Here is a 114,036-nt window from a genome sequence, read left to right as displayed (position 1 = left end):
CCCAGTTGGTCTTGTCGGTGGCCATGGCGTGTGGGGAAGATGCCGTGGAGCTGACGGATGCTGCGGCTTGTGCGGTCGAGTTGATGCATTGCGCATCTCTGGTGCATGATGACATGCCAACCTTTGACAATGCAGATATCCGCCGCGGCAGGCCAACGGTGCACAAAGCCTTTGGGGAGCCCTTGGCCTTGTTGGCGGGTGACGCCTTGATTGTGATGGCCTACCAAGTTTTGCTCAATGCCGGTCAAGCCTATCCGGACCGTCTGGTGGCCTTGATGCAGAACCTGAGCGCGGGTGTTGGCTTGCCTTCGGGCATAGTGGCGGGTCAGGCCTGGGAATGTGAGGTCAAAGCAGACCTGGGCCAATACCAGCGTGCCAAAACCGGCGCCCTGTTTGTGGCGGCCACCTGCGCGGGGGCTTTGTCGTGTGCCAGTGATGCCAGCCCGTGGGCAGCTTTGGGTGCCAATCTGGGTGAGGCCTACCAAGTGGCCGATGACATCCGTGATGTCATGGGGCAGGTTATTTTGATGGGCAAGCCTGTGGGGCAGGACGCTTTGCATGCTCGCCCCAGTGCCGCCAGTGAACTCGGTTTGGACGGTGCCATGGCGCATTTTCAGTCGCTTATTGAGCAGGCTGTTGACTGCATCCCCCAGTGCTCTCACCGTGGTTTGTTGCAGCAGCTGGTGCATCGTGAGGCTGAGCGGCTGGTGCCCAGTGCCGCCTTTGCCGAGTATCGGAGCCAACAGAGCGCAACCCCCCAAAGCATCTCCGCTTGAACGGGTCGGATAGGTCACATTTCGGACATTGACTGTGGAACATTTGGATCTTGCCAGGCTGTCCCCTGCTGGCATCACAAGCCAGTCCTGGATGGATGGCATTCATCAGAAAATTGACGCGTGGATGACGTCGCCGGGCCTGTATCGGACCTCCATCGCCAACCCTTTGACACGCTGGTTCACCCGCCGAAGGACCAAGCAGGTTTTTGATCTGATGTCTGGCTTTGTCCATTCCCAGGTGCTGTTGTCCTGCGTCAAGCTCAATATCTTCTCGATCGTGCGCCAGGCGCCGGTCACCTTGGAGGAGCTGTCAACACGCTGCCAGGTCCCCGCGCCGGTGTTGCAGCGGCTTGTCCTGTCAGCCATTGCACTACGTTTATTGGAGCATAGAAGCCTTTCCCGTATTGGGCTAGGAGCACTTGGGGCACCTCTTGCTGCCCATGAAGGTGTGCGTGCCATGGTTGAGCACAACCATCTGCTCTACCGTGACATGACTGAACCGCTCGATTTTCTGCGTGACACCTGGCGCGGTGGCATGGCGGGTTATTGGCCGTATGCCCACTCAGACTCTCCGGCCCAGGATTCGGTTGCCAAGCTCGATCAGGTCGGGCGGTATTCGGCGTTGATGGCTGCTTCACAGAACTTTGTGATCGAAGAGATTGTGAGCGCCTACTCTTTCAAAAAGCATCGTTGCATGATGGATGTGGGTTGCGGTATGGGGCGGTTTGTGGCCGCTGTGGCGCAACGTGAGTCACAACTCAAGTTCAAACTGTTTGACCTGCCTGCCGTGTTGGCATTGACGCAGAAAAACCATGCCAGCTTGGGTCTCGAATCCCGGATGTCCTACCACCCGGGCAGTTTCTTCCATGACGCTCTGCCAGAAGGGGCCGATCTGGTGACCTTAGTACGTGTGGCGCATGACCATCCGGATGGCGCGGTGTTGGGCGTCATGAAAAGGATCTACCAGGCGCTGCCTGCGGGGGGCACGCTCCTGTTGGCTGAACCCATGGCGCAGGAGCCGGGTGAGAAACCACTGGGCGACGCCTACTTTCATCTGTACCTGCTGGCCATGGGTGCTGGCCGTTACCGCACCCCCAGTGAGTTGACGGCCATGCTGCAAGAGAGTGGCTTTGAGCGCGTTGCGTTGATTCCCAACGCCATGCCCATCCACACGCGGCTGCTGGTGGCCCGTAAGCCTGGGGCGATCTAAGTATTTACCCTAGGCAAATGATTAAACTGTAAATTCAAGTTGACAAATGTGAATGTCAACCTAGAATTAAATTATGAAAGCACAAGCCATCGTTTTCGAGCAACCCAGACATTTGTCTGTGCAGTCTTTGGACTTGCCTGAGCTGATGGACCACCAGGTTCATGTTCAGGTGGAGTACAGCGGCATCAGCACCGGCACGGAAAGATTGTTGTGGGATGGCAGCATGCCGGCGTTTCCGGGCATGGGTTATCCCTTGGTGCCAGGTTATGAGACAGTGGGTCGTGTGGTCAGGGTTGCTGGCGACAGCTCGCTGTCAGTGGGTCAGCGGGTGTTTTTGCCGGGTGCCAACTGTTTCCAGGGTGTTCGCAACCTGTTTGGCGGCTCGGCCTCTGACTTGGTTGTGCCTCAGGAACGTGCTATTCCGGTGCCAGACAGTCTTGGCGCGCAAGCGGTTCTGCTGGCTTTGGCGGCTACGGCCTACCATGCCGTAGCTGGTGGTGGCAAACGTGAAGTGATCACGTCACCGGACCTGATTGTGGGTCATGGTGTGATGGGTCGTTTGCTGGCGCGCCTGACGGTGGCTGCTGGTGCACCTGAGCCCACCGTTTGGGAAACACAGGCTGTGCGCATGGACGGTGCCGAGGGCTACCGCGTGGTGCATCCCGATGATGACCCACGCAAAGACTATAAAGCCATCTATGACGTCAGTGGCGACAGCAACCTGCTCGACAAACTGATTTTGCGCCTGGCCCCAGGAGGGGAAGTGGTGCTGGCTGGTTTTTACAAGCAAGACTTGCATTTTGCCTACGCGCCAGCGTTCATGAGAGAGGCTCAAATTCGCACCGCCGCAGAGTGGAAGCGAGCCGACCTGTTGGCGGTGACTGAGTTGGTCACGACCGGCAGGTTGTCGCTGGAAGGTTTGATCACACATCACCAGTCGCCTAGAAATGCCCTGGCGGCCTATGAGGTGGCATTTGGTGATCCGCTGTGTCTCAAAATGATTATGGATTGGAGTGCCAACGCATGACCAACTTGGCTATTCCCTCAGAGCAACCCGTCAAGTTTGTAGAGCGTTTGCGTCAAGAGGCGTCGGAGCCTATGCCAGAGGTGTCGACAGCACAACCGACCAAAGAGACGCAGATCATTGCCATCTACGGCAAGGGTGGCATTGGTAAAAGCTTCACCCTGTCCAATTTGAGTTACATGATGGCTCAACAGGGCAAGAAAGTGTTGCTGATTGGTTGTGATCCCAAGAGTGACACCACCAGCCTTTTGTTTGGTGGCAAGGCGTGCCCGACGATCATTGAAACATCCTCCAGGTTGAAGCTGGCTGGTCAGGCTGTGAGCATCAGCGATGTGTGCTTCAAGCGTGATGGCGTGTTTGCCATGGAGTTGGGTGGTCCGGAAGTTGGTCGGGGTTGCGGCGGACGCGGCATCATTCATGGTTTCGAAACTCTGGAGAAACTGGGTTTTCACGACTGGGGTTTTGATTACGTACTGCTCGACTTTTTGGGTGACGTGGTCTGTGGTGGCTTTGGTTTGCCCATTGCCCGTGACATGTGTCAGAAGGTGATTGTGGTTGGCAGCAATGACTTGCAGTCCCTGTACGTGGCCAACAATGTCTGCTCGGCGGTGGAGTACTTCCGCAAACTAGGTGGCAATGTGGGCGTTGCTGGCATGGTCATCAACAAAGATGATGGCACAGGGGAGGCTGCAGCCTTTGCTGCCAATGCGGGCATACCTGTTCTGGCTGCGATTCCTGCCAATGAAGATATTCGTCGCAAAAGTGCCAATTACGAAATCATCGGTATTCCTGGTGGCGAGTGGGGCCCGATGTTTGAACAACTGGCGACCAATGTGGGTGAGGCGCCACCTGTGCGTCCCAAGCCGCAAACACAGGACCAATTGTTGAGTCTGTTCAGCGCCGATGTGGTGGGTCGTCATGTGGTGCTGGAGCCTGCGACTGCTTTTGATATGGTGGGTCGTCACGATGTGGTGAAGCCCAGCTTGGAAGTCATTTACGACGCGTCCTGAGTTATGTCGTACTCTGAAGCCACCATCCTCGCTCAAGCGCCAGAGATGCAGTCCACTGCATTGGAAGGTGATGGCATGGGTTGCCATGCCGGGGGTGAAAAGTTGTTGTCTGCTGCGCGGTCTTCCGGCAAAACCGAAGTTCTGTTGCAGTACGCCAAGGACTATCCTGTCAACCCCAATGCGGGGCCGCATGACCAGCCGCAAAGCATGTGCCCGGCGTTTGGGGCGCTGCGTGTTGGTCTGCGTATGCGCAGAACCGCCACCATTCTGTCCGGCTCGGCGTGTTGTGTGTATGGTTTGACCTTCATCTCCCATTTCTACGGCGCACGCCGCAGTGTGGGGTATGTGCCCTTCAACTCCGAGTCCCTGGTGACAGGCAAACTGTTTGAGGATATTCGGGACGCCGTTCACGCCCAGGCCGATCCAGCAACACTTGATGCCATTGTGGTGATCAATCTTTGTGTGCCTACCGCCAGCGGGGTTCCGCTGCAACTGTTGCCCAAGGAAATTGACGGTGTTCGCATCATTGGCATCGACGTGCCAGGTTTTGGCGTGCCAACACACGCTGAGGCGAAGGATGTGTTAGCTGGCGCGATGTTGCGTTATGCACGGCATGAGGTTCAAAGTGGGCCCGTGCAGGCGCCGCGCGGCGGCGTGATTCATCTGCCCACCATCACTCTGCTGGGTGAGATGTTTCCGGCTGATCCGGTGGGTATCGCGCATCTGCTGGCGCCGATGGGTCTGGCTGCAGGGCCTGTGGTGCCGACCCGTGAATGGCGCGAGTTGTATGCAGCGTTGGACTGCGTGGCTGTTGCGGCCATTCACCCGTTTTATACGGCCAGTGTGCGTGAGTTCGAGGCGGCAGGTCGGCCCGTGGTGGGCTCCGCACCGGTCGGGCTGGATGGCACCCTGTCTTGGTTGCAGGCGATTGGTGAAGCAGCCGGTGTGGCTCAAGAAAAGATTGATGAGGCCAAAAACCAGGCTGGCGCTGCCATTCGGGCGGTGCTGGCTACACAACCCATTGCCGGGCGTATCACGCTGAGCGGTTATGAAGGCTCTGAGCTGCTGGTTGGTCGTTTGTTGGTGGAGTGTGGTGCAGACCTGAAGTATGTCGGTACGGCCTGTCCTGCAACACCCTGGAACAGTTTGGATGCCGAATGGTTGGCATCGAAGGGCGTTCGTGTCCAGTTTCGTGCTTCGCTGGAGCAAGACATGGCTGCGGTGGATGAGTTCAAGCCAGATCTCGCCATCGGGACCACCCCGGTTGTCCAGAAAGCCAAGCAGATGTCCATTCCGGCACTGTATTTCACCAACCTGATTTCTGCGCGTCCCTTGATGGGGGTTGCGGGTGTGGGTTCTTTGGTGCAGGTTGTTCAGTCCGCCATTGGCAACCGGGCTCGGTTCGAAGCCATGTCAGCATTTTTTGAGAATGTGGGCTCGGGTGACACTGCGGGCGTCTGGGAAGATGTTCCGGTGATGCACCCGGAGTTTCGTGCGGAGACGCGTCGACAGTTGGATCGCTTGTCAAAGAAGCGCAAAGCTGAGGAGATGGGCTGATGTTCATCCTTGACCATGATCGCGCGGGTGGCTATTGGGGGGCGGTGTATGTGTTTACCGCCATCAAGGGGCTGCAGGTCATCATTGATGGCCCGGTGGGCTGTGAAAACCTGCCGGTGACCTCCGTATTGCACTACACGGATGCTTTGCCGCCCCATGAGTTGCCGATTGTGGTGACGGGTTTGGGTGAAGAGCAGTTGGGCCGCGAAGGCACCGAAGGTGCCATGAAACGTGCACACGCTGTGCTGGACCCCGACCTGCCTGCGGTGGTGGTGACAGGTTCCATTGCCGAGATGATTGGCGGTGGTGTGACGCCGGAAGGAACGAATATCTTGCGGTTCCTGCCGCGCACGATTGATGAAGACCAGTGGCAATGTGCCAACCGGGCCATTTACTGGTTGTGGAGTGAATATGGCTTGCGCAAAGTGCCCGAGCGCAAACCGCTGAGTGAACGCCAGTCAGAAGAAAAGCCTCGCGTCAACATCATTGGCCCGGCGTACGGGATGTTCAATTCTGCAAGCGATTTGGCCGAGGTGCGCCGCTTGGTAGAGGGTATCGGCGCGGAAATCAATATGGTGTTTCCGCTTGGCAGTCACTTGGCCGATGTTCCGAATCTTGTGAATGCGGATGTCAATATCTGCATGTACCGTGAGTTTGGCCGGATGCTGTGTGAAGCGCTTGATCGGCCTTACCTCCAGGCCCCCATTGGCCTGCACAGCACGACGCAGTTTTTGCGCCGACTCGGTGAGTTACTGGGTTTGGATCCAGAGCCGTTCATTGAACGTGAACGGCATACCACACTGAAACCACTTTGGGATTTGTGGCGTTCGGTCACCCAAGACTTTTTCTCGACGGCCAGTTTCGCCGTGGTTGCCAACGAAACCTATACCCGGGGACTGAAGAATTTCCTGGAAGTTGAAATGGGCTTGCCCTGCAAGTTTGCTATTTCCCGTGTGGCGGGTGCCAAAACAGACAACCAGAAGATTCGTGAATTGTGCAAAACCCAAACACCACTGATCATGTTTGGCAGCTACAACGAGCGCATGTATCTGAGCGAGATCTCTGGTGGGGGGCCGATGCGAGCCTCCTTCATACCGGCCTCGTTTCCTGGCGCGGTGATCAGGCGTCATACGGGCACGCCATTCATGGGTTACAGCGGTGCAAGCTACCTCATCCAAGAGGTGTGCAACAGCTTGTTTGATGCACTGTTTCACATTCTTCCCTTGGGCGCGGACATGGATCGTGTGGACCCAACACATGCACGCGGTGTGGTGGTTCCGAATGCGTCTTGGCACGAGGCTGCGCAGTCAAGGATGCGGGATCTGATTCAGAACCAGCCTGTGTTGATACAGATTTCTGCTGCCAAACGCTTGCGTGATTTGGCTGAAAAATTCGCCCGCGAGTCAGACCAGGACAAAGTCATGGTCTCGCATGTTGACCGCGCTGGCGAAGAGTTGGGATTGGGGGTTCATGCATGAGGTTTGATCTGCATGGGCCTGTGCCGAGGCTGTTATCAGCGTCGGACTTCAAGATGTCGAGGCCAAAAACCTTGGCTACTCAGGTTGCGCGGGTTGTGCGCATCATCGGCCGAAAGGCTTTTTTGTGAAGGAGTATTCGCATGTCGAATCAAACCTCTATTTCCGGACTGACTGACGAGGAAGCCCAGGAGTTCCACAAGTTCTATGTTCAAGGATTTGTGGGATTCACGGCAGTTGCTGTGGTTGCGCACATTCTTGTTTGGGCTTGGCGACCCTGGCTGTAATGCCATCGTTTGATTCCAGGATTGGTTGCCATGAATCAAAACATTCAAATAAAGGGCGAATTTCTGCATGCTGAGAAATCGCTGGCTTTTTGGATGATTTTTGCGCCGGTATTTGTCATCTTTTTTGTTGCATCAGTATCAGCTTCACTGATTGGTATGCAATGGAGAAAGTTTTTACCTGGTGCAGAGAACTCCAAAGGTCTTATTGAAGGTGTGAATTCAGCGGTGTACACACTCATGTCATACATTATTTAGGAGAAATGACCATGTGGAGAATTTGGCGTCTTTTCGACCCTATCAGGGTTATGGTTGCTCAAGGCATTTTCTTGTTCGCTCTGGCTGCAATGATTCATCTGATCTTGCTCGGTACCAACAAGTTCAACTGGCTCGATGGCCAACACAAGGCAGGTGCGGTTGCAACGCAAAACGCACCCCTGCCAGCAACGGTCCCTGCAGCAGGTTCTTAAGCGGACTGTGTTCACGGAAAGCAAACGAACCCAAAAGCTATTTTGGGTGTCGTTTGCCCAGTTTTAGTAAACATTCGGAATTGACGACGAGTCAGTTCTAGTTAGGCGGGTGCAATCATGGCGATGCTCAGCTTTGAAAAGAAGTACAGAGTTCGTGGAGGAACTTTGATAGGTGGTGACCTGTTTGACTTTTGGGTCGGTCCCTTCTACGTCGGTTTTTTTGGTGTCACCACATTGTTTTTCTCTGTGTTGGGCACGTTCATGATTCTTTGGGGTGCATCGCAAGGTCCGACATGGAACCTTTGGCAGATCAGCATTGCCCCGCCGGATTTGTCTTATGGACTGGGGATCGCACCCCTCATGGAGGGCGGCTTGTGGCAACTGGTCACGGTGTGTGCCATCGGCGCCTTTGTATCCTGGATGCTTCGCGAGGTTGAAATCTGCCGAAAGCTCGGCATGGGTTTGCATGTGCCCCTGGCGTTTGGCGTTGCGATATTCGCCTACGTCACTTTGGTGGTCATTCGCCCGGTGCTGATGGGTGCATGGGGCCACGGTTTTCCCTATGGTATTTACAGCCATTTGGACTGGGTTTCTAACGTGGGGTACCAGTATCTGCATTTCCACTACAACCCCGCCCACATGCTGGCCATCAGCTTTTTCTTTGGCACCACATTCGCGCTGTCTTTGCATAGCTCGCTGATTGTTTCAGCATCGAATCCAAAGAAGGGCGAGAAGGTTTGTGCACCCGAAGCTGAGGATACTTTCTTCCGCGACATCATTGGTTATTCAATTGGTACCTTGGGGATTCACCGCCTTGGTTTGTTTTTGGCGCTGGCGGCTGTCCTTTTCAGTGCCCTATGCATTGTGATCAGTGGACCATTCTGGACGCGTGGATGGCCTGAATGGTGGGGTTGGTGGTTGAACATGCCCATCTGGAATTAAGTCAGGAGATCACGTCATGGCTGAATATCAAAATCTATTTACTGCAGTGCAGCCGTCGGGCGCTGTGCATCACGGTGTGCCATTGGGCAAAGGAAACGAGCCCCGCTTTGGGCAACCCGTTCAGTTCCACCTTCTGGGGCGTTTAGGTAATGCCCAAATTGGCCCTATTTATCTCGGCACACTCGGTGTTGCCGCCGCTGTCAGTTTTTCGATCGCGTTTTTCATCGTTGGGATGAACATGCTCGCGTCGGTGGGCTGGGACCCGGTGCAATTTGTGCGTCAACTGTTTTGGCTGGCGTTGGAACCACCGCCGCCGGAGTATGGTCTCAAGTTGCCGCCTTTGAATCAAGGGGGCTGGTGGCTGATGGCAGGGTTCTTTCTGACAGCCTCACTGATTCTGTGGTGGCTGCGTATCTACCGTCGGGCACGTGAACTGCACATGGGTACCCACGTCGCTTGGGCCTTTGCCGCAGCCATCTGGCTGTATCTGGTGTTGGGTTTCATTCGCCCGGTTTTGATGGGGTCTTGGAGTGAGGCGGTGCCTTTTGGGATCTTCCCGCACCTGGACTGGACGGCTGCATTTTCCTTGCGCTACGGCAACCTGTTCTACAACCCGTTCCATGCGTTGTCTATTGCCTTTCTTTACGGCTCAACCCTCATATTTGCTATGCATGGCGCTACTATTTTGGCAGTGAGTCGGTTTGGCGGTGAGCGGGAAATCGAGCAGATTTTTGACCGTGGTGGCGCGTCTGAGCGAGCAGCCTTGTTTTGGCGTTGGACCATGGGCATCAACGCAACGATGGAATCCATCCACCGTTGGGGATGGTGGTTTGCCGTTCTGTGCCCCTTGGTGGGTGGTATTGGCATCTTGTTGTCTGGCACCGTGGTGGACAACTGGTACTTGTGGTCGATGAAACATGGGGTGGTTCCGCCACAGCCGTCTGTTTTCCCCATCGTTGTTGATCCCGCAACCTTGATTGGAGTGAAACCATGAGCTTGTCATCTATTTCACTAAAGCTCTTGCTCCTTGGTGGGTTGGTGCTGCTGGCGGGATGCGAGCGTCCTTCGCCTGATTCAATCCAGCGTGGGTACCGTGGTACCGGCATGTTGCAGGTGTACAACCCACGTCTGGTAGAAGCCATCAATGCCAAGAATCTGCTTCCTGAAGCGATACCTGCCGCAGACGCCAATGGTCCGAGAGCCAGCCAGGCTTTTCAGAATGTCAAGGTCCTGGGTGACGTGAGCGTGGCCGAGTTCACGCGACTCATGACGGCCATGACCGCCTGGGTGTCACCTGTCGAAGGTTGTGCGTATTGCCATGATTTGCAGAACTTTGCAGATGACAAGATGTACACCAAAGTGGTGTCGCGGCGCATGCTTGAAATGACCAGGCACATCAATTCGGACTGGACGACCCATGTGGCCGCAACTGGCGTGACCTGTTTCACCTGTCATCGCGGGCAACCGGTGCCATCCAATATCTGGTTCAAGGAGCCTCCTCAAGCCAATGGCTCCAACTTCATTGGGGACAATGCCGGACAAAACACCGCTTCAATGACGGTGGCACTGATGGCTACGCCAACAGATCCGTTCACGCCTTTCTTGTTGGAAAGCAAGAACATCCGTGTTTACAGTACCACCGCATTACCGGATCGAACCAATCGCAGCTCTCTCAAACAGACGGAGTACACCTATAGCTTGATGACACACATGTCTTCTGCGCTCAACGTGAATTGCACGTATTGCCACAACACGCGGTCATTTGGCGACTGGGCAGACAATCCTCCACAGCGGGCTGTGGCTTGGCACGGTATTCGGTTGGCCCGAGACCTGAACGTTGCTTATCTCGAACCCCTTAGAACTGCCTTCCCAGCCAACAGGTTGGGCCCGACAGGTGACTCTCCCAAGGTGAACTGCGCGACATGTCACCAGGGTGTGTACAAGCCTTTGCACGGGACACCATTTATCAAAGACTATCCTGAGTTGGTCGGTCCTCGTCCTGCTGCGGTGACAACCGTCGCTGCGAAGTAACGTCAATCTTTGGCACCGAGTGGATGATGAGCAAGTTTTCTGAACTGCTGGTTGTTGGCTTGTTGTCGTGTTTTTGCAAAGACGGAAGGTCAGCCAGTGAATACGTCTGCTAACCCATCTATTGCACTGTCCGGTGTGGTTGTGGTGCTGCTGGTTGACTATTTGACACAGCACCGAGCCTGGGGATGGATGCGGCTGATTCAGGGTTCTGGTGCACTCAAGGATGTGCCTGGGCTCCTTTTCTCCAAGGTGATGGGTAGTGGGCACGGTGGTGGGTTTGGTTTGCGTCCCAGTGGCAGTCATCAAGGCTTGATTTGTTTGTTTGAGGACGAACAAAAAGCCAATGAATTTTGTGATGGCCCGTATGTGCTTGCCATGATTGAACACTCCCGCGAGCACTGGTTGAGTTCGATGGCTGTGACATCAGCCAGAGGGCAGTGGGATGAGCAGGTGTGGGGCGTTACGCCCAAAGATTGCCTGATCGAGTCGCAGGACCCGGCCGGAACCGAAGATGGCGGCAGTTTGATTGCGGTGTTAACTCGGGGGACCATTCGGCCAGCCAAGGCACTTGCGTTTTGGCGCTACTCACCACCGGCTCAAAAAGAACTCAACACTGCCACAGGATGTCACCTCGCCATGGGGCTGGGTGAAGCCCCGCTGCTGCGGCAATGTACGTTCAGTCTCTGGAGCGATACGGATGCCATGGTCGCATATGCCCACTCGGGCGCCCACAAACACGCCATCACTGCGGCTTATAAAAACGACTACTTTGCTGAGTCCATGTTTGTTCGGATGCGGGTTCTTGCCATGACCGGTGTTTGGCATGGTAAACGCTACGGCGTCTCACACGAGGTTCACCATGGCTGAGAAACATGTTGTTGTGGTGGGGGCCGGTGTGGCTGGCCTTGCTGCTGCTTTGCGTTTGGGCCATCAGGGGCTCAACGTGACGGTGGTGGAGCGCAGTGAACAGGCTGGTGGAAAAGTGCGTGCGCAGGATGTGGGCGGAAGCTTCATTGACGCAGGTCCGACTGTCTTCACCATGAAGTGGGTTTTCTCGGAGCTGATGGAGTCGGTAGGGGCTGACATCGACACAGAACTCAAACTGTCACAACTGCCGGTCCTTGCCAAACACTTTTGGGACGACGGAAGTGCTTTGGATTTGTTTGCTGATCCGCAGGCTAGTGAGGCCGCTGTGGAGGCTTTTGCTGGTCAAGACGAAGCGCAGAGATTTCGTCATTTCTGCCAGATGACCAAGGCCCTGTATCGGAGCCTGGAGACACCTTTCATTCGTTCACAAGTCAGCAACTTACCCAAGTTCATGATGAGTTTGGGCCCGCGTGGTTTGGCATTGTTGGCGCGTGTTGGTCCAACGAGGACCATGTGGGACAGTTTGAGCAGGCACTTTACGGACCCGCGTTTACGCCAGCTATTTGGCCGTTATGCAACCTACTGTGGTTCCTCACCGTACCAAGCACCGGCAACCCTGAATTTGATCGCTCAGGTCGAGATGGATGGCGTGTGGTCGGTTCAGGGAGGCATGAGCTCGCTTGCCCAGTGTTTGGTTCGTCTGTGTAAACAAAATGGTGTGCAGTTCCGTTACCAAACGGAATGCCAGGAGATTCAGATCAGCCAGGGGCGGGCCAAAGGAGTGGTCTTGCGCGATGGTGAAGTGTTGGCGGCCGATGCGCTTGTGTTTAATGGTGATGTGTCGGCGTTGCGCCAAGGATTGCTGGGTGCCAAAACTCGTGCGGCGTTTCCCTCACAAAAAGGTCGGCGTTCTTTGTCTGCTGTCACTTGGTGTGCCGTGGCCAAAACAAAAGGTCTCAGTCTGGACCGTCATAACCTGTTTTTTGGGCGGCGGTACGCTTCAGAGTTTGAAGACATTTTTGGACGCAACAACTTGCCCACTGACCCGACGCTGTATGTTTGTGCGCAAGACCGAGGCGCAGGTACGAGTCCACAAACACCTGAAAGATTGTTGTGTCTGGTAAATGCGCCAGCCATTGGTGATACGGACGATGAGCGCTTGTCAGCTGATTTGCTCGAGAAGTTGCAGGAAAGAAGTTTCAGGCGTGCCAGGGACTGCGGTCTGGACATCGAGTTGGATACCGGCCGGGTAGTTCGAACATCACCACGGCATTTTCATCAACGTTTCCCCGGCACTGGTGGAGCACTTTATGGACAGGCGACACACGGATGGCTGAGCATTTTTTCGAGACCAGGAGCGATCAGCCCGATACCGGGTGTGTATCTGGCGGGCGGGAGTGTCCATCCGGGGCCTGGCGTGCCGATGGCGGCGATGTCGGGGCGACTGGCGGCCGCAGCAGTTCTGGAGAACCTCGGTTTGACCAGGTTGTGCCAAACGGAGGCTACCTCTGGTGGTATGTTGATGCCATGAGTGATGACGGTCAATTCGGACTGAGCTTGATTGCCTTTGTTGGCAGTGTCTTTTCGCCTTATTACGCTTGGGCCAGACGCAGCGGTAAAGCCGATCCTGATAATTTTTGTGCTCTGAATATTGCTTTGTACAACCGCAATAACAAACGATGGTGCATGACGGAGCGCAGTCGTAAACATTCTTCGCGCAGCTCCAACAGGTTTGTGATTGGCCCAAGTGACATGTATTGGGACGGTACCAGTCTGACGCTACGTGTGGATGAAACTGGGGCTCCGATTCCTCACAAGATCACCGGGACTATTCGTATTGAACCTCGTCAGCTGTTTAGGTTTAGCACACCACTGGATGTCAAGAAAAAACACCGTTGGGGTCCGATTGCACCATCAGCCAAGATTGAAGTTAACCTGAGCAAACCTTTTCAGAAGTGGCAAGGCAATGCCTATTTGGATTCAAATGAGGGCGATGAGCCCATTGAAAATGGTTTTCATGAATGGGATTGGTCACGTAGTTTGATGCGTGATGGCAGCACTGCAGTGCTGTATGACATGCGATATAAAGATCAAAGCCAGTCTATATTGGCTTTGCTGTTTGATTGTCAGGGGCAAGTAAGTTCATTTGATCCTCCTGGGCGAAAATTACTGCCTCCTACTGCATGGCGAGTCAATCGTGGTGTTCGCAGTAGTGCACCTGTGGAGATTTATGAGCAGCTTGAAGATACACCTTTCTATCAAAGATCTCTTTTAAAAAGTGAATTATTAGGTGAGAAGGTTGTTAGTTTTCATGAATCGTTATCAATACCACGACTTGTGTCTCCCATAGTTCGAGCAATGTTGCCTTGGCGTATGCCAAGAAGGTTTTAATGACTGATATATTTGGTGTGCCAAGTATTGAGAAAGTTCTTTTGTTGTCGCCACTATTGCGTATTTTTACGGTGGAACAGTTATTAGTGGGTGGCAGCAAATATAATGAATTTTTGGCCATTCCGGCCTTAAATAGCCCTCGTGCGGGTTTTGCACGTTGCAAGGAGAATAACCATGTCTGATACAGACAAAGTTTACCCAACGGGACTGACTGAAGCCGAAGCTCAAGAGATTCATCGGCATCTCATTCAGGGAACGCAAATTTTCGGCATGATCGCCGCATTTGCTCATTTGCTTTCCTATATTTACTCACCTTGGCTCAAGTAAGGAGATAACACCATGATTTACGGAAAAATTTGGTTGTATGTGAAACCTTCGACAGGTATTCCGCTTTACTTGGGTGCAGTGGCGGTCGGCGCTTTTGCCGTTCATTTGGCCTTGTTCACCAACGTGCCATGGCTGAAGGCCTACTACAGCGGTAGCGCTGCTAAAGCTGCAGTGACAGCTTCGGCTGATGCAGTGCCAGCTTTGCCTGGTGCCGTGACTGCGAAAAAATAACGCAGGTATGGAGCTTAGAGACCGAGGTCGTAAGGCCTCGGTCCCTTTTTTTGAATGAACAGATTTAGCCAAAAGCTGGTTTTTGCATGGGCTGCAGCGGGAACACGCTACCTGCCTTTTGCTGACGCGGCTACCCCCGATCTTCCTCTGTCCAGGTTGCTGAGGTTGTCGTTGTTTCAGATTTCAGTAGGCATGGCAATGGTCATGCTGATCGGCACCTTAAATCGGGTCATGATTGTCGAGCTCAAAGTGCCGTCCGCTTTGGTGTCCATCATGGTCGGATTGCCGTTGTTATTCGCGCCTTTGCGTGCTCTGATTGGGTTCAAGTCAGACAACCACCGTTCAGCGCTAGGCTGGCGTAGAGTGCCATTCATTTGGATGGGTACCCTTTTGCAGTTTGGCGGGTTTGCCATCATGCCGTTTGCGCTGTTGGTTCTTGCGGGCGCGGGTGAAGCGGCGAACGCACCCCCTTGGGTGGGGTATATCGGTGCGGGAGTGGCCTTTTTGCTGGTAGGGGCTGGCATGCATACCACCCAAACAGTGGGTCTGGCTTTGGCGACTGATTTGGCGCCAGTCGAGTCACAACCCAAAGTGGTTGGCCTGATGTACGTGATGCTTTTGGTGGGCATGATCGGCAGCGCATTCATTTACGGTGAACTGCTGTCAGACTATAGTCCTGGCCGCTTGGTTCAAGTCATTCAGGGGGCGGCACTCGTTACGATGTGCTTGAATGTTGTGGCGCTTTGGAAGCAGGAGGCCAGGCATTCAGTGCGACAGAATGCGCCCGTAGCGGACCCGAGCTTTCGGGAGTCGTGGATCAGCTTCAGCAAAGGTGGTCATGCCGTCAGGCGCCTATTGGTGTTGGGTTGTGGAACGGCAGCGTTTACGATGGAAGATGTTTTGCTTGAACCCTACGGTGGTGAAATTTTGGGCCTCAGTGTGTCGGCAACCACAACGTTGACCGCTACTTTGGCGTTTGGTGGTTTGATTGGGTTTGGCTGGGCGTCTCGTGTTTTGAGTCGCGGTGCAGATCCTTTCCGTATGGCCAGCGCAGGAGCCTGGGTAGGGATTCCTGCATTTAGTGCAATCATTATTTCGGGTTACTTACAAGCCCCTTGGTTATTTGCTTCCGGAACTTTCTTAATAGGTCTGGGCGCCGGCCTGTTTAGCCATGGCACATTGACCTCTACCATGAACTTGGCACCCAAAGATCAAGTTGGCATGGCCTTGGGGACTTGGGGTGCTGTTCAGGCGACTGCTGCCGGTATGGCCATGGCGTTCGGAGGAATATTGAGAGATTCTGTGGCCAAATGGTCTGACTCACCCACTGGTTACCATACCGTGTACGGGCTGGAACTGCTGCTGCTTTGTGTGACTATCGTCATCATGCTCCCATTGCTTGGTCGCGAAACCAAACTTTAGCCTTGATTATCTGATTCCCGTGTCGATAGAGAAGTGAACTTCAACTTTAAGGAGAAAATATGAAAACCAGCACCATTTTGATTATTATGTACGTTGTGTTTATTTTGTTCATGATTATGAACTGGTTAAACCGGCCCGACGATAAAAAATAAATTCAATCTGATAGTTCGATCGGCTTGCGTCCGATTCTTTCGTTCTCAAGTCGTTCGAACAATCCTAAAACCCATTCGATCTTCTGTGACATGGCCCTGTTTGGAGAATAGTTGGGGGTATTTCGATCGTTAAGGTTTTTTTGGCAGTTTTCAACCAGAAAACTAATGGCTTTCAAGGGACTTGGCTGTTGGGTGTCTACGTAGATCCACCTCACCTGTGTCCAAGCGGAGGCGAGCAAAACAAGCTTGCGCGTTGTGCTGACAATCGTTCGCCGTGTGATGGAGTCCAGGCCTTCTCGCCTGAGTTGTGCGCCTATTTCTCCATATATTGAACTGGCAGCAAGTATGGCTGCCCTGCAATCAGGCGGCAATTCTGCGATGCCAGATTGTGATCTGCGATACAGCAGGTCTGCTTCCTCCAAGAGGCGTGATATCAGAACTTTGACTTCAGCAGTTGGCTTTGGATTTTTAAGCCATTCTTCCAAGTTGATACCAGCCGTTGCCATCCAGTCCAAAGGCAAATAGATTCTGCCGTTGCGGGCATCTTCGCCAATATCACGTGCAATATTCGTGAGTTGCATGGCGACACCCAGTTCGCATGCTCTTGCCAACGTCGTGGTCGATTTGGAACCCATGATCCAGCACATCATTGCCCCCACCGTACCCGCAACCCGCGCGGCATAAGACTGAAGGTCTTCTAAGGTCTGGTATCGGTGCCCAAGCGCATCCCACTCGAAACCTTCGAGCAAAGCGTCTAGAAATAAACGAGGCAGTTGATACTGTTGGACAACCAGTGTCAGGGCTTGGTCTTCGACGAACTCGGATGGGTTGCCAGAATAAATTTGGTCCAGCCGCTGTCTTAAAACCGATAAATTGGCATGGACATCTCCCCCTTGGTCAACCAAATCATCCGCCACGCGACAAAAGGCATACAACGCAACTGCTGCAGCACGTACGCGCATGGGCAACAGACGACTGGCAGCGAAAAACGTCTTCGATCCGCCTTTCATCATGGCGATGCAGGCCTTCAGGTCGCGTGAATCGTAGTCAAGAGAAACTGTTGACATGAGGAACTACCTGTTCAAGCGCTTTGGCGGACATCAGGACACCAGGAACGCCCGCACCTGGGTGCGTTCCTGCACCAACCATGAAGAGGCCTTTGACATCCTCGCTGCGGTTGTGCGGACGGAAATAGGCACTTTGTAATAACAAGGGTTCCATGCCAAAACCCGCACCCTTGTAAGACAACAGGCGGTCGTGGAAATCCTGCGGCGTGGTGAAGTGAGAGGTGACGATGTGCGCTTTGAGGTTGGGCAGAATCGTTTCACTCAGGCGCTTTTCAATCTTCTGCCGGTAGATTTCACCTTCCACCTTCCAATCGGTGCCACTGTCGAGATGCGGCACGGGTGACAAGGCGTAAAAAGTATCGCAGCCCTCTGGCGCCATGCCCGGATCAGTGGCAGTCGGCCGATGCAGGTACAAACTGAAGTCGTCGGCCAGATGTTTGCGTTTAAAAATATCGTCGAGCAACTCCTGATAACGCGGACCAAGCACCATCGTGTGGTGGGGGACATCGCTGTACTTTTTGTTGGTGCCAAAGTACCAGACAAACAAACCCATGGAGTACTTCTTGTCCTCGATTCGGCTGTCCGTCCAATGGGGTCGATCTTTGGCATCGACCAGATAACGGTAGGTCCACGCTGTGTCCCCGTTGCTGACCACAATGTCGCCCGATATGCGTTCTCCGTTGGCTAACTCGACGCCAGTGGCTCTGCCTTGGTCGACCAGGATGCGGCGTACGTCTGCCTTGTAGCGAATGGGAACTTGGCGTTGATCCAGCAAGCCGACCAGCCCCTGCACCAGCGAACCGGTCCCACCCATCGCCCAATGGGCGCCAAAGCGCCGTTCCAGCGCATTGATCAGCGCGTAGATACCTGTGACGCTCAGCGGATTTCCCCCAATCAGCAGCGACTGCAGTGTAAAAGCGGCCCGCAGTTTGGGATGCGCCATATAGCTCGAGACCATCGAATAGATGCTGCGCCAGCCGCGTAGCCTCAGCATATTGGGGATGGCGCGAATCAAATCACTAGGGCTGTCGTAAACAATGCTGCCCAGTTCCAGGAAACCCAGCTGATAACACCGCTCCGCTTCCTTGATAAAGGCCTCGTAGCCGGCTAGGTCCGACGGGCTGATTTTTTTGACCTGTTCACGATTGGCCTGCTGGTCTTTGCCATAGTCAAAGTGACTGCCATCGTCATACCGAATCCGGTAAAAAGGTGCCACTGGGACCAGTGTGACATCGTCAGAGAATCGACGTCCGCACATCTCCCACAATTCTTCCAGCATGTACGGCGCGGTCACGATGGTTGGCCCCGCATCAAAGGTAAATCCGTCGCGTCGCCAGACAGCCGCTCGACCACCAGGCTGATCCTGCTTCTCCAAGACTTGAACCCGATACCCCTTGCAGCTCAAGCGCACGGCTGCTGCCAAGCCGCCAAAACCCGTACCAATAACGATGGCCGTTGGTCTTTTGTCCGCAGTCACATCCTCTGTGGGTGCGGCAGTTTGTATATTTGAAAATGCGTTCATTTGGAATCCAATGTTGCGCTGTCCAGTGCAACCTTATTTTTCGTATTCAATGCCCAGCCCCACAAACGCTCGAGTGGCCAAGGCAAAACCATCATGGCGTGCTCCAAGATACCCAGGCCAAGAAGACTGGCCAGCAAGACCCACCCAGTGGTGACTTCAACCACCCCTAATTGCGCCTGACCCACAATCCAGATCCACACGGCCAATGCCAGGCTGAAAGAAAACACAAACCAAGCTGTGATACCGCGGGTTGGAAAATAGCTGGCAAGGTAGGCCAAGTGTTTGGGAAGGTATTGCGCACCGTTTTGCGGTACGCCGAAATACAAGTTCAATTTGCCGCTGATACGCATACACCACAACACCGCGAAAGTGCAAAGTGCCACGTGGTTGGGTAGTCCTCTTTGCATCAGGCAAAGGGCCGCAAAATTGACGATCAAAGCTATCTCGTGGTACCAAATCACATCCAATGATTGTCTGAACCGCGCCCACCCCGTCACCCCAGGCTGCAACGGTTTTTTTCGGGGCCCGGTCAGCCAGCCGGTCAAAAAGGCCAGTTCATGCCAACCCCACATCACAATCACACTGCCAAAGCCCAAATAAGCGTTTTCAACGCTCAGGCTCTTCATGCTTTCAGCAACGGCTAAGAAGCTCAGCACCAACAACACACTCCAGCCCCCCAGACTCCAGCGAAAGCTGCTGGGTGGCAGTCGGTCAAGCCACAAGATGATGCCCGTACCAAACCACCAGCACACAATGGCGTAGCCAGATGCAAGAAGCGTGTCATTCACCACACGGGTTCCATTCGCACGTCTGCAGTCAGCTCCTGGCGTTTGATGGGCAACAGATACAGTTTGCCGAAAACCAGGACAGCCCGCGACATGAACCAAGCCTGCTTCAGTTTTCCGACGAATCCCCCTTGTTTTTTGGCCAAGTCATTGGCCTTGGAGATGGTGAACAGTTTGGCAAGCCCCGCGCGAAATTTTGGATTGTCGGTATCCAGGGCAATGGGAAAGACCTGCTGGGTGATTTTTGTGGTGATGTCAAACACCGCGTAGTCATAGCTTGCAGAGTCCAGGCCCATGGCCTCATGCAACATGGGGCGGGTGTGGTCACGCACATACATGGTGGCATAAACGGCCAACAGGAAAAAGCGGATCCTCAACACATTGCCACCCCTTAGCAGGTGCGGATTGGCGCGGATGATCAGTGCAAATGACTCGCCGTGACGAAACTCATCGTTGCACCAACGCTCGAACCAGCGAAAGATCGGATGAAAGCGTTTGTCTGGATGGCGTTCCAGATGACGAAAGATGGTGATGTACCTGGCGTACCCAATTTTTTCCGACAAGTAGGTGGCGTACAGGATGTATTTGGGTTTGAAAAAGGTGTAGGCCTTCTCACGCTTCAAATTTCCCAAATCGATGCCCAGGTCAAAGTCGCGCAAGGACTGATTGATGAATCCCGCGTGACGTGCCTCGTCACGGGCCATAAACGTCATCAGTTGCTTCAGATCCGGGTTGGTGATGTTTTTACGAATCTCGTTGTACAGGATACAACCCGAGTACTCTGATGTGAGTGAACTCACCAGAAAGTCGATGAACTCTTGGCGCATCTCCTTGGAGAGTTGAGGCATCGTTTGCGCCACCTCATCGGCAAAACTGGCATCACGTTGGAAGTGGTCGTGGTTGTTGTCCCCCTCGTACTCACGCATCATGATGTCCCACTCTTTGCGCAGCGGTTCAATGTTGAAGCGGTTGATCTCTGCAAAGTCAGTGGTGTAGAAACGCGGACTCAGCATGCTGCTTTGTACCGCCTTCTGGTTCGCATCTTTCGCTGTTTCGATACGTTGCACGAGTGTGTTCATAGAGCGTATGTTGGTTGACTACGGATGCTTGAGATTTCGAAATATAGCTGCATTGACCGGTCCAAAAGACTCCAGATCGATGCGCTGTGTGGTACTGGGGTCAAGCAGGGTGAGCCTGCCATCCGTGTGTTCAATCACCCGAAAAGGCGCTTCCGGCCCCATGCCGCGACGCTTTCTCTCGCGCGCAAGTGCGCGAAGGGTTCCACGTAAAAACCCTTGTTCGCCCTTGAATACCATCACTTCTTTGCTATCAAAACTATCAATTGCGACAATCTGTCCATCGGGCGTATCCGCGAACACCAGGTCGCGCTGCCACAGTATTGGTGCATCCTCGACCGTCCATGTAAGCCCCTGATAGCGCGCGAAAGCCACCAGGCACAGGACGAGACCCAGGAAAGCCAGTAAATACCCAATCGGTTTGCGAATGGGGGGCTTCATGTTTCCTGAAGGCATGGGGCCATTCATGCGGGCAAACCTTCTTGTTGTTGCTCTGATTGGGTCGGCGATGGAACGCTTTGAGCCACGACCCGTTCTGTTGCCCGTTCTTGACTCCAGGCGGCCAACAGGATCTTGCCAACAGCCTGGGCATCTGGGATGCAACGAAGCGCGGGTTCCGGCTGGGTCAAACGCCATGCACGGGCATGTGGCCACAGATGCATCCAAGCAATACGATCACTGGGATAAAGACTCAAGGCGATGTCACCAGAGGCGCCATGAACGTTCTTCAAAGAAGCTGACGCAATACGTTTGTGTGGCAAGTTGAAGGTGAGTGTGAGAACCATGCCCACGCGCATCACAACCCGCTTGTCGGTAATGGTGTACACCGTGGTTTTGCTAGAAAACCAAGCAACGGAACTCAGCAGCACCAAGGCCACGGACCCGGTCAGAAAACTCTTGACGAGGGAGATGGCTATCTCGTGGTTGCCAGCATGGCTGTCCAACAAGTAAGCGAGCTGGATCACCCACATGATCAGAAAGTAGATCGCAATTTTGCGAACATGAAACGCATGTAATGCCAACTGCCGCCATTGCGGCGCTCCCTGCCAAAGCATTTTTTCGCCAGGAGGCAAGGGCTCGGGCAGCCCTGGAGCTGCCTCGAACTCATGCTCATGGGTTGCAATCACAGCAAAGGTTCCTGCCGACTGGGATGGGCGTAAAGCAGGCCTGCCCCAAAATAGCCCATGATTTTTTCTTCTTCCAAGAGCGTGATCTGCTCTGGCAACCGTGTCTTAGGAACATTACCAAACTGGTAGGACATCAAGGCGTTCACATGAACCCCTTCCTTGTTGATCCGGGCGAAATTCATCGGGATCAAAACGCGAGCCTCAGAACCCTTCAGTGCCACTTCAATGTAGCGGAAGATGGATTCCGACTGGTCAACCCACATATCGCACACTTGACCCGCACTTTCCTTGTCCGCGCCAATCACCTGAAGGCCGCGAGGATCGATGTTCTGCTTGGCGACGTTGTAGTCCTTGGCAACCCGCAAAGGAACAATTTTGGGTGCGCCTTCGTAAGTGAGATCAGGCTCATCAGCGCGCATGGCCCATGCACCAGGACCCACACCGGCGAGCAGAGGGTCACCTTTTGGCACGATATTGCCACCGCTCCAGGGGTTGTTGCCTGGTTCAAAGGAGAACTCGCCGTCGGGTCGATCAGGGTTGGGTGCAACCATGTCGGGGCCATGGCGCATTTTGTAGGTTTTGGGCTGCACCAAAGGCCAGCCGGTTGTCACCGGGCCATTGACGCGTCCAGGGTCCATGGGATAACCCTCGCGGTGCGCCTCCCTTTGCAGGTAATAAATCAGGCCGGCAAAAAATGCCCAAAAAACGTAAAGCACGAGCTGTGCTACGTCGAAAGATTGTGTGAAACCACCAATTTCCATGGTCAACTCCTTCAAAAAATCTACTGAATAACAGGGGCAATCTGGATGTTGTTTGTGGTGCGGACGCCGTGTCTGACCAAGGGGCCAACGGCAATGAGCGTGACAAACAACAACAGCATTTCAACGTGGTAAACCACGCTGTAACCAACCGACGGCACCGCGAAGGCCGTGCCAAAAGCGCCACCAGCGGTCAATTGCGTCACCAGGTCACGCAACGCGCCACCAAAAAACATGGCCAATCCTGCAGCGGTCGATTGCACGGCACCCCAAGCTCCGAGTGCCAAGCCCACATAACCACCACCATCCAGGCGCATGGCGGTGAACAATGTGCCAACGGCAAACAGCCCGCCACCCATGCCGATACCCAAAGCGCCAAGGCGAAACAACCAGCCAGCTTCAAGCGGTGCAGAAAAGATGACGGCAGAAAAAGCGGGTATGCCAATCATGGCGCCGAACGCCGCCAGCAACAAAGGATCCATGCCTCGGGCCAGTTGGCGACCGGCCAGCAAAAAGCCCATCAAGCCACCACCGGCCAGCATCGCGGTCAAGGCACTTGTGGCCCCCACCGATAGATGCAAGATCTCACCCCCGTATGGTTCCAGCACGATATCCTGCATGTTGAACGCCATGGTTCCCAGACCCGTGGTCCACAAAAAACGCCGTGCGTTGGGCAAATTGATGAAATGCGTCCATACCTCTTTGAACGGTGGTCTGGGTGTCTGTTTTCGTGCCGCAGCACGTTGTGGATTGCGAGGTTCTTGTTTCCACAGGGCAAATGCGTTCAAGATCAAAACAACCATGGCTGTCCCCTGAACGACTTGAACCAGCCGTTGGGCACTGAAGTCAGTCAGCAGGACGCTGAAAACCAGACTGCCGCCCACGGCGCCCACCAGCAGCATGATGTACATCAAGGCGACGACCCTTGGACGTGTCTCTTCACTGGCCTGATCCGTGGCAAGTGCCAGCCCGGCGGTTTGGGAGGTTTGTAGTCCCGCACCGACCATCAAAAAGGCCATGGCTGCGACACCTTGCGCCAGCCAGGGTGGCAGAGGCCGCTCCCCCTGACCGGTCAGCGCCAACAAGGCAAAGGGCATAAAGGCGAGCCCGAGAAACTGGACGAGTGTTCCGCCCCACATATAAGGAACACGTTTCCAACCAAAAGCCGACTGATGCGTATCTGATTGGTAACCCGTGACCGCACGGAATGGTGCCACCAGAAGTGGAAGTGCCAGCATCAGTGACACCAACGATGCTGCCACACCCAGTTCAACAATCATGACCCGGTTGAGCGTACCAATCAGGAGTGCTGTGGTGATGCCCATCGTGACTTTGAATAACGACAAACGCAAAAGGCGAGACAGCGGCAAACCCGCACTGGCCACATCCGCAAAGGGAAGCCACTGCGCAGGAATACTCTTGGCAAGACGTTTGAACGTTGCAGCTCTCACGATGTCTGCCACTCCATCGCTTGTGATTGGTAAAAACCGCTGGAAATTCTTTGAGTCCGACCTCGGTTCCACTGAGCCAGCGAAGCATGCTGGGCCATCAAGCTGGCAATTTTTTCTTCGGCCATCGGTTCTAACCACGGGGCGCGGTTGCCACGAGGGAAAACGCGTCCAACCGCAATCATGAGCGCCAGCAGCGGTGTGCGCGGTGCAAAGGTGAACAAGATGGAGGACGAGGTCCGTTCGGCCAGTTTGGCCAAAGCACTCACGGCATCTTCGGTACGGTAGTGAATGATGGAGTCCATCGCCACCACATGATCGAACTTGCCGAGAGCTGCGTCAAGCATGTCGCCGCTGCGAAAGTCAATGCGACTGGCGACATCTGGAGGCAAGCGGTTGCGTGCGAGTTCAACCAAGGTGGGTGACAGATCAATCGCCACCACTTCGGCACCTCGGCGTGCGGCCTCTACCGACAATGCGCCAGTACCACAGCCCGCATCCAGGATGCGTTTGCCATGGAGGTCTGGTGGCAACCAGGAGAGCAGTGTTCCGCGCATGTTGTCCCGCCCGGCGCGCACCGTCGCTCGCACCCGGCCCAGGGGGGCGTCCGATGTCAACTTTTCCCAGGCTGCTGCGGCGGTTCGATCAAAATAGTTTTCGATCTGACCGCGCCGCTCCTGGTAGGTGTTTTCGTTCATGCGGTGGCCTCAGTCAAAACCCAACAGGTCAAAAATGTCCCGATCTTTCATCGGCACAGCCGGCAAGGGGTCGGTGCCCAGCCAGAGCGCAGCGGCCAGTCGCATGTACTCATCCTGCACCGCCTTGACGGCTGGTGTGGGTTCCAACTCAAACAGCGTGGATTTGTTCAACCGGCTGCGACGAATTTCATCCAGGTTCGGGAAATGGGCCATGGTTTTCAGACCAACCACCGCATTGAACTTGTCAATCTGGTCCGTGGCATCGCTGCGGTTGGCAATCACACCACCGAGCCGGACGTTGTAGTTCTTGGCCTTGGCACCAATGGCCTGGACAATGCGGTTCATCGCAAAGATGGAGTCGAAGTCATTGGCGGTCACGATCAATGCGCGATCAGCGTGTTGCAGCGGGGCGGCAAAACCGCCACACACCACATCACCCAAGACGTCAAAGATCACCACATCGGTGTCTTCGAGCAGATGATGCTCTTTGAGCAACTTCACGGTTTGCCCAACCACGTAGCCACCACAGCCGGTGCCGGCGGGCGGTCCACCAGCCTCGACACACATGACACCGTTGTAGCCCCGATAAACAAAATCCTCAACACGTAGTTCTTCAGCGTGGAAGTTGACGGCTTCCAGCGCGTCGATCACGGTGGGCATCAGCTTCTTGGTCAGGGTGAATGTGGAGTCGTGTTTGGGATCGCAGCCAATTTGCAGCACGCGTTTGCCCATTTTGCTGAAAGCCACTGACAAATTCGAAGACGTTGTGCTTTTGCCAATACCCCCTTTGCCGTACACCGCAAAGACCTTGGCGGTGCCAATCTTGATGGCAGGGTCGAGCTGCACTTGCATACTTCCCTCGCCATCCAGATGGCGGCCACCTCGCCGTATATCTGACAGGGGGACTGCCGTGGTTTCGATCATGCGGGAACTCCTTCGTAAACACCTTCTAAGCGGTCTTCCAATTCCTCACCAGCGAGCCGCAGCGCGTCCATAGTTTCGGCATTGGGTTGCCAGTATTGGCGCCGTGACGCTTCCAGTAAGCGGTTGGCAAATTTGGTTGAGGCGACAGGGTTGAGCTGGGCCAGCCGTTCGCGCATCTCAGGATCGAGGATGAACGTCTGTGCCAACTGCTGGTACACCCAGGGTTGAACTTGTCCAGTCGTGGCTGACCAGCCCATGGTGTTGGTGAGGTGTGCCTCAATCTGACGCACACCTTCATAACCATGTTGGAGCATGCTTTCATGCCACTTGGGATTGAGCATGCGAGTACGTGTTTCCAGTGACACCTGTTCTGTCAAGGAGCGCACGACCCCGTCACCTTGCGTCTGGTCACCGATATAAACAGGTGGGGCACTGGCCTGGGTGCCCTCAAGCTTGTGTTTGGCCTGCAACACGGCGCGACTTACCCCACCCAGGGTGTCAAAGTAGGTATCAATGCTCGTCACCCCCAACTCCACCGAATCCAGGTTCTGGTATGTCAACGACACACTGGCCAGCGCGCTTTGCAGCAGGACGTTGTTGCGCACGGGGCGACCTTCGCGACCATAAGCAAAGCCTTTGCGCTGGGTGAAGCAGTTGCCCAACTCGTCTTCATCTTGCCAGACGCTGCTGTCGACCAGTTGATTGACATTGGCACCATAGGCGCCCTCGGCATTGCCAAAAACCCGCAATGATGCGGCCTCCATGTCGCCTCCGTGTTCTGCCATGAAGGCCAGAGCGTGTTTGCGGACATAGTTTTGATCTTCCGGTTCATCTGCCGAGGCCGCCAGGAAAGAGGCCTCAGCCAGAAGCCGGATTTGCATCGGCAACAGATCGCGGAAGATGCCTGACAGGGTGATCACCACATCGATACGTGGGCGGCCCAACTCCTCCAGTGGCATCAGGCACGCCCCTGCAAGCCGTCCATACGTGTCAAAGCGGGGCAGGGCACCCATCAATGCCAGGGCCTGGGCCAGCGGCCCACCTTCGGATTTCAGGTTATCTGTTCCCCAGAGCACCATCGCAACCGTTTCCGGCAGTAAGCCCCCGTCTTGCCTGTAGCGGGCAATGAGTTTGTCGCTCTGGCGCTGTGCGTCTTTGACAGCAAAAGCGGATGGGATGTGGAATGGGTCAATGCCGTGAATGTTGCGGCCGGTCGGCAGTACCTTGGGGTTTCGCAGCAAATCACCCCCAGGAGCCGGGGCGATATAGCGTCCATCCAGAGCTTTGAGCAAGCCTTCGATTTCACTGTCTTGTCCAAGCTGGTAATTGGTGGCTACCAACTGCTTCAGCGACTCAAGCTGGACCTGGTTCAGATCAGTCGCGAGCGGCATCAGGTCTGTTTCGGAAGCGCCGTCCACCAAATGTTCCAGCAAGTCAGCATTGTCGATGCCCATGGCTTGGGCCAGAGCCTTGAGTGTGGTGAGGCGCTGCTCACGCGTTGGCGTTTTGCCAACGATATGCAGACCTTCCGGGATCAAGGTGTATTCCAGCTCCAAAATCTGGGCTTGCAACGCGTCAATCCAGGGGACTGCAGCGCCGTTGGCCTGCATATCAGTGAGATCCGGCTTTGTTTGAGGCACCGCCAAATCAAGTGCAGTGGCCTGTGTGTGCAACATGTCGGCCAGTTCCGGGCGCTCTTTGGATTGGTCCGGCTCCAGAGCTCGCCACCGCTCAAGCGATTGCTTCAGCTCAATCAAGCCTTTGTAAAGACCTGCCTGAGCCAGTGTTGGTGTGAGGTAGCTGACAAGCGTTGCCGCAGCGCGGCGTTTGGCCAGCACCCCTTCCGACGGGTTGTTGGCGGCATACAGATAGACATTGGGGAGTGCGCCAATCATCCGTTCCGGCCAGCAGTTGCCTGACATGCCAGCCTGTTTGCCTGGCATGAACTCCAGCGCGCCATGGGTTCCAAAATGCAACACACAATCGGCGTTGAAGTCATTTTGCAAGTACCGGTAAAAGGCACTGAACGCATGGGTAGGTGCCAGACCCGACTCGAACAACAAGCGCATTGGGTCGCCTTCGTAGCCAAAACCAGGTTGCAGTGCCACCAAGACTTCACCAAACTGGGCGCCCAAGACAAAAATGCTTTGTCCATTGGTCAGATGTTTGCCCGGTGCCGGACCCCACTGGGCCTCGATGTCATTGAGCCACCGTTCTTGTTGCACATGTTTTTCAGTAGGGATCAAGGCGTGCACATTGGCTTCGGTTCCGTACTGGCTGGCATTGCCTTTGAGAACGGCTTCGCGCAGGGCCTCCACACTGGCTGGCACGGTGACCCGATAGCCTTGTTTAGCCAACGAGGTTAGCGTATTGAACAAAGATTCAAAAACGGACAGGAAGGCGGCCGTTCCTACTGCACCTGCGTTGGGCGGAAAGTTGAACAGCACAATCGCAATTTTGCGGTTCTCCCGCTTGGTACGACGCAAGGCCACCAGCTTGGCCACTCGCATTGCCAGCATCTCGATGCGTTCCGTGCAGGCATACATGTCTTCGGTTTTGTTGTCCGCAGTGAATTTGCAGAGGCGTCCGCAACCAGCGCAAACCGTGCCGTCCGAACCAGGGCGGCCACCGTAAATCATGGGCACGGTCGAACCATCCAACTCTGGAATGGCGACCATGATGGTGCTCTCCACCGGGAGCAAGCCGCGATTGGAGCCGCCCCACTTGTCCAGTGATTGGAACTCCAAAGGATGTGCGGCCAGATAGGGAACGTCCAGGCCCGAAAGCACCAATTCGGCTGCTTTGGCATCGTTGTAGGCGGGTCCACCAACCAGGGAAAAGCCGGTCAGCGAAACCAGGGCGTCAATGTTGACCTTGCCGTTGGTTTTGAAATACCGCTCAATCGCTGGACGCGCATCCAAGCCACTGGCATAAGCCGGAATCACCCGCAATCCCTTGGACTCCAGCACATTGATCACAGCATCGTAGTGTGCTGCGTTACCAGCCAGAAGATAGGAGCGCAGCAACAACAAACCAACGGTGGGTTGTTGCTTGGAGCCCGCTGGTAACTCGCTCAACTGATCGGACAGCTGTGTTTTCATCCGCGGGTGATACACACCTGTTTCTGGGTACTCCACTGGGTCTTGCGGATGCGCCAGATCGCGCAGAGCTTGTCTCGGGCCGCTGGCGTAACGCTTGATCAGCATCTGCACCATATTGCTCACGTTTTGCTCGGAACCTGCCAGCCAATAACGCATGGTCAGGAAGAAAATCCTGACATCTTGCGCTGTACCAGGAATGAAGCGCAAGAGCTTGGGGAGTCGGCGCAGCATGGCCATTTGTTTGGCGCCGGCATCCCCGCTGGACTCTTCCCTCTTGAATCCTTCTTTTGGGGTGGGACGCAGTTTTTTGAGCAAACCAACCAGCCCCCCTGCTTGCCCGCCCATGGTGAACTTGCCCATGCGGGTGAGTTGCATGACCGGCGGTGCCGACATGATGCACACCATGGCGTCACATTGGTCTCGCCTGGCCTTGAGTGTCTCCAGCACGGGCAGGTAATGGTCCTCCATGAACAGCATGGTGGCAATGATCACATCCGCGTTCTGGATGTCGTTTATGCTGCTGGCAAGCCCATCAGCGTTGTCGCGCCAGGATGCTGCGCTATGGATTTTGAATACCAAACCAGGAATCTGCTGGCGCAGGCTTTTAGACGCGCGTTCTGCGGCACTTGCTAGATGGTTGTCCATCGTGAGCAAGAGCACCCTGATCGGGGTCTGCGCCCCCGAGTTGTCAGCGGCTGAAGTGAGCTTTCGCGTCATATAACGTCTCCACGGTGATGGTGCTCAGGCCTTGTTCCAACGCGTACCGTTCCGTATTTCTGCGGGCTTTGCCTCGCACAAAAAAGGGTATTTTTCCCAGCTCTTTCTCGGCCTCGGTGCTCCAAGCGCTTGAGGCTGGTTGGGCTGTATTTGGCTTGGGCAAATCAGTCTGGGCAACTTCAATCAAGGCAGTCACTGGCGTCTCGGCCACACGGCTGGAACCCAAGTGTGATGGTGCTGCACCGTCGTAGAACTCAAAATCCTCACGAAACATGCCCAGCAGGTGCTCTTCCAGGCCCATCATCAGTGGATGCACCCACGTGTCGAACAAGACGTTGGCCCCCTCGAAACCCATCTGAGGGGCGTAACGGGCAGGAAAGTCCTGAATGTGTACTGGTGCCGAGATCACCGCGCAGGGGATATTGAGCCGCTTGGCAATGTGTCGCTCCATCTGTGTACCCAGGATCAGCTCGGGGTGAAGATGTTTGATCTGTTCTTCAACGGCCAGATAGTCATCAGTGATCAGTGGCTCAACCTGGTACTTTTTGGCCGCTTCGCGCACTTCACGGGCAAATTCCCGGCTGTAGGTCCCGATGCCCACCACTTCAAAGCCCATCTCTTCGCTGGCGAACCGGGCTGCAGCCACCACATGTGTGGCATCGCCGAATAGGAACACGCGCTTGCCGGTCAGATAGGTCGAGTCGACAGATCGGGAGTACCAAACGGAGTGCATGTCATCTTCAAGCCCTGCCGGAATGGGCAGTTTGGACAGACTGGTGACCTCCCGGATGAACTCGCGTGTGGCACTCACACCAATTGGTATGGTTCGGGTGTAGGGTTGGTTGAACTGGCGTTCCAACCACTGAGCTGTTGTGTTGGCGATTTCTGGATAAAGAACGACATTGAAGTCCGCTTGCGCCAGCTTGCAAATATCCTCAACCGAGGCGTTTAAAGGTGCAGTAACTTTTACTTCAATGCCCAAGGCCTGCAAAAGTTGGGAGATCTCGCGTACGTCGTCGCGATGCCGAAATCCCAGTGCCGTTGGTCCCAAAATGTTGCAACTGGGCTTGTGTGGGGCGGCAGACAAGTCCTTGTCAGCTGGCTTGGCCAGGTTTCGGACAAGTTGGTAGAACGTCTCGGATGCTCCCCAGTTTTCTTTGCGCTGGTAAGCGGGTAATTCCAATGGAATCACAGGAACGGGCAGATTCAGAGCTTTGGCCAAGCCGCCCGGGTCGTCTTGGATCAACTCTGCTGTACAGGAAGATCCCACCAGTACCGCCTGTGGCTGAAAGCGGTCAAAAGCGTTGGCGACAGCTTCCTTGAAAAGCTGCGCTGTGTCACCACCCAGATCCCTTGCCTGAAAAGTGGTGTAGGTGACCGGTGGGCGCCTGGGCAGGCGCTCAATCATGGTGAACAAGAGATCTGCGTAGGTATCTCCTTGTGGCGCATGTAATACGTAGTGAACGTTGGTCATGGCCGTAGCCACTCGCATGGCACCCACATGAGGCGGGCCTTCATAAGTCCAGAGCGTGAGCTGCATTGACGTGATGTCTAAGCGACTAGTTTGAGTTTGCGTGCCAAAGGTCGGCTGAACAGGGCTGCCAAGTCCCCCGCCTGCTCGTACCCTTGAATAGGAGTGAACACCAGTTCGATAGACCACTTGGTGGTGAACCCTTTTGCTTCGAGCGGGTTGGCCAAGCCAAGACCACAGACGATCAAATCGGGCTGGTCTGCATCACACCGATCCAACTGCAGTTCCAGTGATTGACCTTCACTTAAACGTGTATTGCTAGGAAGCTGTTCAAGTTCAAGTGCCATGATCTGGCGATGTAAGTAGGGCGTGCCGACTTCCAATAACTTCATATGAAGTTCTTGGTAGACAAATCGAGCGAGCGGTATCTCAAGCTGGGAATCAGGCAGGAAGGTGATGCTTTTGCCTTGCAGTTGCGTGCGGTGACGCGCTACCGATTGCTCCGCTCTTTGGCGAGGTGCCTGTGTGGCTTCTTCAAACTGATTGTTATCAATGGCAAACGCCTGGGCAATTACCCGCAACCATTGGGTTGTGCCTTCCGCGCCGAGCGGGAAAGGTGCATCAAGACGTTTCACACCTTTGGATTCAAGTTGCTTTGCTGTGTCAGCGAGAAAGGGCTGAGCCAGCACACACACAGTCTCTGGGCCAATGGCGGGGAGTGCTGTGCTTCTGCGGGGCGGGAAAAAATCAAATCGCTCAATCCCCATTTTGCGAAGCAAGGCGCTTAATTGGTCTTCAACCACATCCGCCAGGGTGCCTACGATGAGCAAGTGTTTGCCCTGGGTTGTTCTAGAAGGCAAAGTCTGTGCCAAAGCAGCCAGGCAGGCATCTTCACCTTGCGTAAACGTGGTTTCAATGCCGCTGCCCGAGTAACTAAGAACCCGGGTGTGTGGCATGTGTTGTCTGCTGAGCCTTTCTGCTGCCCGTGACAAGTCAAGCTTGATCACCTCAGAAGGACAGGACCCCACCAAAAAGAGCAACTTGATGTCTTGGCGGCGGGCGAGCAGTTCGGACACCACGCGGTCCAACTCATCGTTGGCGTCGGCAATACCAGCGAGATCACGCTCGTCAATGATTGCGGTGCCAAAACGTGGCTCTGCAAAAATCATGACCCCTGCAGCTGACTGAATCAAATGCGCGCAGGTGCGTGAACCCACCACCAGAAAGAAGGCATCCTGTATTTTGCGGTGCAGCCAAATGATGCCCGTGAGGCCGCAAAAAACCTCCCTTTGTCCCTTTTCAGAGATGACCGGTGTGTTGGTGCATCCCAAGGCGTCTGTGCTGCGGATAGGAATCACCTGACTCACACTGCACCTTCCGTTCGAACATGTAATTGACTTTGATCAGCTTCTGCCGAGCGCAAACCTTCCGCCTGCAAGCGAGCCGCTCTCAACTTCAGCAAAAACTGAGCTGCGTTGATGCAATAAGTGGCATAAGCAGCGATGGCTAACCAAAGTTGTTGTGTGGGTGTGATAGCGCCCGTCCACCATGCATACAAATAAGCGGTATGCAAGGCCAGAACCAGCATGCTGAACACGTCTTCCCAAAAAAAAGCAGGTGCAAAAAGGTACTGACCGAACACCACTTTTTCCCATATGCAGCCGGTCAGCATGATGGTGTAGAGCGTCAATGTTTTGACGACCACTGAGAGAAGCGCAGCGGATTCACCTTCGCCCGTCATGAGGCAACGGACAACAAGCCCCAAACTGATCAGAAAGACCAAAAATTGCAAGGGAGCCAGAACACCTTGAACCAGTGTCCAGATCGACTGATCTCTTCGACGCTTTTGCTCCGGGCTGTAAAGCATTTTGTGACTTGAAACAGAATTTGACATGTGCTCTGATGAAAGAACTTCAGGCGGTCACTGTAGCTGTTGCTGTTTAAAGTGTCAACATAACTTGACGTATTATTTTTTTTACATTGTCGGAGTTTCCCGGTAAAATGTTTATATAGACACAGTTAAGACTTTCCAGGTTGAAACTGCTGGCGTAGCTTTGTGTGAAAGTCTCGCCCATCCACTTCCCGTATGGAGAAAGTGGTGGTTGCGGTGTGGGCCTGTTTCAGCAGGAAAATATGTCTTTAATTCGGGCTAGTGCAGGCCTTGGCGTTTTTGGTCCGCGCGATATAGAAGTTTTGGCTGAGGCGTGTATATGTCAGTATGACGCTGCACTTGCTAAGGTTCAAGCCTGGCTTGGCGCAGGTGTTGATCTTGAAGACATCTATTTGGATGGGCTGGCAGCCGCTGCTCGCCTGATGGGTGAATGGTGGTTGTCTGATCGGATAGATTTTGTCAAGGTGACAATAGGCGTTCATAGTCTGCAGCAAATTCTCTATGAGCTTAGTCCCCAATTCTTACAGCGAGCTAACCAGAAGTTCAACGGTTATCGGGCGATTTTCTTTTTGGCGCCCAATTCTCAGCATAGTTTTGGCTCGGTTATGGTGGCTGAGTTTTTTCGGCGTGAAGGATGGAAAGTGTCGAACGTTGCACCGGAATCAGAGTCTGACGTGGTGAAAGAACTGTCGCAACAGTGGTTTGAAGTGGTTGGTTTGTCGGTCTGCTCTGACCGAGGGTGGCCAGCCATGAAATCACTCATCGCAAAAGCCAGGCAGGCGTCGCTCAATCCTCGTGTCCAGATCATGATTGGTGGTCCTATGGTGGACTTGAACCCTGATTTGGCGGCAGTGCTAGGTGCAGATTTGGTTGGTGGTGATGCGCGGGTGTCACAGCGACTTGCTCGGCAAAGCATCAAGAGGCTGGAGCTTGCAACTTGAACTATGTGTGTGACAGAAGTATCTGAATCGACGAATTTAACCTCATCAAGATGTCCCAATGAAGCTCGGTAATTTGTCAGGAGAGGCTTTTGACCGGCTGGTGCGCGTGGCCTTTGATGTCGCACTGATCGTGGATAAAGACGGCGTGATAGAGGACATTTTTGTTCGTAAGTCTGAGTTGCTTGCATTGGGTTGCCAGTCCTGGGCAGGGCGTTCATGGACCAGTGTTGTCACCAGTGAAAGCCGTGGCAAGATTTTGGAAATGCTGACTTCGTGTCACTCCAGTGAAGAATTGCGCTGGCGCCATGTGAATCACGGCGTTGGCAATGGCACCGACCTGCCAATGCAGTATGCCGTGATGAGCTTGGGTGACGATGGGCGAGTCTTGGCGTTGGGGCGCGATATGGAAGCTATCGCGATTCTTCAGCGACGTTTGATTGAAACCCAGCAGTCTATTGAGCGGGACTATCTGCGGCTTCGGCACATTGAGACCAAATACCGCATCCTCTTTGAAACCGGCAATGAGGCTGTCTTGTTGGTGGATGGTTTGAGCTTCCGAGTGTTGGATGCGAACTCCAGCGCACAGGTCTTCGTGAAAGACAGCAACAAGAAGCTGGTCGGTCGCGACATCACCGAATGTTTTGAGACTGTTTACAGGGACGAGATTCAGTCGCTGTTGCGTATGGCGCACGCCACGGGTCGCATCGAGATGTGTCGTGCCAGATTTGTCGGTGCCACAGGCGATTGCACGGTGTCTGCTTCTGTCTTCCGGCAGGAAAGTGGGCCACATTTTCTGATGCGTTTGTTGCCACATGGCATGGTCGCCAAGCCCACGTCGGCAGCGGATCAGCAACTGCTCTTCAGTGAGGCACTTGAACATTCCCCTGACGGATTTGCCCTGACTGACCGAGCGGGGGTCATCAAGTCTGCCAACGCAGAACTGATGACGATGCTGGGTGTGACCGCTTTGTCGCAGTTGGCCGGTCAACCTCTGGAGAACTGGTTGGTGCGCGGGGGGGTTGACTGGGGTGTGTTGTTGACAAATTTGCGTTCACAAACGCTTGTGAAGAACTTTTCGACTGAATTGCGAGTCATGGCGGGTTCAACCGTTGCTGTGGAAATCTCTGCGCTGACTCTTAACACCGATCAAGCGTACTATGCCTTTTACATCCGTGATGTTGAGCGGATTCGTATCAAGGAGACGCCGGTAACCAATGGCATGGTGAGTTCGGTTGCTGAACTGTCCAAACTGGTGGGCCGCATGCCAATGAAAGACATTGTGGGGGAAACCGTCGACATGATCGAAAAGATGTGTATCCAGTCCGCACTCGAATTGACCAAGAACAATCGCGCATCTGCAGCAGAAATGCTGGGCCTGTCCAGGCAAAGTCTTTACGTCAAATTGCGGCGGTTTGAGATGGTCAGTGACATGGAAGTCAGCAGTATTCACTGATTGATATTTGACAACTAAAGTGTAAGTATTAGTTGACATGTTGTCTGTCTGGGTGAAAATCCAGAGATGGCCCGACCTTCGCTTTCCACAGTCGCAGAACTGCTCAAACCGATTACTTGGTTCCCGCCTATGTGGGCTTTTTCGTGTGGTGTTGTGGCCTCCGCACAAAGCTTCAGCGCAAACTGGGTCCTGATTTTCCTAGGGTTGGTCTTGACCGGGCCGCTGGTTTGCGCCAGCAGTCAGGCTGTCAATGATTGGTTTGACCGCCATGTGGATGCCATCAATGAACCCAATCGCCCCATTCCTTCGGGGCGTATGCCAGGGCATTGGGGCCTTTATGTGGCTGTTTTATGGACTTTTTTGTCACTGATCTGGGCCTGGGGTTTGGGTGTTTGGGGGTTTTGGGCCTGTACTTTGGGTTTGGCGCTGGCCTGGGCTTACAGCGCACCTCCTTTTCGTTTGAAACTCAATGGCTGGTGGGGCAATACCGCCTGTGCTTTGAGTTATGAAGGCTTGGCCTGGGTCACAGGTGGCGCCGTGATGTTGGGTGGGGCGTTGCCACACGTCGACTCGCTGATTTTGGCCTTGCTGTACAGCGTGGGTGCACATGGCATCATGACGCTCAATGATTTCAAGGCCATTGAAGGCGACAAGCAGATGGGCGTGCGCTCATTGCCCGTGCAACTCGGCCCATTGGGCGCCGCCCAGGCTGCCTGCGCCATCATGCTTGTTCCGCAACTGGCGGTGGTGGGTTTATTGCTGTTTTGGTCGCAACCTTGGCACGCTGCAGGTGTCTTGGTGCTTGTGCTGGCGCAACTCCCTCTGATGCTGTCTTTTGTACGTCAGCCGATTGAAAAGGCTTTGATGCTCAGCGCATTTGGCGTGCCACTGTATGTATCCGGCATGATGGTCAGTGCTTGGGCGCTGCACTTTCTTCATCAGGTGTCAGCATGAGTTCAACACGTGTGTTTGGTTGGCTGGATGTGGCACGGCTGGGTTTGGTGCAAGCCTGTATGGGTGCCGTGGTGGTGGTTACAACATCCACACTCAACCGGATCATGGTGGTTGAACTGGCGTTGCCGGCGCTGTTGCCAGGGATTTTGGTAGCGCTGCACTACCTGGTGCAGATGGTGCGGCCTCGCATGGGGTTTGGCGCCGACCAGGGGCGACGCTGTACACCATGGATGCTGGGAGGTGTGATCGTGCTCGCCCTGGGCGGGGTGTTGGCGTCGGTGGCCACGGTGCTGATGCAAACTGCGTTTGGTCTGGGCTTGGCCCTGTGTGTTGTTGCCTTCTCCATGATTGGTCTGGGCGTGAGTGCATGCGGCACCTCCTTGCTGGTTCTGATGGCCAAGCGTGTGCCCGACAGTCGGCGCGCTCCCGCTGCCACCCTGGTCTGGATGATGATGATTTTTGGCTTTGCGATGACAGCGATCACAGTAGGCAAACTGATTGATCCCTACACGCCTGAACAACTCATTCGTGTGACTGCCGGTCTGGCTGTGCTGGTGGTCGCTGTGGCCGCATTGAGTTTGTGGGGGCTCGAAGGAAAGGTCGCCGAAGGTACCGATACCGCTCCTGCCAATGCTGCGTCGGGTGAACGCTCCGCCCGCCAGTTCAAGGAAACACTTGTTCAGGTGTGGCGTGAGCCCCAGGCCAGAACTTTCACCATCTTTGTGTTTTTGTCCATGTTGGCCTACAGCGCGCAGGATTTGATTCTTGAGCCTTTTGCCGGTGATGTGTTTGGTATGACACCCGGACAGACCACGCAGTTGGCTGGGTTCCAGCATGGTGCGGTCTTGGCGGGCATGTTGTGGGTGGCCTTGGTGGGTTGGGAGCGTGTCAAAGGCCGCCTGGGCAGTGTCCACAGCTGGATGGTTTGGGGGTGTGTGCTCTCAGCGGTGGCCATGTTGGGTTTGGCAACGGCGGGTGTCCAGGGGCAAAGCTGGCCTCTCAAGGCCAATATTGTTTTGCTGGGTGTTGCCAATGGCGCGTTTTCCATTGCTGCCATTACCACCATGATGCGTTTGTCTACCCAGGGTGCCCATGGCAATGAGGGTACACGCATGGGCTTGTGGGGCGCTGCCCAAGCGATTGCTTTTGGGCTGGGTGGCCTTCTGGGCACCGCCGCGAGCGACATGGCACATTGGCTGATGGCCTCCAGTGGGCTGGCCTACTCATCGGTTTTTGGTTTTGAGGCTGTGATGTTTGCGTTGTCAGCGTGGTGCGCTATTTTGGTGAATCGCAATGGTGTCGTGGCTGAGCAGACCCCAGCTTATTTTTCAACGGAATTGCAAAGGGTGCAGTCATGAATACAAGCCAATACGATGTGGTGGTCGTTGGCGGAGGGCCTTCGGGTGCAACGGCAGCAGATGATTTGGCGAGACAAGGTTGGTCGGTGCTGTTGATGGATCGGCAAGGTCGTACCAAACCCTGTGGCGGCGCCATTCCGCCACGGCTGATCAAAGACTTTGACATCCCAGACCATCTGCTGGTGGCCAAGGTGCGATGTGCACGCATGATCTCGCCCAAGAACAAGCAGGTGGACATTCACATCGAAAACGGGTTTGTCGCCATGGTCAACCGCGACAGCTTTGATGAGTGGTTGCGGGAGCGTGCGCAGTCTCACGGTGCCACGCGCCTGCGAGCCTTGTGTGACAGGATCACCCGCGATGCCGACGGTGTCGCTCGCGTGCATTTCAACCCGGTGACCGCGCAAGGCCTGGGTGAGCCCGACAGCGTGCGTGCCCGCATGGTGGTGGCGGCCGACGGAGCGCGATCGGAAATCGCTCGCCAGCACATCGAAGGTGCAGACCGGACCAAATACGTCTTTGCCTACCACGAGATCGTTCGTGCGCCGGTGCTGGATCCGACCCATGATCCCGAACGTTGTGATGTTTATTACCAGGGGCCGATTTCTCCCGATTTTTACGGCTGGGTGTTTCCCCATGGTGACACCATGAGTGTGGGCACGGGCAGCGCTGACAAAGGTTTTTCACTGCGTGGTTCGGTGGGCAAATTGCGCGAAATCGCTGGCCTCAGCGAGGTCGAAACACTGCGTCGTGAGGGGGCTCCGATTCCGCTCAAACCCTTGCCACGCTGGGAAAATGGCCGCGACATCGTGCTCACCGGTGACGCCGCCGGGGTGGTGGCACCCGCCTCGGGTGAAGGCATTTATTACGCCATGGCCTGTGGGCGCATGGTGGCGGAAGCGGTCCAACAGGCGCTCAAGACCGGTGATGCCGCCTGTTTGAAACTGGCGCGCAAACAATTCCTCAAAGAACATGGCCGGGTCTTCTGGATTCTTGGCTTGCTGCAACATTTCTGGTATCAGAACGACAAACGCCGTGAACGTTTTGTCAAAGTCTGTGAAGACCCCGATGTGCAGCGCTTGACCTTCGAGTCCTACATGAACAAAAAACTGGTTCGCAAAAAACCCATGGCCCATATCCGTATCTTTTTCAAAGACCTGGCACATCTGTTGGGTTTCGCCCGCGTATGAAGCGTTTTGGAGGGTGGCAAACCCTGTTCATTGCTTTTGTTGTCAGCTTTGGCACAGCCAGCATTGGCTCCTGGCTCACCGATCTGGGCCCGTGGTATTTCTCACTGAAGCAACCATCCTGGAAACCACCGGACGCCGCTTTTGGGGTGATCTGGTCGGTGATCTTTTTTTTGCTGGTGTTCAGCGGCTCATTGGCTTGGACCGCAGCCCCGACCAAGGCGCGCAAGCGTTTTGTGCTGGGCTTGTTTGTGGTCAATGCCCTGGTCAATATATCGTGGAGCGCACTCTACTTTGGCCTGCATCGGCCTGACTGGGCCATGGTCGAGTGGGTCGCCTTGTGGCTCTCGGTGTTTTCACTGGTGTGGTTCTTGTGGCGTGAATCACGCTGGGCATCCATCTTGATCTTGCCTTACCTGACGTGGGTGAGTGCCGCAGGTGTCTTGAACTGGACCACCATTGCGCTCAACGGGCCGTTTGCTTAACCCACTCCAGTATCTGTTCGCTCACGACAGTTGGCTCTTCCTCGTGGGCCAGGTGACCCAGGCCAGCCAGGGTCCGGCTGGTGGTCTTTGGCAAAAGGTTCATGGTTTCAGCGGCTAGGCTTGCCGGGATGGTCCGGTCGTTCGCTCCCAACAGCATGAACACCGGGCCAGTCAGTTGCGGCAACTGTTGCGCGAGCCGGTTCAGTCGCCAGGCGGCCATCATGGCCAAGACACCCCTGACATGTGATGGTGTTTGCAACAGTCTTTGGTAATAACTCAGTGCCTCCTCGTCCAAATGCGAGCCGGTGCTTTGCAACAAATTACGCACCACCGCTGGTTTGGCTGCCTGCTTGGCAAAAAGCACCCCTGACAAAGGGTTGAGGGCCAGCAATTTGGCGGTTGGCGGAAACAGCCAACTGGCCAAACCGGTCAAAGGTAACCAAGCCGGGTTCAGGCCGATCAGCGCGGGGGTTGGCCCTTTGCCATGTTTGAGGATGAGTTGCGCTCCCACGGCCGCACCCGCCGAGTGCCCGACGATGGCACTTGGCCACAGCTTCAAATGGGCCAGCAACTCCGCCAGACTCGCGGTCATGTGGTCGAGCGAATTGCTTTTCTTGGTGTTCCAGTAGCTGAACGCATGCCCGGGCAGATCCGGGCAGATCACGGTATGGTGTTTAGCCAGGCTCAGCACCAGGTCGCGCCAGGAGTGTGTCGATGCACCGGTGCCATGCAACAGCAGCAGCACCGGGCCATGGCCAAAGGTCTGCACATGCCAGACCTGACCATGAACTGTGACAAAACGGCTGTGCGAAGTGTGTGGCCAGCTCTTGCGGTTGGCCTCCCAGTCCATGGGCGGGTAGAACGTGTCCCAGAGGGCCATTCAGGCTCTGCGCACCTGCGCACTCAGGTCTTGCACCACCGACGCCATACGTTGCGCATGGACATAGGGCATCGGGAAATAGTTGGCGCCCATCAGATTGGCCAGGTTCTGGGCCTGTGGTTCGGGTTGTGGCGCAGTGTCGATCCACAGAGAGGGGTAACCCGTCAGGCGCCAATGCTGCGCCAGGGTTTGGGCATCTTCCCGCGCCTGCGCTCGGCCACCGGTGCCGGCCAGACTGACATTGGCGCGACCGTCGCTCAGGATCACTAGCATCGGGGTGGAACCAGCGCGGTGCAGCATTTGCGCCTGCAACAAAGCCGCCTGGATGCCACTGGCCAGCGGTGTACCGCCACCACCGGGCAGGCCACCCAGCGCACGTTTGGCGCGCACCAGCGACCGTGTCGGGGGTAACAGCACCTGGGCAGTGGCGAGCCGAAAACCAATCACACAGACACTGTCGCGCCGGGCATAAGACTGTTCCAGCAGCAGTTCCACCGCACCTTTGGCCTCGGCAAGCCGGTGTTGTGCGGCCGAGCCGGAGGCATCGAGCGCAAAAATCAGGCAGGACGGGGTCTGTTGGGCGTAACGTTGCACATGGAAGTCGTCGCTGCGAATGACCACACGCCCGGAGCCCGGGTTGTTCTGCCGCAGGCGTTGTTTGGGTGCTGCGTTCACCAGCGTGGCCAGCACGTGCAGCCGTGCACCCGCACTGGGTTTGCCGGGTCGCGGTGTCAGTGGCCGACCGCGCAGCTTGCTGGTCTTGGCCTGGCCGCTGTTGCCCAGCCCGTGCGCTGCCTTGGTGCTGGCTTTGCCCATGAGCAGGCGGTCCAGCAGCTTGGGTGGCAAGCTGGCCAATGCAGCGGCGAGCAACACATCTTCCAGCGCTTCAGGTGGTTCGGGCTCCTGCTCGTCCTCTGGTGGCGGTTCAGGCGGCTCGCTGTCGGGCTCCTGCTCCGGCGGCGGTTCTTCCGGCTCTTCGGGTGGTGGTGGCTCTTGTTCCTCGTCCTGAGGTTGGGCGGGCATGCGGGTGGCACGTGGTCCCAGCACCAGTCGGGCCGCCAGCTGCAGATCGCTTTGCTCCACCGCATCACGGCCTTCCAAAGCCGCACAGACGCAGGCCAGGCGCAGCGCCATGAGGGGCGGGCGCAAGCTGTCCACGCCTAGCGCGAGTGCGGTCTGGCACAGCGCTTCTACCTGTTCGTGGCTGGTTTGCATCTGCTGCAGCAGCGCGATGGCTTCCTGCAGTTCAGATTGCCCCAGCGCTTCCAGCGTGTTGTTGCTTTGCGTCATGGAGACATCACGCAAATCCAGCCACAGGCCCAGCCGTTCGGTCAGTCCTTGTGCTGCACAGGCTTCGTCTTCTTCGGATTCGTCCAGCGCAATCACCGAAAACTGTGCCGGGCTGGTGATGTGCGCGTGGGTCGCATGCACCTGGCCCTTGTCCTGCGCCTGGGCAATGTGGGCACTGACCTTGGAGGGCAGGCGCTCGGCCATGGGCAGCACAATCACGCCACCATGGGCTTGTGCCAGCAGGCCGGGCTGGTGAACCACCTGGCCAGTTTGCAAGGTGGCCGCCAAATCCAGGCCCCCCAGCAGCCGTTCATCATCGACCTGTCCAGGCACCCGGAAAGTTTTGAGTGACGAGGCCTTGAGCAGTTGCAGCCAGTTGTCTCGCACCGGGCCGTGGGCGGCGCGTAACCAGATGCCACCCAGGCGCACCGGGTCCACCTGCAGCGCCATCAGCGCCAGCTGTGCATCCTGCCAAGCCTGGTCAGCTTGTGACAGGCCCGGGGTGTTCATGCAGGCAGCACCTCTTCCATGGCACGCTGCACACGTGCACCGGAGCCGGTGTCATCGAGCGGGTTGCGGCGCAAACGGTGGCGCAGGGCCAGTGGTGCGATGGCGCGCAAGTGGCTGCGTTCGGCCACTTTGTCACCTTGCAGTGCGGCGTAGGCGCGTGTGGCCCGCAGCAGCGTCAACTCGGCGCGCAAGCCGTCGGTGCCAAGTTTGTGGCACAACGTGGCGCACAAGAGCAGCAGCTCGTCCGACACCTCCAGGTTCTGGATGAGTTTTTTGGCGCGCACAATGCGCTGGCGCAGCTTGGTGTTGGCGGCTTCCCATTCGGCGCGAAAGGCTTGCGGGTTGCGCTCAAACGCGTCACGGCGGCGCACCACCTGCACCCGCAGGTCCAGGTCTTGTGGTGTGCGCACCTCGACCGACAGGCCAAAGCGGTCCAGCAGTTGGGGCCGCAATTCACCTTCTTCGGGGTTGCCACTGCCAACCAGCACAAAACGCGCGGGGTGCCGCACGCTCAGGCCTTCACGTTCCACCAGGTTTTCACCGGAGGCGGCCACGTCGATCAACAGGTCAACAATGTGGTCTTCGAGCAGATTGACTTCGTCGATGTACAAAAAGCCACGGTTGGCTTGGGCCAGCAGGCCTGGGGCAAACTTCTTGATGCCTTGCGACAGGGCCTTCTCCAGGTCCAGCGCACCGACCACACGGTCTTCGGTGGCTCCCAGCGGCAGGTCGACCACCGGCACCGCACGCGTCTCGGTTTTTAACTTGTGATCGACCTGGGTCTGGCAGGCTTCACACAGCGAACTTCCCGCCGGGTCGCAGCCGTAGGCGCAGTCTTTGACCACCTTGATGGGGGGCAACAGGTCCGCCAGTGCCCGCACGGCGGTGGATTTGCCGGTGCCTCGGTCACCCAAGACCAGTACACCACCGATGGTGGGGTCGACGGCCAGCATCTGGATGGCCAGCCGCATTTCTTCTTGTCCGACGATTGCTGCAAAAGGGAAAGTGAGTGCCATGAGATGTCCAAAAAAGAAACTCTGATCTGCTTCTGTCTCAACTCGACATCATATGTCAATCTGGGTTGACATATGCGGCTTTTGCAGCCCGGCGGGTGTCAAAAATCAGCGTCTGCTTCGTCTGTGGGCTTGCTTGGCAGCGTTTCTTCGGCGCTGGCGACTGCCATTTCTGCCACCGCAGCGCGTACACCTGCCTTGTCACCGGCCCCGGCGAACTTGCTGTATTTGCCCAGCAGGCCAACCATCTGGCCGTAGATGCGCGGGTTGGCTGCCAGGCATTCGTGTTGTTCCATGAAGTCCGAGTCGCCCGACAGGTTGCCCACCAGACCACCCGCCTCGGTGACCAGCAGCGAACCAGCGGCCACGTCCCAGGGTTGCAGGCCTTTTTCGAAAAAGCCGTCGGTGAAGCCTGCGGCCACATAGGCCAGGTCCAGGGCGGCGGCACCGGGGCGGCGCACACCGGCGGTGCGTTGCATGATGTCACCCAGCATGCGCAGGTAACTGGGCAGGTCATCACCGGGGCGGTAGGGGAAACCGGTGGAGATCAGGCACTCTTGCAGCCGGTTGCGTTTGGCGACCCGGATGCGGCGGTTGTTCATGTAAGAGCCGCGGCCCTTGGTGGCGGTGAACAGATCGTTGCGGCTGGGGTCGTAAATGACGGCTTGTTCCACCTTGCCACGCACCGCCAGCGCGATGCTCACGCAGTAAACCGGCAGGCCGTGGATGAAGTTGGTGGTGCCGTCCAGCGGGTCGATGATCCAGACAAACTCGGAATCACGCGCGCCGTGTTCACGGCCGGACTCTTCAGCCCAGATGCCATGGCCCGGGTACGCGCCCAGCAGAGTTTCGATGATCATCTGTTCGGAGGCCTGGTCGACCTCGGTGACAAAGTCGTTGACCTGTTTTTGCGAGACCCGCACGGATTCCACGTCGAGCGCGGCGCGGTTGATGATGGCCCCGGCAGCGCGGGCGGCTTTCACCGCCACATTGATCATTGGGTGCAGATTCGGAGAGTTCATGGTGGCTCGGTAGTGACCATGCGGGCTCTTTGGCAAGTCTGCATGGTGAGTTGTGGAGTGGCGCAGCACCCTCGTGGGGCAGCGACAATCGGTCTATTTTAACGGCCCACCATGAAGACCCGATTCATCCTGATCAACACCAGCCATGCCGGCAATGTCGGCGCCGCCGCGCGCGCCATGAAAACCATGGGTTTTGACGATCTGGTGCTGGTGGCGCCACGCTGGGCCAATGTGCTGCGCCGCGAGGAAACCATCCAGCGCGCCAGTGGCGCCACCGATGTGCTCAAAAACTGCCGCATTGTGGACACGCTCGATGAGGCGCTGGACGGCATGAGCCACCTGTGTGCCACCGCCATGACCCCGCGCGACTTCGGTCCACCTACGGTGCGGCCACGTGAGCATTTCCAGTCGCTCTTGAAACAGGAGCTGCTAGCCCAATCGGAGCAAGGGCTGGAGGCTGAAAAAGCATCCAGCTCTGGGGTAGCTTTCCTGTTTGGCTCGGAGCGTTTTGGCATGGCCAACGAAGATGTCTACCGCTGCCATGTGTGCCTGAGCATCCCGAGCAACCCGCAGTTTGGCTCGCTCAACCTGGCCGCCGCCTTGCAGGTGATTGCTTATGACTGGCGCGAGGCCTTGGGTGGTTACCCGGTGCAATCGGCCACTGTGGCACCCAGCTTGGCCGACGCCGCGCAGGTGGCAGGCATGCTGGCGCATTTGGAGCAGGCCTTGGTGGCGATTGATTTCCTCGACCCGCAGGCCCCCAAAAAACTCATGCCCCGGCTGAACCAGCTGTTCAACCGTGCCGGTGTCACCCAGGAAGAAATCCACATCCTGCGTGGCATGGCCAAAATGATGCTCAAGGCCGCGCCGTCCACGCCCTTGCCTGAATCCCACTAGACTCAAACCATGTTGTCCCGAATCCGATCCGATATCCAGTGCATTCTTGAACGTGACCCGGCTGCGCGCAGCACCTGGGAGGTGTTGACCTGTTACCCCGGCTTGCATGCGGTCATCCTGCACCGGCTGGCCCATGCCTGCTGGACGCATGGTTTGAAATGGCTGGGGCGTTTTGTCTCCCACATCACCCGCTTTTTGACCGGAATCGAAATCCACCCCGGCGCCACCATTGGTGACCGCGTGTTTTTTGACCATGCCATGGGTGTGGTGGTGGGGGAAACCGCCGAAATTGGTGACGACTGCACCATCTACCAGGGTGTGACGTTGGGTGGTACCTCGCTCTACAAGGGGGCCAAACGCCACCCGACGCTGGGGCGTGGTGTGGTGGTGGGCGCGGGTGCGCAGGTGCTCGGGGGCTTCACCGTGGGTGACGGCGCCAAGGTCGGGTCGAATGCGGTGGTGACCAAGCCGGTGCCCGCTGGTGCCACGGCAGTGGGTAACCCAGCGCGCATCATCCAAGCCGAGCTCGATGTCAAACGCGAAGAGGCCGCGTCCAAGATGGGTTTTTCTGCCTACGGTGTCACCCAAAGCGACGACCCGCTGAGCCAGGCCATGCGGGGCCTGATTGACAACGCGTCAAGCCACGAGCACCAGATTGCGATGTTGTGGAAAGCCATCGACACCTTGCAGGCCAGCCGCGACAAGACCAACTGTGTGCCCGGTGACGCCACGCTGGCTGAGCATTTTGAGGCCGACAAACTCACCCAGCTGGTGGGTAAGTAGCTGCAGTATTCATAGCTGCTAGCCCTTTATAAGCGAGGGCTAGAGGGCAATTTGACGTATTAGGTTCAAAGAACCGCTTGCAGTTTGTCAGCCAGCATCTTCAGGTTGACAAACGTCAGCTCATACATCGCCGACAGCCCGGTGGCCTGCTCATCACTGAGGTCGCTGGCACAGATGATGAATTGCTGGTGCGGAATGCCAAGGCGCTTTTTGAGCCGCAGAAACTTGTCGATCTCGCGGCGGAACTCACCGGTTTTGCATTCGATGTAGATCGGTGTTTGGCCGTTGACCAGTGCCATCACGTCGATCTCATGCAGGTCGTCGTTCGCAAACACCACTTTCACACCCCGAGCACATGAAAAGACACGGTTCTTGATTTTGAGCTGCTCAAGCAGCGTGATCAAGGCAAACCACTCCAGCCAGCCGCCCTCAAAAAACTGCCGCACCGTGGGAGCGGTCTGCAAGCCCAGGCGGACGATTTTTTCGACTTTCTGGTAACGGTAAGTGGCAAACAACGAGTGGCTGTGAAACTGGCGGCACAGGTTGTTGAGCGCCTGGGCGTCCTTCTGGCTCAGGTTGGCCAGTTCCAGATTGACGTTGCTGTGGCTGTTGCGGTAGGCCCAGCGGATGCGATTGAGCAGTTCACCATACAGTGCAAAGTTGTCACTCAGAGCACGCGCGGCGTCGTCAAAAAAGCCGGTGGTATCAACGGCTGCATGGTCAAACCGGGCCTCGATCTGGCGGGCGGCAAACCACTGTTGGAGCGGCAGATGTTGCTCGGTGGTGGCCAGTTGGCTGGTGTTGTGTATGTTGAGCTGATCCAAAGGCACGGCGGGCGGGATGGCAGACGGTGCCGGGCTGCTTGCAATGGGGTTGGCGGGTGCTGCGGGCTGGTCAGCCGCCTTCAGCGCCTCGATCTCGCGCAAGGCAGCAAAGTACTTTTCAACCAGCTTCTCGGCGAAAAAAACCGTGTCATACACACTGCTGGGGTGGGCGCAGCGTGCGCAAGGGATTTTGCTGTCAGGCAGCAGCGGGACGGTTTCAGCAATGAATCCACACTTGTTGCAGCGGTAGATCGGCATGATGGTGCGGTGAGTTGATGGGTTGTGACAGCATTTCAACTACTATGGTTATAGGAGCTACTCGCCCTTATCCAATAAGTTCCAGAGGCATATTTCTTATGTAAACGTTCGGATGGCCGCCTTGGGTCGAAAAGCCTGGCACACCGCTGCATCTGTTTCTAGGTAGGGCCCGCCAATCAGGTCAATGCAGTAGGGTACAGCGGCAAAAATGCCGGGCACCCGCTGTTTGCCGTCGGCGTCTTTGAGGCCTTCCAGCGTTTCGGCAATCGCCTTGGGTTGACCCGGCAGGTTGATGATGAGCGACTGATCCCGGATCACGGCCACCTGGCGCGACAGGATCGCGGTGGGCACAAAGGCCAGGCTGATCTGGCGCATCTGTTCACCAAAACCGGGCATTTCCTTGTGTCCCACTGCCAGCGTGGCCTCAGGTGTCACATCGCGCAGGGCGGGGCCGGTGCCGCCGGTGGTCAGCACCAGGGCGCAACCGGCTTCCACCAGACCAATCAGCGTGGCCTCAATCACGGCTTGCTCGTCCGGGATCAGGCGTGGCTCAAACTGCAGCGGGTTTTTGAGGGCGTGTGCCAGCCAGCTTTGCAGGGCTGGCAGGCCTTTGTCTTCGTAAACACCGCTGCTGGCCCGGTCGCTGATGGACACGATGCCGATCTTGACCGGTGGGTAGGGCGAGCCCGTGCTCACGATGCTTCGTTGCTGACGCTGAAGGGTGGGGTATCGGCGTCCGGATCGGGGATGGCGCCCAGGGCCTCACGCACCAGCTGGAAAATCTCGCGGTAAGCGCGGCCATGACGCACGGCAGCACCGGGTTTTTCGGGCACCGCGTCTTTGCGGGCCTGGCGGATCAGGGCGCGCAATTGCTGGGTGTCGGTGGTCGGGTACTGCTCGATCCACTGGCCTGCGGCATCGTCTTGAGAGATCAGGCGGTCGCGCCACAACTCGGCCTGGTGCAGCGCCAGATTTTCGGCGGCTGAGCCATTGGCCTGTTCGTCCAGGGCGGCGCGCACCGCGTCCACCTCGGCTGGTTCGAGCTTGCGCATCATCTTGCCGATGTATTGCATCTGGCGGCGTTTGCCCTCGAAGTTGGTGATGCGTTTGGCGTCGGCCACGGCATCGCGGAACTTGTCGCTCAGGGGCAGACGCGCCAACAGATCGGTCCGCAGGGTCAGCAGCGCTTCACCGAGTTTTTGCAGCTCGGTGCTTTCGCGCTTGAGGTCGGTGCGACTCAGATCGTCGGTGCCTTTGAGCTCGGCTTTGAGCTCAATATCGCGCTCGCTGCCCTCGGCCACAAACTCGCCGCGCACAAAATAGCCTTTTTTCAGTTTTCTTGACATAGCCAAGTATCATAGCCGCCGCTATGAATAAACCCAAACGGACCTGAGTGCCAGTCACGCAGCCGCCTTCACCATGCCTTCCATTGCTCCCAAAGCCACCCCCCGCAAACGTTCCTCCACTGTGACGCCGAGCCAGCCCAGACGCGTTCCGGCTCCTGCTGAAGCGGGTTTTGCCTACAGCCGGACTTTCTTTGAGGATCTGGTGGACAGCGCCATTCACCACGCCAAAAAGCTCGGTGCCAGCGACGCCTCGGCACATGCCTCCGAGGGCAGTGGCCTGAGTGTGTCGGTGCGCAAGGGCGAATTGGAAAACGTCGAGCGCAACCGCGACAAGTCGCTGGGCATCACGGTGCATATTGGCCAGCGCCGCGGCAATGCCAGCACCTCGGATTTTTCACAAGCGGCGATCCGGCAAACCGTGCAGGCGGCGTATGACATTGCCCGCTTCACTGCCGAGGACCCATTTGCCGCCTTGCCCGACGAGGCCGATATAGCCCAACCGAGTGAGCAGAGCACCGATCTGGACCTGTTTTTCCCCTGGGCCATCACCAGCGAGCAGGCCGCACAGCTGGCCTTGCAGACCGAGAACGCTGCCTTGAGTCTGGACAAACGCATCACCAACAGCGAAGGCGCGGGTGTGTCGGCTCAGCAGTCGCACTTTTTCAGCGCCCACACCCATGGTTTTCGCGGTGGTTATGCCAGCTCGCGTCACTCGGTGTCGGTGTCGCCGATTGCTGGCAAAGGGGCCAACATGCAGCGCGATTACTGGTACAGCTCAGAGCGCGATGCGGCCGACCTGGCCTCGCCCGAGGCGATTGGCCGTTACGCTGCCGAACGTGCGCTGAGCCGCCTCAATTCCCGCAAGATCGCCACCACCGAGTGCCCGGTGTTGTTTGAGTCCCCGTTGGCGGCGGGTTTGCTGGGCGCCTTTGTGCAGGCGGTCAGTGGTGGATCGCTCTACCGCAAGAGTTCGTATTTGCTCGATTCGCTGGGCAAACAGGTATTTCCGAAACACATCGACATCCTGGAAGACCCGTTTGTCAAACGCGCCAAAGGCAGCTCGCCGTTTGATGACGAAGGTGTGCGTGTGCAGGCGCGCAGCGTGGTGGAGGCGGGCAAGGTGCAGGGTTACTTCCTGGGCAGTTACTCAGCGCGCAAACTGGGCATGAAAACCACCGGCAACGCGGGCGGTTCACACAACCTGACACTCACCTCACGCCTGACCCGCGCGGGTGACAACCTCGATGCCATGTTGCAATGCCTGGGCACCGGCCTGTTTGTCACCGAGCTCATGGGTAGTGGTGTCAACAGCGTTACCGGCGACTATTCACGCGGTGCCAGTGGTTTCTGGGTGGAAAACGGCCGCATTGCCTTCCCGGTGGAAGAGATCACCATCGCTGGGAACATGAAAACCATGTTCAAGGACATCCTGGCGGTGGGTGCCGATACCTACAACCAGGGCGCCAAGACGGTTGGCTCAATTTTGATCAAAAAGATGAAGGTGGCCGGCAGCTGAATACTGCTGCCCTGTGCGGGCGGTGTCGCCCGCGCCGCTTTGCCGGTTGAGTGAAGCTGTTGCTTCAGATGTAGACGTCGACCTGAGAGCCCAAGGCCTTGTCGCTGCTGGCGGCAGCAGCCTGGGTTTTGTTCTGGGACGCGCTGGCCTTGCTGGCCTGTTCCTGCTGTTTCTGATTCTGAATGGCTGCAATTTGGGCCTGAATGGCCAGGATCTGCGCCTGCAACAACTGCACCTGTTGTTGCTTGGCCTTGGCCTCCATGTTGGAGGTCGCCACGTCCCTCAGTTGCTGGGTAAGGTCCTTGACCTGCTTTTGCAACTGGGCAATCTGGCTGGCGCTGCCAGCCGAACTGCTGCCAGATGTGCTCGAGGAGGAAATGCCTGTGACTTGCATACAGATGTCATCGGCACAAAACTCGCTGACTTGAGGCCTTGTGGACCAAACGGCATCAAGCTGTCGCTAGCCCCACTCTGGTTAGCATTCTATTCATGGCGAAATAGGCCTCAAGCCCTTGATCTATAAGGGCTCAATGCTCTTTATTTGATTGTTTGGCTGTGCGCCGTGCGGCCAAAAAAAACGCTGCCGCCCGGGTGGGACAACAGCGCGTTTTTTGGGGAGCCCCACTGGGTGGTGGGGCGGGTGGATCAGTTCAATGCAACACGGGCTTTGCCCTTGAAGCTGTAGAGTGTGACTGCCGGGGTGGTCAGTTCACCCTTGGGGGTGAAAGCGATGTTGGCGGTGATGCCCTTGAACTGGGTCTTGCCGATGAAAGGCACATAGACCTGCGGATCGACCGAGTTGGCGCGCTTCATCGCGTCCACCAGCACAAAGGTGGCGTCATACGCGTAGGGGCTGTAGATCTGGAACTGGCCTGGGAAACGTGCGTCGTAGCGCTTCTTCCATTCAGGGCCACCCTGCATTTTTTGCACCGAGGCGCCGCCGGTGGCGCAGGTCACGTTGGCCAGGTTGTCGGACAGGCTGGCGAGCTCAGGCAGTTTTTCGGTGCACAAGGCGTCACCACCAAACAGTTTCACATTGGGCAGACCCAGTTGCATCATCTGGCGCAGCAACGGGCCGGCTTGGGCGTCCAGGCCGCCGTAGAAGATGGCGTCGGGCTTCTTGCTCTTGATCGAGGTCAGGATGGCGGTGAAGTCGGTGGCTTTGTCGGTGGTGTATTCGTTGGCAATCACCTGCACACCACGTTGTTCGGCGGTGGCCTTGAACACGTCAGCCAGACCCTGGCCGTAGGCGGTGCGGTCGTCAATCACCGCCACCGTCTTGATCTTGAGTGTGTCGTTGGCAAAATAGGCCAGGGCTGCACCCAGCGAGTTGTCGTTGGCGATCAGGCGGTAGGTGGTGTTGAAGCCGCGTTTGGTCACGTCCGGGTTGGTGGCGGCAGCGGTGATGTGGGGCAGACCACATTTGTTGTAGATGCTGGAAGCCGGGATGGTGGTGCCCGATTGCAAATGGCCCACCACACCTGCCACTTTGGAGTCACACAGTTTTTGCGCCACGGCGGTGGCCTGGCGCGGGTCACCGGCGTCGTCTTCCGGGGCCAGTTCAAACTTGATCTTCTTGCCACCAATCACCAGCGCCTGGGCGTTGATGTCATCAATCGCCATGCGCACGCCGTTTTCTGTGTCCTTGCCAATGTGGGCAATACCGCCCGAGGTCGGGCCAGCGTGGGCGATGCGTACGGTTTGCACGTCTTGCGCATGCGCCAGGGAGGCGCTCAGGGCCAGCACAGCAGCAGCTGTCAGGGTGAGCGAAGCAGCGGAGGAAGTAAAGGTTTGCATGTGATTGATCAGAAGTTTCGAAGGTTTCAGGCGCCATGCGGCCCCTGAACCTGCGATCTTACTGTCTGCACACTTTCGGTGCGAGCGTGCACCACTTGGATCAATCCAAGTCAAGCGTGATTTACGCGGCTAATAACTGCGCGTTCAATGCCCCAGAATCTTCGACAGGAAGTCCTTGCTGCGTTCACTTTGCGGGTTGTTGAAGAAGTCGTGCGGGTTGTTCTGCTCAACAATCTGGCCCTGGTCCATGAAGATCACACGGTCGGCCACCGCCTTGGCAAACCCCATCTCGTGGGTGACACACAGCATGGTGATGCCCTCATCAGCCATGGCAATCATCACGTCGAGCACTTCCTTGATCATCTCGGGGTCGAGCGCGCTGGTGGGTTCGTCAAACAGCATGATCTTGGGCTTGAGGCACAAGGCGCGGGCAATCGCCACCCGTTGCTGCTGGCCACCCGAGAGTTGCAGCGGGTATTTGTGGGCCTGCTCGGCAATACGCACCCGCTTGAGCTGGACCATGGCCTTTTCCTCGGCCTCTTTTTTGGGGATCTTGCCGACCCACATGGGTGACAGGGTCAGGTTTTCCAGCACGGTGAGGTGTGGGAACAGGTTGAACTGCTGGAACACCATGCCAACTTCTTTGCGCACCTGGTCAATCGCCTTGATGTCGTCGGTGAGTTCCACACCGTCCACGATCAGGTGACCCTGCTGGTGTTCTTCAAGCCGGTTGATGCAGCGGATCAGCGTCGATTTGCCTGAGCCCGACGGCCCGCAGATGACAATGCGTTCGCCCTTGGCCACGCTCAGGTCAATGTCGCGCAACACATGGAAGTTGTTGCCGTACCACTTGTTGACTTTGTCAAACGTGATGATGGGGGAGATGGTGTTGGTTTCAGCCATGGTGGTGTTTGGTTGAATGGGGGAAATCAGCGCAGCTTGCTCTTGTTGACCTGTTTTTCCACCCAGCGGCTGTAGCGTGACATGGAGAAGCAGAACACAAAATAGATCAGCGCGATGAAGAAGTAGCCTTCGATGATGTAAGGCCGCCAGTTGGCATCGGAGTTGACACCGAGTTTGAGCGCACCGGTCAGCTCGTACAGGCTCACGATGGTCACCAGCGAGGTGTCTTTGAAGGTGGAGATGAAGTTGTTCATGATGCCCGGCACCACCATCGCCAGCGCCTGCGGCAGCACAATTTTGCGTTGTGTCTGCCAGTAGCTCAGCCCCAGGGTGGCGGCCGCTTCGACCTGCCCTTTGGGAATGGCCTGCAGGCCACCGCGGATCACTTCGGCCATGTAGGCCGCCGCAAACAGCGTGATACCCACCAGCACGCGCACCAGCACATCAATCTGCGTGCCCTGGGGCATGAACAGCGGGAACATGAACGAGGCCATGAACAGCACCGAGATCAGTGGCACACCACGGATCAGTTCGACATAAATGGTGCAGAAGCTGCGAATCGCTGGCAGCTTGGAGCGTCTGCCTAGTGCCACCAGCAGGGCAATCGGAAAACACAGTACCAGCGACAACGAGGACAGCAGAATGGTCAGCGGCAGGCCACCCCAGCGGTCGGTGTCCACCTGAGTCAGGCCAAACACCTTGCCGTACATCAGTGCAAAAAACACCGCCAGCACGGCCAGCCACAGCAGCGGTAGCCAGGTTTTCCAGAAGCTGCGCATACAACTCACCACCAGCAAACCGGTCAGCAGAATGGTGGCAATCAAAGGCCGCCACTGTTCTTCATACGGGTAACGGCCAAACAGGATGATGCGGTACTTCTCGGAAATCACGCCCCAGCAGGCGCCCACACCTTCGGCATGGCAGGCCTCGTAGTGGGGCGACCAGCTGGCGGAGATCAGTGCCCAGTGGATGGCCTGGGGCAGCAGCCACAGCAGCAAGCCGCCTATGACCAGGGTGCCCAAGCTGGTTTTCCAGTCGGCCAGCAAGTTATTCTTGATCCAGGCCAGTGGGCCTTCAGAATTGACCGGCGCGGGGCGCGGTGCGATGGGTTGGAACGTGGTTGAGGTCATTTGGTGCCGTCCTGTTCAACGCTCTTTGATCGCCGCGCGGCTGTTGTACCAGCCCATCAGCAGCGAGGTGCCCAGGGAGGTGATCAGGTACACCAGCATCACCAGCGAGATACATTCCACCGCGCGGCCGGTCTGGTTCAGCGCGGTGTTGGCAATCGACACCACATCGGGGTAACCAATGGCCACCGCCAGCGACGAGTTTTTGGTCAGGTTCAGGTACTGGTTGGTCAGCGGCGGGATGATCACGCGTAGCGCCTGCGGCAACATCACCAGCCGCATTTCCTGTTGCTGTGACAGACCCAGCGCCGAGGCGGCTTCACCCTGGCCGCGTGGCACCGAGGCAATACCACCGCGCACCACCTCGGCAATGAAGGACGCGGTGTAGAGCGTCAGACCAATCAGCACCGCCAGAAATTCCGGCGTTAACGCGCCTCCGTTTTCAATGGAGAATTCGCCTTTGATCGGGCGGTTCAGTTCGGTGGGTGCACCACCCAGTGCCCAGCCAACCAGGCTGCAGACCACCAAGATCAGCACCGGCGCCCAGAACGCACTGCGTAACTTCCCAGTGGCTTCAAACTGGCGCTTGGCCCAGCGCCGGTACAGCAGCACCAGCGCCACCCCGGCCAGCAGACCAAAGGCCGCCCACAGCTGGCCAGCCGCCCATACCGGAATCGGGTAGTTCAAACCACCCTTGGACAGAAAGAAATCACCAACTTGCCAGGCCACGTCTGCCGAGGGCAACACCTCGGTCAGGATCACGTACCACATCAGCAACTGCAGCAACACCGGGATGTTGCGAAACGCTTCCACATACGACAGGCAGACGCCACGCACCAGTGCATTGCGCGAGAATCGCCCAATACCCAGCAGCGTGCCCAACAGAGTCGACAGGATGATGCCCACAATGGCCACCCGCAGGGTGTTGGTCACACCCACCAGAAACGCCTGCCAATAGGGTTGCTCGGAGTCAAAAGGGTACAGGCTTTCACCGATGTCAAAACCGGCGGCCTGGCTCAAAAAGTCAAAACCACTCTGGATGCCGCGCACCCGCATGTTGACCAGGGTGTTGTGGGCCAGAAACCAGACCACGGCCACAATGGCCACAATGGCCAGCACCTGGTAGACGATGCCGCGAAACGCCTGGCTGCGCCACGACCAGTGGTGATGAGAGGGAGGGGTGTCAGAACTCATGGTGCTTCTTGCCCGTAGGCGTTGGAATGGGAACCACGTGTGATAGGTAGGAGAGGCCTAAAAAAATGCGCCGCAGGTATCGCAGGTGCGACATCAGGCGGCGCTGTGTGACAGACTGGGAATCAGCGCACCGGGAAGGCGTACATCAGGCCCCCTTTGTTCCACTGGTTGTTGACACCACGGGGCAAGCCCAGGGGAGATTTGGGACCAACATTGCGCTCAAAAATTTCGCCGTAGTTGCCGGTGGCCTTGATGGCGCGAGCCATCCATTCCTTGTCCAGACCCAGCAGTTTGCCGGTGTCTTCCGAGGTGCCCAGAATACGGCGCACCACCGGGTCCGTGCTGCTGGTCTTGAGCGAGTCCACATTGGCTTGGGTGATGCCGTACTCCTCAGCTTCAAGCAGGCCGTAGATCACCCATTTGACAATGGCATACCACTCGTCGTCACCGCGGCGAACCATCGGGCCCAGCGGTTCTTTGGAAATCAGTTCGGGCAGGATGATGTGGTCTGCCGGCACCTTGGCCACCTTGTTGCGGGTGGAGGCCAAGCCAGAGGCGTCGGTGGTGTAGGCGATGCAACGGCCGGTGAAGTAGGCGTTTTCAGCCGCTTCGAGCTGCTCAAACACCACCGGTTTGATGCCCAGGCCCTTGGCCTTGGAGTAATCGGTCAGGTTCTTCTCGGTGGTGGTGCCGGACTGCACACACACGGTCTGGCCCTTGAGCTGGGCGGCGCTCTTGATCTTGCTCTTGACCGGCACCATGAAACCCTGGCCGTCGTAGTAGGTCACGGCGGTCAGGTTCAGGCCCAGGGAGGCATCGCGTGTCAGCGTGAAGGTGGTGTTGCGCGAGAGCACGTCCACTTCACCAGACTGCAGCGCGGTGAAGCGCTGTTGCGCGTTCAGCGGCACGTACTTCACCTTTTCTGCATCACCCAGCACGGCCGCAGCCACCGCACGGCACACATCCACATCCAGACCGGTCCACTTGCCGGTGGAGTCCGCTGCCCCAAAACCCGCCAGGCCGGTGTTGGCGCCGCAGATCACCTGGCCACGGGCCTTGATGCTGTCCAGGGTTTTGCCCGCATGCGCGGGGAGGGCTGTCAACGTGCCGATGGCCATGGCAATCACTGCCAGTGTTTTTACAGAGCTGATACGCATAGGTGAAGATCTCCGGTTGATAAAAAGGGTTTCAGAAGGCGCGCCCCACTTTGCCGCCAAGCGATGCACTCTATCAGTGCATATTTCGAAAGGCATCCGGGTTTACGTGAGCAACCCAGGCAAGTTGAGCTGATTCACCCCCTGACTGATGACGGTGTAACAAGCAGTAAGCGTGCCATGTGGGCCAGCGGGTTCAGGCAGTGCAAAATCGGCGCTTCAGCAAAAACCACAAGGTGAACCGTGCCCCCATCCAAAGCAGAAGTTCTGGGTAAACCACTGGAAGGCTGGCGGCTGCGGCTCTACACCATCATTTTTGAGGCCGACACCCGCGCCGGACGGCTGTTTGACCAGGTGCTGATTGCCGTCATCCTGACCAGTGTGGCGGTGGTGGTGGCTGACAGCGTCCACAGTATCCATCTGGCTTACCACCACCTGTTCACCCCTGCCGAGTGGTTTTTCACCCTGATCTTCACGGTGGAGTACCTGGCGCGGCTAGCCTGCGTGCGCCACCCCTGGCGTTATGTGTTAAGTTTTTACGGGGTGATCGATTTGCTGGCGCTGTTGCCCACCTACTTGGCCCTGCTGGTGCCTGAGGTGGGGGCGCTGATTGATGTGCGTATCCTGCGTTTGTTGCGGGTGTTTCGGATCTTCAAACTCACCGCCTATGTGTCCGAGTACCAGGCCATTGGCCAGGCCCTGCGCGCGAGTCGCCGCAAGATTGCGGTGTTTCTGGCAGCGGTGCTGATGATTGTGCTGGTGATGGGCACCCTGATGTATGTGGTGGAAGGTCCGGCCAATGGTTTCACCAGCATCCCCACCGCGGTCTACTGGGCCATCACCACCATGACCACCGTGGGTTTTGGTGACATCACGCCCAAGACAGACCTGGGGCGGCTGATTGCCTCGCTCATGATGTTGCTGGGTTGGGGCACATTGGCGGTGCCCACCGGCATCGTCACCGCCGAGATGACCTACGCGCGCCGCGCGGCCACCACCACCCGCACCTGCCATGTGTGCCTGACCGAAGGCCACATGCCCGACGCCCGCTTTTGTCGCCACTGTGGTGCCAGTCTGCCCCGTTATGAACATGACGGCGCGGCGCAGGAGTGAGCCGCGCCATCCGGTCTGAATCAGACGCTTACACACCTATGTGCCGTCACAATACTTTGGCCAAGATGCGTGGGAAAGGATTTTTATTTTTATGCCATTTTGGCCTCTAGCCCTTATCTATAAAGGGCCTACAGCTATATTTTTATATGACTCTACAAAACGTTTCCCCTGAAAAAGTGGGTCTGAGCACTGAGCGCCTGGCGCGCCTGATGGCCGTGTTGCAGCGTGAGGTGGCTGACCAACGCCTGCCCGGCGCGGTGGCCGTGGTGGCGCGCCACGGCAAGCTGGCCTTGATGGACAGCGTCGGCCAGCTCAACCCGCGCACCGGCGAAGCCATGCACAACGATGCCCGTTTTCGCATCTACTCGATGACCAAACCGATTGTGTCGGTGGCGGCCATGATGCTGGTGGAGCAGGGGCGCTTGCTGCTGGCCGACCCGGTGGCCAAATACCTGCCCGAATTTGCACAGCAAAACGTGGTGATGAACGGTGAGGCCACCGAGCTGCAGCCGGTGCTGCGTGCTGCCACGGTGCACGACCTGCTGCGCCACACGGCCGGCCTGACCTACGAGTTCCTCGGCAGCGGCCCGGTGCAGCGCCAGTACGCGCAGCTGCGTCTGGGTTCACGCGATCGCAGCCTGGCCGATTTCACCCAACAGCTCGCCGCCTTGCCGCTGATGTACCAGCCCGGCCAGGTGTTTGAATACAGCCGTGCCACCGATGTGCTGGGCCGGGTCATCGAGGTGATCAGTGCGCAGCCGCTGCAGCAGTTTTTGCAAGAGCAGCTGTTCGAGCCGCTGCGTATGCCGGACACTGCCTTCACCGTGCCGCCCGAGTTCCATGACCACATTGCCGAACCCTTTGCCCGCGACCCGGACGGTGGCCTGCAGATGAAGGTGATCGACGTGCGTACCGACGCCACGCTGGCCTCGGGCGGTGGTGGCCTGATCTCGACCGCAAAAGACTACGCCCGTTTTCTGCAGTTTTTGCTCAACCGGGGTGAACTCGACGGTGTGCGCCTGCTGGGGCCACGCACGGTGGACTTCATGACCACTGACCACCTGGGCGACATTCCGGTGGCGCCGGGGGGCTCGCGTGCGCTGCTGCCCGCGGGGCATGGTTTTGGTCTGGGTTTTGCGGTGCGCAAACACCTGGGGGTGGCGCCGGTGCCGGGCTCGGTCGGCACCTATTTTTGGGGCGGGTTGGCCGGGACCTCGTTTTTTGTGGATCCTGCGCTCGATCTGTTTGCCTGCCTGATGCTGCAGGCACCGAACCAGCGCGAGTACTACCGCATGTTGTTTCGCGACATGGTCTACGCGGCGTTGCTGGACTGAGCAGCGGCCGGGGCAAGGCGGCGCATCCCGGAGCCTCAGCACACAGCGCTGCGCTGGCTTAACGCGTCATGCCTGCCCAGCTCATGAGCAGGCGCATGGCCAGCGCGACCAGGCCCAGAGCCGCCACACTGCAGGCCCAGATCAGGATCAGCCAGCCGACCCGCCGCAAGCTGGTGTTGAACCGGCTGGTTGAGGGTGAGTTGTCCATTCAGTGGTACCCCTCACCCACCTTGACTTTGCCCCGAAACACGTAATAAGCCCAGGCGGAATAACCAAGAATCATCGGGATGATCAGCAGTGCCCCCACCAAGGCGAAGCCCATGCTTTGGGGTGGCGCGGCTGCCGCCCAGATCGACAGGGACGGCGGCACGATGTTGGGCCAGATGCTGATCACAAACCCGCTGTAACCCAAGAAGATCAGCAGCAGCGACCAGATGAAGGGTCCCGCATGTGGGTCGTTGTTGAGTGTGTGCAGGATGTAATAGGTGGCCAGCGCGACCAGGATCGGCACCGGCACAAAGAACCAGATGTTGGGTTGGCTGAACCAGCGCCCCGCAATGGCCGGGTGTGCCAATGGTGTCCAAATCGAGGCTATGGCGATGGCCGCCAACAAGGCGAACGTGGCGGGTTTGGCGATCTGGATCATCTGCTCTTGTAAATCACCTTCGGTTTTGAGAATGAGCCAGGTTGATCCCAAGAGCGCATAAGCGATCACAACCCCCACACCGGTGAAGACCGAGAACGGTGTCAACCAGTCCATGACCCCATACACCGCGTTGCCGTTGACGATCTCGATGCCGCTGATGAAGGCCCCGAGGATGGCGCCCTGGCAAAAAGCCGTCACGAACGAGCCCAGCATGAAGGCTTTGTCCCAGAACGGTTTGTGGGCCTCGTCTGCCTTAAAACGAAACTCGAAGGACACCCCGCGCCAGATCAAGCCGAGCAGCATGAGGATCACCGGCACATAAAACGCGCTGAGCAAAATGGCGTAGGCCTTGGGGAAAGCCGCCATGAGTGCAGCGCCGCCCAGCACCAGCCAGGTTTCGTTGCCGTCCCAGACCGGTGCCACGGTGTTGACCATCGCGTCGCGGTGGCTGCGGTCTGTGACGAGCGGAAAGAGAATGCCGATCCCGAGGTCAAAGCCGTCGGCAATCACATACATCATCACGCCAAAACCGATGATCAGCAGCCAGATCAGTGGAAGATCGATACCCATGTTGTGCTTCCTTGGTCAGACCGTGGTGATGGGTGGTTGTGCAGGCGGCGTGGCGGCGGACAACGGACGTGCGGGCCGTTGGTCCAGCGCGTCCCCGTCGGGTGGGGGCTCGTGCACATCTGGACCTTGCCCGATGAGTTTTAGCAAGTAGCCAATGCCGGTGCCAAACACAGCGGCATACACAAGCACAAGCACGATCAAGCTGACGCTCAGCGTGATGGCAGAGTGGTTGGACACAGCATCGGCCGTGCGCATCAGCCCATAAACAACCCAAGGCTGCCGGCCAATTTCCGTGGTGTACCAGCCCGCCAGCATGGCCACCACGCCGGACGGCCCCATCAGCAGCGCAAAACGCCACAGCGCAGGCGACTCATAGGCACGTTGGCGCCAATGTGACCAGGCTCCCCAGAGTGCCAGCACAATCATCAGGACACCCAGCCCCACCATCACGCGAAAGGTCCAGAACACAACGGTGGCGTTGGGGCGGTCTTCTCGGGGGAACTCCTTCAAACCCGGGTACTGGCCGTGCCAGTCGTGGGTCAGGATCAAGCCACCCAGGTTCGGGATTTCGATCTTGTAGCGGGTGGTCTCAGCCTCCATGTCGGGCCAGCCGAACAGCACCAGCGGCACACCCTCACCCGGTGTGTTTTCCCAATGGCCTTCCATGGCCGCGATCTTGGCTGGCTGGTGTTTGAGGGTGTTCAGGCCGTGGGCATCACCCACAACGACTTGCAGCGGTGCCGCGAAAAGCAACATCCACAAGGCCATGGAGAACATCTTCTTGATTTCCGGCTTGTGGTTGCCCTTGAGCAGGTGCCAGGCACCCGACGCAGCCACCAGCAAGGCGGTCGAAATGAACGCCGCCACCACCATGTGGGCCAGCCGATACGGAAAGGACGGGTTGAAGATGATGGCGATCCAATCCACCGGCACCACCACACCGTTGATGATTTCGTGCCCCTGTGGTGTTTGCATCCAGCTGTTGGAGGCCAGGATCCAGGTTGCCGAGACCAGGGTGCCCAGGGCCACCATCACGGTGGCAAAGAAGTGCAGGCGAGGCCCCACCTTGTTCCAGCCGAACAACATCACACCCAGAAAACCGGCCTCCATAAAAAACGCCGTCAAAACCTCATAGGTCAACAGCGGTCCGGTGATGCTGCCCGCAAATTCGGAGTATTGGCTCCAGTTGGTGCCAAACTGGTAGGCCATCACCAGGCCCGACACCACACCCATCGCAAAGTTCACAGCGAAGATCTTGGACCAGAAGTGGTACAGGGTTTTGTAGACCAGCTCTTGTTTCTTGAGCCACAAAGCTTCGAGCACGGCCAAGTAAGCCGCCAGGCCAATGGTGATGGCGGGAAAGATGATGTGGAAGGTGATCGTGAATCCGAACTGGATTCGCGCCAGTTCGAGGGCGGTGAGGTTGAACATGGTGAGGTTTGACGATGGTGAGAATCGCATCTCGACCAAGGATGCAGTCGGCGCGCCAAAGGATTCTCCCGCAAGGGACCATTTTGCGGGCCAGGCCAGCGCCATACGAACGGGGCGCGTATGGTTATTGGGGCGTGTTGTGCAAGCGGGCCCACACCGCACCAGGGGCAGGTGCTTGCCAGCTGGCGCCTTGGGCCAGATTTATCCCTGAACGCTCAGCTTCTTGAGCTGGTACAGCGCCTCCAGCGCCTCACGCGGGCTCAAATCATCAGGATTTAAGGCTTTGGCCCAGGACTCAACTGGGCTTTCAGCAATGATTTCTGTAGCAGCTGGCGCGGCAAACAAATCCACCTGGGCCTGGTGCTGGCTGGCCTGTGCCTCCAGCGCTTCGAGTGTGTGGCGCGCGTGGTTGACCACGGCGGCGGGCATGCCGGCCAGGCGCGCCACCTGGATACCGTAACTCTTGCTGGCTGGCCCCGGCTGGATTTCGTGCAGGAACACGATGTCGCGGCCACTCTCGGCTGCACTCACATGCACATTGATCGCTGCGTGGTGGCTGGCCGGGAACTCAGTCAGCTCAAAATAATGTGTGGCAAACAGCGTGTAAGCCTGGGTTTTGTCGTGCAACTGGGTGGCAATGGCTGACGCCAGCGCCAGGCCGTCAAAGGTGCTGGTGCCGCGGCCAATCTCGTCCATCAGCACCAGCGAGTTGGGTGTGGCAGCGTTCAGGATTTGCGCGGCCTCCAGCATCTCCAGCATGAAGGTCGATTGCGCGTTGGCCAGGTCGTCGGCCGCGCCGATGCGGGTGTGGATAGCGTCAATCGGCCCGAGTCGGCAGGCGCTGGCTGGCACATAACTGCCCATGCTGGCCAGCAACACAATCACCGCGATTTGCCGCATGTAGGTCGATTTACCACCCATGTTGGGGCCGGTGATGATCTGCATGCGTTGCTTGACGCTCAGGCGGGTGTCGTTGGCAATGAAGGCGCCCGAACTGAGTTCAGCCAGGCGCGCCTGCACAACAGGGTGGCGACCGGCGTCGATGTCGATACACGGCTCTTTGACAAACTGCGGCGCACACCAGTCCAGCGTGAGGCTGCGCTCGGCCAGCGCACACAGGGCGTCCAGCGTGGCCAGTGCATCGGCGAGGCGGGTGAGGGCGGCTACAAACGCCTGCAGCTGGTCCAGCAACTGCTCGTACAGCCACTTTTCACGCGCCAGCGCGCGTTCTTGCGCGCTCAGGGCCTTGTCCTCGAAGGCTTTGAGTTCGGGCGTGATGAAGCGTTCGGCGTTTTTCAGGGTCTGGCGGCGCCGGTAGTCGTCGGGCACCTTGCTGGCTTGGCCCTGGGTGACTTCGATGAAAAAGCCGTGCACCTTGTTGAACTGCACGCGCAGGTTGCTGATGCCGGTGCGGGCCCGTTCGCGGGTTTCCAGGTCCAGCAAAAAGCCGTCGCAGTTGGTCTGGATGGCGCGCAACTCGTCCAGATCAGCATCAAAACCGCTGGCAATCACGCCGCCATCGCGCACCAGTGCGGCGGGCTCCGCGTCTATCGCAGCGCGCAACAGTTCGGCGCAACCGGCGGGTGGCAGCAGGTTTTCGGAGATGTGGGTCAAATAGGCCTCTAGCCCTTGTATCACGGGGGCGAGTAGCTCTGTTTTTTGGAGCGTTACCTGCAAACCTACCAACTCACGCGGGCGCACCTGGCGCAGCGCAATGCGTGCGGTGATGCGTTGCACGTCGGTGCTGCCCTTGAGCTGCTGGCGCAGTTTGTCCCACGGACCGGCGCCCGCCGACAGGGTCGGGCCGCTGCGCAGTGCCTCAATCGCGCGGTGGCGTTGCAAAGCCTCGCTGCGGTCACGCCGGGGCGACAACAACCAGCTTTTGAGCAGACGGCTGCCCATGCCGGTCTGGCAGGTGTCGAGCAAAGAGAACAGCGTGGGTGCGTCTTCGCCGCGCAGGGTTTGCACCAGCTCCAGGTTGCGCCGGGTGGTGGGCGGCAGGTCGATTACATCGCCCTCGCGTTGCACCTGCACGCTATGGATGTGCGTGAGCGCCCGGCCCTGGGTGTGTTCGGTGTAACTCAGCAGCGCGGCTGCTGCCGCCTGGGCCAGCACCAATTCCTGCGCGTGCCAAGGCGCCAGGCTGGTCGTGTTGAGGTGCTGGGTGAGGGTGCGCTGGCCCAGGCCGGTGTCAAACTGCCAGTCGGGCCGCACCGAGATCGACAGCGGCGTCGTCACCGGGATGGCGCGCAGCCGCGCCTCAAACGCTGGTGTGGCACCGGCGCTGAAGATCAGTTCACCGGGGTTGACACGCAACACCCAGTTGGCCAAGTCATCTACCGCACATTCGGCCAGATGCACCACGCCCTGGGTCACGCTGAGCCAGGCCAGGCCGCAGCTGTTGCGCGGGCCTTGGTGCACCGAGAGCAGCAGCGCCTCGGTCTTGTCGTTGAGCAATTCCAGATCGGTCAAGGTGCCGGGCGTTACGACGCGCACCACCTTGCGTTCGACCGGGCCTTTGGCTGTGGCCGGGTCGCCGACCTGCTCACAAATTGCCACCGATTCACCGAGTTTGATGAGCCGCGCCAGATAGGTCTCGACCGAATGGAACGGTACCCCTGCCATCACCACCGGCTGCCCGGCGCTTTGGCCGCGTTGTGTCAGGGTGATGTTGAGCAGGCGCGCGGCCTTTTCGGCGTCGGCATAAAACAGTTCGTAAAAATCCCCCATGCGGTAGAACAGCAGGGTGTGGGGGTGATCCGCTTTGAGGCCCAGGTACTGGGTCATCATCGGTGTGTGTGGCAGGGTGTGGTCGGTCATTGGGGGGGAAGTCTAGCAACTTCACATCGGCCTTCAGGGGGCCGGTCGGGTCGCTTGCCCTGCTGGGCGTGATGGCGTTGACGCTTCTCCAAGCTGCTTCCTATACTCGCGCCAAAAAGGCAGCAGACAAATCCAGCGGCCTGGTGGCGCAGCCTCACACCGATCAATTTCCACCCGCATCCCCAGTTTTTTCACTGACCAAGGAGCACATGATGGCCATCGATTGTTTTATCAAGTTTGACGGTGTCGAGGGTGAGTCAAGCAACAAGGACCACAAGGGGGAGGTTGAAGTCTTGTCCTGGAGCTGGGGCATTGCCGGCGCCGGGCAGGTCGGCGGCACCAGCACCGGCAAAGGCAAAACGGTGGCGGGGCCCTTGAGTTTTGTGCATCTCTATGACAAGGCATCCCCCCTGCTGGCCAAACACTGTGCGGCGGGCAAGCTCTTCAAGACGGTGGTGCTGACGTCCCGCAAGGCGGGTGAAGGCCAAAAGGACTTCCTGCAAGTGAGCCTGAAGGAGGTGCAAGTCACCAGCATCCAGCCCGCAGGCGCGGATGCTGATATCACCGAAGCCGTGACATTGAACTACCGCGACATCGAATTTGCCTACAAACCCCAGGACAGCAAAGGCGGCTTGGGTGCCGAGGTGAAGTTTGGCTGGGACGTGGCCAGCGCCCAAGTCCGCTGACGGTTGCGCGGCGCGGCGGGGTGTCATCTGCCCCGCACAGCACCCCTTGCTCAAAGTTTTGATGCAAGTCAAAATGCCGCAGAATGTCAACAAAAGTTGACATTCATCAATGTCACAAAACACCACCCTAGGCACAGTAGCCTGGTCCTTCAACTTACAGGAAAAGTTATGCGCGTCATGCTCGTTCACCCCAATTACCACTCGGGTGGTGCCGAAATTGCCGGCACCTGGCCTCCAGCATGGGTGGCTTACCTGACTGGTTACCTCAAGGCGGGCGGTTATACCGATGTGGTGTTTGTGGATGCCATGACGCTGGACCTCAGTGAAGACGTCATGCGCCAGAAGTTTGCCGAGATCAAGCCCGATATCGTTGGCTGCACGGCCATCACCCCGTCGATTTACAAGGCGCAACGCCTGTTGCAGGTGGTGAAGGAAGTCAACCCCAACATCGTGACCGTGCTCGGTGGTATCCACGCCACCTTCATGTTCTCGCAGGTGCTGGGCGAGTCGCCCTGGATTGATGCGATTGTGCGTGGTGAGGGTGAGCAGGTGTTCCTGAACCTGGTGAAAGCCGTGGACGCTGGCAACTTCATGCAAAACCGCGAGTCGGTCAAGGGCATTGCCTACCGCAACGACGAAGGCCAGATTGTCGCCACACCCGCCGAGCCTCCGATTGCCGATCTGGATACCATCACACCTGACTGGGGCATCCTTGACTGGAGCAAATACATCTACACCCCGATGAATGTGCGGGTGGCGATCCCCAACTTTGCGCGCGGTTGCCCGTTCACCTGCAGTTTCTGCAGCCAGTGGAAGTTCTGGCGCGACTACCGCATCCGCGACCCGAAAAAAGTGGTCGACGAGATCGAGGACCTTGTCAAGAACCACAAGGTTGGCTTCTTTATCCTGGCCGACGAAGAACCCACCATCCACCGCAAGAAGTTCATCCAGTTCTGTGAAGAGCTGGTGGAACGCAAGCTGCCGGTGTTGTGGGGTATCAACACCCGCGTGACCGACATCTTGCGTGACGAAAAACTGCTGCCGCTGTACCGCAAGGCCGGCTTGATCCACGTGTCGCTGGGTACCGAAGCGGCAGCCCAGCTCAAGCTTGATCTGTTCAACAAAGAAACCACGATTGAGCAGAACAAAAAGGCCATCCGCCTGCTGCGTGAAGCCGGCATCGTGACCGAAGCGCAGTTCATCGTCGGCCTGGAAAACGAAACCGCCGAGACCATCGAGGAAACCTACCGCATGACACGCGACTGGAATCCCGACATGGCCAACTGGGCGATGTACACCCCGTGGCCGTTCTCCGACCTGTTCCAGGAACTGGGCGACAAGGTCGAGGTGTTCGACTACGAGAAGTACAACTTTGTCACCCCGATCATGAAACCCACCGCCATGGACCGTGGTGAGTTGCTGGACCGGGTGATGAACAATTACCGCCGGTTCTTCATGAACAAAACCTTCTTCCAGTACCCGTGGACGCGCGACCCGGTGCGCCGCAAGTACCTGATGGGTTGTCTGAAGGCCTTCCTGAAGAGCGGTTTTGAGCGCAAGTTCTATGACTTGGGCCGTGTCGGTTACTGGGGCCCGCAGAGCAAGAAAAAGGTCGACTTCAAGTTTGACCAAGGTGTGCGCCACGAACGTCCGGACGCGGCTCTGGTGGCCAAGGCCGACGAAGGCTGGATCACCATGCACGGCCCCAAGATCGAGATGCGCCGCAAGAAGGGCGAAGACATCGCCGCAGAAGCCATTGCCGCACAAGCCGCCGCAGCCGCTGCGATGCCGGTATCGGCCTGTGGTGGTGGTAAAGAGCAGATGACCGAAGAAGAAATGGCCAGAGCTTGATGGGTGCAGCAGACGGCGTGGTCGGCCGCATTGGGCCCAACGCCATCATCCGTGTAGCTGAAACGCTGCACGAGACCTTCGGATCGGATGTCACGGCTGGCCTGTTAACACAGGCCGGGCTGGGTCATTACCTGGAGCAGCTACCCGACAAAATGGTCAACGAGGCCGAGGTGCTGCGCCTGCACCAGGTTTTGCGTGAGCAGTTGGGCCAGCCCACCTTTGCCGACATCACCTGGAAAGCGGGTCTCAAAACCGCCGACTACCTGTTGGCCAACCGCATCCCCAAAGCCGCGCAACTGGTGTTCAAGGCGCTGCCGGCTGCCGCCTCGGCACGGCTGCTGCTCAAAACCATCGGTGGTCACAGCTGGACATTTGCGGGTAGCGGCCAGTTCAGCTACGAAGTTGGCCAGACGGTGTTGCTGACGATCCACAACAACCCGCTGTGCCGCGATGTGCACACCGAAGTGCCGGTGTGTTACTTCTATTCCGCCACCTTTGTGCGCTTGTTCCAGGTGCTGGTGCACCCTAAAACCCAGGTCAAAGAGACCGCTTGTGAAGCCAAGGGCGACGATGTGTGCCGTTTTGAACTGCGCTGGCGTTGAAGCCAGTCTTCGCTGAAGTTCGCTAGCCAGTGTCCTCTGTGCGCAGGCGACTGCGCCGCAATGGGTAGCTACGCGGCTATCCCCCGGCCCGTTGGGCCTCCTCCTTGATGCCGCTGCGCCACCCATTGCAGCGCATTCGCCCAATGTCTTGGGTCTTTCCTGCGCATCACACACCCAAATCGCCCGAAGGAACTGGCTGTCGGGTCATTTGGTGGAGCGGCATTAAGGAGGAGGCCAGAGGCCGGGGGACAGCCGCGCAGGCAAGTGGCCCGGCAGCCAGTTCCTTGCCCAAGGCTCACAGGCTCAGTGGCTTGGCGTAGCCCGTCATCTCCAGATAACCCCGGCCCACGGGCTGGCCTTGTTCATCCAGCAAGTCACTCAGACCCTCCCAGTAGATCGCGCCAGTGGAGCGGCTGCTATCGAGTTCCTGGTTGTCGACCAAGGCGCGCACGGTGTAGCGCCTGGGTGTGGATGATGCATCGGGCACGGTCACCCGCCATTCCACCGGGTAGCTTGTGGCACTGGCCGGGCTGGTCCAGCGGCGTATGGGCTCAAAACTCACCTGCTCGTGCCCAAAGACCACCGGCACCAAGGCGTCCTTGGCGCGCCAGGATCCACCGGCCCACACAGTGCCACCGGCCTTGTTGCGCAAGCGAAAGGCAGTGAGTGCGCTGCCGTCGTTCAGGTTCATACCGATCCAGTCCCAGCCCACAGCTTGCTGTGCCATGATGGACTGGCTCCACTCATGGTCCAGCCAGGCGCGCCCGGTCACCGCCTGGCGCTGGCCGTCCAGTCTCAACTGGCCACTCACACGAAGCTGCGGCAGGCTGTAATAAAAGCTGGCCTGACTCGCCTCGGGTCCTTTGCGCGATAGGCCTGCATCACCTTGCAGCAGCAGTGGCTGGGTTTCCTGCAGGTTCAGCTCAAAGGCAAAACCCGACCCATTGGCACGCGCCAGGTAGCTGTTCCCACGCCGTTGTAATGACCAGTCGCGTAAGGTGACATCGGTATCGGTGTCACTGGCCTGGGCCAAGTCGACTTGCGCGTTACCCGAGCTGCGGGCAATCAGCTGGGCATGCAACAGGCGCTGGCCCGTCACATCGGTGACCGCCGCATGGGCAAAGTGAAGCTGTTTGGCTGCAAAGCCGGAGCGCATGGCCTGTGTACTGGGTACCCGCGAGCGGAAAAAGGTCAGCTGAAAACCAAACAAGCGGCCTTGCGCCTGCAGCTCACCCGTGACATACCACCATTCGGTGGCCGTGTCCGGGTGGCTACCCAGGTCACGTGGGAATTGCAGCGGGCGCTTGACCAGTACCGCTGGCGCTGCGGTGGGGTCGCTGCTTTGCGCCTGCGCCTGGTTGTGCCACAGTGGGGCAATCAGCGTCGCCGCCAACCACTGGCGGCGGGTCAAGCGGGTGAAGGGAGGGGTGTGCAAGCGGGAGCCTTAGGCGCCGGGTTTCGGCGCCCGGTCTTGCAGGGCTTTGAGAATACCGCCCGGGATCGGGCTGCACTGGCATTCTTTGTTGTGCGCCAGATGCCAGTCGATACGTTGTTGCAGACTGGGGTTTTTGGGCATGGCATGTTGCTCATGCCACAGTTTATTGGTCTTGCCCATCGTAGGCCTCCAGCGCAACAGGCAAGACTCCAATGACCGTGGCACCGGCGGCGGGCAGGCCGAGCAGCACCGCGCTCAGAACTTCTTGCCGTGACGCCCCCTGTGACTTGGCTGACAACACATGAAACGGCACACCAGAGGTGTTGCCAGTGGCAGCAAGGACCGCAATGTAGGCCAATTCCTCGGTCTTCTTGTCCAAAGCACTGGCCTGATCCAGGGCCTGTGCCATCTGCATCCAGGCCTGTGCCTGGGCTGGCGCTTCTTGTAGGAATACGGAGAATGCTTTTGAGATGCTCATTGGGGTTCCTTGGGTGCCAAGTGCCTGTGGCTCGATGACGTTTGGTGTAAGGGTTGACTCATCTCAACGCAACAACTAGCGCACCCGATCAGCGGGGTGATTCACCCCATCGTTGGTGGGCACGTCTTGGATATCAAACGGATTGACACCGTCCAGACAACCCACGTTGTAACCGTACTCGTTGGGATTGGATCGGCGCTGGTGGTGGGTGTAGATACCACACACAGAGCAGAAATAGTGTTTGGCTGTTTTGGTGTTGAACTCGTACAAACGCAGCTTGTCGTGGCCTTGAACAATCTCGATGCCTGACAAGGGCACGGACGCCACGATGGCGCCTTTTCGGCGGCAGATCGAGCAGTCACAACGACGCGGATTCACAATGCCATCCGGCAGATGCAGGCGCAACACCACCGCACCGCAGTGGCAGGAGGCAAGATGGTGCTCGTTGATGGTGGTGGGGCCAACCTGCTTGATCATGGGTCTGTCCTTGTGTTGATCGCCGGTCTACGCTATGTAGCCAGTTCCTCCATTTTGACCAACTCCAGCTGAACGACAGCATCGTCAAAAAAACGACAAACCCTTAGCCCAGTTTCGTCTGAAGCTCGGCTGCCGAAGGGCTGCAATCACCGATGTTTTTGTACACCCACGCAGGGTCAAAATACGAGCCCAGGTAACGTTCACCCGCGTCACACAGCAGCGACAGGATCGAGCCTTGTTGGCCTTGTTCACGCATCTCGGTGGCCAGTTGCAGCATACCCACCAGGTTGGTGCCGGTGGAGGGGCCGACCTTGCGGCCGAGCAGGCCGGAGAGTAATTGCATCGCCGCCACCGAATCGACATCGGCCACCTCGATCATGCGGTCCACCAGGGTGCGGATGAAGCTGGGCTCAACCCGTGGTCGGCCAATACCTTCGATGTGCGAGCCCGGGCCGGTGACACTGGCGTCACCGGTGCGGTGGTATTCACCAAACACTGAGCCGACCGGGTCAGCCACACACAGCTGGGTGTCGTGGCGCTGGTAACGCACAAAACGGCCGATGGTGGCGCTGGTGCCGCCGGTACCCGCACCCACCACAATCCAACGGGGCACCGGGAAACGTTCTCGCGCCATCTGGCTGAACATGCTTTGCGCGATGTTGTTGCTGGAACGCCAGTCGGTGGCGCGTTCGGCGTAGGTGAACTGGTCCATGTAGTGACCACCGGTGTTACGAGCCAGCTCGCGCGCTTCGTCGTAGACCGCGCTGGCGCTGTCCACCAGGTGGCAATGGCCACCGTAAAACTCGATCTGGGCAATCTTTTCACACGAGGTGCCGCGTGGCATGACCGCAATAAACGGCAGGCCCAGTAGCCGGGCGAAGTAGGCCTCACTCACGGCGGTGGAGCCGCTGGAGGATTCGACCACGGTGGAACCCTCATGGATCCAACCGTTGCACAGGCCGTACAAAAACAGCGAACGTGCCAGCCGGTGTTTCAGACTGCCGGTCGGGTGGGTGGACTCGTCTTTGAGGTACAGGTCGATGCCGTGTTTGGCAAAGCCGGGCAGCGGCAGGGCGATCAGGTGGGTGTCGGCACTGCGCTGGTAATCGGCCTCGATCTGCGCGATGGCGTTGTGGAGCCAGTTCATGGATGACCTAAATATGTGAGCTACTTGCCCTTACGCAATAAGGGCTACAGCCTGTTTTGATGCCTATTTAAGGCTGCCCGACAGGAACTGCGCCAAACGCACACTCTTGGGGTTGGACAGCACATGTGCCGGGTTGCCCTCTTCTTCGATCAGGCCTTTGTGCAAAAAGATCAGGTGATTGGAGACCTCGCGGGCAAAGCCCATTTCATGGGTCACCACCACCATGGTGCGGCCTTCCAAAGCCAGGTTTTTCATGACCTTGAGCACCTCGGACACCAGTTCGGGGTCGAGCGCGCTGGTAGGTTCGTCAAACAACATCACCTCGGGCTCCATCGCCAGTGCGCGGGCAATCGCCACGCGTTGCTGCTGGCCACCGCTCAGGTGTGCGGGGTAAGCGTCTTCTTTGCCTTCCAGACCCACTTTGGCTAAATACTTGCGTGCAGTTTCCACTGCCTGGTCGTGCGGCACCTTCAGCACATGCACCGGCGCTTCGATGATGTTTTGCAACACTGTCATGTGCGCCCACAGGTTGAAGTGCTGGAACACCATGGCCAGCTTGGTGCGCAGGCGCGCCAGTTGCTTCGGGTTGGCAGGGTGCAACTCACCGTTGGCGCTGGGGTTCAGGTGTAACTCTTCACCGGCCACGTTGATGCGGCCCTGGTGCGGCTTTTCCAGCATGTTGATACAACGCAGGAACGTGCTTTTGCCCGAGCCTGAGCTGCCGATGATGCTGATCACATCACCCGCATGGGCGGTCAGCGACACCCCTTTGAGCACCTCGTTGGAGCCAAAGCGTTTGTGGATGTTTTCAACCTGGAGTTTGAGGGTGGTGGTGGCGGTCATGGGGGGCTTTGTTTGACAGGTCGGCGTGGTTAGGCACCCAGCAGGGCACCGGTGCGAAACGCCTGGGCGCCGGCAATCTTGCCGAGTTCACCGCCGGTGGTGATGTAGCGGTCGCGGATGCGGGCGTAAAACAGGCCGTCGACACCGGCTAGCACCTGCTCAACACTGCCCTCAATCGGGTTGATGACCTCGGCTACCAAGTCACCTTTGGTCAGGGTCTGGCCGGGCTCGACGGCAAACACCACCACACCGGGGGAGCGGGCACGCAGGGTCTCAGACCCGGCCAGCGGGGTGGCTTCACACAGCGGAGCGGGGACATCGGGCGCACACTCACAGGCCCAGACACCAACGTGTTGCAGCCAATTGATGATGGCTTGGGCATCCTGCTGGGCCAGCGCATGGCTCACGTCCAACTCACCACGCAATTCCACGGTGGTGCTGCAGCAGCCTTGGGGCAGCGGTGCGTTAAACCCTGCTGCCTGCAGTTTGTCGGCCAGTTGCCACCAGGCGCTGGACAGGCATTCGTCAAACGGGCGGTTGCCCGAGTTGCGCGCCAGCAAGCTGGTCTGGCTTTTCAGAAAATGTGCCAAGGGTGCCAGCTGTGGCCAGCAGGGCTCTTCGGTGTAGAAATGCAGCACACCTTCGCAGTCGCAGTGCAGGTCCAGCACATAGTCAGCATCGTGTGAGAGCAGCAGCAATCTGCGGCGCAGGCTTTGCAATTCGGTGTCGGGTGCCCAGGCCTGCAGGTACTCGCGCATGGACTGGCGTACCAGGTCCACATTGGCCTGCGCGTCGTCGCTCAGGGCGCTCATCACCGCTGGCGCCACCGCCTCGGCCAGGTCGGGGTAATGGCGGTTGAAGTTTTCCGAGGTGTCGAGCTCAAAACGACCCATCGGTTTGTGGTCCAGGCGTTGTGCCAAGCCAATCGGGTTGGACACCGGCACCAACACCACCTCACCACAAATCAAGCCCTGGGCGTCAGCTGCCTCAAGTGCAGCGCGTAAATGGTGGGCCACCAACATGCCGGGCAGTTCTTCGGCGTGTAAGCTGGCCTGGATGTAGATCTTGAGGCCCGAGCCGGGCTGGCCAAAGTGAAAACTGGTGAGGGTTTTCAAGCTGCCCAGACTGGGCGACAACAGGGGGTGATCCATACGCTGCATGACAACAATCCATTCAGGTTAGTGTTTGCGTGGCGCCAAATAGGCCAGCAGCCGACCTTCGCTGAAGCGGAAAAACCCGATCAGACAAAACGAGGCTGCCAAATAAATCGCAGCGGCGGCCAGATAAGCCTCAAACGGCAAATAGTAAGTGGCGTAAATGCGGCTGGCCGCCGAGGTGACGTCCAGCATATTGGGCACCGCGCTGGCCAGGCTGGTGGCGTGCAACATCATCACCACCTCGTTGCTGTAGGCCGGCAAGGTGCGGCGCAGGGCGCTGGGCAAGACCACGCGCCACATGGTCTGCACGCGACTCATGCCATAGGCATGGGCGGCCTCGATTTCGCCAGCGCTGGTTTCGCGGATGGCGCCAGCCAGCATCTCGGCGGTGTAACCAGCGGTGTTCAGGCTGAACGCCAGTAGCGCACAAAAGAAGGGTTCTTTGAAATAAGTCCAGGGCCAGACCGCGTCCCAGCGCGCCTGGATCCACTCCAACTGGCCCAGGCCGTAATAAATCAAATACACCTGGATCAGCAACGGTGTGCCACGGATGACAAAGGTGTAGGCACCCACCACCCAGCGCAGCGGCGCCCAGGGGCCGGTCAGCATCAGCGCAAAAATCAGCGCCAGCACCCCCCCGACTGCGAGCGAGGCAAACAGCAGCCACAGCGTGATGACAATGCCATTGCCAAACAAGGCCAGGTTGTCTGGCTCAAAAATAACGGCCCATTCCATTACAACTGGCCTCGTTTGGTGCCCAGGCTGTAGCGTGCATTGACCTTTTTCAGGACAAACAGCGACACCGAGGTGTAGATCAGGAACAGTGCCCCGGTGAACATGAAAAAGACAAACGGCGAGCGGGTGGCGGCGCTGGCCTGTTTGGCCAGGTAAGTCATTTCCTGCAGACCAATCAGGCTGACCAAGGCGGTCGCCTTGATCAGCACCAGCCAGTTGTTGGTGAAGCCAGGTAACGCGTAACGCACCATTTGTGGCAGCGTGATGCGCACAAAGGTTTGAAAGCGGCTCATGCCAAAGGCCCAGGCGGCTTCCATCTGGCCCTTGGGGATGCTCAGGATCGCGCCACGGAAGGTTTCTGTCATGTAGGCGCCATAGATGAAGCCAATGGTCAACACCCCGGCCATGAAGGGCTCGATGTCGACGGTGGCTTCGGAGCCCAGTTTTTCCAGCAAGGTGTTGATGCCGATGGTGCCGCCGTAAAACACCAGCAGCATCAGCACCAGATCAGGAATACCACGAATGATGGTGCTGTAGAGGGTGGCCAGCCCCACCAGGAGGGGCTTGCCCGAGAGTTTGGCCGCAGCACCGGCCAAACCAAAAAGAATAGCCACCAGCAGCGCCAGCAAAGAAACCCCCACCGTCAGCAGAGAGCCGTGCAGGATGACCCAGAAATAAGACTGCATTGTGTGAGGGAAAGCGCCGCTGGAAGGGGTTTACTTGCCGTAAACGTCGAACTTGAAGTACTTGTCGTTGATGGTCTTGTATTTGCCATTGGCGCGGATGGCCTTGATGGCAGCGCTGATCTGGCCCTTGAGCTCGGCCTGACCTTTGCGCAATGCGACACCTGCACCGGTACCAAAGTACTTGGGAATGAACAATTCAGAGCCAACAAACTGGTAGTTTTCACCGCCCGGCTTGCTCAGGAAACCGCCGGTGACTTCCAAGGTGTCAGCCACGGTGCCGTCCAGACGACCCGCCTTGATGTCCAGGTAGACCTGGTCTTGTGCGTCATACGACACCACTTCAACACCCACGGTCTTGAGTTCGCCCAAAGCGTATTTTTCTTGGGTGGAGGCCTTCAGTACACCGATTTTTTTGCCTTTGAGGGAGGCCGGGCCATCAAATTTGATGTCTTTTTTCAGGACGATCTTGCTTGGGGTGTTGTAGTACTTGTCGGTGAAGTCGACTTGTTTCAGGCGGTCGGCGGTGATCGACATCGAGCTGATGATCACGTCGTACTTTTTGGCCAGCAGGCCGGGGATCATGCCGTCCCAGGGTTGTTCCACAAACACGCAGGTCCGCTTGATTTCTTCGCACAGCGCATTGGCAATGTCCACGTCAAAGCCGGTGGGTTTGCCATCGGCGGTCTTGAAGGTGAAGGGCTCGTAGGTGGCGTCAATCGCAACCTTGAGGTCCTTGCCGGCGGCAAAGGCGGTGGCGCACATGGCGGTGATGGCAGCAGCTAGCAGGAGTTTCTTCATACAGTGACTTTCTTACGACAGTGCCGGGGTACGGCGGGTTAAAAAATCGCGAACACAATATTTTAAGTTCAGCGTCTGGCCCTTCTGGTGAATGTTTCTACCTAGGGCACAGCTGCGGTGGGACCAGCATACTTCGTGCCAAAAAGTGTGTTTTGTATTCATCAATTAACATTTGACACACCATGCTGCCTGTTTTTTCGCCCCTTTGGCCTCCGAGTGTCTCGGCTCAGATGCCCATTGGGGTGGCAGTCCTCAGCCGTCGCGAGACAACCAGGGTGTGGTGGCGTTGCCTGCTGTTGCTTTGGCTGATGGTGTCTGGCTGGTTATTGACTTGGCCAGTGTTGGCAGCCGAACCTGTCCGGATCGCGGTGCGCGCCTACCGACCCCAGGCGCAGGTGTTGGTGCAATGGCAGCCCTTGGCCAAGCTGCTCAAGACGGCAATTCCCGAGCACGACTTTGAGGTCTTGGCCTTGGATCCGGCTGCGCTGCAGCAGGCGGTGGTCAACCGGCAGGTGGACTTTGTGCTGACCAACCCGGGCCAGTATGTGTTGCTGGCGCGCCGTGCCGGGTTGAAGGCGCCGCTGGCCACGCTGCTGGTGAATGAGAGTGGGCAGGAGGTGGCCAGTTATGGTGGTGTGATCTTCACCCGGGCCGATGCGCCACCGGTGGCCGCCCTGACAGAACTCAAAGGCAAGACCATTGCCGCTGTGGATGTGGAATCACTCGGTGGTTACCAGATGCAGGTGCTGGAGCTGCTGCAGGCCGGGGTCAACCCACAGGCCGACGGCAAGATGCTGCTGACCGGTCAGCCACATGACCGGGTGCTGGAGGCGGTGCTGAACAAACAGGCCGATGTCGGTTTTGTGCGCACCGGTGTACTCGAAGCCCTGCAACGCGAAGGCAAACTCAAACCCGGCCAGGTGCGGGTGATCCACACCCAAAAGCTCGATACGTTTCCGGTGCCCTCCTCGACATCTCTTTACCCGGAGTGGCCTTTTTCTTACCTGGGCCATGTGGATGAGCGCCTGGCGCGGCGTGTCACAGCCGCGCTGTTTTCGATTGACGGTGACTCGCCCGAGGCCCAGGCGATGGGTATACGTGGGTTTTCGGTGCCAGCTGATTACGCCCAAGTGGCTGACACCCTGCGTGCCTTGCGCCTGCCACCGTTTGATGTGATGCCGGCCTTCACCTTGCGTGATGTGGCCTCACGCTACCGCACGCCGCTGATCATCTCGACGGTGGCGCTGATGCTGGTGGGGCTGCTGGGGGTCCGGCTGGCCTTGGCGCAGCGCCGCCTGCGCGCCGAGGTCGCCAACCGCCAAGCCTCCGAGCGTGCCACCGAGCAGTCGCGTGAGTTGCTGATGACGGTGATTGACAACGTGCCGATCGGCATTTTCTGGAAAGGCCGTGACCTGCGTTTCCTGGGCTGCAACAGCGTGTTTGCCAAGGATTGTGGGCGCTCGCATGCCCGCGATCTGGTGGGTAAGGGCGATTTTGATGTGGCCGAGCCTGAACGCGCGCAGCGTTACCGTGATGACGATCTGGCGGTGATGGCCTCGGGTGTTCCGAAGCTGTTTTATGAAGACCGTTTTGTTAATCGCCGAGGCAAGTTACGCTGGAACCGCATCTCCAAAGTGCCACTGCGTGACCCGGATGGTGACATCTTTGGTGTGCTGGGCATCTACGAAGACATCAGTGAACAAAAACGCCTGGAGGCGCAGCTGATGCTCGATGCCAGCGTGTTTGAGCATGCACGCGAGGGCATCCTGATCACCAACCCGAGTGGCGACATCATCAACGTCAACGCGGCCTTCACCACCATCACCGGCTACGGCCGCACTGAGGTGCTGGGCAAAAACCCAAGGCTGCTGTCCTCGGGGCGCCACAGCGCCGAGTTCTACCGCAGTATGTATGCGGATCTGGCGCACCAGGGGTACTGGCATGGCGAAATCTGGAACCGGCGCAAGAGTGGTGAGGACTATGCCGAGATGCTGACCATCACCGCCGTGCGCGACCCGCAGGGTCAGATTCAGCACCATGTGGCCATGTTTTTTGACCTCAGTGACATCAAGGCGCACCAGCAGCAGCTGGAAAACCTGGCCCACTTTGACCCGCTGACCCACCTGCCCAACCGCGTTTTGCTGGCAGACCGGCTGCAGCAGGCGATGTCGCAGGTGCAGCGGCGTGACCGCCTGCTGGCGGTGGTGTACCTGGACCTGGATGGGTTCAAACTGGTCAACGACAGCTTTGGCCACGACGCTGGCGACTTCTTGCTGGTGGCGGTGGCCGACAACATGAAACATGTGCTGCGTGAGGGGGACACCCTGGCCCGGCTCGGTGGGGATGAGTTTGTGGCGGTGTTGACCGACCTCTCGGATGCCGAGGACTGCTCCCAAACCATGCAGCGGCTGCTGGCCGCAGTGGCCCGGCCTGTGCAGTTTGCCGACACCCAGCTGATGGTGTCCGCCAGCCTGGGGGTGACTTTTTACCCGCAGGCGCAAGCGGTGGACGCCGACCAGCTGCTGCGCCAGGCCGATCAGGCCATGTACCAGGCCAAGCTGACCGGCAAAAACCGCTACCACGCGTTTGACGCGGTACACGATCACAGCGTGCGCGGCCTGCACGAGAGCCTGGAAGAGATTGCCCGCGCCATCGATCAGAATGAATTGGTGTTGTATTACCAGCCCAAGGTCAACATGCGCACTGGCCAGGTGCTGGGTGCTGAGGCGTTGGTGCGCTGGTTACACCCGACGCGCGGTTTACTGGCGCCAGCACAGTTTTTGCCGCTGATTGACGACCACATGCTTGCGGTGAACCTGGGTGAGTGGGTAATACGCACCGCATTGGTGCAAATGCAGGCATGGCAACACCTGGGCTTGAACCTGCAGGTCAGCGTGAATGTGGCCGCCAGACAGCTGCAGCAGGATGATTTTGTCCAGCGTCTGAGTGAATTGCTGGCCAGTGTGCCAGGGGCCAATCCGGCCTTGTTGCAAATGGAAGTGCTCGAAACCAGTGCATTGCGTGACTTGGCACGCACCGCTTTGGTGATTCGCTCCTGCGCACAACTGGGCGTGGGTTTTGCGCTGGACGACTTTGGCACCGGTTATTCGTCACTGAGTTATTTGAAACACCTGCCAGTGCAGACCATCAAGATCGACCAGAGTTTTGTGCGCAATATGCTGGACGACGCCGACGATCTGGCTATTTTGCGGGGTGTGATCAGCTTGGCACGTGCGTTCGGGCGCGAGGTGTTGGCCGAAGGTGTTGAGACCGTGGCCCATGGCACACGTTTGCTGCAGCTGGGCTGTGATCTGGCGCAGGGGTATGGCATTGCCCACCCGATGCCCGGCCCGGCACTGGTCGACTGGCTGGCCAACTGGCAGCCTGACTCGGCTTGGGCCTCCGACGGAGGTGCCACCTGGCCGTGAGGCCAGGCCACATGCCAAACCACCATCATCGACGCTGTTGTTTCACCAATCCTCTTTCACCGCCAGCACCGCATCCTGGCCCGCGGCGGCGCGGGCGGCCAGCCAGGCGGTCAGGGTGCCAGCTGCCACCACCGACAGGCACAGGGTCAGCAACTTGGCCCAGGGCAGCATCAGGTCCATGGTCCAGTGAAAACTCTGTGGGTTGACCACCAACACCAGCACCAGCGCCACCACCAGACCCAGCCCCAGGCCGGCGATGGCACCCAGCGTGGTCCAGGCCAGACCTTCGAGCGCCACCACGCTGAGGATCTGGCGGCGCGTCAGTCCCAAGTGGGCCAGCAGGCCAAACTCCTTGCGCCGTGACAACACCTGCGCGCTGAAACTGGCCGCCACACCAAACAGGCCAATGCCAATCGCTACCGCCTGCAGCCAGTAGGTCACCGCAAAACTGCGGTCAAAAATTTTGAGTGAGATGGCGCGGATCTGGGCCGAGCTGCCAAACTCCAGCAGGCCACCGGTGCTGCGCTGGGCATCGGCACTTTCGGCGGCTTGCGGCCCGGCCAGTGCCTGCAGGGCTTGTTGCACCCGAGCTGCGTCCTCAGGTTGATCCAGCCACAGCGCCAGGTCGTTGGCGCGCTGGTCATTCGTCAGTCGCCTGAAGTCTGCCAGATCCATCGCAATCGAGCCTGACTGGCGCGCATAGTCGCGCCACACACCTGCCACAAAAAATGTAGCTGTAGGCCCTTTATCCACAAGGGCTAGAGGCCTAAAAGCCTTGGAAAGTGCGGGCAAGCTCTTGCCCACCTGGGCGCCGTGTAGATCAACCACCGCCTCACTCACATACACCCCAATCTGGCCGGGTGGCACCGGCAGCGGCGCCGCCAGCAGCGGCAGGTTACTCGCCGGGTCACCCAGTTCCCGTGCCAGCAGCGCCACCGCCGGCAGGCTGGGGCTGAGGCTCAGGGGCAACAGGCGTTGTGGCTGCAGCTTGTTCACCCCTGGCAGTCGGGCCGCCGCTTGCACAAAGTCCGGCGTAAAAAACACGGTGTCGCTGGCGCTCATGCCCACCGCGCTGCGCACATACAGGTCAGCGGGCAGCAGCCGGTCCAGCCACTGGGTGACCGAGTCGCGAAAACTCGCCACCATCACGGTCAGGGCGACGGCCAGGCTCAGCGAGGCCACGACACCGCTGACGGCCACTGCGGCGGTGTCGCGCTGGCGCCGGGCGCGCTCCACCGCCAGCAGCGGTAAGGTCTGGCGTGCCAGCCGGGGCGCCAGCCAGCCCAGCAGCATGCCAATCAACCAGGGCAGGGCGGTGATGCCACCCACCAGCAACATCCCGACCGACACATAGGCCGCCAGCGGTATGCCAAAAATGGGTGGAGACCTTGTTAACAGGGCGCCGATAGCTATCAAAAGTAAACTGACCCAGTGTGACTTGGACCCCGCGCCCAGGTTGCCCAGACCTTTGAGGGTTTGGGCGGGTGGCAGCTGCTGTGCCACCCGTGCTGGCCACCAGCCGCCCACCAGTGCCGCTGCCACACCCAAAGCGCCATACACCAAGGCGGCCAGCGGACTGAACTGCAGGCTCGGTGAGGCGCCCGAGAAAAAGCCGCTGCCCAGGTCACCACCGAGCAGGCCCAGCGCCAGCGCCGCCAACCCCGTGCCCAGCGCCAGCCCGGCCAGGCTGCCGACCAGTCCCAGCGCCAGCGACTCCCACAACATGAGCTTGAGCCGGTCGCGACCGGACAGGCCCAGCACCCCAAGCAGCGCAAACTGCTGCGCGCGTTTGGCCACACTCAGCGACAACACCGAAAACACCAGAAACGCGCCGGTGAACAGGGCAATCAGCGCCAGCACCGTCAGGTTGACTCGGTAGGCGCGCGACAGGTTGTTGATCTGGGACTCGGCCTCCTGGGGCTGCGCCACCCGCACGTCGCTTGGCCAGTCGGGTGCCGCCTGTAACTGGCGAGCCAAGGCATCGCGGTCCACACCTTTGTCCAGCCGCAAGTCGATGCGGGTGAGCTGGCCGGGCTTGTTAAACAGGTCTTGCGCCGCGCCAATGTCCATCACCGCGAGTGCCGGGCCAGCGGCGCGCACACGGCCTGCCACCTGGGCATCCACCCAGGCCATGCCACTTTGCAACTGGAGGGTGCCGCTTGAGCTTGCAGGCTCGGCGCCTGTGGGCCAGAGAATGCGTTTGGCCGCCGCGTTTAAAAACATTTGGCCCGGCGCAAACAGCACCCAGCGGTCCACTGGCGCAGCTTCAGGCAAGGGCATCAGGTCCGGTGAGATACCAAACACCGTCAAGGCGTCCACACCTACCACCCGCAGCGCGCGTTTGCCCTGTGGCGTCATCACATAACTGTTGATCTCCAGAATGGGCGAGGCGGTTGTCACGCCTGGGGTTAGTGCTATCTTTTTATAGATCGCCTGGTCAAAGTTGCCTTGCACACCCGACACTTCCAGGTCACTCTGGCCACCTACCGCGCGGGCTGCCTGGGCAAACTCGTCGAGCGCCGAGTTGTTGATCAGGTGCACAGAAAACGCCAGCGCCACGCCCAGCATCACCGCCAGCACGGCAGCGGCATTGCGCCAGGGGTGCTGGCGCAATTCCTGCCAGGAAAAGGTTTTGAGCAGTTCAAACATCAGGCGCCATTCTCGGGCAGCGCTTGGCTCGGCCCACCCGGCGGGGTTTTGTTGCGTTCGGGTTTCCGAGTGAGTTGTTGGGTGTTTGTTCGGAAAACCGAATGATGTCTATCGGAAATGCCATTTTTTCCTTATGAATCAAAGGCTTGTATTCTGTGTTGCTTGGTACGCTCCATGCTGTGAGAGAGGGGCCGCAGGCTTGCGGCACGGCCTTTGGCCGCAACCCGATTGCAGGAGTCCCCATGAGCACGAGTTATCGAATCGAAAAAGACTTTCTGGGCGAAAAACAGATACCGGAAGACGCCTACTACGGTGTGCAGACGCAACGTGGCAAAGACAACTTCCATATCACCGGCATCCCGATGTCGACCGAGCCTTACTTTGTCAAAGCGTTTGGCTACGTCAAGAAGGCCGCGGCTTTGGCCAACCGTGATCTGGGTTGCATCGACGCACAGGTTGCCAACGCGATCATCGGAGCCTGCGACCGGCTGATTGCCGGTGAGTTGCGTGACCAGTTTGTCACCGACTTCATCCAGGGTGGCGCTGGCACCTCCACTAACATGAACGCCAACGAGGTGATCGCCAACGTGGCGCTGGAAGCCCTGGGCCATCAGAAGGGTGAATACCAGTTCGTGAATCCGAACGACCACGTCAACTTTGGCCAATCGACCAACGACGTGTACCCGACCGCGTTCCGTCTGGCGTTGATCCTGCGCCTGTCGAGCTACATGGAGGCGCTGCGCAAGTTGCAGAGTTCCTTCTTTGCCAAGTCCAAGGAGTTTGAGAAGGTTCTGAAAATGGGGCGCACCCATTTGCAGGATGCTGTTCCGATGTCGCTGGGCCAGGAGTTCCATGGCTGGGGCACCACCCTGGGTGAGGAAGTGGAGCGGATTGCCGAAGTCCGCCAGTTCCTGCACGAGATCAACCTGGGTGCCACCGCGATTGGCACCACCGTCACCGCCGCGCCGGGTTACCCGGAACTCGCCACCAAATACCTGTCTGAACTGACTGACTGCAAGTTCATCCTGGGTGGTGATCTGGTCGAGGCCACCTCGGACACCGGTGCCTATGTGTTGCTCTCGGGTGTGCTCAAACGCACCTCCACCAAGCTGACCAAGATTTGCAACGACATCCGTCTGCTGTCCTCAGGGCCGCGCTGTGGTTTCAACGAGATCAACCTGCCGCAAATGCAGCCAGGCAGCTCGATCATGCCGGGCAAGGTCAACCCGGTGATCCCGGAAGTGGTCAACCAGACCAGCTTTCTGGTGATTGGTCTGGACCTGACCGTGACCCTGGCCGCTTCGGCGGGGCAGTTGCAGCTCAACGTGATGGAGCCGGTGATCACCTACGCGCTGTTCACCTCGATCGCGACCATGGAAAACGCAGTCAACAGCCTGCGCATCAACTGTGTTGATGGCATCACCGCCAATGTGGAACACGCCCGTGATCTGGTGCTGAACTCGCTGGGCATCATCACCGTGCTCAAACCCTCGCTGGGCTACAAGCAGTGCGCCGAAATCGCCCGCGAATGCCACCAGACCGGCAAGTCACTCCACGACGTGGTGGTCAAAGAGCGCCAGCTGATGACCCAGGCGCATTGGGACGAGGTGTTCTCGTTCGAGAACCTGATCAGCCCGAAATTCGAAAAGTAAGCCCCGCCTGAGCTTGACCCGCACTGCCGCGCCTGGGTGCGTGGCTGTTCGAGCGCAGGGTAGACCTGCAGGCCCAGATTGATTGAAATTTTTTAACCGAGGAAGACAACATGAGTCAAAAAAAAGGAATGCTCGACTGGTATTTCAAGACCAATCTGCTCACGCGGATCATGGTCGGGCTGGTCGCAGGCTGTATCGTGGGCATTTTGCTGGGCTTTGGTGACCCGGCCAACAGCAAGGCGTTTGTCGACAACACCAAGATTTTTGGTGACATCTTCATCCGCTTGCTCAAGATGATTGTGGTGCCGGTGATCTTCTTCTCGCTGATTGCGGGTGCGGCCAGCATCGCGCCGTCGCGACTCGGGCGCGTGGGGGTCAAGATCATTGCTTTTTACATGGCCACCTCGGCCGCCTCAGTGGCTGTGGGTCTGTTCTTTGCCAACTTGCTGCAACCTGGTCTGGGTATGGAGATTGTTGGCGCGGAAGCGGTCAAGGGCAAGGTCGCCGAGGCGCCTTCACTCTCGACCATTTTCCTCAACATCATCCCGACCAACCCGGCCGAGTCGCTGGCCAAGGGGGATGTGTTGCCGATCATCTTCTTTGCCATGTTGTTTGGTCTGGCGATTTCCTTCACCAAGGAGTCCAAAGACGCAACCGTGGCCAAGGGTGCCCAGTCGCTGTTTGAATTGGTGAACGCGGCGGCTGAGACCATGTACAAAATTGTTCGCGGCATCATGCAGTACGCACCGATTGGTGTGTTCTTCCTGATCGCCATGGTGTTTGCCCAACAAGGCGCCAAGGCGCTGGGCCCGCTGCTTTATGTCACGGTCACGGTCTACCTCGCTTTCATTGCGCTCACGGTCATTGGTTACGGCGGCCTGCTGGCGGTGTACCGGCTCGGTGTGATCAAGTTCTTCAAAGGTGCCAACGAGGCGCTGATCACTGCTTTTGTGACCCGTTCCTCGAACGGCACCTTGCCGGTCACCATGCGGGTGTCTGAAGAAAAGCTGGGTGTGCCACGCACCATCTCGTCCTTCACCCTGCCGCTGGGCGCCACCATCAACATGAACGGCACCGCGATCTACCTGGGTGTGTGCGCCATGTTCATCGGTTATGCCACCGGCCATCCGCTGACGTTTGAGCAGCAGATGATTGTGGTCACTACCTCGACGCTGGCTGCCATCGGCACTGCCGGTGTGCCGGGTGCTGGTGCCATCATGTTGTTGATGGTGCTTGAATCGGTGGGTATGAAGGTTGAGGCAGGTTCTGCCATTGCGGCTGCCTACGCCATGATCCTGGGCATCGACGCCCTGCTGGACATGGGCCGCACCTGCCTGAATGTGGGTGGCGACATGGTTTGCACCGCGATTGTGGCGAAGACCGAGGGTGAGCTCGATATGTCCAAGTGGGAAGATCAGTCCACCAGCGCTGTGCCGGTTCGCAAAACAACGTGATCTAGTTTGACGGCGGTCTGTTGACCCATGGCCGTCATGGGCACGACCAGCATCTGGCAGATACTCGCAGCTGTTGTTGCGAGGTCTGCCGCATCTGGCGTGTTTGATGGGGCGGACAACCTTGTTTGAAAGCCACCTGCCCAGCCCATGTTCACTCGCCGCCCCTTGCGTTTTTCCCTGCTGTTGCTGGCGCTGGCCGCGCTGGTGGCAGCGGCGTCGTTGACGACCTACCAGATCAGCCAACGCATGGGCTTGGCCGAGTTGCAAACCACCGGGCGGCACCGGCTTGATCTGTACACCGCCAGCCTGGAGCGAGAAATCGGCAAATACGCCTATTTCCCGGCCACCCTCGGGCTGGAACGCGACGTTCTGGATCTCCTCACCCAGGCCACCGACCCGCGTCTCACCGACCAGGCCAACGTTTACCTTGAGCGCCTCAATGAACGCGCCGGCACCTTGGCCATCTACGTGATTGACGACCAGGGCAAGGTGCGCGCCACCAGCAACTGGCGACGCAGCGACAGTTACCTTGGCGAAGACCTCGCTTTTCGCCCGTACTTCCGCGAAGCGATGGACACCGGCAGCGGGCGCTTTTTTGGCATCGGCACCACCCGCAGTGAACCGGGTTATTACCTGTCCTCAGCCTTGAGCGACGACAGCCGCACCCTCGGTGTGGCGATTGTCAAGGTGGGCCTGGACCAGTTGGAGCAGTCGTGGTCCACGGTGGAGGCGCCAGTGCTGGTGGCCGATGAAAACGGGGTGGTCATCCTGAGCTCGGTGCCCGATTGGAAGTTCACCACACTGCGGCCTCTGGACGAGGGCACCCGCAAAACCTTTGACCGCACTCAGCAGTACAACCGCCGCGCTCTGCAACCGCTGGGTGTCAGGGAGATGGCCGACCTCAGCCAGGGTGCACGCCTGGTGCAGCTGGCCAAACAGCCGCAGGAGATGGTCTCGGCCTACCCAGTGGCGGGCAACTTTCTGGCGCAGTCCCAGGCCATGCCCGGCACGCCGTGGACACTGACGGTGTTCTCCCACGTCAAGCCCGTCAACGAGATGAGCTTTATCCGGGCCAGCGTGGCGGGTGTCACAACGATTCTGCTGTGGATTCTGGCCTCGATGGTCTACCAGCGGCGGCGGCACCTGCGTGACCGCTTGGCCGCCCGGGAAGCTTTGCAAAGGGCCCACGATGAGCTTGAGCGCAAGGTCGAGGAACGCACAGCAGATCTTTCGTCCGCCAACCAGCAGCTTCAGGAAGAAGTGGTAGAACGGGTGCGTGCTGAACGCACATTGCGCGCGGCGCAAGACGAACTGATCCAGGCTGGCAAACTGGCGGTCATCGGCCAGCTCTCGGCCGGCATAGCGCATGAACTGAACCAGCCGCTGGCGGCGCTGCGCACACTCTCAGGCAATGCGGCGCGGTTTCTCGAACGCGGTGACGAAGCCACCGCACGCTCTAACCTGGAGCGTATTGCCCAGCTGGTGGACCGTATGGGCCTGATCACCGGTCAACTCAAGGCCTTTGCCCACAAATCCAGCGGGCAACCCCGGCCGGTCGATATCCGCCAGGTGGTCACCCATGCGGTGGCCATCCTGGAGCAGCGCCTGCGCAGCAGCGGCGCCGAGGTCCAGATGGCTTTTCCCGATGTGGCGCTGTTTGCGTTGTGTGACGCCAACCGGCTGGAGCAGGTCATGGTCAACCTGGTCAGCAATGCACTGGACGCCATGGCCGAGCACCCCCAGCCCCACCTGGAGATCCACTGTGCCAGTCAGGGGCCCATGCTGCGCCTGACTGTGCGCGACCATGGCGCGGGCCTGAGTGCGGAGGTATTGCCGCGTTTGTTCGAACCCTTCTTCACCACCAAGGAGGCCGGGGTGGGCCTGGGCCTGGGGCTGGTCATTTCAGCCGGTATCGTGAGCGACTTCGGTGGTACGCTCAGCGGCGCCAACCACCCTGACGGCGGCGCCGTCTTCACCCTGGACATCCCCCTAGCCACACCGGCACCATGACCCAAGCCCTCAAAGTACTGATCATCGAAGACGACCCGGATGTGCGCCTGGGTTGTGAGCAGGCGCTGCAACTTGAAGGCATCCTGACCGAGAGTGTCGCCAGCGCCGAGGCGGCCAGACACCTTCTGGGCAAAGACTTCCGGGGTGTCATCGTCAGCGACATCCGCCTGCCACGTATGGACGGCATGACTTTTTTGCGCGAGGTGCTGGCGGTGGACCCACAGCTGCCGGTGGTGTTGATCACCGGCCATGGCGACATCTCGATGGCGGTCCAGGCCATGAAAGACGGCGCACATGATTTCATCCAGAAGCCGTTTTCGCCGGAATACCTGGTTGAGGTGGTGCGCCGCGCGTTGGAGAAACGCCAGCTCACCCTGGAAGTGCGTGACCTGCGCAACCGCTTGGATGGCCGCGACCAGATCGAAGCGCGCCTGATTGGCAACGCAGATGGCATGCGCAAACTGCGCACACTGATCAGCGGGCTGGCCGACAGCGCTGCCGATGTGCTGATCCAGGGCGAAACCGGCACCGGCAAGGAACTGGTGGCGCGCTGCCTGCACGAGGCCAGCTCACGGCGCAAAGGCAACTTTGTGGCGATCAATTGCGGTGGTTTGCCCGAGACGCTGTTTGAGAGCGAAATTTTTGGCCACGAGGCGGGCGCCTACACCGGCGCCAGCAAACGCCGCATCGGCAAGATCGAATACGCCAACGGCGGTACTTTGTTCCTCGACGAAATCGAGAGCATGCCGGTGCCGATGCAGATCAAGCTGTTACGTGTCTTGCAGGAACGCACGCTGGAGCGGCTGGGCTCCAACACCCTGATCCCGGTGGACTGCCGTATTGTGGCCGCCACCAAAGAAGACTTGCGCACCTTGTCCGAGCAAGGCCGTTTTCGCGCCGATCTGTATTACCGACTCAGCGTGGCCACCGTGCCCCTGCCACCGCTACGCGAGCGGCGCGAAGATATTCCGCTGCTGTTCCAGCACTTTTTGCTGCAAGCCGCAGCGCGCCATGGTCGACCGGTGCCGCCATGCGACGCCGCCGCCATCCGCCAGCTGATGGCCTACCACTGGCCCGGCAATGTGCGCGAACTGCGCAACGTGGCCGACCGCTGTGTGCTGGGCATCGAGTCGGGCGCGCCGCCTTTTGGCAACGAAGGAGGCGACCACCTGCGTCCCCTGGCCGACACCGTCAACGCCTTTGAGCGCGCCCTGATCGCCGAAGCCTTGCAGCGGCATCAAGGCAGCCTAGCGCGCAGCGCCGAAGCCCTCGGTGTGGCCAAAACCACCTTGCACGACAAGATCAGGAAATACGGGTTGTCTGATACCGGTACGGTCTGACAAAGCCAAACGTATTCAAAAGAGCCCAACGTTGCGGTTAGACCTCGCTTTCATAGCGCTGCGACCTTTGAAACAACCTCATAGACTTTATATAGGGCATAGCCACCATATCCGACTGGAACCAAGAAGTCGAAAGCAAAACGGATGAAGTAGTTTGTGGATTCCAGTGCACTGGCTCTGCCCTTGACGAACTCGTGAACGTAGCCAGTATTTGCATTGCTTTGAATTCTCGCTTGCAGGTGTATATCCGCCCACGCATAGAGGAGAAAGCCAATGAGCGCATATAGATTTACAGCCGCGAGCAAGATAAGAAGATCCCGCCTTTTGCTACTTTCAAATACTATTCCGAGCGCTTCGATTTTTGTTGGGAGTATTCCAAGAAGAATAATGACGAGCGAAATAGTGCTGGCTACAAGCAGAAGTCGACGCTTTGCGCGCGTTGAAGGGCTTAGCGCATCCTCGAGCCGGGCGCGCCACTGCGGTTTGATTTCTTCGAGATCGGCGGTCTCAAGTGTCATTTGCGAGGCCTAACGAATGAATGGGACTTCCCCGTTCCGAGCAAGCCGCGACCCGTGAGGGTTGCGGTTAACGGTAACTAAGTTCCCCGATGGAGAGGTCAAACTTTTCATCAACTTGTCTGAGAGGGGAAATCATGGTCATCGTAACCGTTGGAATCGATCTGGCAAAGACCGTCTTTGTCGCTCATGCTGTTGATACAACAGGTAAGCCCGTGCTACTGCGGCGGGCGGCCCAGCCAGCCCGCTGGACGCACTCAGTCGCTCGTGCCTACCAGCCGCGCCTCCACCCACCCGCGTAAGCTGTTGACAAAGGCCAAGCCATGCACACGCGGCAGATCGGCCAGGGTGATGACGGCTTCTTTGAGGCGGTCTTGGGCGATGAAGTGGGCGCGGCCCACACCGTTTAGCAGGCCGCAGTGCAGTGCTGGCGTGAACCACTGGCCGTCCAGCAACACCGCGATATTGCCGCGGGTGCATTCGGTGAGTTCGCCACGCTCGTTGTAGAGCAGGGTGTCAAAGATGGCTGGGTCGGTCGGGGTAAAGGCTTCGTAGTGGCTGCGCCGGGTGGTTTTGAAGCGGGTGAATTCGCTCTGTGCTGCTTCAAAAGGCGTAGCTGCCAGCCCAATAGATACAAGGTCTGGCGTGCTATTTTGTTTGTATTTTTCGGCAAAAGGTCGGCCCTGGGCGTCGAGCAGCAGGCGCACACGCCAGACGGTGGTGTCATCGCTGCGCATGTCGGGGTCAAGCAAGGTTAACAAAGCGGCACGTACACGCTCCTCGTCAAAAGGGTAACCAAAATGCCTTGCAGCCCTTGCCAGCCTTGCCAAGTGTGCTCCTAAGTTGTGGAACACACCGGCTTGCAGTCGCAGCGTTTCCAACAACGCAAAAGCTTCGCTGGCGCGTTCCAGAAACATTCGTTTGTGTTGCCACTCGCGCCATTCGTTGGGTGCGGTGGCGTCATAGGTGATGCCGCTGCCAATACCGCAGCGGGCCTGGGCGCCCTGGATGGTCACGGTACGGATGGCGACGTTGAAGGTGGCATGGCCGCCTGGGCGAACAACGCCGATGGCGCCGCAGTAGACCCCACGCGCCTGGGGTTCGAGGTCGTAGATGGCCTGCATGGCCCGCACCTTGGGCGCGCCGGTGATGGAGCCGCAGGGGAACAGCGCGCCAAACACCTCGCTCAAGCTCGTACCGGGGCGGGTTTGTGCGGTCACGTCCGACACCATCTGATGCACCGTGGGCAGGCTCTGCACCGCAAACAGGGACGGCACCTGCACCGTGTGCGGTTTGGCGATGCGCGACAGGTCGTTGCGCAGCAAATCCACAATCATCACGTTCTCGGCGCGCTCCTTGGGTGACGCTGTGAGCGCCTGCACCAGGGCCGCATCTTCCTGCGGCGTCTGGCCGCGTGGCGCGGTGCCTTTCATCGGCCGGGTCAGGATGTGCTGGCCGTCCCAGTCAAAAAACAGCTCGGGTGAGACCGACAGAATCTGCTCCTCACCCGTGTCGATGTACGCGGCGTAGCCACCGGGCTGGGCTTGTTGCAGGCGCGTAAACAGTTCAGGCGCGCTGCCGACAAAATCTCCGTGCAACGGGGCGGTGTAGTTCACCTGGTAGTACTCACCCGCGCCAATCGCCTCATGGATCGTGGTCAGCTTGTTATCGAACTGATCACGGCTCAGGGGGCTGTGCCATCGCACTTGGGTCGGCCCTACCGTGTCGGCGGGTGCGGGTGGACCAGGCGGCCAGGGCAGGGCGTGCTCAAACACCCCAAACCAGGCCAGCGGGCCATCCGCCGCATAGGTGAGCAGTGCCTTGTCAAACGCGCTTGCGGCCTCATACCGCAGGTAACCGACACACCAGCGGCCCGCTTGGGCGTGGGCTTGCACCTTGTCCAGCAGCGGCTGGATCTGCTCGGGTGTGTGGGCCACCAGGGTGTCTGTCGGTGCCTCAAAGGCACAGCGTAAACGTGTCTCGCCCCCTTGCGGGTCGGCAAAGTCAAGCCGGATCAGCATGGTCCAGCAAACCGTCGGCAGTCAGCAGCAGCCTGCGGTCGGCACGCGCCGCAGCGGCCACCGAGTGCGTCACCAGCACCATCGCGGCGCCGTGGGCGCGGGTCTGGCTGACCAGGGCGTCCATCACCCGCTCAGCGGTGCGGGGGTCGAGGTTGCCGGTGGGCTCATCGGCCAGCAGCAACATCGGCCGATGAACCAGCGCCCGCGCAATCGCCACACGCTGCAACTGACCACCGCTGAGCTGTTGCGGCAGGCGCTCCCCCAGACCTTCGAGGCCGACCTCGGTCAACATGGCTTGTACGCGGGCTTCATCCAATTGGCCCAGCAGCATCAGCGGCAGGGCCACGTTCTGGCTCACGCTCAGGTGCGGCAACACATGGAAGGCCTGGAACACAAAACCGGTTTTTTCGCGCCGCAGGCGGGCCAGTTGGTCGTCACTCTGGGTGCTGAGGTCCAGCCCGTCCAGCAGCACGCTGCCGCTGTCCCAGCTGTCGAGTCCGGCCATGCAGTTGAGCAGGGTTGATTTGCCGACGCCCGATTCACCCACGATGGCGACAAACTCACCCGGCTGCACATGTAAGGAGACGTGGCGAAACACCGGCACGCTGCCGTAGTGTTTGCTCAAGTTCTGGATGATCAGGCTCATGGTGGGGGGTGTGGGGCTGTCCTGCAGTGCGGCGAGGATAGGCCAGATGTCAGTGCCGCAGTGTCTCTGGGGACAAACCCGCCACAAAGGTATTGGCCAGCGCCAGCACCTGTTGCAATGCATCGGGTGCGTCGCAGGCCACGATTTGGCGGTCCTGCATGCTGCGTAACCAGGTGATCTGGCGTTTGGCGAGCTGGCGGGTGGCAAAAATGCCTTTGTCGCGCAACTCGCTGATGGGCCACAGGCCGTCGAGCGCCTCCCAGACCTGGCGGTAACCCACGCAGCGCATCGAGGGTAAATCGGGGTTCAGGTCACCGCGCGCGCGCAGGACCTGCACTTCGTCGAGCAAACCCTGTTTGAGCATCTCGTCAAAACGCTGGGCAATGCGCAAATGCAACCAGCTGCGCTCCAGCGGCTCCAGCGAGATCAGCATCGACGTTGCAGCAGCTTCTGCATTATTTTGGCAAAACCCCGGGTCCAGGCCTGTAGCCCTTGTATCCATTGGGCTAGTAGCTTCTTTTTTGCTAGTGTGAAAACTGGCCAGCGTCTGCCCGGTGAGGCGCCACACCTCCAGCGCCCGCGAGATGCGTTGTGAGTCGCCGGGTGCCAGCCGTGCCGCGGTGACCGGGTCCACCTGCGCCAGCTCAGCATGCTTGGCAGGCCAGCCCTGTTGCGCGGCTTCTAACTCGATCTGGGCGCGCACGGTCGCATCGGCCTTGGGCAGGTCGTCCAGGCCCTGGCGCAGGGCCTTCAGATACAGCATGGTGCCGCCCACCAGCAACGGCAACTTGCCACGGGCGTGGATCTCGTGGATCAGCTGGCTGGCATCTGCCACAAACTCGGCCGCGCTGTAGGCGTGCAACGGGTCGCGGATGTTGATCAGGTGGTGTGGTGCGGCGGCCAGTTCGGCCGCGCTGGGTTTGGCGGTGCCAATGTCCATGCCGCGGTAAACCAGGGCGGAATCGATGCTGATGATCTCGACCGGGTGTTGCTGTGCAATGGCCAGCGCGGCGGCGGTTTTGCCTGCAGCGGTGGGGCCCACCAGCGCCAGGTAGGGTGGCAGGGCAGGCGACTGCTTCACAGGCCGACCACCAACACGGGGGTGTTGCCTTGCACGATCACGGTGTTGTGCCTGGATTCTGCGGTGGCGTGAGCGCACCCGCAAACCCATTCAGCCAAAGCAAGAACAAATAAGACTTTCATCCAGAACCTCTATAAAAACCGACACCGTGTCAGCGGGCGTGGAAACACCCCCACCCCAGTCTGACCATTAAGCCGTGATGTCCCGTGCGCTGATCTGGTATTTGAAGTCGTCCGGGGCGTAAGAGTCCAGGCGGCCAGCGGCATTCTCGGCCACCGGGTACATCAGGAAGCCCAGGCGCGGCCCGGTGGAATGGGGCAGCGTCACGTCGTGGGCGGTGTTGTAGGCCATCCAGTTGCCTTCCCAACTGCCAAACAGGGCCTTGTTGACCGGCGCCACCAAGGCATGGTTGGACGACTTGATCCAATCTGGTGTTTCCTGGCGCATGACCTTGGTCACGTCCGCAGGGTCCATCGCCACCCAGCCATACTGCTTGAGGTAAACCTCAGCCCGGCAGTGTTGCGCACCTTGCAGGCTGGCTGAATTGCCGCCCAACTGCTTGTAACCAAAGGCCGAGGGCGCCAGCCGCAGTCCGTAAACATCGCGGGCGGGCAGACCGACCGAGCGGCACAAGCCGACAAACAGCGCATTCAGGTCCGCGCATTTGCCACCCAGGTTGCCGGTCTCCAGCATGGTCTGGATCTCGCCCTCGCCGCAGCCTTGCACCTTGGGTTCACGGAAGGTGTTGACCACCACCCAGTCGTAAAGCTTTTGTGCCTTTTCAACATCGGTACGTGCGCCGCGAATGGCTTGCAGCGCGGTTTGGCGCACGATGCCATCGGTGGGCAACAAATGGGTGGGCTGGGTCCAGTAGTTCAGCGCCGCCTGGTCTTCGCTGGCGGCGTGTGGGTGGGCCCAGTCGACAGAGCGGTTTTGGGTCTGAACTTTGCTGGTCAGCTCGACAAAAGGTTTGGCTTCGTTCTCGGCAAACTCGACATACAACATCTGTGCACCATACCGACCATCGCTGGTGATCTGGGTCTTGCCATTGCTGGAGAAAGTGCTGCCCAAGGATTGTTGCCAGTCGCTGTTGACGGACGGCATGGGCAGCCACAGGCGTGTGACACCTTGGGGCTTGAGGATGTTGACCCGGGTGGTGACCTCAAAGCTGCGCCAGGTGCCTGCTTGCGGCGCAAACTTGTGTTCGGTCGCTGGTGTGTTTTGTGCAAAAGAAATAGCAGGCAATGAAGCTGCTGCGGCGGCTGCCGCCATATTTTTCATAAAAGCACGGCGTGCTTGGGTGTGAACGGGGGTCATTGAGAGAGCTCCGGAAAATTGGAAAAGGACAAGTGCCGTCTGCGTATGTAAAGGTACGCATCTCGGCTGTGGCGATGCCGGGCTGGCCCGTGGTCGAAGCGCAGATTATCGCGGTGTGCCTGGATGGCCTATGGGGCCGCCGGGTTCAGCAAAGGCTCGATCAGTGTGGCGGCCTGCTGGCTCGACCAATCCACCTCACCGCGAATCACTGTACGCACCTGCCCGTTGGCGGCCACCAACACGGTGGTTGGGAACACACGGGCACCCCACTGGTTTGCCATCACCCCGGTCGGGTCCAGCAGCACCGGCAGCTCAAACTGCGTCCGCTGCACAAAACGCTGCACGATGGCATTTGACTCCTTGAAATTCACCGCCAGCACCACCAGTTTCTCGGGCCCATAGGCCTGAGCCAAGGTTTGCAGTGACGGCATTTCTGCCAGGCAGGGCGCACACCAACTGGCCCAAAAATTGATCAACACCGCCTTGCCACGCAAGTCGGCCAAGCGCCACACCTTGCCTTGAAGGTCGGTGCCCACGCGTGCCGGGACAGGGCGGTGTGCTGGCCAGGTGGCAAGTTGGTGGTTTTGTGCGTGCACCCAGGGGCTGGCGAACAGGGCTGCCAAGGCCAAGGTCAGGGTGAATGATGTGCGAGACATGTGAAGCCAACCATGGTGCGTGTGCGTGCCCAACCCACGGTGGACTCGGCTCAAATGGCCGAGTCAGGTGAACCTGGCGCAGCTGCGGGCTGACGCAGGCGGTTGGGTGCGAGCGCGCCGGTGGACTCCAGGATCGGGTAGGCAATCGCGCAGATCAGCGAGTTGATGCGTTTGAGCTCGCTGATCAAATCCAGGTGCAGCGAGCTGGTTTCGATGCTCTCCAGCGTGTTGTCGGTCAACCGGTTCAGGTGATTGGCGGCGTATTTCAGCTCCAGATCACGAAAACGGGTTTTTTCTTCGAGCAGCTTGATCGCGTCGCGCGGGTCGTCGTTGAGGAACACACTCATGCCTAAACGCAGGTTGTTGACCAGGTCACCATGCAACTCGGTGATTTCGGCCATGCCCGCCGGTGAGAACTCGCGCCCGGTGCGGATTTTTTTGTTTTCGATGTCTTCGAGGATGCGCTCGACGATGTCGCCAATCTGCTCCATGTTGATCGTGAAGCTGATCACATCGGTCCAGCGCCGACCTTCCTTGTCGTTGAGCGCCTCGCGCGAGATCTTGGTCAGGTAGTACTTGATGTCGGAGTAAAGCCGGTCCACCGTGTCGTCCATCTTCTGCAGCGACTTGGCCAGCTCCATGTCGTTGGTCTTGATCACATCGAGCACACCACGCAACATGGTCTCTACCACGTCGGCCTGGTGCATGGCTTCGCGCACCGCACAGGCCAGCGCCACCGAGGGTGTCGCCAGCGCCGAGGCGTCCAGATGGCGGTGGCGGCCATTGAGCGCATTGCGCTTCGGGATAGGCAGCCAGTAGGCCACCCAACGTGCCACCACCTGGGTCAGGCCAATGAATAACAGCGCCACCAGCGCGTTGAACATGAAGTGAAACAGCACCACGGTGGTGGCCGCGTCGGCCACGTTGGGGCGCACATGGCTGAGCCACAGGCCCATGCTGGGCGCCATCAGCGCCACACCCAGTATCTTGAAGATCAGGTTGCCCATGGGGACCTGACGCGCTTCGATGGGGGAGCGCAGCGTGGTCAATACCGCCAGCAGGCCACTGCCCAGGTTGGCGCCCAGCACCAGGCCCAGCGCCACATCTACCGTGACCACATGGCTGTTGGCTAGCGTGGCGATCAGCAGCACAATCGCCAGGCTCGAATAACTCAGCACCGACAGCACCGCACCGATGGTGATCTCGAGCAAGCGGTCGCTGCCCAAGGTGGCCAGCAGGTCACGCACCGCCTGCGCTTGTGTGAGTTCGTTGGCCGAGGCCCGCACCAGGCTCAGCGCCAGCAGCATCAGCCCCAGACCAATCAGGATGCGCCCGACATAACCGGCGCTGGTGCTTTGTTTGGCGATGAATAACACCACACCGACAAAAATGAACAGCGGTGACAACCAGGACAGATCACGCGAGAACACCAGCGCCATCAGGCTGGTGCCCAGGTCGGCGCCCAGCATCACCGCCAGCGCGGCAGTCAGGCTCATGAGCCCCTGGCCCACAAAGGCCGAGATGATCAGCGCGGTGGCGGTGCTGGACTGCAGCAGCGCAGTGACGCCCACGCCTGAGAGCACCGCCGTGAAACGGTTGCCCACACTTTGCGCCAGCACCCGGCGCAGGTTGGCGCCCAGCACCCGCAGCGTGTCCTTGCGCACCAGGTGGGTGCCCCACACCAGCAGGGCAATCGCGGCCAGCAGGTTGAGCAGGTGGGTCAAGGTGGTGGTCTAACTCAGGTGGGTTTCAGCGGCCACGGCGTACACGCAGCAGCTCGTCGAGGATCAGGCAGATCGCGCCCAGGGTGATGGCGCTGTCGGCCACATTAAAGGCCGGAAAGTGCCAGTTTTTCCAGTAAAAGTCCAGAAAATCGACCACGTAGCCGTGCAACAGCCGGTCAATGACATTGCCCAGCGCACCACCCAGAATACTGGCCAGCGCAAAAGCAAACAGTTTTTGCCCGGGGTGGGACTTGAGCAGCCAGATGATCAACACCGCCGCACCAATGCCAATGCCGGTGAACAACCAACGCTGCCAGCCGCCCGAGCTGGCCAGAAACGAAAACGCGGCGCCGTGGTTGTGCACCCGCACCAGGTTGAAAAAGCTGGTCACCGGGTGGCTGTCACCAAGCTGGTAATACCCCAGCACCAGCACCTTGGTGAACTGGTCGACCAGGATCACCACCAGCGACCAGGCCAGCCAGGGCAGCCAACTGCCCGAGCTGGATTGGAAGCTGATGCCTGAACCCTTGCCCCGGCCGGCCATCAGGCAAAGCTCCGGGTTTCACCGCTGCCAAACAGGTTGCTGGTGCAACGTGGGCACAGGGTCGGGTGGGCCGGGTCGGTGCCCAGCTCGTCGCTGTAATGCCAGCAACGCTCACATTTCACGCCATTTGAGGCACTGGCCCTGATGGATAAAGACTCACCAGCTACCAGTTCAATAGCGGATGTGATGAACACAAACTTCAGGTCAGCACCCAGGCTTTGCAGCAAGGCCAGATCGTCCGGGCCGACGGTGAGTTCCACCACCGCTTGCAGCGAAGAGCCCACCTGGCCGTTGGCGCGCAAGACCTCGATGTCTTTGTTGACTTGGTCGCGGATCTCGCGGATGCGGTTCCACTTGGCCAGCAGCTCGGTATTGGGCTCAGGCTGGGTGCTGTAGGTGTCCATGAAGATCGAGTCATGCGTGGCCGCCGGGGTTTTGCCTTCGGCACCCAACACGGCCCAGGCTTCCTCGGCGGTGAAGCTCAGGAAGGGTGCCATCCAGCGCAGCATGGCCTGGGTGATTTGCCACAGCGCGGTTTGGGCGCTGCGCCGGGCCAGCGAGTTGGCGCCGGTGGTGTAGAGACGGTCTTTGAGCACGTCCAGGTAAAACGCGCCCAGGTCTTCACTGCAATAAATCTGCAGCTTGGCCACCACCGGGTGGAATTCATACACCTCAAAGTGCGCCAGGATGTCGGCTTGTAACTGCGCAGCACGGCTTAACGCGTAGCGGTCAATTTCCAGCAACTGCTCTGCGGGCACGCTGTCCTTGGCCGGGTCAAAGTCCTGGGTGTTGGCTAGCAGGAACTTGAGGGTGTTGCGCACCCGGCGGTAGGTGTCCACCACCCGCGCCAGGATCTTGTCGTCACCCGCGATGTCGCCCGAGTAGTCGCTGGCAGCGACCCACAGGCGGATGATCTCGGCACCGAGCTTCTTCGACGTTTCCTGCGGGTCCACGCCGTTGCCAGCGCTTTTGCTCATCTTGTGGCCTTTGCTGTCCACGGTGAAGCCGTGGGTCAGGATGCCCAGATAGGGCGCGCGGTCATACATCGCGCAGGCGGTCAGCAAGCTGGAGTGGAACCAGCCGCGGTGTTGGTCGTGGCCTTCCAGATACAGGTCGGCTTCGGGGCCGCTGTCATGACCGCAGCCCGGGTGGGAACCCTTGAGCACCGTGGTGTGGGTGGTGCCGGAGTCAAACCAGACTTCCAGAATGTCGCTGCTCTTGGTGTAGAACGGCGCATCATCCTGCGCGTCCACCGTGGCCAGGATGGCTTCGGTGCTGGCCTTGCTCCAGGCTTCGATCCCGCCTTCTTCCACCATGTTGGCGGCGATGTCGAGGATGTCCATGGTTTTGGGGTGCAACTCACCGCTGTCTTTGTGCAGGAAAAACGGCAGTGGCACACCCCAGCTGCGTTGGCGGCTGATACACCAGTCGGGCCGCCCGGCGATCATGTCGCGCAGCCGCACCTTGCCGTTTTCCGGGTAAAACGCTGTGTTTTCAATAGCGGCCAAGGCAGTCTGCCTGAGGGTCTGCGGCGCTTTGTCCTTGGTAAAGATGCCCTCACCCTCGTCCATACGGATGAACCACTGGGCGGCGGCGCGGTAGATCACCGGCGTCTTGTGGCGCCAGCAATGCGGGTAGCTGTGCACGATGTTCTCGGTGGCAAACAGGCGACCTGCGTCGCGCAGCGCATCGATGATCACCGGGCAGGCTTTCCAGATTTGCTGGTTGCCAAACAGCGGCAGCTCAGGCGCGTAGACACCATTGCCTTGCACCGGGTTCAGGATGTCGTCGTATTTCATGCCGTGTGACACACAGCTGTTGAAATCCTCCAGACCGTAGGCGGGGGCAGAGTGCACGATGCCGGTGCCGTCCTCGGCGGTGGCGTAGTCGGCCAGGTAGATCGGGCTCAGGCGGTCATAACCCGCATCCACGTGGGCGAACGGGTGTTTGAAGTTCAAACCACCGAGGTTCTTGCCCACGGTGGTGGCGACTACGTTGCCGGTCAAGCCAAAACGCGTCATGCATTTTTCGACCAGTGACTCAGCCAGAACCAAGAAGCCGCGCTCGGTATCGACCAGCGCGTAGGTCAGCTCGGGGTTCAGGTTGAGCGCCTGGTTGGCCGGGATGGTCCACGCGGTGGTGGTCCAGATGACGGCAAACGCCTCTTTGTCGAGAGCGCTCAGCCCAAAGGCTGCGGCGAGTTTGGCCGGTTCAGCGCACAAAAAGCCGACGTCCAGCGTTTGTGACTTCTTGTCGGCATATTCGATCTCGAACTCGGCCAGGCTGGAGCCACAGTCAAAACACCAGTACACGGGCTTCAAGCCACGGTAAACAAAACCGCGTTCGATCACACGTTTGAAGGCGCGGATTTCATCGGCCTCGTTCTTGAAGTCCATGGTGCGGTAGGGGTGCTCCCAGTCGCCCAGCACACCCAGGCGTTTGAAGTCGGCCATTTGTAACGCGATCTGTTCGGTAGCGTAGGCGCGGCTCTTGGCCTGCATGTCGTCACGGGCGAGCTTGCGGCCAAACTTCTTTTCAATCGCGTTTTCAATCGGCAGGCCGTGGCAGTCCCAGCCCGGGATGTAGACCGCGTCCAGCCCCTTGAGCTGGCGGGCCTTGACGATCATGTCCTTCAGAATCTTGTTGACCGCGTGGCCCATGTGGATCTGGCCGTTGGCATAGGGCGGGCCGTCGTGCAAGACAAACAGCGGGGCACCCCGGCGCGCCACGCGCAGCTTCTGGTACAGGCCCTGGTCTTCCCAGGATTTGACCCACACCGGTTCGCGCTTGGGCAGGTCGCCACGCATCGGAAACGGGGTGTCGGGCAGGTTCAGGGTGCTGCGGTAATCGGTTTGAGTGGTCATGGTGTGGGTAGGCGGGCAAATAGTCACGGGCATCTTGGCCAACTTGACGGATGCCAGCGGTCAATACGTCCAAGGAATTGTGGTGAGTTCGTTGTGCAGTCGGTGTTGCCGCGCGAAACGGTGGATTTTACCGTAGGCCCTGGCTGCGCACAGTGGCGTGGGGCTGGGTCTCAGGGTTTGGGAGAGGCCTTGAGCGCCAAAAGAAGGTAGTCATTGACATGCTTTTGCGCGATGTCCTGCGCAGACGTCAGCTTGATGTGGCGGCGTAACCTGCCTTCACCCTCCAGCACCTTGAAGGTGTCTAGGAGCGACGCGCCCGCACTGAACTCCAGCGAAACGTGTTTGGTGTACGAGAAGATGCCGCAAAAAGGCTTGTAAGCAGCGAACAAGAGGCCACCGTACTTCACCTCCTCGGAGATGGATGAATCCAGACCCAGAATGATGTGCCTCAATGCTTGTACCAGCTCGAAACGCTCAGGATCGAGTGCGCGGATGTCTTCGAGTAATTTGGAGATGCGGTCGGTGGGCATGGCGTCAGGGCTTGAAATACTGTTTGAATTCAGGGCTGGGTTCGCGCTCGGCGTAGATGTAGAGAAGAATGCCGTTGGGGTCGTGAACGGCAAAACCGCGATCTCCCCAAGGATGGTCTTCGAGTGGCAAAACGGCCACCAGACCAGACGCCGCCAGTGACTGAAACTCAGCGTCAACATCGGACACGCTGAAGTTGTAGGTCAAGCCAACCGGGTTACAGACCGGCTGTTCGGGTTGAGGTGCCATGAACTGAAGCGAAGCCCCCTGTCAGAAGCCGATGCTGACGTACCAGCCGCAGTCGAAAGTGACCTTTGCGCCAAAGTGCTTGACGTAAAAGTCGCGCGACTCTTCGACCTTTGTTGTGGTGATGCAAGGGGACAGCGAATGGGCAAGCATGGGGACTCCTGATGGTGAGGCCTATCAGCACAATTGACAGAGAGGTATGCAGCGCTATCTTAGGTGGGTCATGCGGGTTGGAGAGTGTTTTTGAGATCGTCGACGATGGGCACAAGACACAGGGCGACCAGCAAGGCCGCGAGCGGCAACGTGGCGAGGTAACCCAGGTGTTTGAAGCCAAGAGCTCCCACAATGCCACCCAGCAGAAAGTACAAACACATCATGGCCAGCATGGCCAACCTGGCGCGGTCGGCCACGACGTGTTCTTCTTGGGGTCTGCTGCTGCGGTTCCAGTAGAGCAGGCGACCAATTTCAATGCCCAGATCGGTGATCACACCGGTGAGGTGGGTGGTCCGTACCACCGCGCCCGAAATCTTGGTGATGACGGCGTTCTGCAGCCCCATGATGAAACAAAGCAGCATCACCGTCAGCGGAACAAACAAAGCCTGCATCCCCGCCAGTCTGGCGCCCAGCAGGCCAAACACCAGCAGCAAAAGCGCCTCCAGCAACAGCGGCAGGGCGTATCGGCTGCGCAGCCGACACCGTTTGGCGTAGTTGATCATGAGCGCGGAGGTGGTGGCGCCGAGCAGAAAGGACACCACCGCACCAAAGGCGCTGAGCGCCAGGGTGAGTTCGCCCAGCGCGATGTGGTCCGCCAGGGACGACACCAAACCCGTCATGTGTGAGGTGTAGAGCTTGACCGCCAGGTAAGCCCCCGCGTTGGCAGCACCCGCCACAAAGGCGAGAGTGAACCCGAGGTGGCGATCACTGCGCAGGGAGCGATCTTCGGCGGTCAGGCTGCGCGCGTAGTCAATGGGCATGGGGGCATCGTAGCGGATGGCACAACGGGGGCTGGGCGGACAGGCCGTCTGCACACCAGGTCGAGAGGGTTCAGGTTTTGGTGCTGCCCGCTTCAGGGTGGGTGTCAAAGTAGGTGCGGGCGTCCAGGCAGTCCTGGTGGATGCCCGCCGTCAACGCGTCCAGGGACGCGTATTTGCGTTCCTCGTGTAACTTGTGGAGCAGTTCCACACGCACAATTTTGCCGTAGGCCCCTTCGGCACCCAGGCTCTCTGGCCAGTCCAGGCAATGGGTTTCCAGCAACACGCGACCGCCGTTGACATCGTTGGGGTCAAGCGATGGGCGGATGCCCATGTTGGCCACGCCACGCAGCGGCTGCGGGCTCAGGCCATAGACCAGCACTGCAAAAATGCCGCTGGCGGCCGGTTTCCAGTGGGCAAAACGCATGTTGAGGGTTTTGAACCCGAGCGAGCGCCCGAGCTTGCGGCCATGCACCACATGGCCCGAGATGCGATACGGGTGGCCCATCAGCCGGGTGGCGTCTTTCATGCGGCCTTGGCCCAGCGCCTCACGCACGGCTGAGCTGGACACGCGCAGGTTGTGCACCTCGTAACTGTTCATGCGGGCCACATCAAAACCCTGATCCAGTCCGGCCTGGTCCAGCAAGGCGTAGTCACCGGAGCGGCGGGCGCCAAAACGAAAATCGTCGCCCACCAGCACATAGGTGGCGCCTAGGCCGCGGCGCAGCACCTGGTTGATAAAGTCCATCGGGGTCAGGTTGGCCAGATGGGTGTCAAAGGGCAGCACCACAATCTGGTCGACACCACAGGCCGCCAGATCAATCAGCTTGTCGCGCAGGGTGCCCACGCGCGCCGGTGCCCGTGCCGGGTTGTGGGTGACGGCGGCAAAATGGTCGCGCGGATGTGGCTCGAAGGTCAACACACAGCTCGGTACACCACGCTGTTGGGCCTCGCCCTTGAGCAGTGAGAGCATGGCCTGGTGGCCACGGTGCACACCGTCAAAGTTGCCAATCGTCAAGGCACACGCTGGCGCAATGTCCGGGTGCTTGAAACCCCTGTAAATCTTCATTCTTTGTTATAACTTAAATAGCACAATAAGCAAAGTTCAAGTGGGCTTGACGCCAATTTGACACGTAAAGGGGGTATATTGTGTCCCAGACCGGTGTTGGGATGGTTATTGGCGCGTTTCCTGCATCTCATGTGGGGCCATGCCAAGGGTTCTGTTGGTGTCGATCAGGTTTTGAGTGGGTTTCGGATAACGTCTTTTTTGGGAGTCGTGTTTTGAAAGTCTTGAAGCTGTCAGCCCAGGGGCTGCCCCAATCGTGGATTTCGCTGGAACAAGCGGTGCTGCACTACGCCGCCGAGGAGGTCCGCTGGGAAATGGGCCATGAGGTGGCCGTGTTCCACGGCGGCCACAACGCCATCACCGGCAAACAGTCGGTTATCACTGTGTCGAGCATCATCGGCACCAAGGGTGTGCCCAACATCAACCCGTTTGAGCTGCGCCCGGGCCTGACCAATGCCAAACTGTTTGCGCGCGACCGCAACATCTGCGCCTACTGTGGTGATTTGTTTGCCGAGGCTGACTTGACACGTGAACACATCATCCCGTTTGCCCAAAAAGGCATCGACACCTGGATGAATGTGGTCACCGCCTGCAAACCCTGCAACCACCGCAAAAGCCACCGCACGCCCGAGCAGGCCAATATGCCGCTACTCTACACACCTTATGTGCCCAGCCTGTGGGAAGACTTCATCCTGCGCAACCGCCGCATTCTGGTGGACCAGATGGCGTTTTTGATGGCGCATGTGCCCAAGTCATCGCGGCTGGCAGCCTGATCGGGGCCGAGGCCCAGACACCTCGGTCGCCCTGTCCCGCGCTGGGGTGGGCCTGGAACACCTGTACCGTCACACCGGTTGATACCAAAGTCATAGTGATGAGCCCTTTTTGAACAAGGGCTTGAGGCCTTTTTGTTCTACAACGAGAGGGGGCTTTCCATGCACTTTTCACGCTCCGCCACATCGGCCGCTTGTTTGGCCTGGCTGCTGGGTGGTGCTTTGCACCCATCCTTGGCTGTTGCTGCCAACCCGTCGGCCACACCGGACGCGCTGGCCGCTGCCAACATCCCGGCCTTGATGCTGGCCAGCGACTGGTCGGCCAAAGAGGACCCGTCGGCTCACCTGGTGAGCGAAAAACTCGACGGTGTGCGAGCGTTATGGGATGGCCAGACCCTGCGTTTTCGCAGTGGCCGGGTGATTGCGGCGCCGGGCTGGTTCACCGCCGCTTTGCCTGCGGTGGCGCTGGATGGTGAGCTGTGGCTCGGGCGCGATCGTTTTGATGAACTCTCGGGCCTGGTGCGCCGCGCCACTCCGGTGGAGGACGATTGGCGCCAAGTGCGCTACATGGTGTTTGACCTGCCCGGTGCCCCTGAGCCTTTTGCTGAACGTGTCCAGCGTTTGCAGGGTGTGCTGGCGCAAGCCGCTCAGCCCTGGTTACAGGCCGTGCCTCAGCAGCGTGTGTCGGATGCCCAGGCCTTGCAAGCCCTGCTGGCCACCACGGTGCAAGGCGGTGGCGAGGGGCTGGTGTTACACCGCGCCGACGCCTTGTGGTCTCCCGGGCGCAGCAGCGCCCTGCGCAAGCTCAAACCGCAGCCCGACGACGAGGCCCGGGTGGTGGGCCACCTGCCGGGCAAAGGCCGTTTGAGTGGCCAAATGGGCGCCTTGTTGCTGGAGTTGCCCAGTGGCCAGCGTTTTGCCCTGGGCAGCGGCTTCAGCGACGCCCAACGCGCCGACCCACCACCCATTGGCAGCCTGGTGACCTACCGCTACCGCGAGCGCACACCCAAAGGCGTGCCACGCTTTGCTTCGTTTCTGAGAGTGCGCAACCCAGAATAGGCGAGGGCATACTGAAGCTCAGCCGCTCAGCCGCTCAGCCGCTCAGCGAGCAGCATCTGCTGATCCGTCGAACCCCGTTGGCATGTCGGTCTTGTCCACCTTGGACAACAGGGAGTTTGTGCCTGACAGGTTACTGTGCTGGTTTGCTCTGTCCATGGCCTTGATCGGGCGGTTGATGCCCCATGGGGTGTCGGTGATCTGGCCGATGTCCGAGACCATGGCGTCCAAGCCCGCTTGCTCATTCGAGCTGCTGTCCGCGTCGATGCCAGCGAACGGCTTGTCCTGCCTCTGGTTGCGCTGTGTGGTGACTTGGGTCCAAGCATTGCGCATGCCACTGACACCAGAGATCGAGCCCATGACGTGTCCTTTCAGAGGGTGAAGCGGAGTGTTCCAGCATTTTGAAACCCTCCGGTTTCGCGCCAATGTCTGCTTTGTGTCAGGCCGGATACAAATGTCATCCGGAGGAATCCAACAAGGGCTTAAAAGCCGTCCAATTCGCCCTATCGGCCCAGGCGCTGCGTTCTAAACTGGTTTTTGCCCGCAGTGCAGTTCGCCATGAAGCCACAACAACAACTCTTGATCGTTGACGACGACGCAGAAATCACCAGCTTGCTGGGTGAGTACCTGGCACGTTTTAACTTCAAATCCCACACCGCCAGCGATGGCGTCCAGATGTGGGCTGAGCTGGCGCGTCACCCGATTGATTTGGTGGTGATGGATGTGATGCTGCCAGGGGTGGATGGGCTGCAGCTGTCGCGTGAAATCCGCCAGCGTTCGACGATTCCGGTGATTTTGCTGACCGCACGCCGCGGCATCTATGACCGCATCATGGGGTTGGAAAATGGCGCCGACGATTACGTCAGCAAACCGTTTGAGCCCCGTGAACTGGTGGCGCGTATCCACACCGTGTTGCGCCGCGCCAAACCGACCCTGGACAGTGCGGCGGCGCTGTTGTACAGCGATGTGGTGCATTTTGATGGCTGGGTGCTGCACCGCAGTGAACGCAGCCTGACGTCACCCACCGGGCTGACCGTGGCCCTGTCCAACGCCGAATTCCGGCTGCTGTCGACCTTTTTGCAGACCCCGCGGCGGCTGTTCAGCCGTGACCAACTGGTGGAGCAGGCGCGCGGGCGGACCATGGATGTGTTTGAGCGCAGCATCGACCTGCTGGTGTCGCGCCTGCGGCAAAAGCTGGCCCAAGACCCACAGGCGCCCTCGATGATCAAGACGGTGCGTGGTGCTGGTTACATGTTCAACGCCCAGTCGGTGCAGGGGCGCTCGGCATGGCACAACTGAGCCTCCGGCCGACAAGCGGCTTGTATCGCCTGGTGTTGCGGGGTTTGCCCTCCGGCTTGTTTGGCCGCCTGTTGCTGCTGTTGTTGTTGACGATGGTGGTCAGCCGGGTGCTGGCCGCCACGCTGGTCTCGGGCTTGTCGCCCTGGCCACCGCTGGCGGCCTGGGGCGAGCGGGGTGCTGAGCCGGCGGCTTCACCCCTGACCGGTCTGGTCCACTTCGGCTGGCTGTTGGACGCTGTGGCCCTTGTATTGGCCGCCTGGATGGGTGCCCGCTGGACGCGGGTGCCATTGCGCAAGCTCAATGTGGCGGCGAAGGCGATTGGTGGTTGCATGCGCCGGGCGCCGCTGCTTGAAGAGGGGGCGCTGGAGTGCCGCGAAGCCACCCGCATGTTCAACCAGATGCAGGCGCGCATTCGCCAGCAGATGCTGCAACGCGACCAGTTTGTGGCGGCGGTCTCACATGACCTGCGCACACCGCTGAACCGTCTGGCGCGGCGCGCCCAAGCCCTGTCTGACCCTTTGCAGCGCCAGCGTTTTGACAAAGACATTGGCGAAATGCATGAGATGATCCGCACCACACTCGACACCCTGCGGGGTCTGGCCGAACCCGAGCCCATGGTGCAGCTGGATGTGGCGGCCCTGCTGCGCAGTCTGGCCGAAGACGCCCGCGACAGCGCGCAGGATGTGCAACTGGTCGGTGAGCTGGCTTGTGCGCCGGTGCTGGCGCAGGCCTCGGCCCTGCGCCGCTGTGTGAGCAACCTCATTGGCAATGCGCTGCGTTATGGGAAATATGCTCGTATCTCCTTACAGGATAAGGGCGAACAGCTACAGATTTCAGTGTATGACAACGGCCCGGGCATCCCCGAGGCGGCGTTCAACAAGGTGCTGACCCCGTTCTACCAGTTGGCATCAACCCAGCCGTGCCACAGCGGCGGGGTCGGGCTGGGTCTGGCCACGGCCAGTGACATTGCCCGCCGACACGGTGGTGCTCTGACGCTGGCCAACCACCCCGAAGGTGGCCTGGTGGCCACCCTGAGCCTGCCACGTCAGCTGGACCGTGTGTCCAAGGCTGACGCAGTCACCCGCTTTGGTAGCATCGGCCACCCGCCCGCAGACTGAGTTAGCTCTGTGGCAACGGGCCATGCCACCCGTACCGAGGGAGCCCGATGCGTTTACTGATTCTTGAAGACGATGCCCAGCTGGCCGATGCACTGGGCACCGGCTTGCGCCAGCTCGGCCATGTGGTGGACTGCTTTCCCGATGGTGCGCGCGCCGATGCCGCGTTGGGCACAGCCAGTTACGACGCCCTGGTGCTGGACCTGGGCCTGCCGGGTACCGATGGCATGGTCTGGCTCAGGCGCTGGCGCCAGCGTGGGGTGGCTTTGCCGGTGCTGATCCTGACCGCCCGTGATGGCCTGGAGCAGCGGGTGGCCGGGCTCGATGCCGGGGCCGATGATTACCTGATCAAACCGATGTCGATTGAGGAGCTGGCGGCGCGTCTGCGTGCGCTGCTGCGCCGCGCCACCGGGCGCAGCCAGTCTGAGTGGGTGCATGGTGGCTTGCGTTACGACCCCTCGACCCGGCAGGTGTATTGGCTGGACCAGCCGGTGGAGCTGACCGCGCGTGAGACAGCATTGCTGGAGATCCTGCTCAAACACCCACAGCGGGTTTTGTCCAAAACCCAGCTGCAGGAGCAGATGTACGACTGGAGCGGTGGTGAGCCTGAGAGCAACGCGCTGGAAGTGCACATCCACCACCTGCGGCGCAAGATCCACCCGGCGGTGGTGCGCACCATCCGTGGCCTGGGGTATGCCTTGGGCCCGGCACGGGAGTCCGCATGAGTCTGCAACGCCGCCTGCTGATGTATCTGCTGATCTGTGCCCCCCTGGTGTGGGTGGGCGCGGCCTGGGTGTCGTCCACCCGGGCGCGCACCGAGGTCAACGAGTTGTTTGACACCGAAATGATTCGCCTGACACTGCAGGTGCAGGCCACATTGATGGGGCTGGACCGCGCCAAAGGCGGCGCCAGTGCCCCCGCCGTGAGCCAGGAAGCCGACCTGGAGGACCTAGCCATTGCGGTCTGGGACCATCAGGGCAAAGTCTTGCTGACCGACCGTGAGGGCACTCAACTGCCGTTGCTCACCGACGCCGTCGGTTTTGTTGAGTTGTCCTTGCAGCACGAGCCCTGGCGGGTGTATTACCTGCAGTCGCCCAACCGGGAGTGGCTGGTGGCCGCCGGGCAGAAGATCGGTGAACGCGACGAGTTGGTGTGGGGCCTGGTGGAAAGCCAGCTGTTGCCCTGGTTGTTGACCCTGCCGGTCTTGCTGCTGGCGATGGCCTGGGCGGTGCGCCGCGCCTTGAACCCGATGCGTGCCCTGACCCAGGAGCTGCAAGAGCGCAGCGCCGATGATTTACAGGCCATCCCGTCCCAAGCGGCGCCTGCTGAAATCCAGCCCCTGTTGTTGGCGATGAACGGCCTGTTTGGCCGCATCGACGCCACCTTGGCCCGGGAGCGCCGTTTTACCGCCGATGCCGCGCATGAACTGCGCACACCGCTGGCCGTGCTCAGTGCGCAATGGGAGGTGTTGCAAGGCGCCCGCACCGAGTCAGAGCGGTCGCAGGCCGCAGGCAAACTCAGTGCGGGCATGTTGCGTATGACACGTCTGGTGGATCAGCTGCTGCGCCTGTCGCGGCTGGAAGCCACCGATGGCCTGACCCGTACCGAGCCGCTGGACTGGCAGCACCTGGCCGAGCAGGCCATGAGTGACAGCCTGGCGCTGGCCGAGCGGCGTCAGATTGAGCTGGCGTGTGACTGGCCGCCAGAGCCCCAAAGTCCACCAGACTGGCGTGGTGACGGGGACTTGCTGGCGGTGTTGTTGCGCAACCTGCTCGACAACGCGGTGCGTTATGCGCCTGAAGGCAGCACCGTGACCCTGCGCCTGAAACCCAGCAGCGTGCGGGTGGAGAACGCGGGTGAGCCGCTGCCCGCCGAGCAGTTACAACGTCTGGGAGAGCGGTTTTACCGCCCGGAGGGACAGGCCGAGCCCGGCAGTGGCCTGGGGGTGTCGATTGCGCAGCGGATTGCCGCGCTGCATGGGCTGATCCTGTCTTACCACCCGCGTGCCGATGGCAGCGGGGTGGTGGCCGAACTCACATCGCCTTGACTTTGGTCAGCAACTGGCGCACTTCCTCGCGCCGACCGGTATCGGCCACCTCGCGGCCCGGGCGGGGTGGGGCGGCGAGAGCGCGCTCCAGATAGCTGGCTGCCTCGCTGCCACGGCCAGTCTCCACCAAGAAGTCAGCGTAAAAGTAGTTGGGGTCAATGCCGGTGGGGTTCAGGCTCAGAGCTTTTTTCAGCAGTTCTTCGGCCTTGGCCTTGTCACCAAAACCCAGCGGCCAGCCGGGTACCTTGTAATACAACACGGCCAGGCTGCCGTAGGCCGAGCCTTGCAGGGTGTCGCCGCCCAGTGCAATGGCCTGCTCGTACATGGCCTTGGCCTGTTTGGCCAAGCTGAGTGCGCCCAAGCCGCCTTTTTCATTGGCCAGCGAACTCACGATGATGCCCTCCCAGACCAGCGGTTCGCTGCGCCCGGCGAAGGTCTGGCTGACACCGTGCGCCTTGGCGCTCAGCGCCTCAAAACGTTTGAGGCGGGCAGACTCCGGCGTCTGGTAACGGATGACTTCCCAGTCGCGCTGCAGTTCGGTGATGGCGTCGTCCAGCGGCGCGGCATGTAAAGAGAACGGCAGCACACAAGCGGCGGTCAAGAGAAGGGTGGCGAGCAATTTCATGGTTGAGGTCCTTGAGGTGTGAGTTTGGGGGTGTGGATGGTGGGCTGCGCCAGAGCCTGGCGGTGTTTGGTGAAACTGCTGTCGAGCATTGGCCCTAGCGCGCCATTCAGACGCACGGCCAGGCGTTCTGGCCAGCCGATGAACTGTTCTGCGGCCTGGCTCTCGATCAGTTTTAGCAGCGCTTGGGCTACGGTCTCGGGGCTGTCCACTGCCGTGCCGGTGGCCTGGTTGTAGCGTTCGGCCTCAGCGCTGTTGAAGCCGGTGCGGGTGCTGCGCGGCGCCAGTGTCTGAATCAGCACACTGCTGCCCGCCAGTTCTCGCCGCAAGGCTTCGGCAAAGCCATGCAGGCCGGCTTTGCTGGCACCGTAGACGCTGAATCCCGGCAACCCAATGCGCCCCAGCGCCGACCCCACAAACACCACCTGCGCCTGCGCCAGGCTTTGCAGGTGGGGCAGCAGGGCCTGGGTCAGCAGCATCGGGGTGAGCAGATTGGTCTGGATCACCTGGCCAATGGCCGCCGTTGACAGGCTCGGCAGGGCTCCAAAACCCGGCAGACCGGCCGCGTGCACCAGCACATTGGCCTGCCACTGGGCGCCCACACGGGCAACATCGCTGATGCCTTGTGGTTCGGTCAGGTCAGCCTGTAGCCAGGTCAGATGGGGGTGGGTGGACTTTTGTGGCTGGCGGCTGATACCCAGCACCTGGGCCCCGGCCTGCAGCAAAGCTTGTTGCATGATCTGACCGATGCCACCGCTGGCGCCGGTCAGCAGCACGCGTGCCTGGTCGAGCTTCATGCCTGTGCCACCGGCATTTGCTGGGCCGGGCTGACCACCGGCAGCGGCAGGCTGCGAAACACATCCCCATACAGGCGGTAAAAGGCGCGCGCGGCGTGCACGATGGCGGCCTGGTCTGCAGGGTCGGTGACCTGGTTCATTAACACCGCCAGGTGTTGGGTGTGTTCCTGGTCCAGGGTGCCGTGGGAGCGCAGGTAGCTGAAGCCAGCATCGGGCAGGCCCAGCGGCTTCTGAATTGCATCGGCTGCCATCAGCGCCAGTGACACGCTGGTGCCTTCAAGCACCAGCACCATGCCAAAAAAGCCCAGAGGGTTCTTGCGAGCGATGGTGTCGTAGGCATAGGCCACCATCATCTCGGTGGCATGGGCTGGGGGGCCAGCGCGCACGGCCTCGGCGTCACCACCACAGGCACGGATGTCGTCCAGGATCCATTCTTCGTGGCCGCTTTCTTCGGCGATGTACTCCTGCAGCGGCTCAAAAAGCCACTGGTGGTGGGCTGGCAACGCGGCCTGGGTGGCCCGCAACAGCGGCACGGTGTGGCTCACATGGTGGTAAGCCTCGCGCAGGAAAGCCAGGTAACTCGGCAGGCTCACCTGGCCGCGCAAGGCACCTTCGATGATGGGGGTGTTCAGCAGGCCCTGGCGGGCTTCGTTGGTCTGTTCAATCAGGTGTTGGTAGAAGTTCATGCTTGGGTGACAGTCAGGGTGGAAAGAAGATCGGCGTGTTGTGCCCAGATGGCCGGGCGTTGTGGTCGGCCGTTGGCGGTGGCCAGGCCGGTGGAGACATGGAAGGCGGCGCGCGCACGGGTCCAGCGGCCAATCCGCGCGTAATCCGGCAGCTGGCTGTTGCAGCGGTCCACGGCGGCCTGCAAGGCGGCGTCGCTGAGGTCGGGGCTCATCGGCCAAAGCACCGCGAGCAAGCTGGGTTCACCATCCCCAAACACCACCGCCTGCAGGATGGTCGCCTGGCTGCACAGGCTGGTCTCCACCCATTCGGGTGACACATTGCGCCCGAACGCGGTGATCAGCACATGTTTTTTGCGGCCCGATACCTGGATAAAACCATCGGCATCGATGGAGCCCAGGTCTCCGGTAGGCCACCAGGCAGGCGGCGCTGTGGTGTCACCGAGGTAGCCATTAAACAGGCTGCCGCTGACCTCAATTTCACCGTCGGCCGCGCAGCGGATCTGGGCATGTGCCAGTGCGCGTCCCACGCTGCCCGGTTTGCTGGCGCCGGGCAGATTGAGCGTCTGCACGGAGGCACCTTCGGACAAGCCATACCCTTCGTAGGCGGGAATGCCCAGGCTGTGGGCGGCCAACAACAGGCTGGCCCCAACGGCTGCCCCCCCCACCGCCACAAAACGCAAACCCTCGGGGGCACGCTGGCCGCTGTGCTGCAAATAGCCACACCAGGCGCGCAGCATTTGTGGTAGCAGGATCAGACTGTTGGCCCGGCTGGCCTTGATGGCGGCATGAAACACGGCGGCATCAAACTGCGAGGAACCTTTCAGCCCCAGCGCCTGCATGCCCAGAGTCACCAAGGTGATGCCTTGTTGGCGCGGGGCCATCAGACCGGCGATGTTTTCCAGCAGCACCGAAAAGGGCAGGGCATTGAGGTGGCGTTCGATGCCCAAGGGACCCAAGGCGGTGATCAGCCCCTGGGCCACGTTTTGCATGGCCTGGCGGCTCAGGCAAACGCCTTTGGGGGAACCGGTGGTGCCCGAGGTAAAGGTGATCTTGGTCGTGCCGGGTGGCAAGGGGTGTGGCGTGCTGGGAAGGTGAGTGCTGACCAGATCGCGCCCGGCCAGGCGCACGGGTTGCCAGGGTAAACCTTGCCAGGCTTGTGCCAACGCCGGTTCGGTGACCAGGGTGTCGGCCCCGGTGGCCGCCAGCGCGTGTTGCATTTGAGCGGCGGTAAAAAAGGGTGGCAAAGGCACATGGACACGTTCACCGGCCATCAGGGCTTCGTCCAGCGCCACAAACGCGGCCGAGTTGTCCAGCACACTGGCCAGCACGCGTGTGTTGCCAGCTTGCAGCCAGTCTTGGGCTTCTGCAACCACCTGTTGCAAGGCGGGTGCTGACCAAGACTGTTGGCCGTCTTCCAGTGCGGCCTTCATGCCAGCACCCCACGCCGACTCAGGGTCTGTAGTGCCAGGTCCAGCTGCCCGGCCAGCACCACCGGGTGGTGGTCGTAGTAGCTGCCCCAGGCAGTAGCTGCATCACCGAGCAAATCGGGGTCGGCCATCCCCAGCGCCAAAGGCGCGATGCCCAGGCGCAAAAACAGGTGACGCAATTCTTCGGTCAGGGTGCTGACAACCCACAGAAAACCTTGCGCGGCCAGCAATGGGGCCAACTGCAGGATCAGGCTTTTGCCGCTGCCAGCTTTGCCTGAGGCCAGGTGGCCGACCTCGACGATCCGTGTGCGCTCGGGTGCGGTGCCTCCGGCCGTGGTGAGCCGGGTCTGAATCGGGGTGTCCAGATAACGCTCCAGAAACAAGGGTTCCTGGCTCGCCGCCCGGTATCCCGCTGCCGACACGATCTCGCCCTGTGCATCGTGCAGGCTGACCAGGGTGGGTGAAAAGTGCCGGACATCGGCGCCGTAGCTGTCGCGGTAAATGCGGCCGATGAAGTCCTCAACTTGTGCCCGTGCCGGGCTGCCCGGCAGATGGGTGCGAATCCTGGGGCGAGCCGACAAAGCCGAATCGTCACCGGGCGGTAAAACTTGACGTGAAGCCATGAACGACATTGCTTTCCTTGTGGTTGATTGGAGACAAGCCGCGATGTTGGGGCGGCGAGATTAAGGCTGCCTTAAGAAAGTTTTTTGAGGGAAAGCGCGACAGATCAGGTGGTTGAGCAGGGCCACTGTCCAGCAGATCAGGGCGGTCCACAGGCTGTGGCTCGGGTAATGGGCGCCGCGCAGGGTTTGGGTGGTTCCTAGCACGATCCCGGCCAGAAGCACACCGGCCAGACACCACCAGCCGGTGTGGCGGTGTGTGGTGCGCTCAGAGGCCAGCAGACTCAGTGGCACGGCCAAAAATGCGAATGCTGCAGAGGCATGACCGCCCGGGAAACACTTGCCCGGACCACCATCGGGCAGCCCCCAGGCCCAGTGTGAGCGGTACGCGGCCACCCCACCAAACTGCTGCAGGTCCCAGGGACAACTGCTCAGGCTGTGGTGTTTGAGGGTGCTGATCAGCAGCAAGGCCAGTAGGGTGCCCAGCAGCATCTCGGCACGTTGGCGGCGCGGCAACTGTCTGAAAAGCCCGATGGGTCGCCAGACCATCAGCGCCAGACCTGCCAGCACACCCCAAGCCAACAGACGCGCGCCATCGTGCAGAACGGCTTCCAGCCACCAGTTGTGTTGCAGTGCAAAGCCGTGTGAGGACCCGAGTTGGGCCATCACCCACAGGTCCAGCCCTGAGGCATCCCACAACAGGGTCAGGGCCAGTCCGATCAGACTGATGGGCCAGAGTGGGCTGGCTCGTTTGGTTTGGCTGGATGGGCGAGCGGGTGGGTGCTTGGCAAATGGGTACATGGCCGCTATTGCAGCCCCTTTGGGTTAAGCCAGGCTTAAAACCAGGGTGGTGCTGGTTCGGTGAAGGGCTTTCTTAAGCTGGACTTAATCCAGCTCTTTCAGAATGCCTGTAACAACCCTCCACACAGGCTTTTATGACCCTCACCTTGACCCGCCGCACACCTTGGCACCCTGTTTTACTGATACTTACCCTGGCACTGTGGCTGGCCACAGCGGGCAACCTGCCGCTGTGGCGTGTCATCTGGCAGCTGCCCGAAACCCAGGGCTGGCATGCTGTGTTGACGGTGAGCACACTGGTGCTGGCGGTGATGGCATTCACGGTGGCGGTCTTGTGTTTGCTGGTGTGGCCACGCTGGCTCAAGCCGGTGGCTTTGGTGCTGTTGGCGCTGGCGGCGTCGAGCAGCTATTTCATGCAAAGTTACGGGGTGGTGATCGACGCCAGCATGATTGCCAACGTGGTCAACACCAACACCTCGGAGGCCCTGGATCTGTTGTCCTGGTCGATGTTATGGACGCTGTGCCTGGGCCTGGTGTTGCCCGGGCTGTGGTTATGGCGCCAACCTGTGCGACCCGTGGGCAGCAGGCGCCTGCTGGGGCAGCAGTTGGGGACCATGGTCTTGGCCTTGGTGCTGGCCGTGGTCTTGCTGTGGCTGTCGTTTCAGGATGTGGCTTCGCTGATGCGCAACCACAAGTCCCTGCGTTACATGATCAACCCGTTCAACACCGTGTATGCCTTGGTTCGCCATGGGGTCGGTCAGGCCGAGCGTTCCCAACAGGTGTTGCAGGCGCTCGGTGAGGACGCCCATGTGGTGCTGCCGGTTGGCAAGCCCGGCGCTGCGCCGTTGATTGTGCTGGTGGTGGGTGAAACCGCGCGTGCTGACAACTTTGGCCTGGGCAGTTATGCCCGCGACACCACGCCCGAGTTGCGCCAGTTGCAAGGGGAAGGTGACTTGGTGTACTACAGCCAGGTCAGTTCCTGCGGCACCAACACCGAAACATCGGTGCCCTGCATGTTCTCGCACCTGGTGCGCAAAAATTATGTGGGCAACGGTGCGCGTTATGAAAACCTGCTGGACATCCTGCAGCATGCCGGGCTGGCCGTGCTCTGGCTGGACAACCAGTCGGGCTGCAAAGGTGTCTGTGACCGGGTGCCCCATGCTGACACCCATGAACAGCAGGGAGGCGCCCTCTGCGACGGGGATGAATGCCTGGATGAAGCGTTACTGCGCCTGCTGCCTGCTCAACTGGCGCAACTGGACCCGGCCAAACGCGCCCGTGGCACCGTGGTGGTGTTGCACCAGATGGGCAGCCATGGGCCGGCCTATTTCAAGCGTTCCACACCGGCTTTGAAGGCGTTTTTGCCGGAGTGCAACAGCAATGCCTTGCAGGACTGCCCGACACAACAGCTGGTCAACGCCTACGACAACTCCCTGCGTTACACCGACCACTTTCTGGCGCAAACCATCCACTGGTTACAGACCCAAGCCCCCGACCAGCCGACCGCCTTGATGTATGTCTCTGACCACGGTGAATCACTGGGCGAAAAGGGTTTGTACCTGCATGGCATGCCCTACGCCCTGGCGCCGCAGGAGCAGACCCATGTGCCGATGCTGATGTGGTTTTCCAAAG

At 59.1% G+C, this 114,036-nt stretch carries 108 protein-coding genes and 1 pseudogene (2 of these 109 running past the window's edge); 46 read left to right on the top strand and 63 right to left on the bottom strand.

Going from position 1 to position 114,036, the window contains the following annotated elements; all coding sequences use genetic code 11:
- From FDG13_RS19190 to FDG13_RS19100, 20 genes and pseudogenes are all read left to right on the top strand, one after another.
- A protein-coding gene (locus tag FDG13_RS19190) for a polyprenyl synthetase family protein (protein ID WP_180132270.1) crosses the window boundary here: on the top strand, positions 1-776 show its 3' portion. 130 nt of this gene lie to the left of the window's left edge; the window shows 776 of its 906 coding nt (coding positions 131-906); its start codon lies off the left edge, out of view; it ends in the stop codon at positions 774-776.
- Positions 777-867: 91 nt separating this feature from the next.
- Positions 868-1,155 (top strand): annotated as a pseudogene (locus FDG13_RS21395) (methyltransferase dimerization domain-containing protein); the annotation flags it as partial.
- Between the two features lie 78 nt (positions 1,156-1,233).
- Positions 1,234-1,986 (top strand): methyltransferase, encoded by a 753-nt coding sequence (locus FDG13_RS19185; protein ID WP_255435375.1) that lies wholly within the window; start codon positions 1,234-1,236, stop codon positions 1,984-1,986.
- Between the two features lie 73 nt (positions 1,987-2,059).
- A complete protein-coding gene (gene bchC / locus FDG13_RS19180) occupies positions 2,060-3,013 on the top strand; it encodes a chlorophyll synthesis pathway protein BchC (RefSeq protein ID WP_180132268.1) in 954 nt (317 codons plus the stop codon).
- Complete coding sequence (locus tag FDG13_RS19175; protein ID WP_180132267.1) at positions 3,010-4,020, top strand: chlorophyllide a reductase iron protein subunit X; 1,011 nt, start codon at positions 3,010-3,012, stop codon at positions 4,018-4,020. The genes bchC and FDG13_RS19175 overlap by 4 nt, the downstream gene beginning before the upstream one ends.
- A gap of 3 nt (positions 4,021-4,023) precedes the next feature.
- Positions 4,024-5,577: a chlorophyllide a reductase subunit Y gene (gene bchY / locus FDG13_RS19170; RefSeq protein WP_180132266.1), complete on the top strand. Its 1,554-nt coding sequence runs from the start codon at positions 4,024-4,026 to the stop codon at positions 5,575-5,577.
- Entirely contained in the window at positions 5,577-7,055 is a 1,479-nt protein-coding gene (bchZ, locus tag FDG13_RS19165) for a chlorophyllide a reductase subunit Z (protein ID WP_180132265.1), read from the top strand. The genes bchY and bchZ overlap by 1 nt, the downstream gene beginning before the upstream one ends.
- 140 nt (positions 7,056-7,195) lie before the next feature.
- Positions 7,196-7,339 carry a light-harvesting antenna LH1, beta subunit gene (gene pufB, locus FDG13_RS19160; protein WP_078363867.1) on the top strand — a complete coding sequence of 48 codons (144 nt, stop codon included), beginning with the start codon at positions 7,196-7,198 and terminating at the stop codon, positions 7,337-7,339.
- Positions 7,340-7,369: 30 nt separating this feature from the next.
- Positions 7,370-7,594, top strand: a complete 225-nt coding sequence (locus FDG13_RS19155) for a hypothetical protein (protein WP_180132264.1) — start codon at positions 7,370-7,372, stop codon at positions 7,592-7,594.
- 5 nt (positions 7,595-7,599) lie between these two features.
- Positions 7,600-7,806, top strand: coding sequence for a light-harvesting antenna LH1, alpha subunit (gene pufA, locus FDG13_RS19150; RefSeq protein WP_370528258.1), 207 nt, complete (start codon positions 7,600-7,602; stop codon positions 7,804-7,806).
- A gap of 117 nt (positions 7,807-7,923) precedes the next feature.
- Complete coding sequence (gene pufL / locus FDG13_RS19145; RefSeq protein ID WP_078363866.1) at positions 7,924-8,748, top strand: photosynthetic reaction center subunit L; 825 nt, start codon at positions 7,924-7,926, stop codon at positions 8,746-8,748.
- A gap of 16 nt (positions 8,749-8,764) precedes the next feature.
- Positions 8,765-9,742 carry a photosynthetic reaction center subunit M gene (gene pufM, locus FDG13_RS19140; RefSeq protein WP_180132262.1) on the top strand — a complete coding sequence of 326 codons (978 nt, stop codon included), beginning with the start codon at positions 8,765-8,767 and terminating at the stop codon, positions 9,740-9,742.
- On the top strand, positions 9,739-10,779 hold the full coding sequence (pufC, locus tag FDG13_RS19135) for a photosynthetic reaction center cytochrome PufC (RefSeq protein WP_180132261.1): 1,041 nt from the start codon (positions 9,739-9,741) through the stop codon (positions 10,777-10,779). Before pufM ends, pufC begins: the two co-directional genes overlap by 4 nt.
- Before the next feature lie 96 nt (positions 10,780-10,875).
- Positions 10,876-11,646, top strand: a complete 771-nt coding sequence (locus tag FDG13_RS19130; RefSeq protein ID WP_180132260.1) for a hypothetical protein — start codon at positions 10,876-10,878, stop codon at positions 11,644-11,646.
- A complete protein-coding gene (crtD, locus tag FDG13_RS19125; protein ID WP_180132259.1) occupies positions 11,639-13,177 on the top strand; it encodes a 1-hydroxycarotenoid 3,4-desaturase CrtD in 1,539 nt (512 codons plus the stop codon). The genes FDG13_RS19130 and crtD overlap by 8 nt, the downstream gene beginning before the upstream one ends.
- The gene (locus FDG13_RS19120) at positions 13,174-14,037 is read left to right on the top strand and encodes a carotenoid 1,2-hydratase (RefSeq protein ID WP_180132258.1); all 864 of its coding nucleotides are present in this window, start codon (positions 13,174-13,176) and stop codon (positions 14,035-14,037) included. The genes crtD and FDG13_RS19120 overlap by 4 nt, the downstream gene beginning before the upstream one ends.
- On the top strand, positions 14,037-14,219 hold the full coding sequence (locus tag FDG13_RS19115; RefSeq protein ID WP_180132257.1) for a hypothetical protein: 183 nt from the start codon (positions 14,037-14,039) through the stop codon (positions 14,217-14,219). The genes FDG13_RS19120 and FDG13_RS19115 overlap by 1 nt, the downstream gene beginning before the upstream one ends.
- A complete protein-coding gene (pufB, locus tag FDG13_RS19110) occupies positions 14,212-14,364 on the top strand; it encodes a light-harvesting antenna LH1, beta subunit (RefSeq protein ID WP_078363860.1) in 153 nt (50 codons plus the stop codon). The genes FDG13_RS19115 and pufB (FDG13_RS19110) overlap by 8 nt, the downstream gene beginning before the upstream one ends.
- Before the next feature lie 12 nt (positions 14,365-14,376).
- Positions 14,377-14,595: a light-harvesting protein gene (locus FDG13_RS19105; RefSeq protein ID WP_078363859.1), complete on the top strand. Its 219-nt coding sequence runs from the start codon at positions 14,377-14,379 to the stop codon at positions 14,593-14,595.
- 54 nt (positions 14,596-14,649) lie between these two features.
- Entirely contained in the window at positions 14,650-16,017 is a 1,368-nt protein-coding gene (locus FDG13_RS19100) for a PucC family protein (RefSeq protein WP_180132256.1), read from the top strand.
- A 154-nt stretch (positions 16,018-16,171) separates the two neighbouring features.
- Here FDG13_RS19100 and FDG13_RS19095 read toward each other — a convergent pair whose 3' ends face one another.
- Genes FDG13_RS19095 through bchF form a run of 14 tightly spaced genes read right to left on the bottom strand, consistent with a single transcriptional unit; the run spans position 16,172 to position 32,757 of the window.
- The gene (locus FDG13_RS19095) at positions 16,172-17,236 is read right to left on the bottom strand and encodes a phytoene/squalene synthase family protein (protein WP_180132255.1); all 1,065 of its coding nucleotides are present in this window, start codon (positions 17,234-17,236) and stop codon (positions 16,172-16,174) included.
- Positions 17,217-18,758 carry a phytoene desaturase family protein gene (gene crtI / locus FDG13_RS19090; protein WP_180132254.1) on the bottom strand — a complete coding sequence of 514 codons (1,542 nt, stop codon included), beginning with the start codon at positions 18,756-18,758 and terminating at the stop codon, positions 17,217-17,219. The genes FDG13_RS19095 and crtI overlap by 20 nt, the downstream gene beginning before the upstream one ends.
- The gene (puhE, locus tag FDG13_RS19085) at positions 18,755-19,546 is read right to left on the bottom strand and encodes a putative photosynthetic complex assembly protein PuhE (RefSeq protein ID WP_370528257.1); all 792 of its coding nucleotides are present in this window, start codon (positions 19,544-19,546) and stop codon (positions 18,755-18,757) included. Before puhE ends, crtI begins: the two co-directional genes overlap by 4 nt.
- Positions 19,543-20,622, bottom strand: a complete 1,080-nt coding sequence (gene acsF / locus FDG13_RS19080) for a magnesium-protoporphyrin IX monomethyl ester (oxidative) cyclase (RefSeq protein WP_180132252.1) — start codon at positions 20,620-20,622, stop codon at positions 19,543-19,545. Before acsF ends, puhE begins: the two co-directional genes overlap by 4 nt.
- 18 nt (positions 20,623-20,640) lie before the next feature.
- Complete coding sequence (puhC, locus tag FDG13_RS19075; RefSeq protein WP_255435330.1) at positions 20,641-21,087, bottom strand: photosynthetic complex assembly protein PuhC; 447 nt, start codon at positions 21,085-21,087, stop codon at positions 20,641-20,643.
- Positions 21,084-21,746: a photosynthetic complex putative assembly protein PuhB gene (puhB, locus tag FDG13_RS19070; protein WP_180132251.1), complete on the bottom strand. Its 663-nt coding sequence runs from the start codon at positions 21,744-21,746 to the stop codon at positions 21,084-21,086. Before puhB ends, puhC begins: the two co-directional genes overlap by 4 nt.
- The gene (gene puhA, locus FDG13_RS19065; RefSeq protein ID WP_180132250.1) at positions 21,743-22,507 is read right to left on the bottom strand and encodes a photosynthetic reaction center subunit H; all 765 of its coding nucleotides are present in this window, start codon (positions 22,505-22,507) and stop codon (positions 21,743-21,745) included. The genes puhB and puhA overlap by 4 nt, the downstream gene beginning before the upstream one ends.
- A 20-nt stretch (positions 22,508-22,527) precedes the next feature.
- Entirely contained in the window at positions 22,528-23,955 is a 1,428-nt protein-coding gene (locus FDG13_RS19060; protein WP_370528256.1) for a BCD family MFS transporter, read from the bottom strand.
- Entirely contained in the window at positions 23,952-24,650 is a 699-nt protein-coding gene (bchM, locus tag FDG13_RS19055) for a magnesium protoporphyrin IX methyltransferase (protein ID WP_180132249.1), read from the bottom strand. The genes FDG13_RS19060 and bchM overlap by 4 nt, the downstream gene beginning before the upstream one ends.
- A gap of 9 nt (positions 24,651-24,659) precedes the next feature.
- Positions 24,660-25,574, bottom strand: coding sequence for a ferredoxin:protochlorophyllide reductase (ATP-dependent) iron-sulfur ATP-binding protein (bchL, locus tag FDG13_RS19050; RefSeq protein ID WP_180132248.1), 915 nt, complete (start codon positions 25,572-25,574; stop codon positions 24,660-24,662).
- The gene (locus tag FDG13_RS19045) at positions 25,571-29,392 is read right to left on the bottom strand and encodes a magnesium chelatase subunit H (protein ID WP_180132247.1); all 3,822 of its coding nucleotides are present in this window, start codon (positions 29,390-29,392) and stop codon (positions 25,571-25,573) included. The genes bchL and FDG13_RS19045 overlap by 4 nt, the downstream gene beginning before the upstream one ends.
- Entirely contained in the window at positions 29,364-30,932 is a 1,569-nt protein-coding gene (gene bchB, locus FDG13_RS19040; protein WP_180132246.1) for a ferredoxin:protochlorophyllide reductase (ATP-dependent) subunit B, read from the bottom strand. Before bchB ends, FDG13_RS19045 begins: the two co-directional genes overlap by 29 nt.
- A gap of 11 nt (positions 30,933-30,943) precedes the next feature.
- Entirely contained in the window at positions 30,944-32,230 is a 1,287-nt protein-coding gene (locus FDG13_RS19035) for a ferredoxin:protochlorophyllide reductase (ATP-dependent) subunit N (protein ID WP_180132245.1), read from the bottom strand.
- Entirely contained in the window at positions 32,227-32,757 is a 531-nt protein-coding gene (gene bchF, locus FDG13_RS19030; RefSeq protein ID WP_180132244.1) for a 2-vinyl bacteriochlorophyllide hydratase, read from the bottom strand. Before bchF ends, FDG13_RS19035 begins: the two co-directional genes overlap by 4 nt.
- Positions 32,758-32,921: 164 nt before the next feature.
- Between bchF and FDG13_RS19025 the strand changes: the two genes are divergently transcribed.
- The 6 genes from FDG13_RS19025 to FDG13_RS19000 all read left to right on the top strand — a co-directional run bounded on the left by FDG13_RS19025 (position 32,922) and on the right by FDG13_RS19000 (position 39,132).
- A complete protein-coding gene (locus FDG13_RS19025; protein ID WP_180132243.1) occupies positions 32,922-33,695 on the top strand; it encodes a cobalamin-dependent protein in 774 nt (257 codons plus the stop codon).
- A gap of 58 nt (positions 33,696-33,753) precedes the next feature.
- The gene (gene ppsR / locus FDG13_RS19020) at positions 33,754-35,148 is read left to right on the top strand and encodes a transcriptional regulator PpsR (RefSeq protein ID WP_180132242.1); all 1,395 of its coding nucleotides are present in this window, start codon (positions 33,754-33,756) and stop codon (positions 35,146-35,148) included.
- Between the two features lie 66 nt (positions 35,149-35,214).
- Positions 35,215-36,102 (top strand): chlorophyll synthase ChlG, encoded by an 888-nt coding sequence (gene chlG / locus FDG13_RS19015; protein WP_180132241.1) that lies wholly within the window; start codon positions 35,215-35,217, stop codon positions 36,100-36,102.
- On the top strand, positions 36,099-37,460 hold the full coding sequence (locus FDG13_RS19010) for a BCD family MFS transporter (protein ID WP_180132240.1): 1,362 nt from the start codon (positions 36,099-36,101) through the stop codon (positions 37,458-37,460). The genes chlG and FDG13_RS19010 overlap by 4 nt, the downstream gene beginning before the upstream one ends.
- Complete coding sequence (locus FDG13_RS19005) at positions 37,457-38,650, top strand: geranylgeranyl diphosphate reductase (RefSeq protein WP_180132239.1); 1,194 nt, start codon at positions 37,457-37,459, stop codon at positions 38,648-38,650. The genes FDG13_RS19010 and FDG13_RS19005 overlap by 4 nt, the downstream gene beginning before the upstream one ends.
- Positions 38,647-39,132: a TspO/MBR family protein gene (locus FDG13_RS19000; protein WP_180132238.1), complete on the top strand. Its 486-nt coding sequence runs from the start codon at positions 38,647-38,649 to the stop codon at positions 39,130-39,132. The genes FDG13_RS19005 and FDG13_RS19000 overlap by 4 nt, the downstream gene beginning before the upstream one ends.
- On the opposite strand, the gene bchO is transcribed toward FDG13_RS19000, so the two are convergent.
- From bchO to FDG13_RS18980, 4 genes are all read right to left on the bottom strand, one after another.
- Positions 39,113-40,012, bottom strand: a complete 900-nt coding sequence (gene bchO / locus FDG13_RS18995) for an alpha/beta fold hydrolase BchO (RefSeq protein ID WP_180132237.1) — start codon at positions 40,010-40,012, stop codon at positions 39,113-39,115. The two genes, FDG13_RS19000 and bchO, sit on opposite strands and share 20 nt — an antisense overlap.
- Entirely contained in the window at positions 40,013-41,812 is a 1,800-nt protein-coding gene (locus FDG13_RS18990) for a magnesium chelatase subunit D (RefSeq protein WP_180132236.1), read from the bottom strand.
- Positions 41,809-42,828, bottom strand: a complete 1,020-nt coding sequence (gene bchI, locus FDG13_RS18985) for a magnesium chelatase ATPase subunit I (RefSeq protein ID WP_180132235.1) — start codon at positions 42,826-42,828, stop codon at positions 41,809-41,811. The genes FDG13_RS18990 and bchI overlap by 4 nt, the downstream gene beginning before the upstream one ends.
- A 98-nt stretch (positions 42,829-42,926) precedes the next feature.
- The gene (locus FDG13_RS18980; protein ID WP_180132234.1) at positions 42,927-43,847 is read right to left on the bottom strand and encodes an inositol monophosphatase family protein; all 921 of its coding nucleotides are present in this window, start codon (positions 43,845-43,847) and stop codon (positions 42,927-42,929) included.
- A gap of 111 nt (positions 43,848-43,958) precedes the next feature.
- On the opposite strand from FDG13_RS18980, the gene FDG13_RS18975 reads away from it, so the two are divergent.
- Positions 43,959-44,744, top strand: a complete 786-nt coding sequence (locus FDG13_RS18975) for an RNA methyltransferase (protein WP_180132233.1) — start codon at positions 43,959-43,961, stop codon at positions 44,742-44,744.
- 9 nt (positions 44,745-44,753) lie between these two features.
- Positions 44,754-45,527 (top strand): serine O-acetyltransferase, encoded by a 774-nt coding sequence (gene cysE / locus FDG13_RS18970; RefSeq protein ID WP_180132232.1) that lies wholly within the window; start codon positions 44,754-44,756, stop codon positions 45,525-45,527.
- A 65-nt stretch (positions 45,528-45,592) separates the two neighbouring features.
- Here cysE and FDG13_RS18965 read toward each other — a convergent pair whose 3' ends face one another.
- From FDG13_RS18965 to yjgA, 3 genes are all read right to left on the bottom strand, one after another.
- Entirely contained in the window at positions 45,593-46,609 is a 1,017-nt protein-coding gene (locus FDG13_RS18965; protein ID WP_180132231.1) for a hypothetical protein, read from the bottom strand.
- Between the two features lie 96 nt (positions 46,610-46,705).
- Positions 46,706-47,305, bottom strand: a complete 600-nt coding sequence (gene mog, locus FDG13_RS18960; protein ID WP_180132230.1) for a molybdopterin adenylyltransferase — start codon at positions 47,303-47,305, stop codon at positions 46,706-46,708.
- Positions 47,302-47,955, bottom strand: coding sequence for a ribosome biogenesis factor YjgA (gene yjgA, locus FDG13_RS18955; RefSeq protein WP_180132229.1), 654 nt, complete (start codon positions 47,953-47,955; stop codon positions 47,302-47,304). The genes mog and yjgA overlap by 4 nt, the downstream gene beginning before the upstream one ends.
- Before the next feature lie 73 nt (positions 47,956-48,028).
- On the opposite strand from yjgA, the gene pmbA reads away from it, so the two are divergent.
- Entirely contained in the window at positions 48,029-49,471 is a 1,443-nt protein-coding gene (gene pmbA / locus FDG13_RS18950; RefSeq protein ID WP_180132228.1) for a metalloprotease PmbA, read from the top strand.
- Positions 49,472-49,535: 64 nt separating this feature from the next.
- On the opposite strand, the gene FDG13_RS18945 is transcribed toward pmbA, so the two are convergent.
- The 6 genes from FDG13_RS18945 to FDG13_RS18920 all read right to left on the bottom strand — a co-directional run bounded on the left by FDG13_RS18945 (position 49,536) and on the right by FDG13_RS18920 (position 55,610).
- Entirely contained in the window at positions 49,536-49,865 is a 330-nt protein-coding gene (locus FDG13_RS18945; RefSeq protein ID WP_180132227.1) for a FlxA-like family protein, read from the bottom strand.
- Between the two features lie 251 nt (positions 49,866-50,116).
- Positions 50,117-51,268 carry a branched-chain amino acid ABC transporter substrate-binding protein gene (locus FDG13_RS18940; RefSeq protein WP_180132226.1) on the bottom strand — a complete coding sequence of 384 codons (1,152 nt, stop codon included), beginning with the start codon at positions 51,266-51,268 and terminating at the stop codon, positions 50,117-50,119.
- A gap of 144 nt (positions 51,269-51,412) precedes the next feature.
- A complete protein-coding gene (locus FDG13_RS18935) occupies positions 51,413-52,171 on the bottom strand; it encodes an amino acid ABC transporter ATP-binding protein (RefSeq protein WP_218942791.1) in 759 nt (252 codons plus the stop codon).
- A 26-nt stretch (positions 52,172-52,197) separates the two neighbouring features.
- Positions 52,198-53,301, bottom strand: coding sequence for an amino acid ABC transporter permease (locus FDG13_RS18930; protein ID WP_180132225.1), 1,104 nt, complete (start codon positions 53,299-53,301; stop codon positions 52,198-52,200).
- 15 nt (positions 53,302-53,316) lie between these two features.
- Positions 53,317-54,492, bottom strand: a complete 1,176-nt coding sequence (locus tag FDG13_RS18925) for an amino acid ABC transporter permease (protein WP_180132224.1) — start codon at positions 54,490-54,492, stop codon at positions 53,317-53,319.
- Positions 54,493-54,614: 122 nt separating this feature from the next.
- Positions 54,615-55,610, bottom strand: coding sequence for an amino acid ABC transporter substrate-binding protein (locus tag FDG13_RS18920; RefSeq protein ID WP_370528268.1), 996 nt, complete (start codon positions 55,608-55,610; stop codon positions 54,615-54,617).
- 279 nt (positions 55,611-55,889) lie between these two features.
- Here FDG13_RS18920 and FDG13_RS18915 point away from each other — a divergent pair, with 279 nt between their 5' ends.
- Together FDG13_RS18915 and FDG13_RS18910 are read left to right on the top strand one after the other, a co-directional pair.
- Complete coding sequence (locus tag FDG13_RS18915; RefSeq protein WP_180132222.1) at positions 55,890-56,759, top strand: ion transporter; 870 nt, start codon at positions 55,890-55,892, stop codon at positions 56,757-56,759.
- A 146-nt stretch (positions 56,760-56,905) separates the two neighbouring features.
- Positions 56,906-58,093 carry a serine hydrolase gene (locus FDG13_RS18910; protein WP_180132221.1) on the top strand — a complete coding sequence of 396 codons (1,188 nt, stop codon included), beginning with the start codon at positions 56,906-56,908 and terminating at the stop codon, positions 58,091-58,093.
- A gap of 58 nt (positions 58,094-58,151) precedes the next feature.
- On the opposite strand, the gene FDG13_RS18905 is transcribed toward FDG13_RS18910, so the two are convergent.
- The 4 genes from FDG13_RS18905 to mutS form a co-directional block, all read right to left on the bottom strand.
- Positions 58,152-58,301 (bottom strand): DUF2474 domain-containing protein, encoded by a 150-nt coding sequence (locus FDG13_RS18905; protein WP_180132220.1) that lies wholly within the window; start codon positions 58,299-58,301, stop codon positions 58,152-58,154.
- A complete protein-coding gene (gene cydB / locus FDG13_RS18900; RefSeq protein WP_180132219.1) occupies positions 58,302-59,309 on the bottom strand; it encodes a cytochrome d ubiquinol oxidase subunit II in 1,008 nt (335 codons plus the stop codon).
- Positions 59,310-59,324: 15 nt separating this feature from the next.
- On the bottom strand, positions 59,325-60,740 hold the full coding sequence (locus tag FDG13_RS18895; RefSeq protein WP_180132218.1) for a cytochrome ubiquinol oxidase subunit I: 1,416 nt from the start codon (positions 60,738-60,740) through the stop codon (positions 59,325-59,327).
- A gap of 201 nt (positions 60,741-60,941) precedes the next feature.
- Entirely contained in the window at positions 60,942-63,560 is a 2,619-nt protein-coding gene (gene mutS, locus FDG13_RS18890; protein ID WP_180132217.1) for a DNA mismatch repair protein MutS, read from the bottom strand.
- Between the two features lie 212 nt (positions 63,561-63,772).
- Here mutS and FDG13_RS18885 point away from each other — a divergent pair, with 212 nt between their 5' ends.
- The 3 genes from FDG13_RS18885 to bchJ all read left to right on the top strand — a co-directional run bounded on the left by FDG13_RS18885 (position 63,773) and on the right by bchJ (position 66,699).
- Positions 63,773-64,246, top strand: a complete 474-nt coding sequence (locus tag FDG13_RS18885) for a type VI secretion system tube protein Hcp (protein WP_180132216.1) — start codon at positions 63,773-63,775, stop codon at positions 64,244-64,246.
- Positions 64,247-64,414: 168 nt separating this feature from the next.
- Positions 64,415-66,097, top strand: coding sequence for a magnesium-protoporphyrin IX monomethyl ester anaerobic oxidative cyclase (gene bchE, locus FDG13_RS18880; protein WP_180132215.1), 1,683 nt, complete (start codon positions 64,415-64,417; stop codon positions 66,095-66,097).
- The gene (gene bchJ, locus FDG13_RS18875; protein WP_180132214.1) at positions 66,097-66,699 is read left to right on the top strand and encodes a bacteriochlorophyll 4-vinyl reductase; all 603 of its coding nucleotides are present in this window, start codon (positions 66,097-66,099) and stop codon (positions 66,697-66,699) included. Before bchE ends, bchJ begins: the two co-directional genes overlap by 1 nt.
- 295 nt (positions 66,700-66,994) lie before the next feature.
- Here bchJ and FDG13_RS18870 read toward each other — a convergent pair whose 3' ends face one another.
- From FDG13_RS18870 to FDG13_RS18830, 10 genes are all read right to left on the bottom strand, one after another.
- Entirely contained in the window at positions 66,995-68,134 is a 1,140-nt protein-coding gene (locus tag FDG13_RS18870; RefSeq protein ID WP_370528255.1) for a lipocalin-like domain-containing protein, read from the bottom strand.
- 9 nt (positions 68,135-68,143) lie between these two features.
- Entirely contained in the window at positions 68,144-68,275 is a 132-nt protein-coding gene (locus FDG13_RS21225; RefSeq protein WP_255435329.1) for a hypothetical protein, read from the bottom strand.
- A 22-nt stretch (positions 68,276-68,297) separates the two neighbouring features.
- A complete protein-coding gene (locus tag FDG13_RS18865) occupies positions 68,298-68,612 on the bottom strand; it encodes a carboxymuconolactone decarboxylase family protein (RefSeq protein WP_180132213.1) in 315 nt (104 codons plus the stop codon).
- A 75-nt stretch (positions 68,613-68,687) separates the two neighbouring features.
- Complete coding sequence (locus FDG13_RS18860; protein ID WP_180132212.1) at positions 68,688-69,089, bottom strand: GFA family protein; 402 nt, start codon at positions 69,087-69,089, stop codon at positions 68,688-68,690.
- 103 nt (positions 69,090-69,192) lie between these two features.
- Positions 69,193-70,236, bottom strand: coding sequence for a PLP-dependent cysteine synthase family protein (locus FDG13_RS18855; protein ID WP_180132211.1), 1,044 nt, complete (start codon positions 70,234-70,236; stop codon positions 69,193-69,195).
- Between the two features lie 63 nt (positions 70,237-70,299).
- Positions 70,300-71,079, bottom strand: coding sequence for an ABC transporter ATP-binding protein (locus FDG13_RS18850; RefSeq protein WP_078363811.1), 780 nt, complete (start codon positions 71,077-71,079; stop codon positions 70,300-70,302).
- 29 nt (positions 71,080-71,108) lie between these two features.
- A complete protein-coding gene (locus FDG13_RS18845; protein ID WP_180132210.1) occupies positions 71,109-72,239 on the bottom strand; it encodes a succinylglutamate desuccinylase/aspartoacylase family protein in 1,131 nt (376 codons plus the stop codon).
- 18 nt (positions 72,240-72,257) lie between these two features.
- Entirely contained in the window at positions 72,258-72,971 is a 714-nt protein-coding gene (locus tag FDG13_RS18840) for an ABC transporter permease (RefSeq protein ID WP_180132209.1), read from the bottom strand.
- Positions 72,971-73,657 carry an ABC transporter permease gene (locus FDG13_RS18835; RefSeq protein WP_180132208.1) on the bottom strand — a complete coding sequence of 229 codons (687 nt, stop codon included), beginning with the start codon at positions 73,655-73,657 and terminating at the stop codon, positions 72,971-72,973. The genes FDG13_RS18840 and FDG13_RS18835 overlap by 1 nt, the downstream gene beginning before the upstream one ends.
- Before the next feature lie 30 nt (positions 73,658-73,687).
- Positions 73,688-74,455, bottom strand: coding sequence for a transporter substrate-binding domain-containing protein (locus FDG13_RS18830; protein WP_180132207.1), 768 nt, complete (start codon positions 74,453-74,455; stop codon positions 73,688-73,690).
- Positions 74,456-74,637: 182 nt separating this feature from the next.
- Here FDG13_RS18830 and FDG13_RS18825 point away from each other — a divergent pair, with 182 nt between their 5' ends.
- Positions 74,638-77,883 (top strand): EAL domain-containing protein, encoded by a 3,246-nt coding sequence (locus FDG13_RS18825; RefSeq protein WP_180132206.1) that lies wholly within the window; start codon positions 74,638-74,640, stop codon positions 77,881-77,883.
- A gap of 42 nt (positions 77,884-77,925) precedes the next feature.
- Here FDG13_RS18825 and FDG13_RS18820 read toward each other — a convergent pair whose 3' ends face one another.
- Complete coding sequence (locus FDG13_RS18820; protein ID WP_180132205.1) at positions 77,926-80,532, bottom strand: ABC transporter permease; 2,607 nt, start codon at positions 80,530-80,532, stop codon at positions 77,926-77,928.
- Between the two features lie 242 nt (positions 80,533-80,774).
- Between FDG13_RS18820 and FDG13_RS18815 the strand changes: the two genes are divergently transcribed.
- From FDG13_RS18815 to FDG13_RS18800, 4 genes are all read left to right on the top strand, one after another.
- Positions 80,775-82,184, top strand: a complete 1,410-nt coding sequence (locus FDG13_RS18815; protein WP_180132204.1) for an aspartate ammonia-lyase — start codon at positions 80,775-80,777, stop codon at positions 82,182-82,184.
- 110 nt (positions 82,185-82,294) lie between these two features.
- Complete coding sequence (locus FDG13_RS18810; protein WP_180132203.1) at positions 82,295-83,638, top strand: dicarboxylate/amino acid:cation symporter; 1,344 nt, start codon at positions 82,295-82,297, stop codon at positions 83,636-83,638.
- A gap of 147 nt (positions 83,639-83,785) precedes the next feature.
- Positions 83,786-85,648 carry an ATP-binding protein gene (locus FDG13_RS18805; protein ID WP_180132202.1) on the top strand — a complete coding sequence of 621 codons (1,863 nt, stop codon included), beginning with the start codon at positions 83,786-83,788 and terminating at the stop codon, positions 85,646-85,648.
- The gene (locus tag FDG13_RS18800) at positions 85,645-86,988 is read left to right on the top strand and encodes a sigma-54 dependent transcriptional regulator (protein WP_180132201.1); all 1,344 of its coding nucleotides are present in this window, start codon (positions 85,645-85,647) and stop codon (positions 86,986-86,988) included. The genes FDG13_RS18805 and FDG13_RS18800 overlap by 4 nt, the downstream gene beginning before the upstream one ends.
- A gap of 50 nt (positions 86,989-87,038) precedes the next feature.
- Here FDG13_RS18800 and FDG13_RS18795 read toward each other — a convergent pair whose 3' ends face one another.
- From FDG13_RS18795 to FDG13_RS18735, 14 genes are all read right to left on the bottom strand, one after another.
- Complete coding sequence (locus tag FDG13_RS18795) at positions 87,039-87,506, bottom strand: hypothetical protein (RefSeq protein ID WP_180132200.1); 468 nt, start codon at positions 87,504-87,506, stop codon at positions 87,039-87,041.
- A 254-nt stretch (positions 87,507-87,760) separates the two neighbouring features.
- Positions 87,761-89,524 (bottom strand): aminodeoxychorismate synthase component I, encoded by a 1,764-nt coding sequence (gene pabB, locus FDG13_RS18790; RefSeq protein WP_180132199.1) that lies wholly within the window; start codon positions 89,522-89,524, stop codon positions 87,761-87,763.
- On the bottom strand, positions 89,508-90,170 hold the full coding sequence (locus FDG13_RS18785; protein WP_180132198.1) for an ABC transporter ATP-binding protein: 663 nt from the start codon (positions 90,168-90,170) through the stop codon (positions 89,508-89,510). The genes pabB and FDG13_RS18785 overlap by 17 nt, the downstream gene beginning before the upstream one ends.
- Before the next feature lie 49 nt (positions 90,171-90,219).
- Entirely contained in the window at positions 90,220-91,251 is a 1,032-nt protein-coding gene (miaA, locus tag FDG13_RS18780; protein ID WP_370528254.1) for a tRNA (adenosine(37)-N6)-dimethylallyltransferase MiaA, read from the bottom strand.
- Positions 91,252-91,440: 189 nt separating this feature from the next.
- A complete protein-coding gene (locus FDG13_RS18775) occupies positions 91,441-92,568 on the bottom strand; it encodes a transglutaminase family protein (protein ID WP_180132196.1) in 1,128 nt (375 codons plus the stop codon).
- A gap of 128 nt (positions 92,569-92,696) precedes the next feature.
- Entirely contained in the window at positions 92,697-93,224 is a 528-nt protein-coding gene (locus tag FDG13_RS18770) for a TlpA disulfide reductase family protein (RefSeq protein WP_180132195.1), read from the bottom strand.
- A gap of 50 nt (positions 93,225-93,274) precedes the next feature.
- Entirely contained in the window at positions 93,275-94,948 is a 1,674-nt protein-coding gene (locus FDG13_RS18765; protein WP_180132194.1) for a Na/Pi cotransporter family protein, read from the bottom strand.
- 25 nt (positions 94,949-94,973) lie between these two features.
- Positions 94,974-95,492, bottom strand: coding sequence for a signal peptidase II (gene lspA / locus FDG13_RS18760; RefSeq protein WP_180132193.1), 519 nt, complete (start codon positions 95,490-95,492; stop codon positions 94,974-94,976).
- On the bottom strand, positions 95,492-98,356 hold the full coding sequence (gene ileS / locus FDG13_RS18755; protein ID WP_180132189.1) for an isoleucine--tRNA ligase: 2,865 nt from the start codon (positions 98,354-98,356) through the stop codon (positions 95,492-95,494). The genes lspA and ileS overlap by 1 nt, the downstream gene beginning before the upstream one ends.
- A gap of 170 nt (positions 98,357-98,526) precedes the next feature.
- On the bottom strand, positions 98,527-98,886 hold the full coding sequence (locus FDG13_RS18750) for a DUF1801 domain-containing protein (RefSeq protein WP_180132065.1): 360 nt from the start codon (positions 98,884-98,886) through the stop codon (positions 98,527-98,529).
- Between the two features lie 4 nt (positions 98,887-98,890).
- Positions 98,891-99,133 carry a glyoxalase/bleomycin resistance/extradiol dioxygenase family protein gene (locus FDG13_RS20890; RefSeq protein ID WP_218942790.1) on the bottom strand — a complete coding sequence of 81 codons (243 nt, stop codon included), beginning with the start codon at positions 99,131-99,133 and terminating at the stop codon, positions 98,891-98,893.
- 21 nt (positions 99,134-99,154) lie between these two features.
- Complete coding sequence (locus tag FDG13_RS21220; protein ID WP_255435327.1) at positions 99,155-99,283, bottom strand: hypothetical protein; 129 nt, start codon at positions 99,281-99,283, stop codon at positions 99,155-99,157.
- Positions 99,284-99,351: 68 nt separating this feature from the next.
- Positions 99,352-100,104: a YoaK family protein gene (locus FDG13_RS18740; protein WP_180132054.1), complete on the bottom strand. Its 753-nt coding sequence runs from the start codon at positions 100,102-100,104 to the stop codon at positions 99,352-99,354.
- A 70-nt stretch (positions 100,105-100,174) separates the two neighbouring features.
- A complete protein-coding gene (locus tag FDG13_RS18735) occupies positions 100,175-101,170 on the bottom strand; it encodes a bifunctional riboflavin kinase/FAD synthetase (protein ID WP_180132052.1) in 996 nt (331 codons plus the stop codon).
- A gap of 212 nt (positions 101,171-101,382) precedes the next feature.
- Between FDG13_RS18735 and FDG13_RS18730 the strand changes: the two genes are divergently transcribed.
- Together FDG13_RS18730 and FDG13_RS18725 are read left to right on the top strand one after the other, a co-directional pair.
- On the top strand, positions 101,383-101,940 hold the full coding sequence (locus FDG13_RS18730; protein ID WP_180132010.1) for an HNH endonuclease: 558 nt from the start codon (positions 101,383-101,385) through the stop codon (positions 101,938-101,940).
- Positions 101,941-102,099: 159 nt separating this feature from the next.
- A complete protein-coding gene (locus tag FDG13_RS18725) occupies positions 102,100-102,996 on the top strand; it encodes a DNA ligase (protein ID WP_180132008.1) in 897 nt (298 codons plus the stop codon).
- A gap of 42 nt (positions 102,997-103,038) precedes the next feature.
- Here the strand turns inward: FDG13_RS18725 and FDG13_RS18720 are convergent, their stop codons facing one another.
- The gene (locus tag FDG13_RS18720) at positions 103,039-103,353 is read right to left on the bottom strand and encodes a hypothetical protein (RefSeq protein WP_180132006.1); all 315 of its coding nucleotides are present in this window, start codon (positions 103,351-103,353) and stop codon (positions 103,039-103,041) included.
- Positions 103,354-103,551: 198 nt separating this feature from the next.
- Here FDG13_RS18720 and FDG13_RS18715 point away from each other — a divergent pair, with 198 nt between their 5' ends.
- From FDG13_RS18715 to FDG13_RS18700, 4 genes are read left to right on the top strand one after another with little or no spacing between them, the layout of a single operon-like run.
- Positions 103,552-104,292: a response regulator gene (locus FDG13_RS18715; RefSeq protein ID WP_180132004.1), complete on the top strand. Its 741-nt coding sequence runs from the start codon at positions 103,552-103,554 to the stop codon at positions 104,290-104,292.
- Positions 104,280-105,410: an ATP-binding protein gene (locus FDG13_RS18710; protein ID WP_180132002.1), complete on the top strand. Its 1,131-nt coding sequence runs from the start codon at positions 104,280-104,282 to the stop codon at positions 105,408-105,410. Before FDG13_RS18715 ends, FDG13_RS18710 begins: the two co-directional genes overlap by 13 nt.
- A 47-nt stretch (positions 105,411-105,457) precedes the next feature.
- The gene (locus tag FDG13_RS18705) at positions 105,458-106,132 is read left to right on the top strand and encodes a response regulator (protein ID WP_180132000.1); all 675 of its coding nucleotides are present in this window, start codon (positions 105,458-105,460) and stop codon (positions 106,130-106,132) included.
- A complete protein-coding gene (locus FDG13_RS18700; protein WP_180131998.1) occupies positions 106,129-107,454 on the top strand; it encodes an ATP-binding protein in 1,326 nt (441 codons plus the stop codon). Before FDG13_RS18705 ends, FDG13_RS18700 begins: the two co-directional genes overlap by 4 nt.
- Here FDG13_RS18700 and FDG13_RS18695 read toward each other — a convergent pair.
- Genes FDG13_RS18695 through FDG13_RS18670 form a run of 6 tightly spaced genes read right to left on the bottom strand, consistent with a single transcriptional unit; the run spans position 107,441 to position 112,407 of the window.
- A complete protein-coding gene (locus FDG13_RS18695; protein WP_180131996.1) occupies positions 107,441-108,079 on the bottom strand; it encodes a tetratricopeptide repeat protein in 639 nt (212 codons plus the stop codon). The two genes, FDG13_RS18700 and FDG13_RS18695, sit on opposite strands and share 14 nt — an antisense overlap.
- The gene (locus FDG13_RS18690) at positions 108,076-108,873 is read right to left on the bottom strand and encodes an SDR family oxidoreductase (RefSeq protein WP_180131994.1); all 798 of its coding nucleotides are present in this window, start codon (positions 108,871-108,873) and stop codon (positions 108,076-108,078) included. The genes FDG13_RS18695 and FDG13_RS18690 overlap by 4 nt, the downstream gene beginning before the upstream one ends.
- Complete coding sequence (locus tag FDG13_RS18685; protein WP_180131992.1) at positions 108,870-109,559, bottom strand: TenA family transcriptional regulator; 690 nt, start codon at positions 109,557-109,559, stop codon at positions 108,870-108,872. Before FDG13_RS18685 ends, FDG13_RS18690 begins: the two co-directional genes overlap by 4 nt.
- Positions 109,556-110,989, bottom strand: a complete 1,434-nt coding sequence (locus FDG13_RS18680; protein ID WP_180131990.1) for an AMP-binding protein — start codon at positions 110,987-110,989, stop codon at positions 109,556-109,558. The genes FDG13_RS18685 and FDG13_RS18680 overlap by 4 nt, the downstream gene beginning before the upstream one ends.
- Positions 110,986-111,609 carry a thermostable hemolysin gene (locus FDG13_RS18675; protein ID WP_255435326.1) on the bottom strand — a complete coding sequence of 208 codons (624 nt, stop codon included), beginning with the start codon at positions 111,607-111,609 and terminating at the stop codon, positions 110,986-110,988. Before FDG13_RS18675 ends, FDG13_RS18680 begins: the two co-directional genes overlap by 4 nt.
- Before the next feature lie 60 nt (positions 111,610-111,669).
- Positions 111,670-112,407, bottom strand: a complete 738-nt coding sequence (locus FDG13_RS18670; protein WP_180131985.1) for a phosphatase PAP2 family protein — start codon at positions 112,405-112,407, stop codon at positions 111,670-111,672.
- A 134-nt stretch (positions 112,408-112,541) separates the two neighbouring features.
- Here FDG13_RS18670 and FDG13_RS18665 point away from each other — a divergent pair, with 134 nt between their 5' ends.
- Positions 112,542-114,036 carry the 5' portion of a phosphoethanolamine transferase gene (locus FDG13_RS18665; protein ID WP_255435325.1) on the top strand. Its footprint extends 170 nt past the window's final position, so 1,495 of the gene's 1,665 nt are visible here — the first part of the coding sequence; the start codon lies at positions 112,542-112,544; its stop codon lies beyond the right edge, outside the window.

The sequence above is a fragment of the Rhodoferax sp. BLA1 genome (assembly GCF_013416775.1).
Lineage (GTDB): Bacteria > Pseudomonadota > Gammaproteobacteria > Burkholderiales > Burkholderiaceae_C > Rhodoferax.
This window is presented reverse-complemented; position numbering and strand designations above follow the sequence as displayed.

Coding starts and splice junctions, on each gene's coding strand:
- FDG13_RS18945 (WP_180132227.1), bottom strand. CDS start 49,865: ATGCAAGTCACAGGCATTTCCTCCTCGAGCACATCTGGCAGCAGTTCG.
- pufB (WP_078363867.1), top strand. CDS start 7,196: ATGTCGAATCAAACCTCTATTTCCGGACTGACTGACGAGGAAGCCCAG.
- crtD (WP_180132259.1), top strand. CDS start 11,639: ATGGCTGAGAAACATGTTGTTGTGGTGGGGGCCGGTGTGGCTGGCCTT.
- FDG13_RS19120 (WP_180132258.1), top strand. CDS start 13,174: ATGAGTGATGACGGTCAATTCGGACTGAGCTTGATTGCCTTTGTTGGC.
- bchZ (WP_180132265.1), top strand. CDS start 5,577: ATGTTCATCCTTGACCATGATCGCGCGGGTGGCTATTGGGGGGCGGTG.
- FDG13_RS18675 (WP_255435326.1), bottom strand. CDS start 111,609: ATGGCTTCACGTCAAGTTTTACCGCCCGGTGACGATTCGGCTTTGTCG.
- FDG13_RS18695 (WP_180131996.1), bottom strand. CDS start 108,079: ATGAAATTGCTCGCCACCCTTCTCTTGACCGCCGCTTGTGTGCTGCCG.
- FDG13_RS18930 (WP_180132225.1), bottom strand. CDS start 53,301: ATGACCTCAACCACGTTCCAACCCATCGCACCGCGCCCCGCGCCGGTC.
- yjgA (WP_180132229.1), bottom strand. CDS start 47,955: ATGTCAAGAAAACTGAAAAAAGGCTATTTTGTGCGCGGCGAGTTTGTG.
- FDG13_RS18850 (WP_078363811.1), bottom strand. CDS start 71,079: ATGACCGCCACCACCACCCTCAAACTCCAGGTTGAAAACATCCACAAA.
- FDG13_RS18800 (WP_180132201.1), top strand. CDS start 85,645: ATGACCCAAGCCCTCAAAGTACTGATCATCGAAGACGACCCGGATGTG.
- FDG13_RS18820 (WP_180132205.1), bottom strand. CDS start 80,532: ATGTTTGAACTGCTCAAAACCTTTTCCTGGCAGGAATTGCGCCAGCAC.
- FDG13_RS18715 (WP_180132004.1), top strand. CDS start 103,552: ATGAAGCCACAACAACAACTCTTGATCGTTGACGACGACGCAGAAATC.
- FDG13_RS18810 (WP_180132203.1), top strand. CDS start 82,295: ATGAGTCAAAAAAAAGGAATGCTCGACTGGTATTTCAAGACCAATCTG.
- bchL (WP_180132248.1), bottom strand. CDS start 25,574: ATGATCGAAACCACGGCAGTCCCCCTGTCAGATATACGGCGAGGTGGC.
- FDG13_RS18830 (WP_180132207.1), bottom strand. CDS start 74,455: ATGAAGAAACTCCTGCTAGCTGCTGCCATCACCGCCATGTGCGCCACC.
- pmbA (WP_180132228.1), top strand. CDS start 48,029: ATGCCTTCCATTGCTCCCAAAGCCACCCCCCGCAAACGTTCCTCCACT.
- FDG13_RS18885 (WP_180132216.1), top strand. CDS start 63,773: ATGGCCATCGATTGTTTTATCAAGTTTGACGGTGTCGAGGGTGAGTCA.
- FDG13_RS18805 (WP_180132202.1), top strand. CDS start 83,786: ATGTTCACTCGCCGCCCCTTGCGTTTTTCCCTGCTGTTGCTGGCGCTG.
- FDG13_RS18865 (WP_180132213.1), bottom strand. CDS start 68,612: ATGAGCATCTCAAAAGCATTCTCCGTATTCCTACAAGAAGCGCCAGCC.
- pufB (WP_078363860.1), top strand. CDS start 14,212: ATGTCTGATACAGACAAAGTTTACCCAACGGGACTGACTGAAGCCGAA.
- FDG13_RS18980 (WP_180132234.1), bottom strand. CDS start 43,847: ATGAACTCTCCGAATCTGCACCCAATGATCAATGTGGCGGTGAAAGCC.
- FDG13_RS21220 (WP_255435327.1), bottom strand. CDS start 99,283: ATGCTTGCCCATTCGCTGTCCCCTTGCATCACCACAACAAAGGTCGAA.
- bchB (WP_180132246.1), bottom strand. CDS start 30,932: ATGCAGCTCACGCTCTGGACTTATGAAGGCCCGCCTCATGTGGGTGCC.
- bchM (WP_180132249.1), bottom strand. CDS start 24,650: ATGAACGAAAACACCTACCAGGAGCGGCGCGGTCAGATCGAAAACTAT.
- FDG13_RS18935 (WP_218942791.1), bottom strand. CDS start 52,171: ATGGCTGAAACCAACACCATCTCCCCCATCATCACGTTTGACAAAGTC.
- crtI (WP_180132254.1), bottom strand. CDS start 18,758: ATGAACGCATTTTCAAATATACAAACTGCCGCACCCACAGAGGATGTG.
- FDG13_RS18825 (WP_180132206.1), top strand. CDS start 74,638: ATGCTGCCTGTTTTTTCGCCCCTTTGGCCTCCGAGTGTCTCGGCTCAG.
- FDG13_RS19005 (WP_180132239.1), top strand. CDS start 37,457: ATGAATACAAGCCAATACGATGTGGTGGTCGTTGGCGGAGGGCCTTCG.
- FDG13_RS19095 (WP_180132255.1), bottom strand. CDS start 17,236: ATGTCAACAGTTTCTCTTGACTACGATTCACGCGACCTGAAGGCCTGC.
- ileS (WP_180132189.1), bottom strand. CDS start 98,356: ATGACCACTCAAACCGATTACCGCAGCACCCTGAACCTGCCCGACACC.
- bchF (WP_180132244.1), bottom strand. CDS start 32,757: ATGTCAAATTCTGTTTCAAGTCACAAAATGCTTTACAGCCCGGAGCAA.
- pabB (WP_180132199.1), bottom strand. CDS start 89,524: ATGCTGATCCGGCTTGACTTTGCCGACCCGCAAGGGGGCGAGACACGT.
- FDG13_RS18770 (WP_180132195.1), bottom strand. CDS start 93,224: ATGTCTCGCACATCATTCACCCTGACCTTGGCCTTGGCAGCCCTGTTC.
- FDG13_RS18925 (WP_180132224.1), bottom strand. CDS start 54,492: ATGAGTTCTGACACCCCTCCCTCTCATCACCACTGGTCGTGGCGCAGC.
- FDG13_RS18815 (WP_180132204.1), top strand. CDS start 80,775: ATGAGCACGAGTTATCGAATCGAAAAAGACTTTCTGGGCGAAAAACAG.
- pufM (WP_180132262.1), top strand. CDS start 8,765: ATGGCTGAATATCAAAATCTATTTACTGCAGTGCAGCCGTCGGGCGCT.
- puhA (WP_180132250.1), bottom strand. CDS start 22,507: ATGGAAATTGGTGGTTTCACACAATCTTTCGACGTAGCACAGCTCGTG.
- chlG (WP_180132241.1), top strand. CDS start 35,215: ATGGCCCGACCTTCGCTTTCCACAGTCGCAGAACTGCTCAAACCGATT.
- FDG13_RS18705 (WP_180132000.1), top strand. CDS start 105,458: ATGCGTTTACTGATTCTTGAAGACGATGCCCAGCTGGCCGATGCACTG.
- FDG13_RS18965 (WP_180132231.1), bottom strand. CDS start 46,609: ATGCCGATCTACCGCTGCAACAAGTGTGGATTCATTGCTGAAACCGTC.
- FDG13_RS18910 (WP_180132221.1), top strand. CDS start 56,906: ATGACTCTACAAAACGTTTCCCCTGAAAAAGTGGGTCTGAGCACTGAG.
- FDG13_RS18795 (WP_180132200.1), bottom strand. CDS start 87,506: ATGACACTTGAGACCGCCGATCTCGAAGAAATCAAACCGCAGTGGCGC.
- cydB (WP_180132219.1), bottom strand. CDS start 59,309: ATGGGTATCGATCTTCCACTGATCTGGCTGCTGATCATCGGTTTTGGC.
- acsF (WP_180132252.1), bottom strand. CDS start 20,622: ATGAACACACTCGTGCAACGTATCGAAACAGCGAAAGATGCGAACCAG.
- bchI (WP_180132235.1), bottom strand. CDS start 42,828: ATGGCACTCACTTTCCCTTTTGCAGCAATCGTCGGACAAGAAGAAATG.
- FDG13_RS19045 (WP_180132247.1), bottom strand. CDS start 29,392: ATGACGCGAAAGCTCACTTCAGCCGCTGACAACTCGGGGGCGCAGACC.
- mutS (WP_180132217.1), bottom strand. CDS start 63,560: ATGACCGACCACACCCTGCCACACACACCGATGATGACCCAGTACCTG.
- FDG13_RS18700 (WP_180131998.1), top strand. CDS start 106,129: ATGAGTCTGCAACGCCGCCTGCTGATGTATCTGCTGATCTGTGCCCCC.
- pufL (WP_078363866.1), top strand. CDS start 7,924: ATGGCGATGCTCAGCTTTGAAAAGAAGTACAGAGTTCGTGGAGGAACT.
- FDG13_RS18685 (WP_180131992.1), bottom strand. CDS start 109,559: ATGAACTTCTACCAACACCTGATTGAACAGACCAACGAAGCCCGCCAG.
- bchC (WP_180132268.1), top strand. CDS start 2,060: ATGAAAGCACAAGCCATCGTTTTCGAGCAACCCAGACATTTGTCTGTG.
- FDG13_RS18785 (WP_180132198.1), bottom strand. CDS start 90,170: ATGAGCCTGATCATCCAGAACTTGAGCAAACACTACGGCAGCGTGCCG.
- FDG13_RS19155 (WP_180132264.1), top strand. CDS start 7,370: ATGAATCAAAACATTCAAATAAAGGGCGAATTTCTGCATGCTGAGAAA.
- pufC (WP_180132261.1), top strand. CDS start 9,739: ATGAGCTTGTCATCTATTTCACTAAAGCTCTTGCTCCTTGGTGGGTTG.
- FDG13_RS18740 (WP_180132054.1), bottom strand. CDS start 100,104: ATGCCCATTGACTACGCGCGCAGCCTGACCGCCGAAGATCGCTCCCTG.
- bchE (WP_180132215.1), top strand. CDS start 64,415: ATGCGCGTCATGCTCGTTCACCCCAATTACCACTCGGGTGGTGCCGAA.
- FDG13_RS18680 (WP_180131990.1), bottom strand. CDS start 110,989: ATGAAGGCCGCACTGGAAGACGGCCAACAGTCTTGGTCAGCACCCGCC.
- ppsR (WP_180132242.1), top strand. CDS start 33,754: ATGAAGCTCGGTAATTTGTCAGGAGAGGCTTTTGACCGGCTGGTGCGC.
- FDG13_RS18855 (WP_180132211.1), bottom strand. CDS start 70,236: ATGAACTGGCTCCACAACGCCATCGCGCAGATCGAGGCCGATTACCAG.
- FDG13_RS18720 (WP_180132006.1), bottom strand. CDS start 103,353: ATGGGCTCGATCTCTGGTGTCAGTGGCATGCGCAATGCTTGGACCCAA.
- FDG13_RS18670 (WP_180131985.1), bottom strand. CDS start 112,407: ATGTACCCATTTGCCAAGCACCCACCCGCTCGCCCATCCAGCCAAACC.
- FDG13_RS18775 (WP_180132196.1), bottom strand. CDS start 92,568: ATGACCCCCGTTCACACCCAAGCACGCCGTGCTTTTATGAAAAATATG.
- FDG13_RS19105 (WP_078363859.1), top strand. CDS start 14,377: ATGATTTACGGAAAAATTTGGTTGTATGTGAAACCTTCGACAGGTATT.
- FDG13_RS18750 (WP_180132065.1), bottom strand. CDS start 98,886: ATGCCCACCGACCGCATCTCCAAATTACTCGAAGACATCCGCGCACTC.
- FDG13_RS18990 (WP_180132236.1), bottom strand. CDS start 41,812: ATGAACACCCCGGGCCTGTCACAAGCTGACCAGGCTTGGCAGGATGCA.
- FDG13_RS19115 (WP_180132257.1), top strand. CDS start 14,037: ATGACTGATATATTTGGTGTGCCAAGTATTGAGAAAGTTCTTTTGTTG.
- FDG13_RS18725 (WP_180132008.1), top strand. CDS start 102,100: ATGCACTTTTCACGCTCCGCCACATCGGCCGCTTGTTTGGCCTGGCTG.
- FDG13_RS18860 (WP_180132212.1), bottom strand. CDS start 69,089: ATGATCAAGCAGGTTGGCCCCACCACCATCAACGAGCACCATCTTGCC.
- pufA (WP_370528258.1), top strand. CDS start 7,600: ATGACCATGTGGAGAATTTGGCGTCTTTTCGACCCTATCAGGGTTATG.
- FDG13_RS18690 (WP_180131994.1), bottom strand. CDS start 108,873: ATGAAGCTCGACCAGGCACGCGTGCTGCTGACCGGCGCCAGCGGTGGC.
- FDG13_RS18905 (WP_180132220.1), bottom strand. CDS start 58,301: ATGGACAACTCACCCTCAACCAGCCGGTTCAACACCAGCTTGCGGCGG.
- bchO (WP_180132237.1), bottom strand. CDS start 40,012: ATGGCCCTCTGGGACACGTTCTACCCGCCCATGGACTGGGAGGCCAAC.
- FDG13_RS18735 (WP_180132052.1), bottom strand. CDS start 101,170: ATGAAGATTTACAGGGGTTTCAAGCACCCGGACATTGCGCCAGCGTGT.
- cysE (WP_180132232.1), top strand. CDS start 44,754: ATGTTGTCCCGAATCCGATCCGATATCCAGTGCATTCTTGAACGTGAC.
- bchJ (WP_180132214.1), top strand. CDS start 66,097: ATGGGTGCAGCAGACGGCGTGGTCGGCCGCATTGGGCCCAACGCCATC.
- FDG13_RS18920 (WP_370528268.1), bottom strand. CDS start 55,610: ATGGCCATCGGCACGTTGACAGCCCTCCCCGCGCATGCGGGCAAAACC.
- lspA (WP_180132193.1), bottom strand. CDS start 95,492: ATGGCCGGCCGGGGCAAGGGTTCAGGCATCAGCTTCCAATCCAGCTCG.
- FDG13_RS18845 (WP_180132210.1), bottom strand. CDS start 72,239: ATGCAGCGTATGGATCACCCCCTGTTGTCGCCCAGTCTGGGCAGCTTG.
- bchY (WP_180132266.1), top strand. CDS start 4,024: ATGTCGTACTCTGAAGCCACCATCCTCGCTCAAGCGCCAGAGATGCAG.
- FDG13_RS19000 (WP_180132238.1), top strand. CDS start 38,647: ATGAAGCGTTTTGGAGGGTGGCAAACCCTGTTCATTGCTTTTGTTGTC.
- FDG13_RS19100 (WP_180132256.1), top strand. CDS start 14,650: ATGAACAGATTTAGCCAAAAGCTGGTTTTTGCATGGGCTGCAGCGGGA.
- FDG13_RS18840 (WP_180132209.1), bottom strand. CDS start 72,971: ATGGAATGGGCCGTTATTTTTGAGCCAGACAACCTGGCCTTGTTTGGC.
- FDG13_RS18940 (WP_180132226.1), bottom strand. CDS start 51,268: ATGCAAACCTTTACTTCCTCCGCTGCTTCGCTCACCCTGACAGCTGCT.
- FDG13_RS18895 (WP_180132218.1), bottom strand. CDS start 60,740: ATGTTCAACCTCACCGCCCTCGAACTGGCGCGAATCCAGTTCGGATTC.
- FDG13_RS19175 (WP_180132267.1), top strand. CDS start 3,010: ATGACCAACTTGGCTATTCCCTCAGAGCAACCCGTCAAGTTTGTAGAG.
- FDG13_RS18710 (WP_180132002.1), top strand. CDS start 104,280: ATGGCACAACTGAGCCTCCGGCCGACAAGCGGCTTGTATCGCCTGGTG.
- FDG13_RS18835 (WP_180132208.1), bottom strand. CDS start 73,657: ATGCAGTCTTATTTCTGGGTCATCCTGCACGGCTCTCTGCTGACGGTG.
- FDG13_RS21225 (WP_255435329.1), bottom strand. CDS start 68,275: ATGCCCAAAAACCCCAGTCTGCAACAACGTATCGACTGGCATCTGGCG.
- FDG13_RS19010 (WP_180132240.1), top strand. CDS start 36,099: ATGAGTTCAACACGTGTGTTTGGTTGGCTGGATGTGGCACGGCTGGGT.
- FDG13_RS20890 (WP_218942790.1), bottom strand. CDS start 99,133: ATGGCACCTCAACCCGAACAGCCGGTCTGTAACCCGGTTGGCTTGACC.
- FDG13_RS19185 (WP_255435375.1), top strand. CDS start 1,234: ATGGTTGAGCACAACCATCTGCTCTACCGTGACATGACTGAACCGCTC.
- puhC (WP_255435330.1), bottom strand. CDS start 21,087: ATGAATGGCCCCATGCCTTCAGGAAACATGAAGCCCCCCATTCGCAAA.
- FDG13_RS18975 (WP_180132233.1), top strand. CDS start 43,959: ATGAAGACCCGATTCATCCTGATCAACACCAGCCATGCCGGCAATGTC.